Below are 112,558 nucleotides of genomic sequence, written 5' to 3' on the forward strand. Positions count from 1 at the left end.
GCCACCAACGACGTGACAGCAGCTGCCAAGAAAGCCGCTGCTGCCAAGTAAGCAAACGCCGCGAGGCGCACCCACTCCTCCCAATCGGTGCAATCGCGCAGGGCAGGTCGAAAGACCTGCCCTTTCTTTTTGTGCTGCGCTCGCATAGTCTTTGCTGCAATGCATCATCCTTGGGGAGGGTAAACGGTGTCGGAACAAGAAAAACCACTGTTGATCAAACGTTACGCCAGCCGTCGGCTGTATAACACCGAGACCAGTGACTACGTCACACTTGAAGACATCGCGTCGTTTATTCGGGACGGGCGCGAAGTACAGATCATAGACCTGAAGTCAGGTGATGATCTGACGCGGCAATATCTGCTGCAAATCATTGCTGAACACGAAAGCCGCGGCGAAAATGTTCTGCCGGTCAATGTGCTGAACGATCTTGTGCGCAGCTACATGCTGCCGGGTGGCGGTGTGATGCCGCAATTCCTGCAAAGCTCATTCGAGATGCTGCGGGAAAACCAGAGCAAGATGATGGAAAACATGAGCGCGATGAATCCGATGTCTCAGATGCCGGGATTCGATGCAATTCAGGCGCAGCAGCAAGCATTCCTGAAAGCCATGACAGGTGGTCTGTCCGGCGGATGGTCCGGCCCGGACAAAGACGATGACGCCAAATCCGAGCCCAAGGAAGATTTGGACGACATCAAAAAACAGTTGGCGGAACTGCAGCAAAAGCTGTCCAAGCTCAACTGACGCGGCCCAAAATGCGCTGGTTGATCCTGAGTATCACGCTACTTTGGATGCAACCCGCGTTGTCGCAAGGTGTCTTCTCGGACCAGTGGACCCAAGTTTGTACATTGGGAACACGGGCCGAAGCCGGATGTGACGCGATTCGTGTGCGCGAAATTCTTGCGGCCGATCAGCCCCAATGGCGCGCGATTGGACGTGTTAATTTTGCCAGTCGAGATCAGAAGTCTCACTGCACCGGTGTTCTTGTTTCGGACAACCTTGTCCTGACCGCCGCGCATTGCTTGTACAACACACCGCGTCAGCGGTGGATTCCCCCCTCAAGCATCCGTTTTGCCGCCGGTTATCAGCGCGGAGAAGCCGCTGCGGTTTCAGGCGTGAAAGGGTATCGGCTCCATCCCGAACAGGGCGTTGAAGGCCGGTTTGATGACAGAGCAGACCTGGATTGGGCGGTTCTCGAACTCAGCGCGCCGATTGGGCAACAGGTCGGCTATCTGCCCCTGGCGGATGATGGCGCGACAGAAACATTTGTTGCGGGGTATCCCGGAATCCGACCCCATGTGCTGAGCAAAACAAACACCTGCCAGCCGCACCGCCATTCAAGCGGGGTTTTGTTGGCGACATGTCCGGTCATGATGGGCGATTCTGGTGCACCTCTCTTGGTCGAGACGGAAACCGGTTTGCAGGTTGTCGGAATCCTATCCCGCGTGGCTGCAACCCCGAAGGGGATCACAGCGCTGTTTTTGCCAGTCGATCTGTTTGACTTTGGACCTTAGTCGTCGTCAGGTTCCATACACCGGAACCGGGCCGGTAACCTCGCCTACAGACGCCAGCAGGATATCCGAAATCACGTCCAGCTCTTCGCGTGTCAGGCGCACAGGCAGCCGTACGTCGCAGGCTTTCATAAGCATTGCGCGGGTTTGCGGTAGCTCGAACTTTTCCGGCAGGAATTGCCAGTTCCAGAATGCGCGTGCGTTGTCCTGACTCAGGCCAAAGACCTGAACTTTGACGCCACGCGCCTCAGTCGCCGCAGCAAAGGCGCGGATATCGTTGTCGTCCATGTCCACAAGGTTGAACTGAATGGAATCCGGTGCCCGGCGTTCGGGCTCCAGAGCGGCAGGGACGTCGATATTGGGCGATGTATTCAGCCGGTCTGCAACATAGTCGTGGTTGGACAGGCCATCACGCACACGGCGCGCAAGTTCCGGGATTTGTGGCCGGATCACAGCAGCACTGAGATTGCTCATCCGTAAATTATAGAGCGGCAATTGGTTCTGCCAGCGGGCGAACGCCTGCTCCAACTCGGGCGAGTTGTCGCCTTGCGGCCCTTTGTGTTTCTTCCAGTTATGTTCGTACGCGCCCGACATGATCACGGCTTGCGCCACCAGATCGGCATCATCGGTGATCAGAATGCCGCCTTCGCCCGCGTTGATCATCTTGTAGGACTGAAATGAGAAGCAGCCGATCTTGCCGATCGTTCCGATATTGCGCCCGTGCCAGGTTGTGCCCAGCGAGTGCGCCGCGTCCTCGATCACAGGGATGTCGCGCGCGTCACACAGCGCCATGATGGCGTTCATGTCTGAAGTGTGGCCGCGCATGTGGCTGATGATCACGGCCTGAACGCCGTCCAGCTTGGCCTCGAAATCCGACATGTCGATGCGGTAATTCTCACCCACTTCGCACAGGACCGGAATGCAGTCTGCGTGTACGACCGAAGACGGAACGGCGGCGAAGGTGAAACCGGGGATCAAAACCCGCGCATCCCGCGGCAGGCCGAGCGCCTTGAGCGACAGGAACAGGGCAGCCGAGCAGGACGAAACGGCCAGCGCGAATTTACTGCCCAGCAGCTTGGCAAACTCGGCCTCAAGCAAGGCAACCGGCGCGTCCTGCGGTGCGGTATAGCGAAACAGATCGCCTGACTGCATCAGGGCGTCGATGGCTTCTTTTGCTGCTGGGGGGATTGGTTCGGCGGCATGAACGTTTGGCGGAAGCGTCATATTTGATTTTCCCAAATTCTATCTTTGGGAAATTTAAAGCTAAACGAAGTGCAAGCCAAGCCCTCATTCGCCCCTGAGGCGAAATTTCACCGATATGCCAAAATTCCTAAAGGTCAGAAACCCAACCGGTCCCGCAGCGCGAACCATGTCATCGCCAGCACCAGCAGAGGGCTGCGCAGGGCAGGGCCTCCTGGAAAGGGCATGGCGGGGACGCGGGCCATCGTGTCGAACCCTTCGGCTTGCCCCCGGATGGCCAGTGCCATCAGTTGGCCCGCATGCGTGGCCGTGCCGACCCCGTGCCCGGAATAACCCGACGCGGAAAGGATATTGGGCGCGATCCGCGTCAGATACGGCATCCGACGCATTGTGATGGCCAGAGTGCCGCCCCAAGCGTAGTCGATCTTTACATCCCTCAAGTGCGGGAAAATCTCGGTCATCGGTTTGCGCACTGTTGCCGTGATGTCACTGGGAAAACGGTAGCCGTAGCTTTCGCCGCCGCCGAACAGCAGGCGGCCATCGGCGCTAAGGCGGAAGTAATTCACCACGAACTTGGTGTCGGCGACAGCCACGTCTTTTGTCAGAACGCGGGCGGCATCCGCGCCCAAAGGCTCGGTCGCGGCGATGAAATTGTTGATGGGCATGACCTTGGTGGCCACCTTGCGGTTCAGATCGCCGAGATATCCGTTGCAGGCCAGAATGACGTGGTCTGCCGTCACATTGCCCTGCGCGGATTTTACAACGGCTGGGGTGGTTTCTTCGACGCCAAGAACCTCGGTGCTTTCATAGATGCGTACGCCTGCTTTTGCCGCTGCCTGAGCCAGCCCCAACGCAAAATTCAGCGGATGCAGATGCGCCGCGCCCATATCCAGATAGCCGCCCCGATAAGACGGCGAAGGACACAATGCTTGACCTGCGCCTTCGTCCAGAACTTTGATCTGGTCATAACCATAGCGGTCGGACAGATGTGCCGCGTGATCATGAAGCTCTTGCTGCTCACCTTGGCTGAGTCCAAGAACTGCCACGCTAGGTTTCAGATCACAGTCGATCTGGTGTTTCGCAATCAGGGATTTGACCAGATCTTTTGCGTCCTCGGCCAGATCCCACAGCTTGGCGGCGTCGTCATCGCCGACCAGCCGCTCGAGGTCTTCCTGATCCATCCGCTGCGCACTGCCCAGCTGTCCGCCGTTGCGGCCCGAGGCCCCAAAGCCAACGCGGTGCGCCTCGAGTAACACGACATCGAACCCTGCTTCGGCCAGATGTAACGCGGCGGACAGGCCGGTATACCCGCCGCCCACGATGCAAACATCAGCCTTCACATCGCCGGACAGCGCGGGGAAGCGATCCACCGGATTGGCCGTAGCAGCGTACCAGCTGGCCGGGTACTCGGCCTTGCGGTCATTGGAATAAAGCAGGTTCATCGGGTGCCTCAGACATTCATCAGCAGATGTTCGCGCTCCCACGGAGAGATGACCTGCAGGAACTCTTCGTACTCGGCCCGTTTGACGATGCCATAGACGCGGGCGAACTCAGGGCCCAGAACTTCGTGCAAGGCAGTGGCCTCATCAAACAGGTCCAAAGCGTTGCCCATCACCTGCGGGATGTCACCTTCGCCCTCATATGCGTCACCATAGAATTGGCGGCGCGGGCGTTCTTGCCGGGTCAGGCCCAGATAACCACAGGCCAGGGACAGCGCGATGCCCAGATAAGGGTTGCAATCCATCCCTGCGATCCGGTTTTCCACGCGGCGTGCCTCGGGGCCGGACAGGGGCACGCGAATGCCGGTGGTGCGATTATCACGCGCCCATTCCAGATTGATCGGTGCGGCGTGGTCTTTCACATAACGGCGGTAGGAATTCACGTATGGGGCCATCACGGCCAGACCTGCCGGCAGGTGGTTCTGCAACCCGGCAATGAAGTTGTAGAACGCGTCCGTTTCACCGCCCTGAGGACCGGAAAAGATGTTCTGGCCTGTTTCCATGTCGATAATCGAGTGGTGGATGTGCATCGCCGAGCCTGGCTCATCCTCGATCGGTTTTGCCATGAACGTGGCAAAGCAGTTGTGGCGCAGCGCGGCCTCGCGGATCAGACGTTTGAAGTAGAACACTTCGTCGGCCAGTTTGACCGGGTCGCCATGGCGCAGGTTAATCTCTAGCTGACCCGCGCCACCTTCCTGCGTGATGCCGTCAATTTCGAACCCTTGATGCTCGGCGAAATCATAGATGTCGTCGATCACAGGCCCGAACTCGTCCACCGCGGTCATCGAATAGGCCTGCCGCGCGGCTGCCGGACGACCCGAACGGCCCATCATCGGTTTGATACCCTGTGCCGGGTCGACATTGGGGGCGACCAGAAAGAACTCCATTTCCGGTGCTACGACCGGTTTCCATCCCTTGTCGTGATACAGTTGGACGACGCGTTTCAGAACATTTCGCGGGCTGAAAGGGATCGGCTTGTCGTCCCGGTCATAGGCGTCGTGAATAACCTGCAATGTCCAGTCACCCGTCCACGGCGCGGCAGATACAGTTGAAAAATCAGGTTTCAGGATCATGTCCCGTTCGATGAAACCGTCCTCACCCGCTGCTTCGCCCCAATCGCCGGTGATGGTTTGATAAAAGATGCTATCGGGCAGGTGGAAATAAGTCTGCCGCGCGAACTTGCTGGCAGGTACGGCCTTGCCGCGCGCAATGCCCGGCAGGTCCGAGATGATGCATTCAACCTCATCCAGCCGGTGGCCGGAGATATAAGTTTTTGCTGCCTCTGGCAGCTGGTCTGTCCAGTCGGCCATCAGGCCCTCTCTTTCTTCAGAAATTCTGCCATGTGCCGTCCGATGGTCGCGTTGTCGTCGGGGCCGGGCAGGCGGTTGGCGGCCGCTTCCATCAACGGGTCGGGAACGACACCCTTGCCGCGTGTTTCCATCAGGCCCTGGATAAAGGCATCGCCGTATTCCGGGTGGGCCTGCACGGTCCAGATGTTGTCGCCATAACTTACCATCGCATTGCGGCAAAAGTCGTTGGTGCCTGTCACACGTGCGCCTTCGGGCAGCTCAACCACTTGATCCTGATGCCAGGCATTCAGGGTGACGGATTGGCCATCCAAGTCATATTCGGTGCGCCCGACGGCCCAGCCACCGGAAAACTTTTCGACTTTGCCGCCCAAGGCTTGCGCGATGATCTGGTGGCCAAAGCACACACCGATCAGCGGACGACCGCTGCGTTGAATAGCACGGATCAGATCTTCGAGCGGTGGTATCCACGCATGATCCTCATACGCGCCATGGCGCGAGCCGGTGATGATCCAGCCATCAGCCTGAAACGCGTCCTTGGGGAATTGGCCGTCTACAACGGCGAAGGTTTCGTAGGTAAAGCCATTGCCGTCCAGCAGCGCGGCAAACATCGCGTCATATTCGCTGAATTGGTCCTGTAGTTCATCAGGTGGATGGCCGGTCAGTAGGATGCCGATTTTCATGGGTCACCAAATTTGATCAAATTTATTCTAGCCCAGCGGATGCGGGCGGGCAAGAGGGCTCATACGGCTTCGACATAACTCAGCCAATGGTTTTCGGATGGACGCTCGGCGAAACGCTTGATTTCCTGTCGCTTGGTCATGGCGAAATAGCGGATCAGGTCGGCCGGAAAAATGCGCGCGACATTGGGGTCTGTTTCGAATGCTGTGATGGCTTGGGTCCAGTCGGCAGCCAATTGCGGCAGCCCGTCGACCTCATAGGCATTGCCCGAAATCGGGGCAAGCGGTTCCGACTGATCTTCGATGCCGTTCATGGCGCCCCCCAGAACAGCGGCCAACATCAGATAGGGGTTGATGTCCCCACCGGCGACGCGGTGTTCGATCCGCCGTGCGACCGGCGCGCCACCGGGAATACGCACAGCCGCAGTGCGGTTCTCATAGGCCCAACACGCACCGGTTGGGGCGTGCGCGCCCGGGACCAGACGCGTGTATGAATTCCCGTGCGGTGCAAAGACAAGCGTACATCCGGGCATCGCCGTCAGGCATCCCGCCACCGCCCACCGAAGAAAATCGGTGCCTTCGGGTCCACCGTTGTCAAACACGTTGCGGCCCTGTTGATCCACGACCGAGAAATGGAGATGCATCCCGTTGCCAGCGTCATCGGCGTAGGGTTTCGCCATGAAGGTTGCGGTGAACCCGTGTTTACGGGCAAGGCCACGCGCCAAGGCCTTGAAAAGCCATGTATCATCGGCACAGCGCATGGCGTTTTGGTGATTCAGGTTGATTTCGAACTGGCCAATACCGCTTTCCGAGATGGCGGTTTGCGCGGGAACTCCTATCGCAGCGCACCCGTCATAAAGGTCGGTGAAGAACGCATCGAAGGCATCCATTTCTGCCATCGACAGGACTGCCTCATCCTCCAGTCGTCGCTGGGTCACGGGATTGACCGGCGGCTGCGGATGCGCACCCGAGGCGTCTAGCAAGGTGAACTCCAGCTCTGTCGCCGCAATGACCGACCAGCCACGCTGTGCATAGCGATCAAGAACAGAGGCAAGTGCATGCCTGGGGTCGCCAGCAAACGGGGTGCCTTCGTCGTCATACAGGCACATGGGGACCAGGGCGGTTTCCGTTTCCAGCCAAGGCACTGGCACTGGGCCGCGCTCGGTCGGAAGCAAGACACCATCTGCGTCACCGGATTCGAATACCAGCGGGCTGCCGTCGATATCCGCGCCCCACAGGTCGACATTCAACGCTGAAAACGGCATGCGCAGCGTGCCTTTGTCCAGCTTGTCGGCGTAAGAGGGCGGCACACGCTTGCCTCGCATCTGACCATTCAGGTCACATGCGGCAACGCGAAAACTGTGCAGGGCGCTCAGATCCATCACTGACTCCATTACTCTGGCTACCCGAGGTGTAATAGAGGAGTGACCTGTTGTCACGAAATTTGATCAAATTTTCTTTGACTGAGAAAAACCCCGCGCTCGTCCAGTGGGACAGGCGCGGGGTTGACCGTCAGACGAAGCTGACGCCGTTTTCCACCATCGGCAGAGTGGTGACTTTCACGCCGGAAAGCGCCCGGATCGCATTGGCCAGCGCGGGGGCCGAAGGCGGTGTGCCGGGTTCTCCAACACCAGTGGGGGCTTCGGCGGAAGGCACGATATGAACGTCAATCTCGGCAATATCGCCGATGCGCAGCGGTTCATAATCAGGGAAGTTGTACTGGTCCACCGCGCCTTGGGTCAGCGTGATCTGATCACGCATGACGTGGCCGATACCATATCCGATACCGCCTTCCATCTGCGCGCGCACCACGTCGGGGTTCACGGCAATCCCGCAATCCACGGCGCATGTGACCTTCTCGATCTTGATGCCGTTTTCCGGATCACCGGACACCTCAACAACCTGTGCGGCATAAGACCCAAAGGACTTATGCACCGCGATACCTTGTGCGCGACCCGCAGTAGCATTACCCCAACCGGCCTTCTCAACAGCCAGCTTCAGAACTTCTGCCTTGCGTTGCTGATCCGCATTATTGGTGTCCGCCAGATGGGACAGACGGAATTCTACCGAGTCACGACCCGCAGCCTCGGCCACGGTATCCATCATTGTCTCCATGACATACCCGGTGTGCGTGTGCCCCACCGAGCGCCACCAAAGAACCGTTGTTGCCTTGGGGGTGTCGGTTAAACCCAAGGCCATTCCGGGGATGTCATACGGGCTGTCGGCAATGCCCTCGACAGAGCTGTGGTCGACGCCGTCATGTACCGCGACGGCCTCAAACGGTGTGCCCTTGATGACCGACTGACCGGCGACCTGATGCTGCCAGCCGACGATTTTGCCATCGGCATCCAGACCAACGCGCACCTTGTGGCCAAAGGCGGGGCGGTAGTAACCGCTGCGGATATCATCTTCGCGTGTCCACACCAGTTTGACCGGGCGCGAACGGTCGGTGACCACAAAGGCCAGCGCAGCCTCAACCTGATAATCCGCATCTGGCGTCGCCCGCCGTCCAAAGGATCCGCCGGCCAGCATTGTTTTGATGTGAATCTTTTCTGGCGGCAGTTGGAAGATCTGCTGATAGGCCATATGCGGGCCGGTCGGCATCTGGGCACCATCGTGCAGGACAATGTCACCTTCGGCAGTTTGCTCGATGGTGCAGTTCAACGGTTCCATCGGGGCATGTGCCAAAAGCGGGAAATAGAAGGTCTTTTCAACGACCGTGTCCGCGCCATCAATGGCCGCCGACACCGCTGCGACATCCGCCTTATTCACGTTATACGTCGCTTCGGCGTCCAGAGCGGCCATGATTTCGGCCTTGATCTGGTCCGAGTCGCGGGTCTCAGATCCGGACATGTCCCAGTCTACCTCAAGCGCGTCGCGCGCCTGAATGGCGGCCCAGGTGTTTTCGGCATAAACCGCGACGCCTGCCTGATTTGGAAGAACCGCCGCGCTGATAAATCCTTTGACCTCTTTTGACGCGCTGTCGTCAAATCCGTTGGCAATACCGCCTTTCGATTCAGGGCGCTTGATCATGGCGACCATCTGGTTCGGCAGATGGACGTCCATCGCGTACATTGCCTGACCGTTGCCCTTGATGGCCGAATCCTTGCGGCGCACCGTTTCGTTTCCGATCAGACGGAACTCTGACGGGTCTTTCAGGCGCGGCTCGGCCGGGGCCTCCAGTTGAGAGGCCGCGGCCACGAATTCAGCGATTGGGGCCGATTTGTCGCCTGCCTTGACGATACCTTCCTCAATGGTGATGCCGGATGCGTCCAGGCCCCAGCTTTGCGCGGCGGCATTGATCAGCATCTCACGCGCCGCCGCACCTGCCTGACGGTATTGCATCCACGAATTCGCCATTGCGGTTGATCCGCCAGTGCCCTGGAAGGGACCGAACAGCAGGTTGTTATAGACCTGCGGGTTGGATGGCGCGAATTCGTATTCGATCTGGTCCATGGTCAGGCCGATTTCCTCTGCGATCAGCGTCGGCAGCCCGGTTGCCGGACCTTGGCCCTTTTCAAAGTGTTTTACGATGGCTGTAACAGTGCCGTCGGCATCGATCTTCACGAATGGGTTGAATTGAGCGGCCTCTGACGAAGCAGCCGCCAGCGCCCCATCAGGGTGAGCGCCAACCAGCAGTACGGCACCGGCAGCAGCGGCACCTTTCAGAAATCCACGGCGGGAGGTGTTGATGGTCATGGATCAGGCCTCCAGAATTTCAGATGCGCGCTGGATGCCGGCGCGAATGCGTTGATAGGTGGCGCAACGGCAGGCGTTGCCATGCATGTAATCGTCAATCTCTTCGACGCTGGGTTTGGGGTTTTCGGACAATAGTCCAACCGCCGACATCACCTGACCCGACTGGCAATAGCCGCACTGGACCACGTCCAGCTCGACCCAAGCTTGTTGAATGGCCGCACCGATTTTGTCGTCTCCAACCGCCTCGATTGTAGTGATCTCAGCATCTTCGACATCTTCGATGTAAGTCTGGCACGAGCGCACAGGCTCGCCGTTCAGATGCACGGTGCACGCGCCACAGGATGCGACGCCGCAGCCGAATTTTGTTCCAGTCAGCTTAAGTTCATCCCGGATCACCCAGAGCAGGGGCGTGCCGGGTTCGGCGTCGACCGTGTGGGTCTCGCCGTTCAGTTTCAAAGTCAATGCCATGAGGGGGCTCTCCGTTTTGGGCTGGTTACCTGAGTCGGTAAACTGGCGGGTTTACACTAGGCCAGAAACCCGTGCGTGTAAACTGGTGAGTTTACGTAGTGTTTGACCTTGATCTGTCAATGGGTCTATAGCTTTAAAATATGAACGAATGCACAGCGCCGAATGCGTCCAAACATGCCCAGATCATCGAAGCGGCCGTAGCGGAATTCCAAGAAAAGGGGTTCGCCGCCGCCAGCATGGACCGTATTTCAGCGCAGGCCGAGGTGTCCAAGCGCACGCTGTACAAGTACTTTGAAAGCAAGGAAAACCTGTTTAGATCCATCGTGTTGGAACTGTCTAACCGGTTCGCGGCCGTTCGGGATATCCGCTATGAAAAAGGGCGCGACATTCGTAAGCAGCTAACCGATCTGGCCTGGGCCGAGGGGCGCATTCTGATGCTGCCCGAAGTGATGGCGATGGCACGGATGGTGATCAGCGAAACTCTGCGCAACCCTGATCTGGCTGCCGCTGCGCAAGGCAAACTGGACAAAACAGCGATCTTTATCGAGATGCTGAGGGATGCAGCCGAAGACGGGCAGTTACGGATCGAAAACCCCGAACAGGCGGGACAGGAATTCATCGGCCTGATCAAGTCCAGGGCTTTCTGGCCGATGGTTTTCTCTGGCAACGTTCTGACCGAAGTCGAAATGACCGCGACTATAGACAGCAGCGTCGAGATGATACTGAGCCGTTACGGCGTCTAGTTTCGCTGCGTGATTAGGGCAGGCGGAAATACTACTCGCCCCAAGTGGGCCCTTTATGCCGTTAAGGTCTGTCGCATGGCCTGCGGCAGGATGAACGGAACCTGAGCATGGGGCAGGGTGCTGATAGGCAGGTCGATACCATAGACCTGCAGCATCGTCTGGTCGTTCAGGATCGCAGTTGGTGTGCCTGAGCCCCAAACAGATCCTTCCGACATGACATACACATAATTGGCAAACAGCGCCGTCAGGTTCAGGTCGTGCATAACCACAACAACGCCGCCGCCTTGTGTGGCAAAGTTTCTTGCGACGCCCAGCACTGTGAACTGATGTGCGATGTCCAGGCTTGCAACGGGTTCGTCCAGCAACAGCCATCTGGGCTGATCGTGGTATGTCACGTCCCAGACTTGGGTCAGAACACGGGCAAGCTGAACTCGTTGCTGCTCACCACCCGAAAGGTTCTGGTAAGACCGGTGCTCAAACCCAGCGAGGTCGACATGCGCCAGCGCGCGGGAAGGCAGGCTGTCATCCGCTGCAGCCAGCCCGTTTGCAAGGCCCAGTCGGACAATCTCGAGCACAGTGAAGGGAAAGGCAACGGTTGACGATTGCGGTAGAACCCCGCGCATTGCAGCCAGTTGCCAAGGCTTCAGCTCGGAAATGCTGTGCCCGTTCAGAGAAATCTCTCCATAAGATTCAAGTTCGCCTGATAAGGCTTTGAGTAACGTAGATTTTCCCGAGCCATTCGGGCCGATGATGGCTGTAACTTTTCCGGGTTCTGCGTCAAAGTCCACGCCGTGGAGAATCTCCTTACGGCCGAGTTTGACGTGTATGTTTTCGCCCTTCATCACTTACATTCCCATTGTTCCGTGACGCCGCAGCAGAATCCACAGGAAGACCGGTGCGCCTAAGATTGCAGTTACGATGCCAATCGGCAGTTCGGCCGGCGCCACGATCAGGCGACTGATCATGTCTGCACACAGCAGTAAGCTAGCCCCTAACAGGGCCGAGTTCATCAACAGGCGGTGGTGGTCCGGTCCGGTCGCCAACCGCAGCAGATGCGGCACAACGATACCGATGAAGCCAATGCCTCCGGAGACTGCGACGGCGGCTCCGGTCGCGCCGGCCACGGCCAGAATGGCGATGTTTTTGCTGCGCTGAACCGGGATTCCCATGTGGTGCGCCACGGCTTCGCCCATCGCCATGCCGTTCAGCGCACGGGCAAGGAACTGGGCCGTGAACACGGAAATCAAGATGATCGGAGCGGCCGTGGCTGCTTTGGTCCATGTTGCGCCGGCCAGCGAGCCCATGCCCCAGAACGTCAGGTCGCGCAGCTGTTGGTCATCGGCCATGTAGACCAGAACCCCGGACACAGCGCCCGACAGCGCACCCAACGCGATCCCTGCCAACAGCATGGTTGCAACCGATGTCTGCCCGCCTCGTGTTGAAACGCGATAGAGCAGCAAGACGGACGTCCACCCGCCCAGAAATGCCGCCACGGCGACCAAGCTATTACCGACCCAGGCCAGAATGGAGGCGGGCAGGTACGCACCGAGGATGATCGCGGAAATCGCGCCCAGACCGGCACCTGCGCTGACGCCCACAATTCCGGGGTCAGCCAAAGGGTTGCGAAACAGGCCCTGCATCACCACGCCGGAAACCGCCAAAGCGGCGCCGACAAGAGCTCCCATCGCCAGCCGGGGCAGTCGGATTTCCCACAGGACGATCCGGTCGAGGTCCGACATGTCCCGCCCTGCAATCAGGTCCGTGAATGCTGCGCGAACGGATGCGTCCGACGCGCCGACCGAGATGCTGCAGATGCTGGTGAAGACCAACAGCGCCATAAGAGCCAGAGTGACCCGGCGCGCCGTCACTCGGCGGTCGCGCCCGGCCACGTTCAGCCCACCGTGATCCATTGCAAGGGTCATGAGCCGTTTATTCTCTGCAATTCCGCCGACAGATCAGCAATCGCCTCGGCCGTTCGGGGGCCAAAGCCCAGCAGATAGGCCCCCTGCATGCGGATCAGACGTTTATTCTGTCCAGCGGGCGTCAGCTTGATGGCCGGCATGGCAAACAGGTCTTCATTGGCGGTGATGTGGTTGCCTTGCCGATCCATCATCAAGATCACGTCCGGCGCGGCTGTGGCGATCGCTTCGGGTGTCATGGGTTTAAAACCCGACACGTTCCCAGCCGCGTTCACGCCGCCAGCCAGACGAATGATACTGTCTGCCTGTGTGCCCGCGCCGCCAACCACGATGCGATTATCCTGAGCCGACAGAACAAACAGAACCCGGGGTGTGCCTCCCACCGAAGCATCAACTGCATTCGAATGGGCCCCGTAAATTTTGACGCCGGTCTGAGTAGCAAGTTCTTCGGCGGCATCTTCGACACCCAGCGCGGCACCAACAGCCCTGATCTTTTCAACTACGCCATCGCGCGAATAGTCTTCCTTGATCGAGACGAAGGGCACACCGGCCTCTCTGAGAACCTCGACAGCTTCCGGCGGGCCGGACCCTTCCAGTGCCACGATCAGATCGGGTTTCACCGACAAGACCCCTTCGGGTGACAGCGCGCGGATGTAACCCACATCGGGCAGTTCCAGTACATCGGCTGGATAAGTCGAGGTCCGGTCCCGCCCAACAAGGCGGTCCTGCTGACCAAGGGCATAGACGATCTCGGTCACGGAACTCCCGATGGCGATGATGCGGTTGGGTTCTGGCTCATCTGCTGCGATGGCTGATGTTCCAATCAGCGCGCCGGCTAGCGCGACGACCGATGAAAACCTGCAAAGGGGGCTCATCACGCCACCTCGGTTTCTTTTTTGGATTGCAGGCCTGCCACCAGTTGGTCCCAGGCTGGGCGGTGATCTTTCTCGTCTGAGCGGCGACCAAATATCTGCAGAATAAGACCACCTTCGGCATCGAAGGCCTCAACCGAAACGGCGGGTCCGCGTTGGGTGGGTTTGGTCACGGCCCAAACCTCGGCAATATGGTCTGAGCGCAGGTGCAAATTGAAGCGCGGATCAAGCACGTTGAACCACGGACCCATCTGTTTAAGCGTCTCAACCGACCCACCGTGAATTTCGATGCACCCCCTGTTGCCGACGAAGACCATGATCTCAAGCCCATGGTCCCGGACCTGTTCGAACATCTGGGAAACCGTTGCCTGTTCAAGCGCGCGAACCAGCGGTTCACCAGCGACGAGGTAGGCGCCCAATCGGTTCATCTTCAGCTTTGAGGTCAGGCGCAGGAACTGGTGTGTATCCGTCATCTTGGCCCATTCCGATCGCAGAAGTTCGACCTTGTCGGTATTCACTTTGGCGGCCTCGGTTGGCTTTCGCGGCTCGACACTCAGGGTCTGAGACTGGTCATTCGCCTTCAATCTGCTAACAAGTTCGCCCCAGTGGTTCAGGTCAGAGCCTTCACGCAAAAAGATCTTGTGCACGGCATCTCCGGCTGCATCAAAGACCTGCAGCGATCGTTTCGTCCCATTCTCTGTCTCACGCTCGACCGCGAAAGCATGCACCCATTGGCTGGGGAACATGCGCAGGTCGATATCATCGGTCAGAACCATCGAAGCATGCGCGCCAGAGTGGTAATTGTCATATTGCCCTACCTTTTCGATGACGCAGGAGGGGTTGCGCGTCAGCGCCATGACCTCACCTAGCCCGTTGAGCATCGGGAAGATGTCATCAAGGCTTGCCGAAAGCCGCGTTACGTCGATACCCGCAAACGCCGCAACGAGTTGACCTTCGGTTATTCCAAGCGATTCCGCCAAGTCGCGGTCACGTTTTCCGGTGTTTTCAGCGTAGGCTGCACGAATTTGATCCGGGGCCAGAAGCACCTGTTCCGTCATGGGCTTTTCCATCTTCGATTGTCATGGGTGTCGGGCTGGCACGGCCACCGTTGAACGCGGTGTACTGCTGGCGGGGGTCGTACGGACGACCAGGAATTTATGTTGACTGTTTTAGTCAACTTTATTAACGAGCACAAGTCGCCAAAAAAGGCGATTCCAAAAATCATAAAAGACTGACCAAGCCAGCGCGGAGCAAGCATTTCCGGTCCTCTTAAAATTTCGAAGGGACAGAAATGCGTTCGCGTATTCAAAAGATGGGCTTGCTTGGTACGGTGTCGTGCCTGAGCATGGTAGCGGCTGGTGCTTCGGCGCAGGAGCAGGATGAAGGCTTCCTGGGCACGCTGGAACTGGGTGAAAGCAAACGGGAAATCCAAACGGATACTGCCGTGCCGGTCACCAATATTGATCAGGAAGAAATCAACGACCGTCAGGCCAACACCGTCGCAGAACTGATTGACACGGTGCCCGGTGTGACGCTGGTCAATGGCTCGACACCGCAAGGGTCGGGGATCAATATCCGTGGGTTCGGTGCCAACGGCACCTTTGGGACCGACCAGAAAGTGCTGATCCTTGTCGATGGGGCAACAACCGGCGCGGAAGAGCTGTATCGGATCGGCAATCAGTTGTTCACTGATCCGCAGCTATACAAAAGCGTCTCAGTCATTCGCGGCACTGTGGGGTCGTTCGAATACGGCTCGGGCGTTGTTGGCGGTGTCGTTCAGTTGGAAACCAAAGACGCGTCAGATTTCACCGGCGGTGAGCCCGGCTTCCGGTTCCGCCAAACGCTGGAAGGGTATTCCAACGGGAACGGCTTTGCCTCGTCGTCCATCCTGGCCTGGCAGCCAAACCGCCAGACCGAATTTCTGTTCAACTACACCTATCGTGATCAGGACGATCAGAAGGACGGCAATGGCGATACGATCGGTAACAGTGCCTTCACGCTGCCGTCGCTTCTGGCAAAGGGTAAATACAGCTTTGGTGACGACCTCGAACACTCGATCACCGCGTCCTATAATCAGTCGACGTCGGAAGAACGCGATGTTCCGTATGACTCGTTCGGCACGACATCGGATTCATTTGGCAACGTAGACCGCGATATCGAAACGAAAATCGGCATTCTGCGGTATCAGTACCGCCCGGCTGGCAATGACCTGATCGATCTGGACGTAAACCTCAGCTACTCGGAGCAGGAGATTGACAGCTCTTACGTGCCCGGGTCCTCAAGCCTGGAAGGAACGCCATTCTTCCCAAGCATTCGTGGACTGGCCGACGCGACGCACAACTATGAAACCACGAAGCTGACGATCAAAAATACGTCTTACTTCCAGACCGGCGTCGCCTCGCACGACCTGCGCGCCGGGATCGAATTCATCAATCGCGAGCGTCTGGACGCGCCCTCGGCCCCCGGTGGCACCGACCGACGTGTCGCACTGTTTGCCGTGGACGATATCCAGATCGGCGATCAGCTGACGATCACACCAGCCGTCCGGTACGAGACACAGGACATCAAAGGCGACAGCGATGCACCGGCTCCGCGCAATGAAAGCTATGACAACAACGCGTTGATGGGTGGTTTGTCCGCGCGGTACGAGTTTGCCAGCGGCTTTGCCGTGTTCGGCAGCGGTGCCTACACCGAAAACCTGCCAATCATCGACGATCTGGGCACGCCAGTATACATGACGCAGCCTGAAAAATCGCGCACATGGGAAGCGGGGTTCTCGTACAACCGTGGCGATGTTTTTGCTGCAGGCGACGTAGTTCGCGCCAAGGTCAATTTCTACAAGACTGATCTGTGGGACATCACGTCTTACGTATCTGGCCGGCCTTCGCGCCCGCTGCAGGAAGTTGAAACCAAGGGCGTTGAAATCGAGGCATCTTATGCCAGCGCGGCTGGATACTATGTCGACTTCAACGCAAACATCGTCAAAGGGACTGAAACCAGCTCGCTTGGCGTGGACTCACCATGGCGGAACGAGCCGACAGACTCGGCGCGTGTAACAGTCGGCAAACGCTTTGGCGAAACTCTGGACGTCAGCTGGGAGCTGTTCGGCGCCAAATCCGGCACCGACTCAAGCGGAGATCCGGTTGCTGGTTATGGCGTGAACACCCTGCGTGCGACCTATCTGCCGCAGGACGGCGCGTTTCAGGGTTTCGAAGTTCGCGCAGGCGTCGAGAACATCTTTGACAAGAACTATCTGCCGAACCTTTCGACCCGCAACTCACCGGGCCGGAACTTCAAGCTGACCCTGGCCAAAACCTTCTGATCCACACGAAAGGACCAGTCATGCAGACAACAATCAAAAGAAATGCTCGGGTGGTCCTGCTGACCCTGCTCCCAATGTTGGGGGCAGGGATTGCCAGCGCAGAGGAAACGCAAAAACCCAGCGGCGTATCAATCGAACTCAGCAGAGCCGAGACAAAAGGCGAAAGCTGTTTGCTGAGCTTTGTCGCTGAAAATACCTATGGCATCGATATCGATGGCGCGGTTTATGAGACCGTTCTTTTCGGCGCAGAAGGTCAGGTGGCCCTTCTGACACTACTTGATTTTGCCGAATTGCCTGCGGGCAAGCCCCGTGTGCGGCAGTTCCAGTTCAACGACATGGCTTGCGATCAGATCAGCCGAATACTGATCAACGGTGTGCAGGAATGCGTGACACAATCTGACATGGCCGATGCCTGCATGTCCGGGCTTACGCTCACAAGTCGCCTTGAAACGGAAGTGATCGGGTGAGGTTATGGACGCAGTTATAAGAAAAGTAATGGAAATTCTGGAATTGGGCGGGCCGGTTGTTGCCATCCTGATCGTGACCTCAATCGCAACACTTTCGTTGGTTCTGTACAAGCTGTGGCAGTTTCGCGTCGCAGGTGTCGGTCGTCATATTGAGCTTTCGCGCGCCATTCAGGCCTGGGATCGCAGGGACCTTGCCGAGACAACGGCGCATCTGGGCAATAGCCGCAGCTACTTGGCGCCGGTGATCGCGATGGCTTTGTCTGGAGAGGATCGCACCTTGTCAGAACGTACCGACGCCGAGGCCGAAGCGAGGTTTGCCCAACTTGAGCAAGGGTTCAACGTCTTGGATATGGTCGCCCAACTTGCGCCGCTTCTGGGGCTTTTCGGGACCGTATTGGGCATGATCGAGGCGTTCCAAACTCTACAGGGCGCGGGCAATTCTGTTGATCCATCGCTGCTGGCCGGTGGTATTTGGGTGGCCCTGTTGACGACCGCTGCCGGCCTTGCGGTCGCTATGCCGACATCAATGGTCCTGACGTGGTTCGAGGCGCGCATGAACCGAGAGCGTACCTTTGCCAACCGCGCTTTGAGAACTGTGTTTGCACCGGGCTATGCTGAGGACGCGCCGATGGCTGATCAAACCCCGCGACAGGTTTTCGCTCATGGCACTTAACGTCCGCAGAAGACGGCGCAGGCGCTTGTCGATGACGTCCTTGATTGACGTCATCTTTCTGCTGTTGCTGTTTTTCATGCTGACGTCGACGTTCTCCAAATATGGCGAAATCGAATTTGCCACTGCCGCTGCCGGAGGAGCGGAAACTGACCGGGCAATCCGCTTTGTCAAACTTGAGGCCGACCGTATTTTGGTTGATGGCACGCTTGCCGCGTTCGAAGACATGGCCATGGTGATGGCGACCGATAAGCCTCAGACCGCGTTGATCAGTCTTGGACAGAACGCGACTTCGCAACAGCTGATTGATTTGCTTTCGGTGCTGAAAGGCATCGACCATTTGCGCGCACAGGTGATCGGATGATTCAACTCAAACGCAAGGCAAAACAGGGTCGAGAGCCAACGATCGCACTGATCAATGTCGTCTTTCTGATGCTCATCTTTTTCATGATTGCAGGCACGCTTGCACCGCCGCTGAGCAAATCGGTGAAGCTGGTGGAAACCAGTGATCTGGACGGTCGCGAGCCACCTGATGCGTTGGTCATTCGTAGCGATGGTTCAATGGAATACCGGGGCGCCGAACTGACTGGAGTTGAGGCGTATGTGGAACGCGCGTCGATCAACCTGCCGCTGGATGATGTTCGCGTTGTGCCGGACCGGGCTTTGCCTGCTGTTCGGCTGAAAGAGGTCAGTGATAACTTGCGCGTGCTGGGTGCAAAAAGGGTGTACGTGGTCACAGAAAGGGGTTTGCAATGATACCCAGATCTCGTGGCGTAGCTGTTGCGGCTTTGGCGCTGGCCGCAGCCACCCATGTTCTTGCCCTGCATGACTTTTCCGCAGGTGAACCGGTGCTTGTCGAAGGTGGCGGGTCGGGCGAGGTCGCTGCGCTGGGGGATGCATTCAAGGACTATGTGACGGGGGCCACCGCCTCGGCACCCGCTACTGCACATCAACCGACCGTCGCACCGACACAGCAACAAACTGCGGTCAGCCCAACCTCACAGGCCCGGGCGTCAGTTCCCGGGGCGATCAAGCATACTGTCGCCAACACCAAAGCCGCGGTCGCGGTGACCCATCGACAAGCATCCGCCGAAGCGCAAGAAGCAGCGCCGTCAGAGACCGAAGCCGTCGCGAAAACCCCAGCCGTGAAACCGGCTGACCCGACCAAACAAAAGGTCGATCAGGTTGCGTCGCAGGCTGGCAATTCTGAAAAGAGCGCCAGAAAAGGCAACGCATCGGGAAAAACCAGCAAAGGCGCTGCGATGGCCAAAAAGACAAGTTCCGTAGCGGTCGGGCAGGGTAACGCTGAGGCCAGCAATTACAGAGGCCACGTGATCCGAAAGATCACCCGTGCCCGACGAAAGAGCGTCAATATTCGTGGTGCGGTGCTGGTGAGTTTTCGGATTGGTGACAATGGGGCGCTGGTCAGTGTCACCGTCAAACGCAGCTCGGGGTCGAAACGACTGGATCAGGTGGCACTTGCCCAGGTACGCGCGGCAGCGCCGTTTCAGCCACCACCAGCCGCAGCCCGTCGTGATTACATGATTGAGATCGTTGGAAAATAAGGACGACTTGCGCTGTTTGATCAGAGTTTTGAATCAGACAGAAGGCGGCGCTTTTCAGCCATTGCCTCACGGCGGCGTCTTTCAATGCCAAGCTTGAAGGACTCTTCTACAAAGTCGATGTGGTCATACGCAGCCTTTTCCGCACGTGCTTCGTCGCCTGCGATGACCGCCATTCCCAGTTCGCGATGCTGCTCCATCAACAGCTTGCCCGTGCCGTCGATGGTCTTCAGAAAATCACGATTGTAGAATACACCTTGCCGTGTGAGCTCGTAGATTGACGCCATCATGTGGATGAGCGTCGCGTTTTGGCTAGCGTCCACAATTGCGGCGTGCAGCGCAAAATCAGCTTCGCGTGAGGCCAATGCATCCTTCTCGTGCCAGGCGCGTTCATCCTCGGTTAGGATATCCGTGATCCGTTCCTTATCCGCTTTGGTCGCCCGTCGCGCAGCGAGTTTGGCGGCAAAGCCTTCCTGTTCGCGGCGGTACTCGAGATAATCAAAAAACGCGGGCTCATGGCGTTCATACAGCGCCAACAGGGCAGGGAGCATGGCGCTGCCCGTCAGTGCGGCTACAAATGTGCCTTCACCATGCTGTGTCGTCACCAGTCCGCGTTCTTCCAGAACGGCCAGCGCCTCACGCAGTTTGGGGCGGGAGACGCGAAGGGTTTCCGCCAGATCGCGTTCCGATGGCAGCTTGCGACCCTGCTTGAGAATGCCCGAAGCAATCAGGTCTTCAATCTGAGCCACCACTGCATCCGAAAGTGATTCGTGCCCGATCGGTTCGAAAATCGCTGTCGTGTTCATCGTGGTTTACCCTTCTGAAAAAGATTCAGAACCCCTCTGGTAAATAAAAGTAACCTTTGAGTGCATGTTTTTCAATGCCTGATTTAGTGGAGAAATCTCTCGGATTGTTTGGATTGCAACTGGTTACCAGTAAACAAAAAAGCCGGAGCACGCGCCCAGACTCCGTCGGCGGCGGCTTTCTTAAGTCTAGGCGGTCTGGGTCGTCTTCAGGCAATTAACAATCGAACCATTGGTAAATAAAGTTGTTGACTGAATTGTTTGGTCAACTTTATTTACCAGTTTAGGCGCCGGAAGATCTCGCGTCACAAAATCGTCGGACGCCATGTCCGACCGACCCTGGAGGAGATTTCATGAAAAAGACCCTGACGAGCCTTGCCGTGGCTGCCAGCCTGATGGCGGCCCCTGTGGTTGCTGCTGACAAACTGCTGCTGAAAACCCCGATTGCGTTCTCGACCGAGCTTCCAGGGCTGGGTTCCCCGATCCCTCGTGTTGCCGAGCAGCTTGACCTGATGTCTGGCGGCACACTGAAGATGAAGGTCTATGAGCCGGGCAAACTGGTCCCGCCGTTCGAAATTCTGGATGCCGTGTCGACCGGCAAGATTAACTCGGGCTACACCACTGCTGGTTACTGGGCAGGTAAAATCCCGGCTGCGCCGCTGTTCTCGGCGGTTCCGTTTGGCCCTGAGGCGGGCGAATACATGGCGTGGCTGTATTACGGCAACGGAATGTCGCTGTACCAAGAGATGTATGATCAGGCGGGATACAACGTCCACGTCATCCCCTGCGCGGTTATCGCCCCTGAAACGTCCGGCTGGTTCGCGACCGAGATCAACTCCCCTGAAGATCTGAGTGGCCTCAAGATGCGCTTCTTCGGACTGGGCGGCAAAGTCATGCAGAAACTGGGCGTGGCGACCTCGCTGCTGCCGGGTGGTGAAATCTTCCCCGCGCTGGAAAAAGGCGCCATTGATGCGACTGAATTCTCGATGCCTGCCATCGACGCGCGTCTTGGCTTTCACAAACTGGTCAAGTTCAACTATTTCCCCGGTTGGCACCAGCAGGCGACCGTGTTCGAGTTGATGATCAACAAGGACGTCTGGAACGAAACCAGCGAGCAGCACAAGGCGATCATCGAAAACGCCTGTAAGGCATCGATGGCTGACAGCTTTGCCGAAGGTGAGGCCATTCAGCACGCAGCCCTGATCGACAACGTTGAAAACAACGGCGTCACCATCAAGCAGTGGTCGCCCGAGATGCTGGATACTTTCCAAGCGACCTGGGAAGACGTTGCTGCCGAAGAGGCCGCCAACGATGCCTTCTTTGCCAAGGTTCTGGCCGATCTGAACGAATTCCGCGACGGTTACGACCTGTGGAAAACCAATGCGTTCCTCCCCCGTCAGTAATCTGACTTACTGACGCGTCCGGGGCGGCGGGCTCCTCCGCCTCGGACTCCATCAGGATTTTATACCTGCATTCCCTTGACCGCGCTCGCGCCGGTCAACTGAGCGAGGATTACCCATGGCCACGCAAAAGACCCTAAGTGATCCAGTCGAAGCCTATGAAGGCATCCTGGAACATCCCGACACCGACCGTCAGAAGATCGCCGTTGCTATTGATACAGGTGTCAAAGCCGTTGGGCACGTAGTGATGTGGGCCAATGTCCTGTTGATGGCCGCGATTTTCAGTCAGGTCTCGCTGCGCTATCTGTTCAGCCAGAACTATCCCAAACTGGACGAGATCCAGTGGCACTTTTACGGCATCGTCACGATGATCGGCATATCCTATGCCTTGATCACAGACAGCCATGTGCGCGTTGACGTTTTGCACATGCAACTGTCCCGTCGCGCGCAGCGAGTGATAGAAGTGACCGGCATCCTGACCCTGCTGACTCCGTTCATCTATCTGATGATCGATCAGGGGTACGACTATTTTTACGAAAGCTTCCGCGTTAGCGAGCGCTCGGACAGCCCCACTGGTCTGCCTGCGCGCTGGGCCTTCAAGGCGGTCATTCCGATCAGTTTTGTTCTGCTGGGCTTGGCTGCGATGGCGCGGCTGATCCATGATGGGCACGCGTTGATGTACGGACCGGCATCAGAGCGCGATGGCGCATCGCTGCGTCGCATTCTGCTGGTCCTTGCTGTATTCGCAGCTGTCTGCGTTGGCCTGACTTTTCTGGTCGAAACGACCGAGGAAAAACTGGTCATCGCAATGTTCCTGACATTCATTGCGCTGCTATTTACCGGATATCCTGTGGCCTGGGTGTTGGCCGGGGTCGGCGTTGCATATTGCGGGCTGGCCTATCTTTTTGACAACGACTTGATGCTGTGGACGGGGCTTGAGAGCACGTTCACCGGGCTGGATTACCTGACGCTTGGCGCAGTGGTAAACCGTGTCTATGCGACCATGTCCAACGCAGTTCTGGTGGCCCTGCCGATGTTCATCTTCATGGGCCTGATGCTGGACGAAAGCGGCGTAGCCGAACGTCTGATGTCTTCGATGCAGCGCCTGTTTGGCACCGTGCGTGGCGGTCTGGCGATCACGGTCACGCTAATCGGGATCATTCTGGCAGCCTCTACGGGCATCATCGGTGCTTCCGTTGTGCTGCTGGGCGTTCTGTCACTGCCGTCAATGATGCAGCAGAAGTATCAGCCCACCTTGGCCGCTGGGGTGGTTTCAGCCTCTGGCACGCTGGGCATCCTGATCCCGCCGTCAATCATGCTGGTGATCATGGCAGACCAGATGGCTTTGTCTGTGGGCGATCTGTTCATGGCTGCGGTCTTCCCGGGCGTCATCATCGGTGGCCTGTACCTGACTTACATCTTCATCCTGGCATTGGTGAACCGCGATGCGGCTCCTGTGCCCGAGGGCGCAACGGCCCCAGACTGGGCCGCCGTGAAGGACGTTCTGATCGCAGTCATACCGACGCTATTGCTGATCCTCGCGGTTCTGGGTTCAATCTTTGCCGGTTTGACGACACCGACCGAAGCCTCGGGGATCGGTGCGCTGGGCGCGACGCTGTTGGCGCTGGGGTATCGCAAATTGACGTTCGCCAAGCTTTGGAACGTATTGGTATCGACTTTCAACACCACCGCCTACATCTTTGCGATCTTCCTGGGAGCGACCGTATTCTCTTATGTCCTGCGGGAACTCGGTGGGGATGAGTTGATTGAACATGTCGTGCAGTCCACCGGCTTTGGGGCCAATGGCACGATCCTTTTCATCCTGTTCATCGTCTTCCTGCTGGGCTTTGTGCTGGACTGGATCGAGATCACGCTGATCGTGCTGCCCCTGATGCGCCCCATCGTAAATGGGCTGGGCATCGACATCCCAGGTTTCGGTGTTCTGGATGAACCAGCCTTGGTGTGGTTCGTCATTCTGGTGGCGGTGACGCTGCAAACCAGCTTTCTGACGCCGCCTGTTGGTTTCGCGTTGTTCTATCTCAAGGGCGTCTGCCCGCCCGAGATAAAACTGACCCATATCTACAAGGGCATCATTCCGTTTGTCTTACTGCAATTGACCGGGCTGGCGCTTGTCTTCCTGTGGCCCACGCTTGCCACCTGGTTGCCATCTGTCGCCTATTAAGGAGGAAGAGACATGCGCCTGAAGGACTGCCATAACTTCCAGGACTTCCGCAGGCTGGCCAAGCGCCGCCTGCCGGGGCCGATCTTTAACTACATCGACGGCGGCGCGGACGATGAGGTGACGTATCGCGAAAACACCCGGACGTTTGAACGATGTGATCTGTTGCCCTCCGTTCTGCGCGGGGTGAAAGAAGTGGACATGTCCGTCACTGTCATGGGCCAAAAGCTGGATATGCCGGTCTATTGCTCGCCGACTGCGCTGCAACGGTTGTTCCACCATCAGGGGGAGCGTGCAGTGGCCGCGGCGGCCGAGAGATTCGGGACCATGTTTGGTGTGTCGTCGCTGGGCACTGTTTCGCTAGAAGAATTGCGCCAGAAGCATAAGAACCCGCAGGTCTATCAGTTCTACTTCCACAAGGATCGCGGCCTGAACTCTGCCATGATGCAGCGCGCCAAAGAGGCGGGCGTCGAGGTCATGATGCTGACCGTCGACAGCATTACCGGCGGCAATCGTGAACGTGACTTGCGAACGGGATTCTCGATCCCATTCCGCCTGACTCTGGGTGGGATGATCCAATTCGCGGTCAAACCGATGTGGGGCATCAATTATGTCACGCATGAAAAGTTCCGCCTGCCGCAGCTGGATGAACATGTGGATATGGGTGGCGGTGCCAGCTCGATCGGCGGCTATTTCACCGATATGCTGGACCCGTCGATGGACTGGGATGATGTGGCCGAGATGGTGCGTGAGTGGGATGGCCAGTTCTGCCTTAAAGGTATCATGACAGTCGAGGACGCACGCCGCGCGGCTGAGATCGGGTGTACCGGAATCATCCTTTCAAACCATGGCGGTCGACAGTTGGACGGCTCGCGCACCCCGTTTGACCAGTTGGCCGAAATCGTCGATGCGGTCGGCGACCGTGTGGACGTGATGATGGACAGCGGAATTCAGCGCGGGACCCATGTGCTCAAGGCGTTGTCGCTGGGCGCCAAGGCGGTCGGGGTAGGGCGGCACTATCTGTATCCGTTGGCCGCCGCTGGCCAACCGGGTGTCGAACGGGCGTTGGGATTGATGCGGGCTGAGATCGAGCGCGATATGAAGCTGATGGGCGTTACGCGGATCGATCAACTGACGCGCGGTAACCTGCGCGTCCGTGAACCAGCGACGGATCTGGGCAAAGTGCAGCGGAACGCGGCATGACCAATAAAGCCCTCATCGCCAACTTCCGCGCCATCGTTGGCCCGCGCTATGTCTCAACAGACGCAGGCGCGACCGAACCGTTCCGCCAAGGATTCACAACGGTTGAGGGTTAGGCGCTGAGCGTTGTTCTACCCGGTACCCTGCTGGAGCAGTGGAATGTACTGCAGGCCTGTGTCGCCACCGAACAACGGGTGCCAAATCGTCAGCCTCCAGGATGATACGTTGTTTGTTTTGGGAAAGCTGGCTGATCCAGTGGGAAACATACCACAGTCTGTGATGATGCTCGTGGGTTGGGGATTGCAACAATTTTTGGTTGCTCGTTGGTTGATCTTATGCCGGCTTGTACCTCCGTTCAGCTGTACCTGTCCGGCGATCTCAACCTAATGCTTTTGGTACAGCCGACCTTTTTGCCAGCGGCGATTGGTTCCGGAGGCCGTTGTGGCCATTTTCTGAAGATCATCTGGTGATATCAGCTAGGGCCCTTGTTCTCTAAGCGGCTGGAGAAAGGCCGATTTGCGTGGTCCGTAGTGAAGGATGGCAAGATCAGCGTGACGCTTGCGCACTTGTCGATGTTGTTGGAGGGCATCGACTGGCGGCTGCCGCAATAGACCTGACCGAGGCTCAGCATGGAATAGATCAATAAACATGGGTCTTTTGTCCCTTTCAGGATCCACCTGGCTTCGCCGATCTAACACAAGATCAGCGATGCCGAACGACCTAGACATTGGATCCGATGACCCTGCCGAACCAAAGTGCTGCTGGCGGCCGAGGTCAACTCTCAGGCGTTGGCGATAGAGAAGCTCCAGCAACAACTGACTGGCCACAACCGGCATCGCTACGGGTCAATTTGGAGAACCTGATTCAGCGCTAACTTTCGTTCGAAGAAGATAAACAGATTTCAACGTGAGCCAAGGTACAGGCTGATCTCACGCCTAATGTTGAAGAAAGCAAGCCCACCCGGCAACACAGCCGCAAACCGTTTCCTGAGCATCTAGATCGGCAGCAGTAGATCCTTTCGCTAGGGAAGGAATGCACGCATTGTGGCCGAATACTGAAGTCTCTGGGCGAAGATGTGACCGAAGAACTGGAATATGTTTCGGGCCGGTTTGTCGTGAACTGTAGCGTCTGGCCCGGCAAGGCTTGTCCGGATTGTGAGGCTTTTATTCAATCCGCACCTCACTCGCACCCGATAGAACGCTAGCGATCAGGGCCAGGCTTGTCGGCCCATATACTGGCCTCAAAGTATGCGGACTACCTTCCACTCTACCCAGAATTAATACCACGATGGTATCGATCTGGAACGCTCGATCCTGACCGACTGGGTGGGCCAGTCCATTGCCGTGCTGGAACCACTGGCAGATGCCATACGAGCCTATGGTGTCACAGGGTGAGGCTGTTTTTGCTGATGATATGGCGCTGAAGACGCGGGCGCTTGGTCAGAAAAAGACCAGAACCGCGTTAGTCTGGACCTAGGTTCGGGATGAACGACCGTGGTCGGGTCTGTGCGCCAAAGATGCACAATCTGACAATCTGTCCAGCTTTGCTGGACGGGCTCCACTACGTCCTTGGTATCAGTTTTCTGTCGACCGGAGGGGGGAGAAATCCATTAGTCATCTATCCGGATACAAGGGTTGGATTCACGCGGACGTCTATTCGGGCTGCAATGAGATGTTCGAAGAAAATAAAGCCCGCGAGGTGGCCTGGATGGTGCACGTCCGGCAAAAGTTCATCGGATTTATGCTGCACAGGGTTCGGCAATTGCCAAGAAAGCCATCCGCCGTATTGCGAAGCACTACGTCATGAAAAAAAGAGGCGCGGGTCGGATCGCTTAAGTAACCATTCGGTGTTTGTTTGTGCATCATTGCAGCCTGTTTTGTTTTCAACGCATACGCGTTGTCCTTGCGGCATGGATACATCCTATGCTCAAACCATGATGATCATAGAGATACCTGCATCCAGATCGGCCGCGTTGTGGACAACAATCGCAGTTTCGTTCCCAACGAAATCCATTTGGGCGGATCAGGCGAACAAGAGGTGAAATCCACAATGACAATGGTCGGTCCATACCATCTCCGTAAAACATCAATGTGAGCCAGATCGCTCGACGCTATTTCGATTGAGGCTGAGGGTGCTGAAATTAAGAAAACGCAACACGCATCTTGGACCAGGAGAACTTGGCCCTGCGTACTCTGACTGAACCCGGCTTGTGTTGGGAATACCATTTTTAGGGTGAAATTAACTTTGGTGTTACCACGGATGGCTTCAGCCCGGTTCCTCATCTCAATTCATTCTTTAGGATCATAAGCAGGACGACAGGCAAACCAACCTCCTCAAATTCGTCATGAGGTGGCTAGCGCCCAACCGAAAAACCAGGTGTTGCCGTAGTCCCGTGTGCCGCGTTCCTAAAATGTAATAGAACGGTTGGGCTCACAGGGCGGACACGTTTAGCCGGCGTCGGTGACCTATGTGCAGGTTAAGGTAAGCGGTTGATTTTAAGGTATTTCGTGGAAGAATTCCGCAGTGCAGCAATAAAACTCTTGCAATGCTGCGGTGCGGCATCCATATTGTCCTCAAGCTGATGAAAACCGGGGTGGGCCCGGTTCGGCAAAAGGATTTAGAACAATGGCAAAGACGCAAGATTTCACCGCGACCCTGAAAGACGTTATGGGCGCGTTCCCCGTTGACACCACCGCTCTGGAAGGTGCTTTCAAATCGACCGCGACGCTGAACGAAAAGCTGTCGGGTGTTGCACTGGAAGCGGCTGAAAAGTCGGCTGAGATCTCGAACAAATGGACCAAGGACACCCTGGCCAAGCTGACCGAGATGTCGAAAGCCAAGGCAGAGCCTGCAGATTACGCCAAAGCGGCCACCGACTTCGCCAGCGCATCGGCTGAAGTTGCAGCTGAAAACATGGCAGCCTTCGCAGAGATCGCGAAAAAAGTTCAGTCCGAAACCGTTGAGCTGCTGATGGCAGCTGGCAAAGACGTCGCCGAAGACACAACCGCGGCCGTCAAAAAAGCCACCAACGACGTGACAGCAGCTGCCAAGAAAGCCGCTGCTGCCAAGTAAGCAAACGCCGCGAGGCGCACCCACTCTTCCCAATCGGTGCAATCGCGCAGGGCAGGTCGAAAGACCTGCCCTTTCTTTTTGTGCTGGAGTGCCTTTTAGGTACGCGTCTTGACCACAGCGCCCTTGGTTGCGAAACGCCGTCCGGTACAGTAAGCCACCTATTCAGTGTACACCGAGACCCATCCATGACCGCACCGTCAAACCCTGTTTCGCAGCGCCAACCGGCTTCCAAAGGCCTTGTCACCAAGGCCGCGAGGCTGTCGGTTGCGCCGATGATGGATTGGACAGACCGGCATTGCCGATTTGTGCACCGACTGCTCAGTCAGCAGACACTTCTTTACACGGAAATGGTAACCGCCCCGGCGTTGGTGCGGGGTGGCGCATTGCATTTGTTGGACTTCAGTTCGCAGGAACACCCCGTCGCGCTGCAATTGGGCAGTTCAGACCCAGAGGAAGTGTCGCAGGCGGCCCGGTTGGGCGCGCAAGCGGGGTATGATGAGATCAACCTGAATTGTGGTTGCCCCTCGGATCGGGTGCAATCGGGCACTTTCGGGGCCGTGTTGATGAAGGACCCCGTCCGTGTTGCCGACTGCGTTGCCGCGATGCGCGATGCGGTTGATGTTGAAGTCACTGTCAAATGCCGTATTGGGGTTGATGATCAGGATCCGGAACAGGTCCTGCCTGAGTTTCTGCAGGCCATTCATGAGGCCGGATGCCAGCGTGTGACAATCCACGCGCGCAAGGCTTGGCTGCAAGGGCTTAGCCCTAAGGAAAATAGGGATATCCCGCCCTTGGACTATGATCTTGTGCACCGGATGAAGGGGGCGTTCCCGGACCTGCATATCTCAATCAATGGCGGTATCACGTCTTTGAATCAGGCGAAAGCGCAACTGGATGCCGGATTGGACGGGGTTATGATCGGCCGCGCGGCCTATCATCAACCCACGGATATTCTGGCCGAGGCGGATGCCTTGATTTTTGGCGGCGGTCAGGTGGCTGATCCGATTGATGTCGTTCACAAAATGGTGCCCTATGTCGAAAACCACCTTGCCGGGGGCGGGCGTCTGCACCAGATCACGCGTCACATGCTGGGCCTGTTTGCCGGACGTCCCGGCGCGCGCGCGTGGCGTCGAGCCCTTTCCGAGGGCGCGGTCCACGACGGGGCAGGCCCCGAAGTGATGCTGCAAGCTCTGGACAGTATCGCGCCTTTGGCAGAGGTTTGACGAGAACGGAATACGGCCAAATGGCCGGTTTGGGGGGATGATGCCCGAGACGATGTTACTGGCCCAGATGTTGGGCCTTTTGCTTGTAATCGGGGCGCTGGCCGGTGTCTTGGCTGGCTTGCTGGGTGTCGGCGGCGGCATCGTTTTGGTGCCCGCGTTTTTCTATGCGTTCCAAACACTTGGATATGGCGGCCCACAGTTGATGCAGCTGTGTCTTGCGACCTCGCTGGCAACCATCATCGTCACATCACTACGATCCGTCCTGGCGCATAACAAGAAAGGCGCGGTGGACTGGGATATCCTGCGCGGTTGGGGGCCGGGAATTGCAGTGGGTGCCATTGTCGGTGTGCTGGTCGCTTCGGCACTGCGAACCGAGGCGTTGCAGGCGTTGTTCGGCGTGTTGGGTATGGTCATTGGCGCATATCTGGGTTTGGGCAAATCAGAATGGCGGCTTGGCGATGCGATGCCAAAAGGCGTAAAGCGGGCCGTTTTGTCGCCCTCGGTCGGGTTTTTATCCGTTCTTATGGGCATCGGCGGCGGCAGCTTTGGCGTGCCGCTGATGAGCCTGTTCAACACGCCCATTCATCGGGCGGTTGCAACGGCGGCCGGGTTTGGCGTGATCATCGCGGTGCCTTCGGTTTTGGGCTTCCTGTTCCTGGACATCGCGCCTGAACACCGCCCTCCGTACACAATCGGCGCGGTCAACCTGATCGCTTTTGCAATTGTTGTAGCCATGACGATGATCACTGCGCCCTGGGGCGTAAAGCTGGCGCATGCGATGGATCCCAAGCCGTTGAAGCGAGTGTTCGCGGTTTTCCTAACGCTGGTTGCCTTGAATATGCTGCGTAAGGCGCTGGGGCTGTGACCGATTTTTGGAACAAAGGTTGGATCATGTTTCCGCACGACCCGACGCTTGCCCAATGGGTTGAACATGCTTTGCCGCGGGCGCGAGCCTCGATTACCGATCCGGCCTTTGCGGAATGGTTGGATTGCGAAGGCACGTGGTTCATCGGCGTGGACGCACTGGACAATGATCCAGAGGGCAGGGTGGCGCGATCGGACGTTTTGTCGGGTCAGGCCATGGATTTTATCTCTGAGCACTATGGGCGGTTGCCACTACACAAAGGGCAGGTCTCGGTCGTTTATCCCGGTTACCCCCGCCCACGTCGCGGCGAGGGTGAAGCGGCCACCAGATACCGGCGGAACCGTGATGCGGCGCATGTGGATGGATTGCGCCCCATGGGGCCGGATCGTCGACGCCGGGTAGATGAGCCGCACGCATGGATTCTTGGCATCCCGCTGACCGAGGCCAGCGCGGATGCCGCGCCGATGGTTCTGTGGGAAGGCAGCCACAAGATACTGGGGGCTGCATTCGCACAAGTGATGAAAGTCCAACCCAAGGACAGCCTCCACTTGATCGACGTAACCGAAATATATCAGGCGGCCCGTCGCGAGGTGTTTGAGACCTGCCCCCGGATCGAGCTGCCAGCAAAACCGGGTGAGGCCTATCTGCTGCATCGCCACTGCCTGCACGGCGTTGCGCCTTGGGCCGAGGCGGCGACCGCTGGCCCGGATGGACGGATGATCGCCTATTTTCGCCCCGAATGCGCCGGGGGAGTAGCCGAGTGGATCGAATCCCCCTAACCTGTTGCCATTATTCAGGTTTGGAGATTTTCGATGATTACGGTTCACACGGATTCTGATGGGGCCCAGATCGAGGTCGAGCTGTCCGGCGAAGTGACAAGCAAAGACTACAGCGAGACATTGGTCCCCGCGATCGAAGCGGCGCTTGAGGCGCATGATGCGGTGCGTCTGCTGGCAATCGTGCAGCCAGAGTTCAAAGGCTATGATCTTGGGGCCGCGTGGTCCGATACCAAGCTGGGTCTCAGCCACTGGCGCGGGTTTGACCGTATCGCAGTTGCGGCTGATCAGGGCTGGGTACAGACAAGCATCCGTCTGGCCGCGCCGATCCTGCCATGCCCCGTTCATGTGTTTGAACTTTCGGAACTTGAGGCCGCGCGCCGTTGGATGCGCGAGTCTCTGGGGGCCATCCACGTGACCGATTTGGGCGGACCCTGCGTGCAGATCAGCCTGATGGGCAAACTGGACCCCGAAGAATACCAACAGGCTGAGCGTGATCTGGATACCTTGCTGAGTTCAAAGAACGGGTTCCGTCTGTTGATCGACCTGCGCGAGTTTGACGGCTGGCAGGGGCTGACCGCACTGGCCGCACATTTCCGCTTGGCCCGAGGGCATGTGGGAATGCTGGATCGCGCCGCCATAGTGGGGGACAAAGCGTGGCAACATATGGCGCAGCGTGTCGCCAGTCACGTTCTGGGTGCCCGCACGCAGTTCTTCCCTTCTGAGGATTTCGAAAACGCAAAATCCTGGCTTGCGGCGGGGTAGGGCGATGCTGATCACGGCGCCAGTTCTCGCCTTACTTTACCATTACGTAAGGTTAATTTACCGACCGTTCAATTTTTCTTGATCGGTCGGTCAAAAAACGCTTAAACCTGAATCGTTCTTCCGCCTGACCACGTCGGAAGACCATTTTGCTGAAAGGCGCTGCTGTGGGTTGCCACTCACTTACGCATGTCTTCGAACTTGATCCCCCCTCGGAGTTCAGACCAACCCGCAGCAGCGCGAACTCAGCCTAAAAGCCAGAAGTGGATATCAGGATTTGTTCATGCGCGCCGCGCGTCCGCCGCGCCGTTTGGCGAGGCGTGGCTTGCGCGCGGGCAGATCTTCCATGATCTCAGCACGTTCATCGCTGCCCATTTTCGACCAGCGTGTGATCTCATCAATGGTGCGATAGCAACCAGTACAGATGCGCTCGGTCGGGTGCACGACGCATATCTGGATGCAAGGGCTTTCGACCTCGTTCCTTTTCCAGACCATGTTTGTCATCGGTGCACCCCGTCGCCCTTAAAGAAAGCGCAGCCTATCCAGCGCTCCTTGCAGAATATAGCCCGCCGCGACGTGATCGATAACCTGTCCGCGACGTTTTCGTGTCGTATCCGCCTCAAGCAGTGCCTTTTCTGCCGCTACCGTGCTGAGCCGTTCATCCCAGAATCCGATCGAAACTTCGGTCAGACGTGACAGATTTCGGGCAAAAGCGCGGGTCGATTGGCACCGGGGGCCTTCGGTGCCGTCCATGTTTTTGGGCAGGCCGAGTACGACACCACCAATCTCTCGGTCCGCGATGATGTCCAGCAATCGGGCCGAATCCAGGGTGAATTTCTTGCGTCGCACGGTCTCAAGCGGGCTGGCCACGCCGCGCATCCGGTCGGACACGGCCACGCCGATGGTCTTTTCGCCCAGATCCAACCCCATCAGGGCAGTCATAGGGGACAATGCGGCGGCGAAGTCTTCGAACTCGTCGTAAATCATTGAGCAATACCTGCCTGAAGTGCGGCAGCGTCGATGATCTCCAGCGCGTCGGCGTTTCCGGCAAAGACCGCCATGGCTTCGTTCCTGATGTCGATGGCGCGCTGTCCTTCGCCCAGAACGCCCAGTGCCGCGATCAGACGGGCCCAATCCTCGGGCGCGCCTCCTTCGGTGGCCAACCGGTCGGAGAGCTGATTAACCATGCCTCGGATCATCTCTTGTCGTTCTTCCGGGGTCAGCGCAGCGGCAGCCTCGACGTCATCCTGGCTTGGGCCGGGTCCTGCGGGGGCCGAAACCTCGGGCGCGTTGAACACCCCTGCGCGAAAGGCCAGCTCATCCAGTTGGGCCAGAATTGCGTCGACCCATGGCGCGCCGGCCGGTGCGTTGCGCAATGCGTCGGTCCAGATGCGATACCCGATGTCGGGGCGCCCGACCTGCACCATCATCTGGCCAAGGTAATACAGCGCCGGGCCATGTCGCGGATCGCGTTTTAACGCTTCGCGCAATGCAGCTTCGGCTTCGGGGGATACATATCCCCTCGCCGACAAGATCATCATTTCGGCCAGATGCGAATAAGCGTCTGCAGGGACAGCGTCGCCAGACAATTCGATCACGCGCTGCTGGGCCTTGTAAGCGGCCGAAAAGTTGCCTGCGTTCGCCTCGTGTTGCGCCAAAAGAACATGGCCTTGCAGGTCATCGGGACGCGCTTCAACGGTTTCACGCAACTGCTCCAAAAGCGCTGCATAACTCTCTTCCAGCTGAGGCAAGGGCGCAGGTGTTGTAGTGGCCTCGAATTCAGCCTGGCTGGGGCGTTCCGCGCGCAAGGTTTCCGCTCGATCAATACGCAGCGACAGAGGTTGGTCCGGTAGCCCCGCCGCGCCCATCCGGTCGTACATCCAGGCCGCACCGCCGACCAGGATAAGACCCACGGCTGCGATAGTGGTGACCGAAGCCCAAAGTGGCGGTCCCGCTCGGGTCGACCGTGCCTGCATCTGGGCGTCTGCGGCCAGAATACGGCGCGAAATTTCGGTGCGAACACGCTCGGCATCGGCTTCGCCGATGACACCTCGGGCCAGATCCTTGTCGACGCTCGCCAGCTGTTCGCGATAAACGCGTAGGTCATAGGCCGCTGCGGGTTCGCGTGCGTCGCGCGTTCGCAGGATGGAATAGCCCAGGAACACTGCAGTCACGGCAGCTGTTAGGATGATCAGGACCCAGAACGACATGGTTTCTCCGATTTGGCTGCCCTGACTTAGACCTCTCTGCGGGCCGACAAAAGGGACAAATGGCCGCTGGCCGACTTCGTGTCGCAATAATGGGGCCTATGTCGCAATAGTGCGATATTACGGCGTTGAACGGCAGGGGCGCGCTGGCGTTACGCGGCATATCTTCGCGCAATCACCGAACCGGATGGATTCGCCTATGAAACACTATTCAGCCTTTGCTGTAGCGCGCGAAGCGCTGCGCTATCACACCGGATGGGAACGCGCCTGGCGTTCGCCCGAACCCAAGAAGAAATACGACGTGATCATCGTCGGTGCGGGCGGTCATGGTCTGGCCACGGCCTATTATCTGGGTAAGAACTACGGCATCCAGAATGTCGCCGTGATCGAAAAAGGCTGGCTGGGCGGTGGTAACACCGGTCGTAACACGACGATCATCCGCTCAAACTATCTGCAGGACCCTTCGGCAGCGATCTACGAAAAAGCGCGCAGCCTGTACGAGGATCTGAGCCAGGAACTGAACTATAACATCATGTTCAGCCCCCGTGGCGTCATGATGCTGGCCCAGACTCAGCACGAAATTCGCGGCTATCAGCGCACGGCTCATGCCAACGCGTTGCAAGGTGTTCAGACCGAGTGGATCACCCCTGAGCGCGTTAAGGAACTGGTACCGATCATCAATATCGACGGTCCGCGCTATCCGGTTCTGGGCGCATTGTGGCAGGAACGCGGAGGTACCGCGCGTCACGACGCCGTGGCGTGGGGCTATGCCCGCGCCTGTTCCGCGATGGGCATGGACATCATCCAGCAATGCGAGGTCAAAGGCGTTCGGTCCGAAAACGGCCGCGTTGTTGGCGTCGATACCACCAAAGGTTCGATCGACTGTGACAAGCTGGGCATGGTGGTTGCGGGCCATTCAGGACAGTTGGCCGAAATGGCGGGCTTCCGTCTGCCGCTGGAGGCGATCGCGCTGCAGGCATTGGTGTCCGAGCCGATTAAGCCCTGCATGGACGTGGTCGTAATGGCCAACACCGTGCATGGTTACATGTCTCAGTCCGACAAGGGTGAGATGGTGATCGGCGGCGGTACTGACGCCTTCAACAACTACACCCAGCGCGGCAGCTTCCATCATATCGAGGAAACCGTTCGCGCACTGGTCGAAACCTTCCCGATGATCTCGCGCCTGAAGATGCTGCGCCAGTGGGGCGGGATTGTGGACATGACCGGCGACCGGTCTCCGATCCTGTCAAAAACGCCCTTGGGCGGCTGCTTTATCAATTGTGGCTGGGGCACGGGTGGCTTCAAGTCGATCCCCGGATCTGGATGGGGCATGGCGCAGCTGATGGCCACAGGTCACTCACCGCTGACCGAAGCCTTTACGCTGGACCGCTTCAAAGAGGGCCGCTTCATCGACGAAAGCGTCGCGGCCGGGGTGGCACACTGATGTCAGTCGCCCCAATGTGCCCCATGAATGGTTTCGGAACTATTCGGGCCGTCAGATCTTGGTTTGATGGTTTTCTTTTCCTCGGATCGGAAAATGAAAAAGGCGATCAGGCCAAAGAAGACGAGCGTGCCGACTACGGTCAATACAATGGTCAAAATATCCATGCCTACGATCTGGGCGTGTGGTCCAAAGAATTCAAGCGAGGAGTAGCCTCATGCTGATCCTGAACTGCCCGTATTGCGGCGTCGACGCCGAAGAATCTGAACTGTCCGCCGGAGGTGAGGCGCATCTGAAACGCTTCGGTCCCGGCTCGTCGGATGGCGAATTCCACGACTACCTGTTCATGCGTGAAAACCCCAAAGGCGTTCATTTCGAACGCTGGCGCCACAGCAACGGCTGCGGCAAGTGGTTCCACGCCGCTCGCTGCACACAAACGCTCGAAGTGTTCGGAACCTATTCCGCCCAGACCACCGAGCCGCCGAAAGAACTCAAGGACGCAATCACTGCAAAGCGCCCTGGCTGGACGTGGAGAGAGTACGAATGATCCGCGCTGCCATCCCTAATTCCGCCTGCGAAAGGTCCGCAACATGAGCACCCGTCTCGCAAAACAAGGCCGGCTGATTGACCGGTCGAAACAGGTCACATTCACCTTCAACGGCACTTCGATGCAGGGGTACGAGGGGGACACGCTGGCCTCGGCCCTGCTGGCCAATGATCAGATGATGATGGGCCGGTCGTTCAAATACCACCGCCCGCGTGGCGTTGTCGCCAGCGGCGCGGAAGAGCCGAACGCGCTGGTCGGCCTGGGGCAGGGTAACCGGTTCGAGCCGAACCAGCGCGCCACCACGACCGAGCTGTTCAACGGCCTGACCTCAATTTCACAGAACCACTGGCCGAACCTGGAATTCGACATCGGTGCGGTGAACACTGCACTGGCGCGGTTCCTGCCAGCGGGCTTCTACTACAAGACGTTCATCCACCCCAAGCCATTCTGGAAACACGTCTATGAGCCGATCATCCGGCGGTCGGCCGGTCTGGGTAAAGCACCCGACAAAGACAACCGCGACGCAGACACCTACGAGCACTTCTACGCCTTCACCGACGTTCTGGTGATCGGTGGCGGTGTCGCCGGGTTGCAAGCGGCCAAGGCGGCGGCCGAGACCGGTGCGAAGGTTCTGCTGATCGAGCAAACCGCGCATTGGGGTGGGCGCGCTCCGGTTGATGGCGGGACCATCAATGATGAGCCTGTGGATAAGTTCGTGGAACAATTGGTTTCCAAACTGGAAACAATGGACAACGTTATCATGCGCAACCGCTGCATGGGCGCGGGCGTCTATGACCATGGTTATGTGCTGGGGTATGAGCGTCTGAACGACCATAAACCGGGCACACAAGGTCCCCGTCATCGCCTGTGGCGTATTCGGGCCAAGCAGGTCGTCGCTGCGACAGGCGCCATCGAACGCCCGCTGTCCTTTGCGGGCAACGATGTTCCGGGCGTCATGCTGGCTTCGGCCATGCGCGACTATGTGGTGAACTGGGGCGTGACCCCGGGCGAGCGTGTGATCGTAGCGACCAACAATGACGACGCTTATCGCACAGCGATCATCCTCAAACGGGCAGGTGTCGATGTTCTGCGTGTGATCGATGCGCGCGCTGCGGCCGGACCACTGGCTGAAGAGGCGCGACAGCTTGGTATTCGGGTCGACCCCGGCAAGGCCATTGCCAAAGTCAAAGGCGGCAAGCGCGTCAAGAAGGTCGAGATCTGCAATCAGGAAGGCATCGGTGGCGCTCGCGAAGAAGTTGAGTGCGACGCGGTTGCCATGTCGGGCGGCTGGTCTCCGGTTGTTCACATGTGGTCGCATTGCGGTGGCAAGCTGATCTGGGACGAGGCGAACGCACATTTCCGCCCCGATCCCGCGCGTCCTCCGCTGGGCGCGAATGGGGAAGGGTTCGTTGTGGCCGCTGGCGCCTCAAATGGTCCGCTGGCGCTGGGTGATGTTCTGACTGACGCGCACGCCGCCGGCAAAGCGGCCGCCAAGGCGGCTGGCTTCAAGCCGAAAAACACTAAGGCTCCGGCTGGTGAGACCACGCAAGAGGCTGCTATGGAAGCGGTCTGGTTGATGCCCGCCAACGCCGACGTGCAGCTACGCATGAAATCGTGGCTGGACTTCCAGAATGACGTCAAGGTTTCGGACGTTCAACTGGCCGCGCGCGAAGGCTATGAAAGCGTCGAACATACCAAGCGGTACACCACGCTGGGCATGGCGACGGATCAGGGTAAGTTGAGCAATATCAACGGACTGGCGATCCTTGCTGATGCGTTGGAGTCGGAAATTCCGAAGGTTGGCACCACCACCTTCCGCCCGCCGTATACCCCTATCTCGATGGGTGCGATTGGCGGCGAAGCGCGGGGTGAGGTGTTCCAGCCGATCCGTCAGACACCGATGCATGACTGGCACGACAAGAACGGCGCCGATTGGGAACCGGTCGGTCACTGGCGCCGGACCTATGCCTATGTGCGACCCGGCGAATCCGTGCATGACGCCGTGAATCGCGAGGTGAAGAACACACGTGATAATCTCGGTCTGCTGGATGCCTCGACACTTGGCAAACTGATCGTCAAAGGTCCCGATGCCGGTAAATTCCTGGACATGATGTACACCAACATGATGTCCACGCTGAAGATCGGCAAATGTCGCTATGGCCTGATGTGCTCGGAAAACGGGTTCCTGATCGATGATGGCGTTGTCGCCCGCATCGACGAGGATACCTGGTTGTGCCACACAACCACCGGCGGAGCCGAACGCATCCATGCCCATATGGAAGAATGGCTGCAGACCGAGTGGTGGGACTGGAAAGTCTACGTCGCCAATGTGACCGAGCAGTACGCTCAGGTGGCAGTGGTCGGCCCCAATGCCCGCAAGCTGCTTGAAAAGCTGGGCGGCATGGATGTCAGCGCTGAGGCGCTGCCATTCATGGAGTGGCGGGATGGGCAGATCGGTGGTTTCGATTGCCGTGTCTACCGGATTTCATTCTCAGGTGAACTGAGCTGCGAAATCTCGGTCCCGGCCAGCCAGGGGCAAGCCTTCTGGACCGCTCTGATGGAGGCAGGCAAAGAGTTCGGAGTGATGCCGTACGGCACCGAGTGTCTGCACATCCTGCGGGCTGAAAAGGGCTTTATCATGATCGGGGACGAGACCGACGGCACCGTGATCCCGCAAGATCTGGGGCTGCACTGGGCGCTCTCGAAAAAGAAAGAGGACTACCTCGGTAAACGCGCCCATTCGCGCAGCCACATGGCCGATCCAGACCGCTGGAAACTGGTTGGTCTTGAGACTGTGGATGGTTCTGTCATCCCTGACGGAGCTTACGCAGTCGGTGAGGGCGTCAACGCCAACGGTCAGCGTAACATGATCGGACGCGTTACCTCGACATATTACTCGGCCAACCTCGGAAAAGGCATCGCCATGGGTCTGATCAAGCACGGTCCAGACCGCATGGGCGAGATCGTCGAATTCCCGGGCACCGATGGCAAAACCTACAAAGCTAAGATCGTGGACCCGATCTTCTTCGACAAGGACGGGGAGAAGCAGAATGTCTGAACCCATCAGCGCACTGAACCACGCAAGCTATGATGGCATTGCCAAGGTCCAGGAATGTGGCCTGCAGGGCATGATTACCCTGCGCGGCGACCTGTCCGACAAGGTGTTGGCCAAGGCTGTCAAGGACGCAACGGGTCAAAAAATGCCCGGTCAGCGCGAAGCTCTGGTCGACGGTGAGTCCGGCGTTTGCTGGATGTCCACCGATGAATTACTGGTGCTTGTTCCCTACGCCGAGGTTGAGGCCAAACTGGCGACCATGACCAACGCGCTGAGCGGTGCACACGCGTTGGCCGTCAACGTCTCGGACGCCCGCGCGGTGTTCCGTATCTCGGGCAGCAATGCGCGTGAGGTGCTGGGCAAACTTGCCCCGGTGGAGCTGTCGGCTGAGGCATTTCAGCCAGGCCAGATCCGCCGTTCGCGTCTGGCGCAGGTGGCAGGGGCGTTCTGGATGGATGACGCCGATACCTTCCGTGTTGTCTGTTTCCGGTCGGCCGCAGACTACGTGTTCAAGCTGCTTAAAGTTGCGGCGCAGCCCGGCAGCGAAGTCGGGGTTTACTGAACCGAAGTGAAGTGAAAAGCCCCGGCCACACCGGGGCTTTCTTTACCCGGTGGTTACGCTGCATACTCCGGAACCATAAGGCTTGTTAGAAGCGCTTATGTGCGCAAAACTGGCGCGGACTTTGACCGTGTTTTTCGCTGAATTAAGATCTGCCTGATATTTCATACGCAGGCTTTGCCCTTCGCTTGACCGGAGGTCGACGTTCCAAAACATGCGGTATTCGCCACTGTTTTTCACTTTGAGTTTGGCGCTGGTCCAATCGTGATGGCCGCTGACAACTTGGGCTTCACGAGTGTTGGTGTCTACCTGAAAGTGATACTCGGGCGCGATCCAGCTATGGCCGTCCGTCTTCGTAATCTCACATTTGTTTTCGTCGGTACCAGCTAAAGCTGATTGCGCGGAAACAATCATCGCAGCAATCGCCGTAAGCGAAGCTTTCATTTTGGTTACCCATCAAACTATTCCGTGGGAGCTCTTCAACAAGCTCACACCTGGGTTGCAAGTGGGGAAACACCTACTTCGACAGGGCTCATGGCTGCCTTCTAGCCAGTAAACAAAACCGTACGGTACCGTGTCATTTCCGTTGGACTGAGGGCTTTCTGAACATCCAGCGGGCGCCCGGTTTCGTCAGTAATTTCAGAGTAAAAGGAGAGACTTTTCAGCAGGTCTGAGGTCCGCTGGTGTCTGTCCTCTTCAGCCAAAAGAGGCGAGTGGAGCGAGAGGTAGAGAGTAGGTCGCGTCCGTTTCAACCAGGGCAGGATCGTTGGCAGTACAAAAAACTCAGCCCCCTCAATATCCATCTTGACCAGCGAGACACCCGACAGGTCATTCGCGGCCTCGAACTGGTCCCATGCGATCGTCAAAGCGTCGTTGCCATGTGTTCCGTCATGCAAAAGTGAGCTGGTGGAATCGCCCGGCTCGCCGCGCACCGACGCAATGCGGGCCACTCCGAACTGATCCGACAACGCCACGCCAAAGGCCGAAACATTGCGGATGTCGTTCAGGTCGAGGTTCCAGGCCAAATGCCGAAAAGCCGTCGGATCCGGTTCGAAACACCAGACGTGCCGCGCTTGGCGGGCACCGTACAGAACCGTGGGGCCAATCCACGCACCGATGTCCAGATAATCCCGATCAGCCGACAGAAACCTGTCGAGCACCGCGAAGGTTTCAGGCTCCCACTTGCCATCTGACACCTTGCGCCAGAATTTCGAATGATATGGGTCCAGTCGAAACGGCTCGCCATTTAGCTGGCCCGCATAGTATCCGCGGGCGCGGTAAAACATCTTGCGCGCCTGTGTAAGCATCGCCTGCCTCCGGGTTTTCTTGTCTCGGCTCTTGACCTGCGGCGGCTGCCAAAGCATTTAACCTTGGGAACCGCAACTTACATTTTTAACAGGGGGCCGATATGGCTTTTGAACTTCCTGATCTTCCTTATGCACATGACGCGCTGGCAGCCAAGGGTATGTCCGCGGAAACACTGGAATATCACCACGACCTGCACCACAAGGCCTATGTCGACAACGGCAACAAGCTGATCGCTGGTACCGAGTGGGACGGCAAGTCGCTGGAAGAGATCATCGTTGGCACCTACGACGCAAACGCCGTCGCGCAAAACGGCATCTTCAACAACATCAGCCAGCTGTGGAACCACAACCAGTTCTGGGAAATGATGGGGCCCGGCGGCAACGCAATGCCCGGTGAGCTTGAAAAAGCACTGACTGAAAGCTTTGGCTCGGTTGACGAGTTCAAGTCGCAGTTCAGCGCTGCTGGTGCCGGTCAGTTCGGCTCGGGCTGGGCGTGGCTGGTCAAGAACGCAGACGGTTCGTTGGCTGTGACCAAGACTGAAAACGGCGTGAACCCGCTGTGCTTTGGTCAAACCGCGTTGCTGGGTTGCGACGTGTGGGAGCACTCCTACTACATCGATTTCCGCAACAAGCGTCCGGCTTACCTGTCGAACTTCCTCGACAATCTGGTGAACTGGGAAAACGTTGCATCGCGGATGTGATTGTTAACCCAATAAGGGTTTTTCAAGGGCCTGTTGGCGGTGACGCTGGCAGGTCCTTTCTTGTTTAGATAGCTGTTTTTGATGGTGATGCTGCGTTTTGCAATCCGCATCGATTGACTGCTTCGAGCCCGAAGCAACTGATGCTTCAGGTCGTACGATTGTCGGCAATTAGAAAACCGTTTTTTTCGTTTGTCAGCGCCTCAGTTCTGCACGAGTAGGTTTTGCCTGATCGCCTCCACCTCCTTATCACTGATGCCAAGAATATCGCGGCGATAAGTGTCAAAAGAGCCATGAGCATCCTTGACCGCCTGAAGAGAGGCTGTGATTTGTTCCGGATGCGCACCGAAGGCCGGGCGCAGCGAGTGGGGGCCCTTGCCAACCAGTTGCTCGAGCTCGTCGTAGGTGAAGGCATTGGTGGTCAGGTAATCGCGCACGACATCCTCTTCGGAATAGCCTAACGTCAACATGGTGACGGCCGCCATGTATCCTGTGCGGTCCTTTCCGCCTGCGCAGTGAAATAGCATCGGAAAGTTGTTCGCATCGGTGAGCAGATGCAGGAACCGGGACACCTGCGGATCAAACTTGGTCGCAAAGTCCCGGTAGCGGTCAATCCTGATCTGGCGCAGGTCGACATCGTGATCCGCAAGCATCTGGTCGATCTCATCGAACTTGCCGTCAAACCACATTGGGCGGATTTGAGACGCGATCTCGATGGGCATGATCTTGGCGATGTCGGCTGGATCCGAGCCAATGGGCAGATTGGCGTTGAAATCCACCGAAGGAATCTGCGCGTTTGGGTGCGTTTCCAGTTCTTCCGGGGTACGCAAATCAACGATGGTCTCGATAGCGAGGCCATTCAGCTCGGCAATGGCGGCATCGGAAAGGCCATCCAACTGATCCGAGCGAAAGAGCACACCGGGCCTGATCCCCGCATCAGGAGTTGTGAGTTCGCGAAAATTCTCAAGCCCATCGACCGGATGGGTAACTTTCACGTCTTCGCACTCCGATGGCAGATCAATGTCCAAAGCAGTATTGCAGGCTGTTGTTTGTGCGGTCGCTGCTCCGCCAGTGAATGTGCACGCAATTACCGCTGCCAAGCTCAATGGGGAGTGCGCTTTCATACCGTTTGTCCTCAATGCAAAAATCTCTTGATCAGATGCTCTTTAATCAGAGGAAGGATAGAAATAGAAAGTTAAAGTCCATATGATTTTTGGATGGAGGTACGAATGCCCGAAATCGAGCAGTTACGCGCTTTTGTCACTGCTGTTGAGTGTGGTTCGTTCTCGGCCGCTGCGCGAAAGCTGCGCAAAGCTCAATCTGCCATTAGCGCGACGATCTCCAATCTGGAAATCGATCTGGATCTGTCGCTATTCCACAGAGATGGCTATCGACCCGTGTTAACGGATGCCGGTGAGTCATTACTGAAGCACGCAAGGTCGGTATTGAGCAGCATGGACATGCTCCGAGGGCAAGCCGAAGCGTTGAGCGGATCTATTGAGCCCAGGTTTTCCTTCTTTGTCGAAGATGGGTTGTTGGTGGATCGTGTTCGAAGCCTGTTAACTGGCACAGCCGATAGGTTCCCAAGCTTAGAGCTCCGTGTGGAGCAGCTTTCGAGGGCTTCTGTTCTCAAGGCAGTTCAGTCAGGTGATGCGGACGCTGCTTTCGTATGTGAGGCGCCCAAGGAGGCGCAAAGCTACAGATGCCTGGGCGTCGGGTTTCAGAGGGTGGTGCCCGTGTGTCACGCTGACCACCCACTGGCTAAACTGGCGACCGTGGGGCGGAGAGACCTGTCCCAATACCGTCAAGCGGTGGAACCGAGTTCAGAAGCCTCAGTCGCTGGAGACCGCATATTCAGCCCGGACGTTTGGATCTCAAGCACTTCGATCACCAGAAAGGCGCTTGTGATAGCTGGCTTGGGTTGGGCAGAGTTGCCCGTCGTTTCGGTGGAGCGAGAAATCTTAGGCGGCGAGTTGAAGGTCCTGGAGTACGAATTCGCGCAGAACGCGATCCTGAGGACGTTGGATTTCCTCACAACAAACGCGACCAACCAAGGGCCTGTGATGAGGTGGCTGACGAGTGAAATCACAACTTGGGATCAGCGCGCCTGGATTGGCGATCATCAGGTTGGCAGGCGATAGCAATGCCGACATTCAAGCAAATTCAGCGAATTCACTGTTTGTCTGCAAAGCTGAATTGAATCGGCAGAAAACCTGCCATTTCAAACTTATGTACTGCCGCAAGTCCGGTCTGAGCCCAATTTGCACAATGTTGCACTAAACACCTATGACTGCTTTGTGCTGCAAATGAGCTTTGCAGGGGCTAGTGCTCTGAAAAGGCCAACTACAATGACTGCTATCGCATGTCGTCAAAGGTTCTCAGCATTCTGCAGCACATCAAGGCAAAACCTTAAGGAAGTGCTTTTCGGCAGCGAACAGTAGTCTTTTGACGGCAAGATGTCCGAAGGTGAGCTTCCGCCTCCGATCAGTATGAGGAGGAAATCTTCTAAAGGCGGCAAAAGCTCTTGCGAGTTTGCTGCTGTCTGTTCCAATGACAGTGATTGAAAGGCGCTAAAAAGCGGCATTTCGATAGTGCCGTCAGTGCCCTCGGGATATTCGTGCAGGTATTGTCGCGCTCCCCAGACAGGCTCAGTAAAAAAATCGCGATAGTAAGCCCGGTCCAACCGACTGAACTGAATCCCCAAACCTTCTTGTTCAATTTTCCCGCTGCGGACACTTTGGTAAATGTCCGTTATTCTCTCATAGACTTCGGGCCACTTCACGGCCTCAACTGTGGCGCTTAGCGAGATAATCGCCTTTTTCTTACCCATGACAACGAAGTCTGAGCGTGGATCGTAAGCCGCGCGCAATTCCTGGCGGATAATACGAAACATCTCGGATCCTTGATTGGCACCGATGTAATCCACCAAGACATTTGTCCCAACCTGGTCAATCTCATCTTCAAACTCTTCAGCTTTGACAAAAAGGATCAGCATCTCGGTAGAGTCAGGATCGGCAAAGTGAATGACACCCGTCGGAAGGCTGAAATCTTCCTCATTCGTGCCAATCAACGCTTCAGCCCATTTTGCGAAAGGCAAATTCCACTTTCCCTTCAGGCGCGGAAGCTTGCTGACCAATCGAAGAGTGCGGCGTTCTACTTCTTGGTCTCCGGATCTTAGGATTGCCTGAATGGGCTGACCAAAACGAAATTCGCCATCCCCAACCTCAGCATCTGCGTCGTCAGGTTCGTACTCCAAAAAATGCGCCACTTCCTTCAGAACATCTTCTGGCCTCCTGGTTCTGGTAGACTTGGTAGAGTTGGAATACTGCAGCTCTCTTGCATACCAGCCGTCCGAGTATTCCGCTTCAAGCAAGAGGTTTTCGAGGTGAACGATGGTCTCTGGAAAGACTTCGTTTGGCGCCGTCACCGTGAGCATCAGACTACGGCGATTTGTTTTGACGTAATGCTTGATCCCTTTCAACTGCTTGTACTCAGCAATTTTGTAGGAAGAACGGCTTGATGTTCCTCCTGAAACTACACTTGAGAGACCAGCACCCAATGCGGCCACCCGCTCTATCGTCGGTCGATCTATCGGCCAAACCAAGGTGAGCTCAGAAATGCCGTTTTCCAGAGGCTTCAGATAAGCAATATTCGCATCGCCTGTCGTTGCGATCAGCTCTGCACGGACCTGCTGCGCTGACAGCAGGCTGAGAAGCAATAAAAGAGAGGAAAAGAACCGGCTTTTGAATTTTTGCATGTTACTCTGCTTTTTCGGCCAACACGACCGAAGTGGCTGATGGCTTGATGACCTTTTCGGCAAAATCAATAACGTCCTGATCCGTCGTATCGTTCAAGATGTCGACAAATACAGTCGGTGTGAGAGGGGGGAAACCATCAGAAGCCACATTCGACAGGAATGATAGAAACTCTGTGGGCCGGCGCGCGGCATTTCTGGATCCAACGACCTGCATCCGGCACGCTTGATTGATTTCATCCCTTGTGATCGGTTCGTTCAACAAATTGGCCAGAGTTTCTGTCAGATGGCTATGCGCCGCGTCCAAGCTGAAGCCGGGCATTAGGTGCAAATCTATGGTAAGTTCCAGATCAGCATTTTTGGCAAAAAACCAGTCAGCGTCGACGCTGAAAACGCGCTCGTCTTGATAGTACAGGGCCTTGTAAAGCCTTTCGTTCAAAACATCGGTGGCGATAAAAAATGCGCCCTGCATTTCGATGCTGGTTGATCGATCTTCGAAGTCCACGAATTTCGCAAACTGGATTGTGTCATGCGCCAACTTGTCCGACCGAATGCGTTCAACAAACCGAACCTCAGGGTCTGGTTTGTCGTCTAACCAGCGTTTTTGAGGGGCCTCAGAAGGTTCTGTGTCCCCAAATATACGAGCAACGAGTTCTTCGGCTTTACTAGGTTCAATTTTTCCCGACACGATTAACGTCACATTGGACGGCGTATAGTGAGTTTTGTGAAACTGATAGGCCTTCTCAAGGTTCAATTTGGGAAGATCTTCAATGGTGTTGTCTGCACGGCCGCGCAAAGTGCCATAGAGGTTTTGAAGTGCAATTCTTCTGAGCCAACGAAGCGGAGACTGCCTTTCACGAAGAAATGTTTCACGCTGTACGATATCAATTTCGCTTTCCGCAAATCCTTCTGGCAGCGATGGCGTGTCAAGGACGGCCCGAGACAACTGCAGCAACATTTCTATGTCAGAAGGTACGCCGGAATTCGTGTACACCGTTGATACGTTATGCGTTGTCGCGTAGATATCGCGCTCTCGGGGCTTTCTGAGTATTGTGGCGTCCGCTGAAAACGCAGCCAGATGCTCAGCTAGATGAGCTGTACCGGATGGTTCCGGATCATCATACGCTCCCGATAGAACAATTAGCTGCACGTCCACACGGTCGAAGTCATCCCTCGGAACCAAATAGGCTGCGTATAATCCGCCTTTCTCAGAAAGAGGGGTGACGCCTTGAGCATGAGCAGTTCCAGCAAACACCAAGAGGACAAGCGAAAAAAACAATACGACTGTGCGCATCATAATCCTTCAAATTATGTCACTTAGTCCAAAAAAACGTCCGTCATCAGGCGTTTAACGAATGCGACAGTGATTTACTAAATGCTTGTGGGATACGAGCTGCTATTTCAAGCCGCCAATTGAAAACTTGCCGAAATGTGTTCGACACGAGACTAAATACGCGCGGAACTCGTACCTTAGCTCTCTATGGAGAGATCACCCAAAAGTAATACATCGTAGAGCAGCAGCGAGTGACAGTTATCCTCCAGAGATCAAGAGGGAAGTGTATGCTTTGCCCGGCGATCCAGCTCTCAGTAGGTTCTGTACAGCATCACGCGTGAACCTAGGAGCGGCAGAAGTGCACGCGCGAGATCTGGATCTGCCTCGATCAATGGTATGACCCGTTCGTCGAAAGACCCCTGATCAACATGCGACGGCAATTGCTGGCCGAAGACCCTGAACAAGCCGCGGACTTCGTCGGCCATCGATGCATTTCTTTGAACAGCCGGCGGCTTCTCAATAGTGTTCTTAACGTGTGTGCCATGCGGCTCTCGATGAAAGATTTACTGAACCACCTAGATCGCAATACCTGTGCAATCCCTCGCGCATGCGTTTTGTCGGTCTTGTTACGCATCGCCGAACGAGCCGCGTTCACTTGCCGTGTTTCCATCCAGACCACATCAAGACCAGCGGCCCGAAGCCCATGACACAGGTGCCGGCTCATCGAAGCAGAACCAAATTCAATCCGACACTGACTGGCAGACCCATCAATCTGGTTAGCCCAAATACCCATGCTTCGTCCCGCAAGCTGACATTAGCCAAAAAGCTATTCGACAGTGCCGGCGTGACCCTGCAACTCTGCCGCAGGAGAAAACCTGCCTATACGTCAACTTTCGAATTGAGACCTATTGTACGCCGCCCCGCAATACCTAGCTAAAGTATGCGGAGGGAGAGAGCCGCAAACCACTAAGAAAACCGTCAGGCACCGCGCTGAATGACTTTGGCGCGTCTCGGGTAAGCTGTGCCTGACGCATGAGGGATGACCAAAAATACGCCATTACAGGAGAACACAATGGTCGAACTTGCACAGGGAACATGGGTTGTAATCGCCGACGGGGAAAAGGCGCTGTTCATGGAGAATATCACCGACGCCGAAGATCCCAATCTGGTTGTCGTATCCGTAGAAGAAAGCGACGGACCAAGGACCAAGCCTTCGGACCGGGCCGGTCGTCGTTTTGACACGGCGCCACATCAGAAATCGTCCGTGGAAGAGAGCAAATGGAAAACCCATGCGAAATCCCTGTTCGTGCAGGATGTCGCCAACCTGTTAAACCGTAAGGGTTTAAAAGGGGCCTATAAACGATTGGTCCTGGTAGCCAGCCCGCATGTTCTGGGGTTGTTGCGTCGGCGGTTGCACAGCGAAGTGCTGGGTAAAGTGGTTGCCGAGGTCGATAAAACTCTGACCAATCATCCGATGCATAAGGTCGAACAGGTGCTGCGACAGCGCCTTGCTCCGGCGACTTGAATTTGACGATGGCAAACGGGCGGTTCTGGCCGCCCGTACATCTGTCAGCCTAAGTCAGAACTTTCCTGAGCGTTGACATTGCAGCCTCCGGGCCATCGACCCAAGTGATGAAATCCGACAGCGATGCGTCGGCAAAGCCTTGGCCGATGACCTGTTGCAACAGCTCGTGCAGCGTATCCCAATAGCCATCCACATTCATGACCAGAATGGGTTTGTCGTGCAGGCCCAGCTGCCGCCAGGTGAGCGCCTCGAACAACTCATCCAGCGACCCCGGGCCGCCGGGCAGGACAATAACCGCATCGGCGTTCATGATCATGACCTTCTTGCGCTCGTGCATCGTCTCGGTGACCACGAAACGGGTCAGGTCCGTCTTGCCGACTTCGCGTTGCAGAAGGTGCACGGGGATGACGCCGAACGTGTCACCACCAGCGGCTTGAGCGGCCCGTGCGACCTCGCCCATTAGCCCCACATCCCCGGCCCCGTAGACCAGCCGCCAGCCTTCTTTGGCCAAAAGGGTTCCAAAGTGTTGCGCCGCGTCGGAATAGGCCGGATTCGCGCCATTTCGTGACCCGCAATACACACAGACAGATTTCTGAGACATGGGTTGGCTTCTCCGGGCTTGTATATGGTGTTTTGACCCGTGATAGCGGGATTGATAGATTGGCTCAACCGTTAGGCAGAATGTGTTTTGCTCAAAGCACTTGCGCTGCGGAGCGAAAGGAAAAGAATGAACTCCAAGTCGGGAAGCGAAAGCTCCGGTACTTTCATCTGGGGGGTGATTGCCGGCATCGTTGCATTAGTCGGGGCGGGCGGGTTGTACCTGTCCGGCGTCTTCGGGACGGGTCCTCAGGAAGCTTCACCGCAGCAAGACACCTCTGTCCAAACCACGGAAGAGGCCAGTTCGGTTTCCACCCCGTCCAAGGATCAGAGCACGGCAATTGAGGAACCGGAAACCGCTGATCCGTCTGATTCCGAGACTGCACCGGCGACGGAAACGGCTGAGGCTGACCCGGGTGTCGCGCCGCCGACTCTGGACCAGATCTTTGTTGAGCCGGACGGCAATACCGTTCTTTCTGGCAATGCAGAGCCAGGCACGGATGTTCGTGTCCTGCTGGATGGTGAGCAAGTGCACAGCTTTACCGTCGACAACACCGGTCAGTTTGCCGAGTTCCTTTCGATTCCATTTTCAGACGATGCGCGCGGGCTTACGTTGGAAACTGCGGGCCAGGATCAACCCGTTCGTTCGGACGACTATTTGATTGCAGCCTTGCCTGAACCTGAACCTGAACCTGAACCGACGACCGAGCAGGTCGCCGCTGCCGAAACGGGTGACGCTGCGCCCTCCGGCGACGAAACAGCAGGAGCGCAAGACACACCCTCGTCAGAGCCAACAGATGAAGCGACGACCGGGGATGTCGAAACGGCGGATGCGCCCGCAGAACCGTCTGCGGATCAACCCCAGGAGACGGCACAAGAAACCGCTGAAGAAGGCAATGAAAATCAACAAGTTGCCATTCTGCGTTCCGGCGAGGACGGGGTTGAGTTGGTTCAGTCTCCAACCGCCGAAACCGACGCCTCAGACGAGGTGGCTTTGGACACGATTGGCTATTCCGACGTTGGCGACGTAGAGCTTACCGGCCGGGTCCCGGACGGGTCTGCGGTACGCCTGTATCTGGATAACCAGCTTGTCGATGATCTGTCGCCGGTTGATGATGGTAAATGGCGCAGCGAACTCGAGGGAATTGATCCCGGTATATATACATTGCGCGTCGATGAAATCGCCTCGGATGGTACAGTGGTCAGCCGCCTGGAAACCCCGTTCAAGCGCGAACCGCTAGAGGTGCTGCGCGCGGCAGAGGCCAGGGATGAGCCCGAGGGCGAACCAGATACGCCCCCCATCCGCGCGGTCACCGTGCAGGAAGGCGACACGCTTTGGGCCATTTCGCGCGACCGGTTCGGTGATGGTATCCTGTACGTGAAACTGTTCGAGGCCAACCGCGGCGCGATCCGCGATCCTGACCTGATTTATCCCGGTCAGATATTCACCATCCCGGAATGAACTATTGCCGCTGGCCCTTGGTGGGCCGGCGGTCTATCTCTGACCGCAAATCAGGTACGTGATGAGACGAGCAGCGCCAATGACATCAGCCGATACGCCCACGTCCGACGAACGCAGCTCTGGCTGGCGCACGATCCGGAAAGTTGCGCCCTATATGTGGCCCGAGGACGAGCCTTGGGTAAAACGACGCGTCGTGCTGGCCATGGGCATGCTTGTTTTGGCCAAGCTGATCGCGGTCTATACTCCGATCCTTTACAAGGGCGCAGTTGATAGTTTGGCGGGTGAGGGCGTACCGCCGCTTGCGTTGGGTGCTATTGGTCTGACGGTGGCTTATGGCGTCGCGCGGATGATGACCGTCGGCTTCCAGCAGCTTCGCGATGCGGCCTTTGCTCCGGTGGGGCAACGGGCCTTGCGCGCGCTGGCGTTGGAGACGTTCCAGCATATCCACCAACTATCCATGCGTTACCACGTGACGCGTCGCACCGGAGGGCTTAGCCGGATTATCGAGCGTGGTGTGAAAGGCGTGGAATTCCTGTTGCGCTTTTTGCTGTTTTCGATTGGTCCGCTGATCCTGGAACTGCTGTTGGTCGCGATCATCCTGATGTGGCTGTTCGACGTCTGGTATCTGGTTGTCGTTGCTGTCACCATCGCGCTGTACATCTGGTTCACCTTTGCGGTGACGGAATGGCGCGTGAAGTTGCGCCGCGAAATGAACGATCAGGATACTGAGGCCAATCAACGTGCCATCGACAGCCTGCTGAACTTTGAAACCGTCAAGTATTTCAATGCTGAACCGCGCGAGGCGGCACGGTACGACGTGTCGATGAAAGCCTATGCCGGGGCAGCGCTTAAGACGGCGTATTCGTTGGCCTTCCTGAATTTTGGTCAGTCCCTTCTGATCACCTGCGGACTGATCGGCGTGATGGTTCTGGCGGCCATGGGGGTGCAACAGGGAACGCTGACCGTCGGCGATTTCGTCATGGTCAACGCCTATATGATCCAGATCACCGTGCCGCTGAACTTTCTGGGCACTGTCTACCGGGAAATCCGTCAATCGCTGGTGGACATGGGTCAAATGTTCGACTTGCTGGAACAACCGACCGAGGTGCAGGACAAGCCCGGCGCGCCAGGTCTGGTGGTCAGTGGTGGTGAGGTGACATTGGACAATGTGCGCTTTGGTTATGATGTGGACCGCGAGATCCTCAAAGGTGTGTCGCTGACGGTACCTGCTGGCCAGACTGTTGCAATTGTCGGTGCCACAGGTTCGGGTAAGTCGACGATAGGCCGCTTGCTGTTCCGGTTCTACGATGTCACCGGGGGCGCGTTGAAGATCGACGGACAGGACGTGCGCGACGTGACCCTGAACAGCCTGCACGCAGCCATCGGCGTCGTGCCGCAGGACACTGTGCTGTTTAATGATACCATCCGCTACAACATCGCTTATGGCCGGGACGGGGCCACTCAGGAAGATGTCGAAGCTGCTGCCAAAGCTGCGCAGATCCACGACTTTATCGTGACCTTGCCAGAAGGCTATGACACCAAGGTTGGAGAGCGGGGCTTGAAGCTGTCGGGTGGCGAGAAACAACGGGTGGGCATTGCGCGCACCCTTCTGAAGAACCCGCCGATCCTGCTGTTGGATGAGGCGACCTCGGCGCTGGACACAGATACCGAACAGGACATCAAGGACGCATTGGCGCGGGCTGGTGAGGGACGGACCGTGCTGACGATCGCGCACCGCCTGAGCACCATTGCCGAAGCGGACCGCATTGTTGTTCTGGAACGCGGAGAAATCCTTGAACAAGGCACCCATGACCAGCTTTTGCAGCGCGCGGGCCGTTACGCGCAGCTCTGGAGTCGCCAGCAAGCGGACGCGGCCTGATCCGGTCACCTGTGTAATTCCAGAGACCAGGTAGAACAGCACTGCAAAAATGCGTTCATTCCCGCAGGTTTAATTTGACGTTCATTTTCCTTGGTGACAAATCACCTAAAATCACGGTGCCAGGTTCTTTGGCCGGACCTTAATCAAAGGAATATCTAATGAAAATGCGTGCAGCAGCAGCCTTGGCCGCAACTGTTCTTATGGCGACTTCGGCATTTGCCGAGGATCTTGAATTTCTGGTTGTGAATGACTCCAGCGCGGATCTGGTCGAGTTTAATGTCTCACCTGCATCTTCCGGCAGCTGGGAGGGGAACCTGCTGAGCGGTGGCTATGTCGCGCCCGACTACGAAATCGATGTTGTCATCGCGGATGGTCTGACCACATGTATCTACGATATTCGGGGGGCGTTCGACGATGGGTCGTCGGCGGAAGACTTCGGCCTGAATCTGTGTGATTTGGGTGAATATGTATTCACCGACTAAGTCTTAGAAAAGAAAAATGGCGAACCCTGGGGTTCGCCATTTATGTTACTCAGCCGCCTTGAGGGGCGATGTTGGTGGGTGATCCGGACGCTCTTCCTTGTCTGCATCCGGTGCAGGTGCGGCGGGTGTTTCATCACCCCAGACAACCTCGGTGGCCTGTACCTGACGGGCAGCGTGACCAACGGCCATATCCTGGGCGATTTGGCTGGAACGGCCTGCAGTGGCCCGAGCTATCGCCTTGGCCAGCCATACCGCATAGGTGGTGACCCACACCCGCAGGGCCAGGAACGATGGCGTCACGATCAGGGTCAGAACCGTTGCAATACCAAGCCCGAACACAACCGCCGTAGCCAGCTGTTTCCACCACAGCGCAGTTGGGCTGTCGATAGAATAGCCGCCATTAATGAAGTCCAGAGACAATCCGAACATCATCGGCGTCAGACCGGCCATCGTGGTCAAGGTGGTCAGTAGAACCGGCCGGATACGCGCCTCAGCCGTACGGATGATGGCTTCGATCCGGGGCATATAGCGGCTGTATTCCTGATAGGTGTCGATCAGAACAATGTTGTTGTTCACCACGATTCCCGCCAAGGCCACAATCCCTGTCCCGGTCATGATGATCGAGAACGGCTGCTGCATGACCATCATCCCGATCAGAACGCCGGTGGTCGAAAGCACAACAGCCAGCAGAACCAGCACCGAGTTGTAGAACGAGTTGAACTGGGCCAGCAGGATCACAAACATCAGGCCTAAAGCAGCCAAGAAAGCGCTGGACAGGAAAGCCTGGCTTTCTGCCTGATCTTCCTGATCGCCGGTCCATTCCCAACTGACGGTGCTGCCGAAGGGATTGGTTTCAAGCCACTCGGTCAGCACGGCAATGCGTTCGTTGGGGTTGATCAGGCTAATCCGGGCGTTTCCAGATTCCAGATCGGCGCGCACTGCATCGACATCTTCTGCACCCGTCAACATGACAAGCTCGAAATTGTTGCCGGTCGGTCCAGTGATGATCGCGCCTGTGGGTTCTGTACCTTCCACGACGCCGCGCACAACTGCCAGCCGCTGTTCCGTGCCATCCGCGTTATCTATCACAACTTTGCTCAGACCCGGCTCAACATCCGCTTTCACATCGTAATAGCGCTGCTGGTTGATCCGGTTGATCTCGGCCAGTTTGGCCACTGGCTTGCGGGTGACAAAGTTTGACAAAGGCACCAGCCCATCCGGCGTACGCACTTTGAGCGTATCCAGTGTCGACAAAACCCGGTCTTCATCGGGCAGGCGAACGCGGATTTCGATTTCCTCGTCCACGCTGTCGGGGCGCATTTCGCCCAGCAGCAGCCCGCGCGTGACCAGTTGCACCATCGCGCCAACGGTTGCGACGTCCGCGCCGAAACGACCCGCTTTGGCAACATCCACGTCGATTTGCCAGTCGATACCGGGCAAGGGCAGGGTGTCTTCGATCTTGATCAGGCCGGGTGTTTCATCGAACATCTTACGGGCCGCAGCAGTGGCTGAGTTCAGTTCTTCCCAGCCGTCCGCCTTGATGCGCAGATGAACGGGCTTGGCCGAGGCCGGGCCTTGTTCCAGGGGCAGGATTTCCACGATGAAGCCCGGAATCTTCGCAAGTTCGGCGTTCAACTGATCGAGCACGAAGTCACCGTCATATTCAGGGGCAACCGTTTCACGGTCGATCAACCCGCCGAAGATCGGTTCGGACACGTTGGGCCGGTCTTCCCACGGGATGATTTCGAACTGGACGCGACCGACAGTGTCTGCTGGTGCTTGCGCACCTCCATTGTTCTGGTTCAGCCCGCCTTCTCCGGCAAAGGAAAACACGTTCACGACTGCGGGGTGCGCGCTGATAATTTCTTCGGCCGCCAGTACCATCTGGTCCTTTTCGACCAGCGATATGTTGCCACGTGCACGAACATAGGCCGTGGCTTGCTCGGGTTCGCTTTCGACGAAGAACTCTACGCCCCGGTTATTGTTCCCAAATGCGGTCATGACTGACATCACAGCGAAGCCAATGACGACAATCGAAACAATCGGCATGATCGGGTTGCCGACCAGGAACTTGATGACATAGCCAAAGGGTGTGTGTTCGCGCGCCGTATGCACATGCTGATCGGGCGCGCGTTCGATTTTCGCGGCACTCAACGTAACAGAACCGGCAAATGCTCCGAAAATGAACAGAAAGGCACCAAGCAGAACTGCTCCGAATGCGCCTTCGGGCAACAGATAGGTCGGATTCAGCAGTTGCATCGCACCAAGGAAGATCAGGTACAGCGATGGCGGCACCATAACCGCACGAACCCACCAAGCAGTGCGCGCGCGCAGCCAGTCAGAGGTGCGGTCAAAAACCCGGCTCAGACGTCCCGAAACACCGCCCATGACAGGCAGATAGATCAGCGCAACGATCAACGAGGCGGACAGAACGAAGATCAGCGTGACGGGCAGCATCCCCATAAACTCACCCGGGACACCCGGCCAAAACAGCATCGGCAGGAAGGCACATAGGGTTGTGGCTGTGGATGACACGATAGGCCAGAACATACGCTGCGCAGCTTCGACATAGGCGTGCATCGGGCCGACGCCCTCTTTAATGCGCCGGTCGGCGTATTCCACGACAACAATGGCCCCGTCGACGAGCATACCCACTGCAAGGATCAGGCCGAACATCACGATGTTCGAGATGCTGATGCCCATGACTGCCAGGAACGCAAAACACAGCAGGAATGAGGTCGGGATCGCAAAACCTACCAGCAATGCCGCGCGTGTGCCCAAAGAGGCCAGAACAACGATCATTACCAGCGCGATGGCCGTCAGAACCGAGCCTTCCAACTGGCTGACCATCGAACCGACGATGCGGCTTTGGTCGTTCGAGGTGCCCAGCTGGATTGCGGCCTGCATCTCGGGTGGCCATTTGGCCTGCGCAGCGGCAATGGTTTGTTTCACACCCTCGACTGTGTCGATCAGGTTGTAGCCCTTGCGCTTGACCACCTGCAACGCGACGGTTTGTTCGCCGTTGAAACGGGCGGTGCCTTCGCGGTCCTCAAAGGTATAGTTAATCTGCGCCAATTCCCCCAGGGTGACGACCCGGTCGCCGTTCACTTTGACCGGCAGGCCATAAACATCCTGCGCAGTTTTGAAGGAAGAGGGGATCTTGACCGAGAATGTGCCCTGTGCGGTTTCGACCTCACCGGCAGCGATCAGCTGATTGTTGTTGCGCACAACATCTATAAGCTCGGCGGCGGTGACGTTGTACGCCTCAAGCCGAAGGGGATCGATGATGACCTCAAGCAATTCGTCGCGGTTGCCCGCGATACCGGCTTCGAGCACCGAATCCATCGCCTCAAGGTCGTCCTGTAAAGCCTTGGCGACCCGCGCCATAGTGCGCTCGGGGACTGCACCCGTCAGGTTGACGATAACGATTGGGAATTCTGAAAAATTGATCTCGGTCAGCGAGTATTGCTCGGCCCCGTCGGGGAAATCGGCTTGCGCGCTGTTCATCGCGTCACGCACATCAGCCATGATCGCGGTCTTGTCCCAGCCGAAATCGAACTCCAGCGCCACGCCCGCATACCCTTCGGCGGCGGTCGAGGTCATCTCTTTCAGCCCATCAAGGTCAGCAAGTTCGGTCTCCATTGGTTTGACCAACAGATTTTCCGAATCCTCGGCTGAGATTCCCGGAAACTGAACCGAGACAAACAGGGCAGGAATTTCAATGTCGGGCTCGCCTTCTTTCGGCAGGCTGACATAGGCAAAGCCACCAATCACCAATGAGATGGCGATGAAGGCCAGAACCATTCTGGCCCGGCCGGCGGCCCAACTGACGATTCCGGTCATTTCGAAGCTTCCCGATATGTGGGTTCAACTGTGACGCCGCGGGTCACGAACTCTTGCCCGATGACGATGATGTCCACAGTCTCCGGCAGGCCACCGACCCAAACGCCTTCGGCGGTATCACGCAGAAGAACGACCGGCTGGAAATCGACCACGTTGCTATGGCCAATCGTGCGGACACCGAGTTGACCGTTATTGCTCAGGGTCAGAGCCGATTGCGGCAGGAAATGCGCCTTGGCCCCGGCGGCCGAAATGCGGATGTCGGCGGTTTGGCCGTCCCGAATGGCCAGTTCCGGGTTCGGAACAGTGATTTCGACTTCGAAGGTGCGGGTTGTTTCATCGGCCGAGCGGCTCAGGAATGTCACACGACCAGAAACCTTCAGGCCAGTGACCAACTGCGCGGTGGCTTCGGAACCGACAATGATGCGGTTAACCTCGGTTTCCGGCACAAATCCGACCAGCTTGATCGGATCCAGTTGGATAACGGTCGCGCATAGCGCACCGGGCTGCATCAGGCTGCCCAATTCGGCGGTATCGCTTTCCAACAACCCTTTGAAGGGCGCTTTGATGGTCTGGCGGTCGATTTCGCGTTCCGCGGCTTTGACCTCGGCGGTTGCGGCTTCGATCCCGGCGCGGGTGGCCTCAAGACCGGCTTCGGCGGTCTTGATTCCGGCCTCGGCGGTTCTCATCGCCGCCTCGCTTGAGATTCTGCGTGTCTCTGATCCAAACCCGGAGTCAGACAGTTTATTCGCAGCCGTTAGGTTGATCTCGGCCTCGGCGACACGCGCATGTGCCTCTTCCAGGCGGGCTTCGGCTTCTGGAATGCGGCTTTCCGCCTCTAACTTGGCAGCCTTCGCTTCGGCCAAACTGGCGGGGCGGGTGCCTGGGTCAAGCTCGCACAGAAGATCGCCGGCTTCGACAAACGTGCCTTTGCGCTTGGGTTCTGAGATGACCGTCGATGTGGTTTCGGCCAGAACTTCGACCTGGCGATTGGCCTTGGTCTGGCCCCGCAACAACACGGCGCTGTCAATTTCACGTGCAGTTGACCTAACGGCAACGACGCCAATCGTCGCCTGATCCACGTCCACGACTTCGCCAGATTCGCTGGCAACCTCAGGGCTGGCCTCGGCTTCCGCGCGCCCGGCGAAAGAGAACAGGCTGTCCCGTTCGAAAACCAAAAAAAACAAAACAACAATAACCAAAGCGGCGTTTGCTAATGAAATCAATCGCATGCAGGACTACTCCCAGAATTCTGCGCCACATTTTTTTTGCGGTCATGCTAGAAAGTGGGGACGATTATGTATCGTTTCCACACTAAACTGAATAGTTCGGTTTATTTTTTTCTACAAGAGGGCAGGCCACGGGTTGGATTGTAAAAAATCGGGCTCTTGGCTTGGCGATTGCGCCGGGGTATGACATGGCGCCATACACCAAGGATGCAGCCCCGGAGGGCAGGGATGAGCGACGTCGACAGTTTTATTGATGAGGTGACCGAAGAGGTACGCCGGGACCGCCTGTTCTTGCTATTGCGCAGATGGGGTTGGGTCGGTGTGCTTGTGGTTGTCCTGATCGTGGGCGGTGCTGCGTTCAATGAAGTCCGCAAGTCGCGCGCAACCAGTCAGGCGCAGGATTTGGGTGATTCAATCCTGGCGGCGCTGGCACAGAATCAGTCGGATGACCGTGCAGCCAGTCTTGCCGCCGTCGAAACACAATCGCCGGGTGGGGATGCGGTTCTTAACATGCTGTTGTCGGCTTCTCAGATTGAGGCCGGATCAGAGCAGGATGCGGTTGCCAGCCTGAATGCCATTACGTCCCAAGGGGATCTGCCGGAAATCTACCGCGCGATCGCGGCTTTTAAGGCGCTGCTGCTGCAGAGCGACACTCTGCCCGCAGCCGATCGTCGTCTTCAGTTCGAAGCGCTGGCCGCGCCGGGCGCTCCGCTGCGGTTGCTTGCCGAAGAACAATTGGCCCTGATTGATGTGTCCGAGGGCAATGTTGACGCGGCCATCACGCGGCTTCAAGCTTTGCGTCAGGACGCAGAGGTTGGCGTGGATTTGCAACAGCGTGCGGCTCAGTTGATTGTAGCACTGGGTGGCGAACCAGAGCCGCTGATCGCCCAACAGGGCTGATCTGGTGGCGGCAGGAAAACTTACAGGCGAGTTCGGAATATCATGGTAGCAAGTCTATTCTCCCGTATTGGATTGCCGATGGCAGCCCTTTCATTGACCTTGGTCGCCGCCTGTCGGGAACCCGAGGTTATCTTGCCGGGACCGCGGGAAGATATCCGACCTGCTGCCGATACCGAAACGGTGGAAACCCGCGGCTCAAAACCGATCAGCCTTCCGGCGCAAAGAGCCAACGCAAGCTGGCCGCAAAGCCCGGGTACGGCCGCGTTTCGGACGACCAATGCACAGTTGCGCGCAACGCCGCAGCGCATCTGGTCCGCATCAATCGGTCAGGGTGACTCGCGCAAGCAGCGGATCACGGCTGATCCCGTTGTTGCGGGCGGGTTGATCTATACGCTTGATGCCGGCGCAACGGTGTCTGCAGTGTCGCCGCAAGGGCAGGTTGTTTGGAACACCGATCTTATTCCACCAAGTGATGGCGACTCGGATGCCACGGGTGGTGGCATGGCCTATGACAACGGTGTGCTTTATGTGTCTTCCGGTTATGGTCGCCTGACAGCGCTGGATGCCAAAACCGGTGCAGTTCGTTGGCAGAAAAGGTTGAACGCGACCGGCAGCGGCGCGCCTTTGGTCAGCAACGGTCTGCTGTATCTGGTGGCGGGTGACGAAACTGGCTGGGCGGTCAACACCAAGGACGGCCGCATTGCCTGGCAAATTCAGGGCACCCCAAGCGTTGGAAACGTTCTGGGTGCGCCGGCGCCAGTGATAGCATCAGATTTTTCCGTGTTCGCCTTTGGCTCGGGAGATGTCGCAGCGACGTTCCGTCGGGGGGGTATTCGCCGCTGGAACGCGTCAGTAGCCGGGGGACGTCGCGGACGTGCGGCGGCGCAGATCGTCGATGTAACCGGTGGGCCAATGGTGGTGGGCGATAAGATCTATATCGGCAACCATTCCGGGCGCACGGTCGCGTTTGACGCCAATTCCGGCGAACGGATGTGGACCGCAGACGAAGGGGCCGTCGATACGGTCTGGGCCGCTGGCAACAGTATTTTCCTGATCAGTGATCGCAGCCAACTGGTCCGACTAGACGCCGCGACCGGAGCGATTGTTTGGGCGCAGGACCTGCCGGGTTTTGTCAAGGATAAGCCGGGACGCCGGGGGGCGGTCTACGCGCATTATGGTCCGATCATGGCGGGTGGGCGCATCGTCATCGCCTCGAACGATGGCTATGTTCGGTTCTTCAGCCCTGTTGACGGAGCACTGGTGAACCGTGTCGAAGTGCCAGGTGGCGCGACCACGGCACCGGTTGTGGCGGGTCAAACACTGTACGTCGTGTCGACCAAAGGTGATTTGCACGCTTTCCGTTGACCACAAGATGCGCTAAAGGGCGCGTCTGAGTCTTGAAAGTTGAGTATCATGTCGCTGACCCTCGCCATCGTGGGGCGCCCGAATGTGGGCAAATCCACCCTGTTCAATCGCCTTGTGGGCAAACGTCTGGCTTTGGTCGACGACCAGCCCGGCGTGACGCGCGACCTGCGCGAAGGCCAAGGGCGTCTGGGGGATCTGCGCTTTACCGTGATCGACACCGCGGGGCTTGAGGACGCGACCGACGACAGCCTTGAGGGCCGCATGCGCCGCCTGACCGAGCGTGCGGTGGACATGGCAGATGTCTGTCTGTTCATGATTGACGCGCGCGTTGGGGTCACGCCGACCGACGAATTGTTTGCCGAGATTCTGCGCAAACGTTCCAAACACGTGATCCTTGCGGCCAACAAGGCCGAAGGAAACGCAGCGGATGCGGGTGTGCTTGAAGCCTATAACCTTGGCCTGGGTGAGCCGGTGCGCCTGTCGGGCGAACATGGCGAGGGGATGACGGATCTTTATTCCCAGCTTATGCCATTGGCCGATGCCGCCGAGGAAAAGGCGGTCGAGGATGCACCGGAAACCGATATTGAACTGGATGAGGACGGCGAGGGCGACACGCCCCTGATCAGCGCTGAAAAACCGTTGCAGGTGGCAGTTGTTGGCCGCCCGAATGCCGGTAAATCCACATTGATCAACAAGATCATTGGCGAAGACCGCCTGCTGACCGGGCCAGAGGCTGGTATTACGCGCGATGCCATCAGTCTGCGGATCGATTGGGCCGACCCGGACGGAGACAGCACACCGATGCGTATCTTTGATACCGCCGGTATGCGCAAAAAAGCCAAGGTGCAGGAAAAGCTTGAAAAGCTTTCAGTCTCGGACGGCTTGCGCGCCGTAAAATTCGCCGAAGTGGTGGTGGTTCTGCTGGACGCTGCCATTCCCTTCGAACAGCAGGACCTGCGTATTGCCGATCTGGCCGAGCGCGAGGGTCGTGCCGTTGTTGTCGCCATCAACAAATGGGACATCGAAGAAGACAAACAGGAAAAGCTGCGGGATCTGAAAGAGTCGTTCGAGCGTTTGCTGCCGCAATTGCGTGGCGCACCGCTGGTGACGGTCTCGGCAAAGACGGGCCGGGGGCTAGAGCGCCTGCGCGCCGCGATTCTGCGGGCCCATGACATTTGGAACCGCCGTGTGCCGACGGCCGCGCTGAACCGCTGGCTGACGGCCATGTTGGAACAGCACCCGCCGCCAGCCCCGCAAGGTCGCCGGATCAAGCTGCGTTACATGACCCAAGCCAAAACCCGCCCGCCGGGCTTTGTTGTCATGTGTTCGCACCCAGACAAGATGCCAGCCAGTTACACCCGGTATCTGGTCAACGGTCTGCGCGAATCTTTTGACATGCCCGGTACTCCGATCCGCCTGACTTTGCGCGGACAGGGGGACAAGAATCCGTACAAGGGACGCCGCAAGAAAAACGCGGGCGCCTTGGCCAAACATCTCAAGGGCCGCGCGTAACTGCGCCAATTTTCAGCATTTTCGGCTGAGGGGCGTGACAGCCCCAATTCCCCGCGCTAGCATTCACTGGCGTGCATCTGTTTTGTGCGCGCGTAATTTCACGCGGAGCTTCCGCACCAGTTTTTGACAACCATTGGACCTGACCAACGTGAGGAGCGGCTGGATGGATCTGAGGGAATACACTCGGCAATACGCGGTTCAGGACAACAGATTGGCCGCGCTGAGCTATTTTGGAACTTTTGCGGTGTATTTCACATCGCTGGCATTGGCGATCATCTATGTAGATCGCTGGTTTGTCATGATTCCGGCCGGAATCGTTTTTGCCTTTTCGGCGGTGCGCCTGTACGTGCTTCAGCACGATTGCGGGCATCATTCGCTGTTTGAGACGCGCGCGCAGAACGAATGGGCCGGGCACGGGCTCTCGCCATTCACTTTCGCTCCGTTCGAAGTGATGAAGCAGAACCATAACCTGCACCACGCCGGTATTGGCAACCTCGAACACCGCGAGACAGGTGAAATCCACACAATGACCGTGCGGGAATGGAACAAGGCGGATTGGAAAGGGCGCTTGTTTTACAGGCTCTACCGAAATCCCTTCATCCTGGTTCCGGCTGGGGCGCTGTTCACGTATTTCATCCGCTACCGGTGGCCCAAGAACACGGTTCGGTTTGGCGTGAAGGGCGTATTGCTACACAACTTGTCGATCATCGTATTTCTTGGCCTTCTGTATTTGATCGCCGGCACCATGGGTATTCTGGTGTGGTTGGTATTCTCTTTGTTGGGCGGGATGCTGGGTGTTTTTCTGGTCTATCTACAGCACAATTTCGAGGACACGTATTGGGATCGCCGTCCGGATCTGGACCCGCAATTGGCCGCGCTGCAGGGATCATCGGCGCTGGATTTCGGGTGGTGGTTCGACAATGCGGTTGCCTGCATCACGCTGCACGACATCCACCATTTCAATGCGCGTATTCCGTCATATCGGCTGCGTGCATGCCACTATAACCTACCGCCCGAATTCACGCCGCGCCGGATCAAATTCCCCGAGGCAGTCGCGGCTTTGAACCTGAAACTGTGGGACGAAGACGCCAAGCGGCTTGTTCCGTTTCCCGGAAAGGATCAATCCGGTAACCTTGCACACAGTAGCTGACACAAATGACCTGCAACTCTGAGCACTGGCTTGTGAGAGCGTGTTTCTGGTATACATAAGATAATGCAGGGAAAATCGGAAAGGACAAAGAATGACCGCAGTGACCGCAATAAAAGGCGTTGGAGAGGGGCTAGGAAAGTCACTTACCGCCAACGGTTTCAAAACCGCTGAAGCCGTTGCCAAGGCAACCCCCGCTGCACTGGTCAAAGTTCCTCGTATCGGCAAAGCCCGCGCAGCCGTTTTGATCGCCGCCGCGAAAGAGGCGATTGCGGCGAAACCGGCAGCCGCCAAGCCCGCCGCGGCCAAGCCTGCCGCCAAGCAACCTGCTGCTAAAACAGGAACGCGCCGCGCACCTGCCAGAAAACCCGCAGTGCGCCGACCAGCGACCCGCAAGACCATTGCCGCCGCCGCTGCCGAGAAACGGGCGGAAGAGGCTGCGCGCAAAGCCGCTGAGGAAAAGGCCGCAGCCGAACTGGCAGAAGCCAAGGCAAAGAAGAAGGCCAAGGCCAAAGCCAAGGCTGAAAAGGCCGCTAAAAAGCTTCAGGAGATGGAAGCCGTCTTCTCGAAAGCCAAGGACAAGGTGAAGGCCAAGGCGAAGAAAGATAAAAAGAAAGACAAAAAGAAAAAGGCCGACAAGACGGACAAGAAGAAAGATAAGAAAAAAGACAAGAAGGAGGATAAGAAAAAGGCGAAGAAGTAACCCTTCTCCGCCCTTAACCCTCTTGAACCGGCGCCCTGTTGGCCGCCGGTTTTTTTATGCCAGCGTGCCGTCCAGTTGCAGCGTCAGCTTGCCGCCCAGATAGGGGGCCAGAACCTTGGGCAGGGTGACGGTACCGTCTGCGTTCTGGCCGTTTTCCAGCACTGCGATCAGGCATCGGCCAACGGCAAGGCCCGATCCGTTCAGCGTGTGAACATATTCCGGTTTGCCGCCACCTTCGGGCCGGAAGCGCGCATTCATCCGACGTGCCTGAAAGTCGCCACAGGTCGAGACCGAGCTGATCTCACGGTACGTATCCTGACCCGGGAGCCAGGCCTCGATGTCAAAGGTTCGGCGCGCACCAAAGCCCATATCGCCTGTGCACAAGATCACTGTGCGATAGGGGATGGCCAGCTGTTCCAGAATACCCTCGGCACAGCGCAGCATGCGTTTTTGCTCATCATCCGACTTGTCGGGATGGGTGACCGAGACCATTTCGACCTTTTCGAACTGGTGCTGGCGCAACATGCCGCGTGTGTCCCTGCCGGCCGATCCGGCCTCAGACCGGAAGCACAAGGAATGCGCGGTGTAGCGGCGGGGCAAATAGTTTTCTTCGATCATCGTGTCGTTGACGATATTGGTCAGCGACACCTCGGACGTCGGGATCAACCACCAGCCTTCACGGGTCTGATAGCTGTCTTCGCCAAACTTCGGCAATTGGCCTGTGCCCTGCATCATCTCGGACAGAACCAGAACCGGGCCGTTCACCTCGGTCAGTTCGTTTTCATTGATGTGCGTGTCCAGCATGAACTGCGCCAGCGCACGGTGAATGCGGGCAACACCGCCGGACAACAGGACAAAGCGCGAACCGGACAGCTTTGCCGCCGTTTCAAAATCCATGCCGTTCTGAACAGCTTCGATTTCGAAGTGCTCTTTGGGCGCAAAATCCAACTCACGCGGAGTGCCCCAGCGGTTGACCTCGACATTGTCGTTCTCGTCCGCACCTTCTGGCGCGTCCTCGGCGGGCAGGTTCGGGATGCGGATCAACTGATCCGTCAGCAGCGCGTCCAGATCCTTGGCCTCGGTCTGCATCTGGGCGATTTCGGCCTTTTTTTCCGCGACCAGCGCGCGCAGGCGTTGAAATTCAGCCTCGTCGCCGCGCCCCTTAGCGGCACCGACTTCTTTGCTGGCCTTGTTCTGTTCGGCTTGTGCCGTTTCTGCGGCCTGAATCTTGGCCCGGCGACTTTCGTCCAGCCTCAGCAAATCTGACGACACCGGCGCGTCCCCACGGCGCGCAAGTGCGGCGTCGAAGGCGGCGGGGTTTTCGCGAATGGCGCGGATGTCGTGCATGGTTCAGATCCTTAAATGCGTGAATCACTGAAACCGCTTATGCACCATCTGAAAGGCAGGGTGTAGCGCCGGTTACGACTTATCGGCATCCTCGTGTGTTTCATGCGCCAGATGGCCATCCCAATGCTCGGTTGGGATCTTAGGATCAGGTGGATCAGCCATGTAAGAGGGCGTCATGATCTGCACACCATTTTCATTGAACACGGCCACGATGTTGCGATGCAGGTCCGACCGGATTTTCGGTATGATGCTGCCACGGGTTGTATAGCCGTTGATCTGATAGTTGATCGCGTAATCCGCCAATGCGGTCCACAAAACAAAGGGTTCAGGCTTGGCCTTGATGCCTTTGGTTCTGTTGGCCGCCTCAATCAGCATCGCCTCGACCTTCTCGGGCGGCTCTTCATAGCCGATGCCAACCGTGGTGTGCAGCAGCAGACCGCTGCCGTCCGTTTTCTTCGAGAAGTTCACCACATCCGAATTCATCAGTTGCGCGTTTGGGATCGAGATCAGTTCGTTCTTGATAGATTTCAGATGCGTCTCCATCAGTTTGATCTGAACCACATCGCCGATGTGGTCGCCGATCTGAATCCGGTCCCCGATCGAGGTCGAGCGACGATAGATCACGAACAGGCCGGCTAGCATGTTTGAGACGACAGAGTTTGCACCCAGCGACAGCATGGCGCCCACCAGGATCGTCAATCCCTGGAACGCCGCCGAGTCGGACCCGGGGATGTAGGGAACGGCAAAGACCAATGCGATCATGATCACCACAACACGGGCAATGTTGAAGGTTGGGCTGACCCAGTGCTTTTCGAAATCGCCCATGTCGAAGGAACCCGCTTCGACCGCGTCGAAGAACACCCGCATCCCCTTGATGATGTACAGCGCCACCCAAGAAATCAGGCCCAGCATGATCAAATTGGGGATGTAACTGATAATGCCTTTGAAGATCAGCAGTACCGGCTCGGTCAGATAGGTCAGCAATAGCTGCGCAAAATAGCGGGTTTCGGCGAAAGCCAGCAGAACAAACGAGAGGTAGTAATAAAAGCCGAGAAAGAAGATGATAAGCAGAACAAAGTTCAGCCCATATCGTACCAGCGCGGCAATCGCCTCGGCCTGAACGCTTTTGGCTGTGGCCGTTTCAACGTCCCTGAGGTGACGCGAGACAAATTTCAATGTCTTCCGTCGAATCCGACGATGCACCCACAGGATTGCCACCACAAATGCAACAAACCCTACAGTCCATGCCACCGCCTCAATTGCACCGGACACGCGCGCCCGATCGGTGCGGTTGGCGCGATAGTCTTCGATGGATTGTTTGATCGCGTTCCCGTGCAAAACGCTTAGAACGCTCAGCTCCATCTGATCCAACTCGGCATCAGCTTCGGTGACGATTGAGACCCTCTCGCCATCGACCAGAGTCCAGATACCGAACTCGGTCTCTTCGTATGTCACCTCAACCGTTGGTGCGTCTGAGGCTTCGGCGATTTCGATGATCTTGTCCTGAACATCTTCCGCCCGCTCTGGCGCGGGTAGGGCACTCGAGCCCCGGACCTGGAACAAGACGTCCCCGTCCACGATGACCGGAGCCACGAAACTGTCCGAATCCGCCCCGTCAGAAGCTGGGGACTCTGCCGGTGTTTCCTGTGCCAGTACGACATCGGAAAACCACAGGCTGGACGCCAGGGCTGTCAGAAAATAAACCAGCAAAAGGAAGGGCTTGAAATGCCTTGCCATATGTCCCCCTTAACCCGAACTATACCCGGTTTCAACAAGGTGCCTAGGACATATCTGCAACGACTGGCTTGTTCTTTTTGCACTGTGGCCGGGTCAGGGCGGTGTACAGCGTTGCCATCGCTTGCAAAGGCGCAATTCAGAGCATAGGTTCTCGCCAAATTTGCGGAGCTTCTCCGCAGCATCAAAACAAAGGAATATCCCATGGAAGGTGGCGCAATCGCCCAGTTTCTCCCGCTGATCCTGATCTTCGCTATCATGTATTTTCTGCTCATCCGTCCGCAGCAGAAAAAGATGAAGCAGCATCAGGCCATGGTCGAAGCCGTGCGTCGCGGCGATCAGGTTGTCACCCAGGGTGGAATGATCGGCAAGGTGTCCAAGGTCAAGGAAGGCGACAACGAGATCGAAGTTGAAATCGCCGAGGGTGTGAAGGTTCGTGTGGTCAAGTCGACCATTGCGCAGGTTCTGAACAAGACTGAGCCCGCGAAGTAACTTCGCGCCACAATTCCTTGAAAAGGCAGGGTAATGCTGCAAATTGATACCTGGAAGCGGGTTCTGATCTGGCTGGTCTGCGTGATCGGTCTGATCCTTGCCCTGCCGAATGCGTTTTATACGCGCGTCGAGCAATCCAACGATGCCAAGGCCGCAATTGAGCTTGGTATCGACACTCCCGAAATGCAGGCCGAGGCGGCGCAATGGCCGAACTGGCTGCCGTCGTCGCTGGTCAATCTGGGCCTCGATCTGCGCGGTGGTGCGCATCTGTTGGCCGAAGTTCAGGTCGGCGATGTGTACGAATCCCGGATGGAGGCCATGTGGCCCGAAATTCGCGATGCACTGCGGGATGAGCGCGCCACGGTTGGCACCATCCGCAAACAAGAGTCGGCCCCGGACGAGATTCGGGTGCGCATCAGCCAGCCCGAGGGCATGTCCCGCGCGCTTGAAGTTGTGCGCGGCCTGGCCCGTCAGGTGCAAACCCTGACCGGTGTAGGTGCAACCGATATCGAGGCACGGGCTGAGGGCGACACAATCGTCGTTCAACTGTCCGAGGCTGAAAAACTTGCCACAGACGACCGCACTGTGCGCCAGTCGCTTGAGATTGTGCGCCGCCGTATTGACGAGGTCGGAACGCGTGAGCCGACGATCCAACGCCAGGGTGCGGATCGTATTCTGATACAGGTTCCGGGTATCGGCAGTGCTGGTGAACTGAAAGAGATCATCGGCACCACCGCTCAGCTGACATTCAATCCCGTTGTGGGGCGGGGCACCAACCCTGACGCGGTCCCGGGGATTGGCGAACAGGTCCTCCCCTCCATCGACGAAACCGGTTTGTTTTACACAGTCGAGTCGGCCCCAGTCGTCACCGGCGAAGAGCTGGTGGACGCGCAGCCAGCCTTCGACCAGAACGGTCGCCCTGCGGTCAGCTTCCGGTTCAACACTTCGGGGGCACGCAAGTTCGGCGATTATACGCTGGAAAATATCGGCCAGCCGTTCGCAATCATTCTTGATGATGAGGTCATCTCGGCCCCTGTCATTCAAAGCCACATTCCCGGCGGGTCGGGCATCATCACCGGCAACTTCACCGTCGAAGAAAGCACCAATCTGGCTGTTCTGTTGCGCGCAGGCGCGTTGCCAGCCGGGCTGGAATTCCTCGAAGAGCGTACCATCGGCCCCGAACTGGGGCAGGACAGCATCGACGCCGGTAAGGTCGCAACTATTGTGGCCTTCGTCGCAGTGCTGGTTTTCATGGCGCTCAGCTATGGCCTGTTTGGTCTCTTTGCCAACATTGCCCTGATCATCAACGTCGGCCTGCTGTTTGGTCTGTTGTCCCTGATCGGAGCCACCCTGACACTGCCCGGTATCGCCGGTATCGTGTTGACGGTTGGTATGGCGGTGGATGCCAACGTGCTGATCTTTGAACGTATCCGCGAAGAACTGAAATCCGCCAGAGGCCCGGCGCGCGCGATCGAACTGGGTTATGAAAAGGCGTTGTCGGCCATTCTGGACGCAAACGTGACCACATTCATCACCGCTGTAATCCTGTTTGCCATGGGCAGCGGTCCGGTGCGCGGTTTTGCCATCACGTTGGGTCTGGGCATTCTGACCTCGGTCTTCACCGCGATCTTCGTGACGCGTCTGATGATCGTCATCTGGTATGAACGCCGCCGCCCGAAAATGATCGAGGTTTGACATGAGACTGAAACTCGTACCCCAGAATACCTCGTTCGATTTCTTCAGCCGCTGGAAAATCTGGCTGGGTATCTCGGCTTTGATGATGATCGTGGCGTTCACGTCCTTCATGCTTCAGGGGCTGAACTTCGGCATCGACTTCCGCGGTGGCACAACGATCCGGACGCAAAGCACCCAAGAGATTGATGTTGGAGTTTATCGTGACGCCCTTGCCCCGTTGGAATTGGGGGATGTGACAATCACAGAGATCTTCGATCCAAACTTTGGACCGGATGAGAATGTCGCGATGATCCGTATCCAGGCGCAAGAAGACGCCGAGGCAGTTACATCGGACGTGATCACTCAGGTCGGCGAGGTGCTTGCCGCTGCTGATCCAGGCCTCAAATTACCATTTGAAAGCGTTGAATCCGTCGGCCCCAAAGTCTCCGGTGAGCTGATCCAAACTGCCGTTATCGCGGTGGTGTTGGCGATCGGGGCGGTGCTTGTCTACATCTGGCTGCGCTTCGAATGGCAGTTCGCTTTGGGCGCTGTGGCCGCGCTGGTGCATGACGTGATCCTGACAATTGGGATTTTCTCGGAACTGCAAATCCGGTTCGACCTGGCTATCATCGCCGCGCTGTTGACCATCGTTGGCTATTCGCTGAACGACACTGTGGTCGTGTTCGACCGCGTCCGCGAGAACCTGCGGAAGTACAAGAAGAAGGACCTCAAAGAGGTTCTGAATATCTCGATCAACGAAACACTCAGTCGAACAGTAATGACCTCGGTTACCACCCTGTTGGCTCTGATCTCGCTCTATGTGCTGGGCGGTGACGTGATCCGCGGCTTTGTCTTCGCGATGATCTGGGGTGTGATCGTGGGGACGTATTCCTCGGTCTTTGTGGCCTCGACCATTCTGCTGTGGCTGGGCGTTAAGCGCGACTGGTCTAAGCCATCCAACAACGCGGGCAACCAGTTCGCAAATGTGGATGCCTGATCTTCTCGGCCAATCCCCCACGGGGCTGGCCGTTATCCTTTTTGCAGCGACATTGGGTGGCATCGTTCGCGGGTTTTCCGGCTTTGGCACCGCGCTGATTTTTTTACCTCTGGCCACACCGTTCCTCGGCCCGTTTGGGGCGCTGATCGGACTGACGATCATGGATATCTTCGGGCCACTCCCCAACCTGCGACGGGCGTGGCGCGTCGTGGACCGCGGCGACCTGGCACGGTTACTGCTGGGCTGCGCCCTGGTCCTGCCCGTTGGCCTGTGGGTCCTTACGCAGGTCGAACCTGAGGTTTTTCGATACGCGGTCAGTTTTCTGGCCTTATTCATGCTTGCAATCCTGATCCTCGGATTACGCTATCAAGGCCGCGTGCGGCGCGCGATGGTGACCGCAATCGGTGGCGCTGCGGGCTTTCTCGGTGGCGTCGCTGGGTTGCCTGGACCGGCGGTGATCTTGTTCTACATGTCTCGCCCACTTCCTGTAGAGGTTATCCGGGCCACAATCCTGCTGTTCCTTTTTGGATTCGATTTTCTCATCTTTGGCTTCCTGTCCGGCATGGGGCGTGTGACCCTCGACAGTGTCGTTTTGGGTTTGGCTCTGTCCGCCCCGAACCTTCTGGGCAATTGGCTGGGCGGATGGCTATTCAATCCGGAAAGGGCAAAGCTCTACCGTGCCGCGGCTTATGTGGTCATCGCCCTTGCTGCCTTGTCGGGCCTGCCGCTTTGGGGCATAGAAGATATCCATGCGGTTGAATGAGATCACATATAACAACGCAACACCGGTTGATGGCTACGGGCCCGGCTTTTTCCGTATTGGTGGCCAGGTTCACCAAGGGGCGGTTCTAACCGGTCCATCGGGCACCACTGGTTGGGGCGGATACGACGATCAATCCTCTTTGCTTGCATTGGCTGGGCATGTGGATGTCCTGTTGATCGGAACGGGCGCTGATCTGGCCCACATCCCCTCTGACCTTCGAGCGGCGCTCGAGCAGGCCGGCATGGGCGTTGAGATCATGAACTCACCCGCAGCCTGCCGGACTTATAATGTACTGCTCTCCGAAGGCCGTCGCATCGCGCTGGCTTTGCTTCCCACCTGACAGGAACCGCTTCATTTGGCCAAAAATACCCAGGAGAGAGCGAGGGGCTGGCCCCTCGCTACCGCGGTCATTTGAAAGCGGATCAGGTGTCACCCTGCGGCAAATCCCGCCTTTTGCCCCTATGCGCAATAAGATAAGCCGGACCGTATGACACTGACCGTATCCGATCTTGCCATCACCCGCGGGGGCATCCCCGTGCTCGAGGGGCTGAACTTCTCGCTTCGACCCGGTCAGGCATTGATCCTGCGTGGACCGAACGGGATCGGAAAAACGACCTTGCTGCGCACGCTGGCGGGGTTGCAGCCGGCGTTGAGCGGAACCATTGACGGGGCCGAAGATCAGATCGCCTACGCCTCTCACTCCGATGGGTTGAAGCCAACGTTGACGGTTGTGGAAAACCTGATCTTCTGGGCCTCGGTCTTTGGAACAAATGACATCCAACCGGCATTGGATGCCTTTGCTTTGAACGAGCTGTCGGACCGCCATGCGGGAAACTTGTCCGCCGGGCAGAAACGTCGCCTTGGACTGGCCCGGATGCTGGTCACCGGGCGGCCGATCTGGATGCTGGACGAACCGACGGTGTCACTGGACAAAAGCGCCGTCCAGATGTTCGCCGATACCGTTCGTGCCCATCTGGGGCAGGGCGGTTCGGCCCTGATCGCAACCCATATTGACCTGGGCCTGGACGGGGCGGTTTTGGATGTGGGTTCTAACAAAGCCAAGCCAAAACCTATCGACGACTTTGACGGAGGCTTCCTGTGATCGCACTGCTGCTGCGCGACCTGAAACTGGCCTTCCGCGCGGGTGGGGGCTTTGGTCTTGGCCTTGCATTCTTTTTGATTGTAACCGTTCTGGTGCCGTTCTCTGTCGGCCCGCAATCTTCGCTGCTGTCGACAATTGCGCCGGGTGTGCTTTGGCTGGGCGCGCTGTTGGCTTGCCTGTTGTCGCTTGATCGTCTGCTTGCGCTGGATTGGGAAGACGGATCGCTTGACCTGCTAGCAACGGCGCCCTTGCCGCTTGAGGCGGTTGTGACGATCAAGGCGCTGGCCCACTGGTTAACGACGGGTTTGCCCCTGGTTCTGGCCGCGCCGTTTCTGGGTGTGCTGTTGAACCTGCCGGTGCCGGGATTTTTCTGGCTGGTGATCTCACTTTTGGTCGGCACCCCGGCCATGAGTGTGATCGGGACCTTCGGCGCAGCTCTGACAGTCGGCCTAAAGCGTGGTGGTCTATTGCTGTCATTGCTTGTTCTGCCGCTTTATGTTCCCACACTGATCTTCGGGGCCGAGGTCGCGCGCCGTGGTGCCACGGGGATGGAAACGCAGACGCCGCTTTTGATGCTGGCGGGGATCACCGCCGCCACGATTGCGCTGTTGCCTTTTGCCAGCGCAGCAGTATTGCGGATCAACCTTCGGTGACGCTGTCGCAGTTTGACTGATGTCAATTGAGAACAAACACGAGTCGGACTAAATAGAGCCCATGTCTATCGCAGCCAAAGCCAATACCCTCTGGGAATACGCTAACCCGCGCAAATTCCTCGTGACCAGCGAGCGGATCCTGCCGTTCTTCTGGATGACTTCTTTTGTGTGTCTGTTCGTTGGGCTGGTTTGGGGCTTTTTCTTCACACCGGATGACTACAAACAGGGCTCGACGGTCAAGATCATCTATCTGCATGTGCCTGCGGCGCTGATGGCGATTAATTGTTGGCTGATGATGCTGGCGACCTCGCTGATCTGGCTTGTACGGCGTCACCATGTCAGCGCGCTGGCAGCCCGGGCCGCTGCGCCGGTCGGTATCGTGATGACCATGGTCGCCCTGGCAACCGGCGCGATTTGGGGGCAACCGATGTGGGGCACGTGGTGGGCCTGGGATCCGCGCTTGACCGCGTTCTTGATCCTGTTCCTGTTCTATTTGGGCTACGTGGCGCTATGGGAAGCGATCGAAGATGCCGACACAGCCGCCGATCTGACCTCGGTCCTGTGTCTGGTAGGTTCGGTTTTTGCGTTGCTCAGCCGCTATGCCGTGAACTTCTGGAACCAAGGTCTGCACCAAGGAGCCTCTGTGATGCGCGCTGCTGCCGTCACGGGTTCGGATACTGAAGAAAAGGTCAGCAACATCTATTTCTACCCGCTGCTGCTGTGCATCATCGGATTTGTGCTGCTGTTCATTGCGTTGGTTCTGTATCGCACAGGAACAGAAATCCGGGCGCGACGGATCAAGGCGCTGCTGGCGCGAGAAAGGCTAAACGGATGATCCCAGATCTTGGAAAATATGCCGACGCGGTCCTGTGGTCCTATGCTGCCTCGCTGGGGTTGCTGATTGCACTGGTCGTTCTCAGCGTAATGCGCGGGCGCAAAGTCCGGGCGGAAATGGAAAAGGTCGAACACAGGATGTCGCGCAATGGCTAAAATCTCACCCCTGATGATTGCGCCGCCGTTGATCTTCGGCGCTTTTGCCGTTTTGGCCGGCATTGGCATGTTCCGGGATGACCCCGATGCCTTGCCATCTGCACGCGAAGGGCAGCCCGCGCCACCTGTCGTTCTGACAGAGTTTCCGGGCAAAACGTTGTTCGACGATGACACCCTGCGTGATGGTGAGGTCAAGCTGGTCAACTATTGGGCCAGCTGGTGTGCGCCCTGCCGGGCTGAGCACCCCAACCTTGAGGCGCTGTCCGAAGAGGGCATCCCGGTCTATGGCGTCAACTACAAGGATCAGTTGGCCAATGCCGAAGGTTTTCTGACCGAACTGGGCGACCCTTACGAAGCCATCGGACGGGATGAGCAAGGACGCATGGCGCTGGACTGGGGTCTCTACGGTGTACCGGAAACTTATGTAATCGACGGAGAGGGCACGATCATTCTGCGCTTTGCCGGTCCGATCACGCAGCGCGTCATCGAAAGCAGGATCCGCCCGGCATTGGAAAAAGCCAGCCAGTGATCTGATCCGTTGCCATCCGGAGCGTGCCTGCTGCACGCGATCTGTTTCTTATTTCTGCTAGTTGCGCTGGCACCCAAGAAAAAGCCCCGGCGCATTGGCCGGGGCTTTGTTGCTTTAATCTTCCTTGGCAAGGTTCCGCAGCACATATTGCAGCACGCCGCCGTTTTCGATGTATTCGATCTCGGGCGCGGTATCGATCCGGCATTTCAGCGTGATCGTTTTCTCGGTTCCGTCGCCGAAGATGATGGTGCAGGGCACCTCTTGCAGCGGCTCGACCGAATCCAAGCCGTGGATTGATACGGTTTCATCGCCAGTCAGGCCCAGTGTCTTGCGGGTGTCGCCGCCGGTGAACTCGAACGGGATCACGCCCATGCCAACCAGGTTGGACCGGTGGATACGCTCAAAGCTTTCGGCGATCACGGCTTTGACGCCCAGCAGGGCCGTGCCTTTGGCAGCCCAGTCCCGGGATGAACCGGCACCGTATTGCTCACCACCAAAGACGACCAGCGGAAGGCCTAGTTCCTGGTAGGCCATCGAAGCGTCGTAGATCGAAGCCTGCTCGCCGTCAGGACCTTTGGTATAGCCACCTTCGACGCCGTCCAGCATTTCATTCTTAATGCGGATGTTGGCGAAGGTACCACGCATCATGACCTCATGGTTGCCGCGGCGGGAACCGTAGGAGTTGAACTCACGCGGTTGTACCTGACGTTCGATCAGGTACTGACCGGCAGGCGAGGTGCTTGCAAAAGACCCTGCGGGTGAGATGTGGTCGGTCGTGACCATGTCCCCAAGAACCGCCAATACCTTGGCCCCTTCGATATTTGTGATCGTGCCCGGCTCGGCACCCATTCCCTGAAAATAGGGAGGGTTCTGGATATAGGTCGAAGTCGGCGGCCAGTCATAGGTTTCCTGTTGCGGAACCTCAACGCTTTGCCATTTCTCATCGCCTTTGAAGACATCCGCATATTTCGACTGGAACGCTTCGCGGGTGACAGTTTCTTGCACCAGCTCGGCAATTTCGCTTTGAGTTGGCCAGATGTCCTTCATGAAGACGTCATTGCCGTCCTTGTCCTGGCCGATCGGCTCGGATGTCAGGTCGATATCCATGGTGCCAGCCAGTGCGTAGACTACGACCAGCGGCGGCGAGGCCAGATAGTTGGCCCTCACGTCCGGCGAAATCCGGCCTTCAAAGTTGCGGTTGCCTGAAAGAACCGAGGTCGCGACCAGATCACCTTCGGCAATCGCTTCACTGATCTCCCTCTGGATCGGGCCAGAGTTGCCGATGCATGTGGTGCAGCCATAACCAACCAGGTTGAACCCGATGGCATCCAGATGTTGCTGGAGGCCTGCTGCCTCAAGGTATTCAGACACAACCTGCGAACCGGGGGCCAGCGATGTTTTGACCCACGGCTGACGGTTCAAGCCTAGCTCATGCGCCTTTTTTGCGACTAGGCCGGCACCGATCATCACATAAGGGTTCGAAGTGTTGGTACACGAGGTGATCGAGGCGATCACAACCTTGCCCGATTCCATGCCGTAGTTTTCGCCCTTGACCACGACCTGCTTGCCCATCGGGCGCTTGAAGGTTTCGGCCATTTCCTTGGTAAAGGCAGCTTTGGCGTCGGTCAGCGCAACATAGTCCTGTGGACGTTTTGGCCCCGAGATTGCGGGAACAATTGTGCCCATGTCCAACGTCAGAGTGTCGGTGTAGATGGGCGCATAGTTTTCATCGCGCCACAGGCCGTTTTCCTTGGCATAGGCTTCGACTAGTGCCAGACGATCCTCATCACGGCCGGTGTTTCGCATGTAGCGCAGTGTTTCACCGTCGATTGGGAAGAAGCCACAGGTCGCGCCATATTCGGGCGCCATGTTGGCAATGGTCGCGCGGTCGGCCAGCGGCAAGCGGTCCAGACCGCTCCCATAGAACTCGACGAATTTGCCCACCACGCCCTTTTCGCGCAGCATCTCAACGACCTTCAGAACAAGGTCGGTGCCAGTTGTGCCTTCGACCATCGCGCCGGTCAGCTCAAAACCGACAACCTCGGGGATGAGCATCGAGATCGGCTGGCCCAGCATCGCGGCTTCGGCCTCGATCCCGCCGACGCCCCAGCCCAGAACGGCCATACCGTTGACCATTGTGGTGTGGCTGTCGGTACCAACCAGCGTATCGGGGTAGGCGACTTCGTCGCCGTTCTGGTCGGTGTCGGTCCAGACGGTCTGGGCCAGATATTCCAGGTTCACCTGATGGCAGATACCGGTTCCGGGGGGGACAACGCGGAAGTTGTTGAATGCCGACTGACCCCATTTCAGGAACTGGTAACGCTCCATGTTGCGTTCATATTCGCGATCCACGTTCATCTGGAACGCGCGGGGGTTGCCGAATTCATCAATCATGACCGAGTGATCGATGACCAGATCAACCGGGTTAAGCGGGTTGATCTTTTGTGCATCACCGCCCAGTCCTTTGATGCCATCGCGCATCGCGGCCAGATCAACAACAGCCGGAACGCCGGTAAAGTCCTGCATCAACACGCGGGCAGGGCGATACGCAATCTCGCGCGGGTTCTTGCCGCCATTGGTTGCCCATTCGCCAAAGGCTTTGATATCGTCGACCGCGACAGAAAAGCCATCGTCCTCGAACCGCAGCATGTTTTCCAGAACCACTTTCAGCGCGGCGGGAAGCTTGGAAAAATCACCCAGACCAGCCTCTTGCGCGGCAGGGATCGAGTAATATGAAATGGATTTGCCATTCACGCTAAGGTTGCGGCGTGTTTTGGCAGTATCTTGTCCGACTTTGATGGGCATCTGTGGCCTCCCTCTGAAATGACTTAGATCCCGGGATTCGCTAATAGTTATCTGCATCACCAAAGCCTTTGGTTCAAGGACCAAGGTGGTGAGCTTGTTGAGTTATGTATACCATTGCACACAAAATATAAGGGTAACGATGGTCGCATGTCTCAAGAAACGTTGATTGGAGGTTGAACGGGCTTGCGTTTAAACCGGGCAGTACACCCAGCCAAAGGCCCGAGACCCGTAATGTTCAGATCCATTCGCGCGACAGCGCTAGTTTCCTTGTTTCTCTCTACAGCAGCCCTGGCCGAGGGCGATCCGGTTGTGGTTGAGTTGTTCACATCTCAGGGCTGTTCGTCCTGTCCGCCTGCCGACCGGATCATGCATGACTTGGCCAAACGCGACGATGTGATCGGCCTGGCACTGCATGTGGATTACTGGGACTACATCGGCTGGAAGGACGAATATGCCGACCCGGATCACACTCTGCGCCAGCGCACTTATGCGCGAGAAGGTGGGCGGTCGATGATCTATACGCCTCAGATGGTGGTGAATGGGCAGCAGGATGTGGTCGGGGCGCAATCGCGGGAGCTGGATCGCCTGATCAATGCACATCTCAAGGCCACCCCGCAAGCATCCGTGACGGCCGTGCGCTCGGGTGATGATGTATCGGTGGATGTGACGCCGGTCGAACTGCCGGCCGGAGAAACCTATGACATCCGGGTCATTCAGTATTCACCGATGCGCCATGCCTCGATCCGACGTGGAGAGCTGGCTGGCCACGATCTGGACTATGCCAATGTTGTCGAGGCCTGGCATATGGCAGGTCAATGGGACGGCGTCGCGCCTCAGGCGTTTTCGGTAACCGTCGACACGGATTTTCCGGCAGTTGTGCTGGTGCAAAGGGCAGGGCACGGCCCGATTGTGGCAGCCGCGCGGGTCAAGTAATCAGGGCATATCCTCGGGCTGAACGCCCAAACCGTTCCAGGCTTTCCAGCGCCGGTGGATCCAGAACCACTGACCCATATGCTGTCTTACCATGGCCTCAAGGTCGTCATTGGTGAACTGGGTCATGGTTCTGGGGTCTGTATGCGGCACCGGATCGTGCAGCACGATTTCGAAATCCACGCCGTTTGGTTGCCGCACCGCATAACACGGGATCAGGACAGCGTTGTATTTCATTGCCAGTTCTGCATTCAGGACTGAGGTCACGGCGGGCTTACCAAAGAATGTCAGCTCTTCACCGCCATGGGCGTGCAGATCGGATACGATTGCGATGATCCCATTTTTCTTGAGCGACCGAACCATCTCGACCATTCCGCGACGGCCCTGTTCGAACATCGGCGAGCCGGTCTTATGGAACGCCTCGACATACATGTCGTTGAAATAAGGATTCGCCATGCGGCGATAGAGGCACCCAATCGGTTGACCGCTGCGTTCCTGCAGGGCGATGCGTGCTGCAAGATAGTGACCAAAATGCGCGGTGATCATCATGATCGGTCGCCCTTCGGCGACGGCAGTGTCAAATGCGGCAACACCCGAACCGCTTACCTTTGCCGTGCGCTGACGTTCGGTGAACCCTTCGGGCGAAAAGTGCTCCATAATCGCGCGACCGGCATTGTCCGGAACGGCACTGCAAATTCTGTTGACCTCGGCCTCTGACAGGTCAGGGCGGGTCAATTTCAAGTTGCTGCGCACGCGTTTGGTAAAGCCGATCAACGGTGAAAGTCCACGTGCGATTGCGCCCATGGTGGCCAGGCGAGCTTCATAGGGCAGCAACCGCAAGGTCCCGATGACGCCCTTCATGAACAATCCAGTGATGTAGTATTTTCTAAGCTCTGTGCGGCTTAGTTCCGACTTTTCGACGGGCATGAATAGGTCTCACCGGCTGTTGCGATTTGCCGGGCAAGACATACAAGGCGGAAACCGCAACCACAAGCGTTGCAAACCAAAGCCATGCTTTGACTTGCCGGATCGGACTTGCCGGTCACTCTTCGCTATCCTCTTCGATCAACGCTAGTGCGCCTTCATCCACCAGTGTTCGAATTGCAACAACGACTAGGGTCATCGCGTCTTCGGCTTCGGACAGTTTCACCTTGCCGCGTTCGGTGATTTCTTCGCGCAGGTTATCCGCCATACGCGTGGACATGTTGGACAGCAGAAACTCGACCGCTGATTTATCATCTTCGCCCTGGGCTCCGGCCAGGGCGGTAACAAGGTCTGCCTGTTCCACGCCACGCAGAATCGCAGGCACGTCCCGGGGCAGGATGCGGGCCGGGATATGGGCAAAGGTGAATATCGATTGGCGCACCAGAGCTGCAAAGTCGGTGTCTTCTTCGTCCAGGGCCGTCAAAAGCCCGTCGCGCGTCGCTGCGGCTGATTGGTTCAGAATCGCACCGACCCGCGCGCCGGGGCCATCCGAAAAGGCCGTGGCCGGGCGTCGATCAAGTTGCGCCGCCAACGACCAGCCAATCCGTTCAACCGCCTCGGGCGTGATGTTGGCTGTTTTGGACACGGCATAGGTGATGCGCCGCGCGACCGGGCCGGGCAGGTGACCCAGAAGTTGCGCGGCATTCGCAGTTTCAAGCTTGGACAACATGACCGCCGCAATTTCAGTGCTTTCGGCCAGAGCGATGGCGGCCAAATCTTCTGTCGGGATTTCGCGCAGCCGTTGCCACGGATCCCCGACCTGGCGCACCCCGGCTTCTTTCCGCAACCTGGCCGCTGTTGCAGGCGTTATCCGGTCGCTGACTGCGTCCAGAGCACCGGCCAACCCATGTGGAAAAGACAGGCCGACACTGTCCAGCGCTTCGGCAAATTCATGTGCGACGGATGCCAGCGTGATGCGATCCACAAGGCCCATCTGACCCAGCTGGTGCGTCAGCTTTTCCTGCAAATCGTCGGGAAGTTCTTCCAGGGGGATATCTGCGCCCTCATTCAACAAAAGACGCACCACGACGGCGGCTTTTTGTCGGTTGCTCAGCGCCTTGGGGACGACGCGGGGCGCGTCGTTCTGGGCGTCGGCTGCGGGTTTTGATGTCCCCGGTGCCAGTTGAACCAAAGAGTTTGTGTCCTGCATCTGCCTGTGGTGCCAAGTTTCTGTTCCACAGGCAGATTACGGAGAGTCGGGTAAAGAAAGGCTGAAGTTTAATAGTTGTAAGTCAGCCCGGTGCGGATCGCCTCGCGCAGGGATGCCTCGGCCCAGGTGCCTTCACCGCCGCGCGCCTTGATCTCGCGCCACTGTGCGATGGCAAGATCGGTTTTGCCCTCGGTGACAAAGCCCTGACCCATATAGCTGCGCGCCAGTATGTTGTCGGGATTTGCCTCAATGGCGTTCGAATAGAAGGCATTCGCCAGATCAAGCTCACCCATTTTGCGGTAGGTGAAACCCCAGTAGGTCAACACGCGATCATCATCCTGATCCATGATGCGCAGGATGTCCTGTGCATTTTCGAACTGTCCGTCATAGGCCAGTTCGCGCACAGCGTCGTAAAGTTCGTCTTCAGTAAAGTTGGTCTTGTCCGGCTTCACGCACCGTCCGGCGTCTTTGTCATAGACGCGACCGAAGAAACACTTCTTGGTCGTGTTGGTCGGCTTTGGCGGGCTGCTGTCACCGCCACCAGCGGCAATCGCGACCGGCGCGAATGCGAAGGCCTGAAGGGCGATGGCTGAAGCGAGTACTAGGCGCATATTCCTACTCCGTTGTATGGGCTACTTACAGAAAGCATAGTGCGTTCTTCTCAAAAGCTAACAACCGAAGGCTCGCGTTTATTCACGAATAGGAAGATTTTTTCTCAGCTATTCACAATTTTGGCGCAGGTATGGGCTTCTGCATCCCAATACGTGCCCGGCGCGCAGGACTGGGTTTGCTTGGAATGGCCACTGCAGGCCAAAGCAACGGAAGCTGAACAACTAAGAGCCAAAGCGCAAATCAAAGTGCGGATCATCGTGTTTCTCCTGTCCGGACATACGCGGGCATCATAGCCTGTTTTGGCCTGTCTGGCAAAAGAGCAGGGCCCGGATCACGTCACGCGAACCGGGCCCTGCGAAGCATTTGATCAATCGCGGTTTATTCGCCGAACACACGGGCGAAGATCGTATCAACGTGTTTGGTATGATAGCCGAGATCGAATTTCTCTTCGATTTCTTCAGGGCTCAGCGCGGCGGTGACGTCCGCGTCTGCCAGCAGTTCTTCTTTGAAATCGGTGCGGTGTTCCCAGACTTTCAGCGCGTTGCGCTGAACCATGGCATAGGCATCTTCGCGGCTGACACCTGCTTGGGTCAGCGCAAGCAGAACCCGCTGGCTCATAACCAAGCCGGGGAACTTGTTCATGTTCTCAAGCATGTTCTCGGGGAAGATCAGCATCTTGTCGATCACACCTGTCAGTCGCGACAGTGCAAAATCCAGTGTGATGGTGGCATCCGGCCCGATCATGCGTTCGACTGAGGAATGCGAGATATCGCGCTCGTGCCAGAGCGCCACGTTTTCCATCGCCGGGATCACTGCCGCGCGCACCATGCGGGCCAACCCGGTCAGGTTCTCGGTCAGCACCGGATTTTTCTTGTGTGGCATGGCTGAGGAGCCTTTCTGACCCATCGAGAAGAACTCTGCCCCCTCCAGCACCTCGGTGCGCTGCATGTGGCGGATTTCGATGGCAACGTTCTCGATGCTGCTGGCGATAACCCCCAGCGTGGCAAAGAACGCAGCATGACGGTCGCGCGGGATGACCTGAGTGCTAATCGGCTCGGGCACCAGACCCAACTGGTCGCAGACATGCTCTTCCACACGCGGGTCAACATTGGCGAAGGTGCCGACCGCGCCGCTGATCGCGCCAGTGGCGATTTCAGCGCGGGCGTCGCGCATGCGGGACAGGTTGCGGTCCATCTCGGCGTAGAAACGCGCGAAAGTCAGGCCCATGGTGGTTGGCTCTGCGTGGATACCGTGGCTGCGGCCGATGCGGACCGTGTCCTTGTGTTCGATTGCGCGGCGTTTCAGTGCAGCCAGCAGACCTTCGAGATCTGCGATCAGCAGGTCGGCGGCGCGGGTCAGTTGCACGTTGAAACAAGTGTCCAGAACGTCCGAGCTGGTCATGCCCTGATGGACAAAACGGGCCTCTTCACTGCCGACATGTTCGGACAAATGGGTCAGGAAGGCGATGACGTCGTGCTTGGTAACCGCTTCGATTTCGTCGATGCGAGCCACGTCGAATTCCACGTCTTTGGCCTTCCAGACAGCCTCGGCATTCTCGCGTGGGATCACACCCAGATCCGCCATGGCGTCGCAGGCATGGGCCTCGATCTCGTACCAGATGCGGAACTTGGATTCGGGCGACCAGATGGCGACCATATCGGGGCGGGAATAGCGTGGAATCATTGGCAGCGGCACCTTATTGTGATTTGGCAGGAGGCGTTGCGGCGGGGTTTAAACCCGCGCAGACAAAGGAACAAGGCGCGAGTGCGAATATGAGACGGTTTGCCCTGATTTTGGCCCTATGGCCCGGTTTTCTGGCGGCTGAGGAGTTCAGAACGCTGACGGGGGATGAAATTCTGTCTGCATTGACTGGACAGAAGCTCGATTACGGGGAAGGTATCTGGCAGACCTTCGACGATACGATGCTGACACAGTATTTTTCGGGCGGACCCAGCGCAGGGCGGTGGGCAGTGCGCGAGGACCGTTATTGCTCGGTCTGGCCGCCTTCGGATTTTTGGGCCTGCTATGATGTCCAGCAAAGTGGCAAAGTGATCCGGTTCGTTGATGATAACAGTGCCACGACCGACGGGACACTCGCCGAATGAGCCTGCCGCGCAGACTGTTGGATTTCGAAGGCCATTGGAGCCTGACCCGGACCATTCTGGACGCGCAGGCGGGGCAGGTGGTGCAGGCCGATGGTCACACGGTCCTGAGCCCAACCGAGGACGGCTTGATATACGACGAAGAAGTCACGCTGCGTTTGCCGGGGCAAGCCGAGATGAAAGGCACGCGCAGGTACCTGTGGCACGCGGCGCGTGAGGCGATTGCCATACATTTTGACGACGGCCGCTATTTTCACCGGCTGGCCTTGGGCCAGGCACATGCGTCCGACCACCACGATTGCCCGCCCGACAGCTACGATGCTGTCTACGATTTTTCAGCCTGGCCAGTCTGGTCAGTGCGCTGGATCGTCTCGGGACCCAGAAAATCTTATGAAATGAGCACCGAATATCGGTTAAGATAGCGTAATCATGTTGCAGTCAAAGCTCTAAGCGGGCATTTCTGCAGTTGAAAATAGGTGGAGACATAAGAATGAATGCGAATGTACTGGCCAATGCGATTGGCCCGCGCGAAGGCACCGCGCTGCGCGTCAAGCAAGTTGTGCTGGTGGCACTAGGTATTCTTGCGCTGGCAATAGCTGCCAAGATCAAGGTTCCAATGTGGCCTGTCCCGATCACTATGGGCACCTTTGCCGTGCTGACAATCGGCACCGCCTATGGCACGCGTCTGGGTCTGGTCACCATGCTGGGTTACCTGCTGATCGGCGCGCTGGGCTTCGACGTGTTCGCGGGCTCTTCGGCCGAAAAATTCGGTCTGACCTACATGATGGGCGGCACCGGCGGCTATCTGGTTGGCTACCTTCTGGCAACCGTTCTGCTGGGCGCACTGGCCGCGCGCGGCTGGGACCGTTCGTTCGGCAAGATGGCGTTGGCTCTGGTTCTGGCAAATGTCGTGATCTATGTGCCCGGCCTGCTGTGGCTGGGTCAGCTTTTTGGGTGGGATCAGCCGATCCTGCAGTGGGGTCTGACACCCTTCTTGGTGGGCGACGCGATCAAGCTGGTGCTGGCTGCACTGCTGATCCCTGGCCTGTGGAAACTGGTGGGCGACGCTCGTTCGTAATTTCCAACCAATCCAAATCTGACGAAGCCGCGCTCGGAGATATCCCGGCGCGGTTTTTTTGTACCCGCAGATCGGAATGCTGGACAAAAGGGGCCACTGCAGGTCAATCTGCATTCAATGAAATCATCAGGTTATTGAGATATGCGTATTCAATTTTCTTCGGCGCTCGCCGTTTGCGCTTCGCTATGGTTGTGCGGTGCGCCTGCGTCAGCCGACACTCCGGTCACTTATACGGACAACGGGCGGGCGCTGTTCGGCTTTTCTGTACCCGACTTCTGGGCGCTGCGCACCGGTGGCCCGCGCGAAATTGAAGATACCGAGCTGGGCGATGCACGTGCCGTGGCACGGGTCATGGGGATGCGGCCAGTCACGGACGACAATGTCTGGATGGGCTTTGTGTCGCCTGCGGGTGTGGCCTCGATCGAGGGCGGTCTTCGGTATCTTGAGGATATCGACAGGTTTCTAGTCAAGGATCCAACAGTGTCCGAGACCACCACGACGCGCATTGGCGGGTTGCCCGCGCGTGTCATTCGCGGGACCGGCAGTCGCGAAGGGCGCGGTGTGAACTTCACAGTTTCCGTGATCGACTTGCCGAGGGGGCGTGTAGCCATTGCCGTGGCGATCCTACGGGACGGCGCCGATCCAGCTTATGTGGACGATCTGAACGCCGTGTTCGCGTCGTTCCGGTCCCTGCAGTGAGGAGGCGCACATGACCCGCAAATTGATCAAACGCGCAGCCCTTGCCCTTGGATTGGGGGCAGCAAGTCTGACGCTTTCGGCCTGTGACGGCGTAACCGTTGGCGTAGGATACGGGTATGACCCATTCTACGACTCGATGCTGTGGAATGACTATTATCATGACGTAGACGTGGATATTGACATCGACCGGCCGGATCGCCCCCGGCCGCCTGATGGTCGCCCACCTGCGCGCCCCGTTCCACCTATCGCCAAGCCACCGAATAGACCACCGGTGTCGCGACCGCCGAACAGGCCACGGCCTCCGGTTGCACGACCCCCGGCGGCACGGCCGCCTATTCACCGCCCCGCAGGCCGGCGCTGAACCGACAGGTCAGTCCAGTAATTCAGTTGTGATCTGGGCTGACCCTTCCAAGGTTCTGTGGACCGGGCATTTGTCCGCGATTTCCAGCAATCGCGCGCGTTGCTCGGCCGTCAGCGGACCTTCAAGGCGGATCTTGCGGCGGAACTGATCGACTTTTCCTTCGTTAGCCAGCCCCGCGTCCTGCGCATGCACCTTGTTGTGGCACACATCGACTGAAACGGTTTTCAGCGGCCACCGCTTGCGCCGCGCGTACATGCGGATAGTCATTGATGTGCAAGCCCCCAGACCAGATGACACAAACCCGTAGGGCGACATGCCACGGTCGGTGCCACCGTATGAGGCGGGCTCGTCCGCGACGGCATGGTGCCGGGGACCGGATTGAATGTCTTGAAGGAACCCTTCCGGATCAGCTTCGGTCACGCGAACAACACCTTCGGGTGCCCCCGGTGGCGGGGCAGGCGGGCAGAGCTTGACGTATCGCGTCACCCACGCGGTGATCACGTCCGCCGCGTATTCTGCATCGGATGCGCGGGTAATCAGGTGATCGGCATCGTCGAGGGTCACAAAGCTCTTGGGGTGTTTGGCGGCCAGAAAGATTGTGCTGGCATTGTCGATGCTTACGGTCTCGTCCCGAGGGGCGTGCAAGATCAGCAAAGCGGCCTTCAGATCTGCGATAGCGGGCATCAGGGCTGCTTCGGAAATATCATCCACAAAAGCTTTGCCAATGCGGAAGGGACGCCCGCCCAACATCACGTCCGCCGATCCAGCCTGCTTGATCTCCGGCAGCGCATCTTCGAAGTGATGCGCTACATGGCCCGGATCTGCGGGTGCACCCAAAGTGACCACGGCCTTGACGCTGGGAATTCCGGCGCGGGCGCGCAACACAGCCGCACCACCCAGCGAATGGCCGATGAGCAATGCCGGAGCCATGTTGCGGCCCGCCAGATAATGTGAGGCGGCGATCAGGTCTTCGACATTGGAGGTAAAGGTTGTGTTGGCAAATTCCCCACCGGAATGACCCAGCCCGGTGAAATCAAATCGCAGCACGGCGATGCCCATTGCCGCCAGTCGGGCCGCGATCCTGCGCGCGGCAGGGATGTCTTTGGAACAGGTGAAACAATGCGCAAATAGCGCCGTGGCCAGAACCGGTCCGTCCGGCAAATCCAGGCGCGCGGCCAATTGGTTGCCGTCGTGACCGGCAAAGGTAATGCGTTCGGTGGGCATGGCAGTTCCTTGTTCGTCGGGATGACTAATAGTGTGTGCTTCCGTCTGGCCGCTCAACCCCATTGTAAGAAGCGTCACGGGAAGGTGAGTGAAGCGAACGGATTGCGCGCATTCCTTTGTCTTTGCTGTGAACCTAAAGCATCAAATTTCGTGAAGTATAATGCAAAAAGTATTTGTTTTACTAATTCATATCACACCCCCATCTTACGACCATCGCACACGTGCAGCCCAGGAGGTTCAAATGGCACATACTGCAATGGATCAAAGGGGCGTGGTTCTACGCCCGGATATACTGGCCGTGATTGCCCTGACCGGCGTGATCGGATTTGCGCTTGGTCAAACTCTGCCGCCGGTGACATCCACTGAGGCCCAGGTTTTTGATCCCGTGTCCGAAGACTGGCACGGAAATGTCAGACGGTCACATTGGTCGAACTGAAACGTCAGCTCAGCCCCATGAGCTGCCGATCAAAGGGATAGGTGGTCAGGTTCTCATAGCCGTCTTCGGTGATCAGAACCTGATCCTCCAGCTTGATCGAGAAATCTCCGCCAACCTCTCCAACGGCAGCCTCGACACAAAGGACCATGCCGGGTTCGAGCGCGTAGTCGTAAGAGCCTGCCACTGCCTTGTCCGGATAAGCAACCAGAGGCCACTCATCGCACAAGCCGACGCCGTGCATCAGGCAGCCGTATTTCTGCGCCAGAAACTTGTCGTCCAACTTGTGAGCATTGGCCGTCAGCTCCGGGATCATCACGCCGGGCTTCAGCATCTCCATATTGGTCATGATGTGTTCGTGCGCGTGCTGCATGGCATAGACCATGTCGGGCCGGGGTTTTTCGTCGCCGATCCACCATGTGCGCGAGATGTCGATGCAGATGCCGTAGGATCCGATCAGGTCGGTATCAAAGGCGATGATCTCATTCTGTTGGGTGATCCGGGGACCGCATTCCTGAAACCAAGGATTGGTGCGCTGACCCGAAGCCAGCAGGCGGGTTTCGATCCATTCGCCGCCGCGCCGGATGTTTTCGGCATGCAGCACCGCCCAAATGTCGTCTTCAGAGGTTTTGCCGTCTCCCACATTGGCGCGCGCGAATTTCTCCATTTCCGCCACAGCGGTTTCGCAGGCGTGGTTGGCACAGCGCATGGCCAGGATTTCGTCCGGGCCTTTGATGGCGCGGGTCTTTTCCGTAGCCTCTTCGCCTTCCATGATCTCGAAGCCCTGCGCCTCTAGTGCGCGCAGGCCGTGCAGCATGATCTTGTCCACGCCGAGGCGCTTGTTTCCGCCACCATGTTCGTCGATCAGAACGCGCACCTCGTTGGAAAACACGTCCGCGGCCACGTCGACTTTGTCGCCCCGGTCAAAGTAAAACAGATCAGCTCCGGATCGTTGCTCGCGCACCAGCGGGTTGAACGTGGAAAGGAACGGAGAGTTCTTATAGTCCCAAATCACCATGTAGCCGTCGGCGCACAGCAAGACGGCGCGGAATGGGTTATGCGTGTTCCACAACTGCATGTTGGTGCTGTCGGTGGCATAACGGATGTTCAGCGGGTCGAACATCAACAGCCCGCCATAGCCGCGATCGACAATGGCCTGCGTCAACCGTTTCCACCGGTGTTCGCGCATCCGGGCCAGATCGGGCAGGGCAAGGCCAGCCTTTTCCCATTCTGAAAACGCAAGCTGCGTCGGGCCGATCTCGATCCGGTCGTTTTCATTCGGGGTGCCATCACCAAGGGTCGCACCTTTGGTCGGGTCGATCTTGCGGCTGTCGCGGTAGTGTCGGTTCATGGTGGGTCTCCCTGCCTGTTCTTTGAGCGTGAAGAATCAATCTCTCGGCGTCTTGAAGGTTTGCGACCGTGCGTTCGTCGCTTTTTGACCGACAAGCGGAAATTCTGATGATACGTCAAATTCATGACGACCATTCTTCAGACTTCAATTCCGTATGACCCGTTGGACAAGCGCCCATTGCCAGGCATTCAGCCAGCAAGCATGGACAACTGGTTGCACCACGATGATGCGTTCGCCGCCCAGATGCAAAGACGCGAGGACCTTTTGGTTAGTCATCGTTCGGATGTTCTGGCGATGGATGCAGGTGCTAAACCCGCTGCGCAGGAGTTGTTGGATCTTGTCCTGAACCAAGTCTATCCCGAGTGCACAGATCACGTCACTCGCCCGGACGGGACAGGTGTTTCGATCGATCAGGTTCAGCCATTGGATACTCTGTGCCGATTGGTGCAGGAAGATTTCTGCATCCTGCAAAAGCAGGGGGATGGACATGTTCTGACCGGAGCCATCCTGTGTTTTCCTGCCAGTTGGCGTTTATCCGAGAAATTCATGCGGCCCCTGATCGACATCCATCTGCCTGTTGACAGCTACAACTCCGACATTGCCCGGCGAGTTCAGCGGTTGTTTGACGGGATACAGCCAGGGCGCCCTCTGTGGCGGTTCAACGCGCTGTGGTATGAGGACGCCGAGCTGCATCAACCTCGCAGTGCATACGACCGACGGGCCCCGCAGGAGCAAGGACACGCCAGGTTCCTGCGAAGTGAGCGGCAGACGCTGTTGCGACTGCCAGAGACGCAGGCCGTGGTTTTCTCGATCCATACATATGTTCTGGCGGCAGAGCAGGTGCCAAAAATGGAAAACCCCGCCTGATGGCGGGGCCTCCAAGGAGGGTCATTTCATACCAGGCTACATGCCCAGCGCGCTGGCAGCGCCCGCAAGTGCCCCGCTTGTGCTGAGAGCGGAGATCGCGACCGAATACACCAGCACCTGAGTGTTCAGGCGGAAGTCTTCGCCCCTTATCAGGTTCACAGCGGCCAAAGAGGCCGCAATCGGGACGGACACGCTTGCCACGGCACCCGTCAATCCCCAACTGGTCAGTCGGAGGATATCGCTGGGTTGCTCGTGGACGAGGGGGGGCGTGTCGTCCCGATCGGTAGGCTGCTCGATAGGTTCTGTCCGAAAAGCGATGCTGAGCAACTGCTCATCTGACAGCTGGATTGGCCGGGCTACTGGGGTCAGCGCCTTTTTTTCTGGCTCATCCAGGTCTTCTGCGTCAGTAACATTCAGTCCGGCAAACGGGCCTGTCACTGCCTCGAAAATCTGCTTTCTGTCACGCGGCCTGCTTGGGGCCAGCGTGTCAAATGCGCTCATGAATTGTTCGATAGTCAAAACGGTGTTGGGCGACAGCCATTCGACCCGCTGGGTCGCGCAGACGTCAACCATTCTGTAAAGGATTACGACCAGCATCAGCTCGGTAACTTCGCTGTCATCCAATAGGGGGGAAACTGGAGTCACTGTGATCGTCAGCCGGTTATTCGGCAGGGTGACAATAGGTCTCTGGATTGTCTTCAGACCTGCAGCGCGGTTGAGGCGATCGAACCGGTCTTCGGTTTCGGCGACCTTGGTATCCAGCGTCAGGCGCACCAAATACTGGCTGGACACAATGCTTGCTTCGGTGTCGTTCTGCAGAGACTTACGCTCGACCAGGTGACCATAGTCCGCAAGGGTCTTGGCAACGATGTCGCTGAACCGCTCGACCGCGTTTTCGGCCTTACCGTTGAATTGCAGACCACCGTGATAGCTGTGCTTCGGAGTCACTGCGCTGTCCTTTGTCGCATCCTGTGTTTGGAAACAATCTAGCAAGCGATCTGGGGCAGATTTGGGCAAAAATGGAAAAAAATGAGAAATCGCGGGGATTGATTACGCTATGGAAACCTAGGCATTTTAAGGGCTTTTTGACGTCTGTGGCGACAATGTGGCCGAAATCGGGTGTAACTGCCGGAATCCCGAGCCTGCTTCAACCGTCGATTCGGGCAGCCATTATTGCAATGGATTGTTGGTAAACCGAGGCGGCATTCCACTGTTGAATGACAGCAAAGTTTGGCTGACCCTGTTGATAGCCCCGACCAGGTTTCCAGCCCTTCTTACGCAGAAAATTGGCGGTTGAGGCCAATGCATCCGTCATATTGTAAAAGTCGACCTGACCGTCGCCGGTGGCATCAACCCCGTATTGCATGGCATTGCCCGGCAGGAACTGGGTGTGCCCAAGTTCGCCATGTTTTGCCCCTTTTGTCGCTGTCGTAATGCTGCCTTGATCGACCAGCTTCAGCGCTCCGATTGCGTGAGGAATGAAAAATTCGGACCTGCGGCAGTCATAGGCCAGTGTTGTGATTGCGGAAACAACCTGACTGTCCCCCATGAAGTTTCCGAACCCGGTTTCCATGCCGTGAATGGCGATCAGTACCCCGGCCGGTACGCCGTATTGGCGTTCGAGTGCTGCATAGAATTGCGGGTTGCGTGCTTTACGTTTGCGCCCCTGCGCCACGATGGTGTCTGCCCCGCGTACGCGCATGAACTTGTCCAAGGAATATTTAAAGCTTTTCTGATTGCGGTCCGCAGCGATCGTGCGCGTGGCGTACTGCGTTTGTGCCAGCGCCTGCAGCCCCTTCTTTTTGACGCCAGCACGCTTGGCCTGTTTCGCAAAGTCCTTTTTCCATGCTTCGAAGCCGTTACTGGTGTTTCCGCAAGGAGCGGCGGCTGCAACTGTGGGAAGGGACAGGGCAAGTATAAGGGCAAATCGCAGCATCAGTGAAATCCAGGCAAGTGAAATGTTATGGATAGGGTACGTGGCATTCCCCAATCCGAAAAGACGTTAGTACAGGTCCAACTCTCCAGTACCTTTCAGGCTTTCAAACCACTCTTCAGGCGTTTTGTCTATCTTGGCGTGTTTGACCATCATCGCGTTCATGTTCGGTAACTCAGACGAGTCCGGCCATTCCTCCGGCCGCCACAGGTTCGCGCGTATCACACATTTGGGGCAGTGTGCGAACACTGTTTCGACATGGATGACCAAGGCCAGTTTCGGCGAGCGGTTGTTTATTGCCATGCTATCCAGCAAGTCGCGATCTTTGCATAGACGGGCAGTGCCACGAAGGCGCAGAGTTTCCATCTTGCCCGGCACGAAGAATATCAGGCTGACGCGTGGGTCCAGCAAAATATTGTGGAACGTATCCACGCGCTTGTTGCCAGGTCGGTCAGGGATTGCGATCAGGGTGTCGGATAACACATTTACGAACCCTTCTGGATCACCTCGGGGCGAGATGTCCAGATGACCACCTGGATTGGCCGACGCAATCAGGCAGAATGTGGACTTGGCAATAAAGTCGCGGCACATCTGGTCCAGCCCGGACAGCTCTTTGGCGATGATCTGGGGCAGGGGCGCGCCGGTTATTCGCTCCAGTTCATCGCTCGAAGTCACGAAATCTGTGAATTGAGAAAAGGGGGCGTCTGATGACATGCGATCTCTCCTAACCGGGTGGGCCGAGTGTGAGAGATCGTACCAAACGAAACAAGGGCGCCCAAATGGACGCCCTTGAGTATTCTAACCCTGAACGGGATCAGCAGCTGTAGTACATGCCGTATTCAACCGGGTGCGGGGTGTGCTCGTAGGTTTCGACTTCTTCCATCTTCAGTGCGATGTAGCCGTCGATCTGGTCCTTGGTGAACACGTCACCCTGCAGCAGGAAGTCGTGATCCGACGCCAGCGCTTCCAGCGCCTCGCGCAGCGAACCGCAGACGGTTGGGATATCGGCCAGTTCCTCGGCGGGCAGGTCGTAGAGGTTCTTGTCCATGGCTTCGCCTGGATCGATCTTGTTCTTGATGCCGTCCAGACCAGCCATCAGCAGAGCGGCAAATGCCAGGTAAGGGTTCGCAGCTGGATCGGGGAAACGAGCCTCAACGCGCTTGGCTTTCGGGCTTTCAGTCCATGGAATACGGACACAACCCGAACGGTTACGTGCAGAGTATGCGCGCAGAACTGGGGCCTCAAAGCCCGGGATCAGACGCTTGTAGCTGTTGGTCGCCGGGTTGGTGAAGGCGTTCAGCGTTTTGGCGTGCTTCAGGATGCCGCCGATGAAGTAGAGTGCCTCATCCGACAGATCGGCGTATTTGTCGCCTGCGAACAGTGGCTTGCCGTCTTTCCAGATCGACATGTTCACGTGCATACCAGTGCCGTTGTCACCTGCGATCGGTTTCGGCATGAACGTGGCCGATTTGCCGTATGCGTGTGCAACGTTGTGGATGATGTATTTGTACTTCTGCAGCTCGTCGGCCTGTTTGGTCAGGCTGTCGAAGATTAGGCCCAGCTCGTGCTGGCACGAAGCAACCTCGTGGTGGTGCTTATCGACCTTCATACCCAGACGCTTCATAGTCGACAGCATTTCCGAGCGCAGGTCCTGCGCTTCGTCGATGGGGTTGACCGGGAAGTAGCCGCCCTTGACGCCCGGACGATGGCCCATGTTGCCCATCTCGTACTCGGTGTCGGTGTTCCACGACGCGTCAGTTGCATCAACTTCGTATGATACTTTGTTGATACTGTTCGAGAAACGGACGTCATCGAACAGGAAGAATTCGGCCTCGGGCCCCATGTAAGCAACGTCGCCGATACCGGACGCTTTCAGGTACGCTTCGGCTTTCTGGGCTGTGCCGCGCGGGTCACGTTCATAAGCTTCACCGGTGTCGGGTTCGACAACCGAGCAGTGCACGCAGATGGTTTTTTCCGCGTAGAACGGATCAACATAGGCGCTGTCGGTATCGACCATCAGCTTCATGTCGGATGCTTCAATCGACTTCCAACCTGCGATGGAAGAACCGTCGAACATGAAGCCTTCTTCCAGGAAGTCCTCGTCAACCTGGTCGGCCATCAGCGTCACGTGCTGAAGCTTGCCGCGGGGATCAGTGAAGCGAACGTCGACGTACTCGGCGTCCTCGTCTTTGATCAGCTGAAGAACTGCGTCCTTGCTCATAACTTAATATTCCTCTGCTTTGAGTTTGTTACAGTGCTTCCGGGCCGGTTTCCCCGGTCCGAATGCGAATGGCTTGTTCAACAGGCGAGACAAAGATTTTGCCGTCGCCGATCTTGTCGGTCTTTGCGGCCGCGACGATGGCGTCGATGGCTGCGTCGACCTGATCGTCGTCCAGCACAACCTCGACCTTCACCTTGGGCAGGAAATCGACGACGTACTCCGCGCCGCGATACAGTTCGGTGTGGCCCTTTTGACGGCCAAAGCCCTTAACCTCGATCACGCTGAGACCCTGGACGCCGACGTCCTGCAGCGCCTCTTTAACCTCATCGAGTTTGAACGGCTTGATGATCGCTTCGATCTTCTTCATCCCGGGCTCCTATTAACTCTTGTCAGTCAGGCACTGACCACGTCTAAAATCGGGCGGCAATGTGATTGCGATATCGGCCCATACAAGGTGTTGAGAAACTAGGCGATGGGTCAAATTTTGATCGACTTGCACAAAAAATAAGCGAATTTGAATCGCCAAGGGATTTGAGATGACGGAATTGCTGACAGCGGCGCAGATGCGAGCAATTGAAACAGCGGCGATTGAGTCAGGTCAGGTGACCGGGCTGGAAATGATGGAGCGAGCCGGTCGCGGGGTCGTCGAGGCGATTTTCGAGGAGTGGCCTGAACTGTCAAGAACGTCTGGCACTGCCGTGGTTTTGTGCGGTCCCGGCAACAATGGCGGTGATGGGTTCGTCGTTGCACGGCTGTTGAAAGAGTGGGGTTGGGAGATCGAGGTTTTTCTGTTTGGCGATCCGGAAAAGTTGCCGCCGGATGCGAAGGCGAACTGTGAACGGTGGAGCAAAATTGGAGATATCGAAGGCAGTAATCCAGTAGCGGGCGAATTGCTGAAAGCCGACTTTGACCTTGTTATTGACGCCGTGTTCGGAACAGGGTTGTCGCGACCGCTTTCTGGAGACGCCAAGGCGTTTTGCCGTGAGATGTTCAAGGTTGGCATTGATGTGGCTATCGATGTTCCCTCTGGATATTGTTCCGATAGCGGGAAGTTTCTGGACGAGGAAACACAGTTCTACGATGGACCCGAGGTCGTCGGTCTCATTGTAACGTTCGAACGCAAGCGGCTTGGCCATAAAATTGGCCTTTTGGCGGATCAGGCGGAAACGTTGAAGGTCAAGGAAATTGGAATTGCCGATTTTGTTCCGTCTTTTCGACGGAACTCTTCCATTCAATACGAGACCGGGAATTCCCGCTGGCAAGTGTCAGAAAAGTACCCTTCCAATCTCCGAACGAACAAAGCGATGCACAAGTACTCTCATGGTCACGCCCTGATTATTTCTGGTGACCCCGGAAAGACTGGCGCGGCGCGATTGGCGGCGCGCGGTGCTTTGCGGATTGGGGCCGGGTTGGTAACGTTGGGTGTCCCGCCGGCCGCGCAGATGGAAGTTGCGGCGCAGGTCACGGCCATCATGTTGCAACGGGTTGAGGGTGGTGAGGGGTTGTCCGATGTTCTCAACGACGAGCGGTTGAATACGCTTTGTCTTGGCCCCGGTCTGGGATTGGAGCGTGCGCAGGCGTTGGTTCCGGTTGCTCTGGCTGCAAATCGGGCGACAGTTTTGGATGCGGACGCTTTGACCGCGTTTGCGGACGACCCTGCGGTTCTGTTTGACCAATTGCACGATAATTGCGTTCTCACACCGCATGGTGGAGAGTTCGCCCGGCTTTTCCCGGATATTGCTGAGAAGTTGACTGCGGTTCCCACCAGAGGCCCGGCCTACTCCAAGGTCGACGCAACGCGTGAGGCGGCCACGCGGGCAGGGTGTGTGGTTCTGTTCAAGGGGCCGGACACGGTGATTGCCGCACCGGATGGGCGCTGTGCGATCAATTCGGCCCATTATGAGCGTTCGGCACCGTGGTTGGCGACGGCTGGCTCTGGCGATGTGCTCGCCGGGTTTATCACCGGGTTGCTGGCGCGAGGGTTCGCCCCAATGCAGGCAGCGGAAACGGCAGCCTGGCTGCATGTTGAATGCGCGCGCCAATTTGGCCCCGGGCTGATTGCCGAGGACTTACCCGAGCAACTTCCTGCAGTCTTTCAGAAATTTGTTAAATGACGTATCGGCGGAAATTGGCCGTTTTTTTTAGCGTTCGGCAAGAAATAGCCGCACGTATACGCATCAGTGCATGTCATTCCTTTTGAAAGACTTCGGACAGAGTGGCAGACTTGTACCCAGATTTTCCTACCAACGAAATCTTGGTGGCCAAATCTTTGATATGATTAAAATTTACTTTCTGCCGATTTGAGCCGTAAGGCAGAAACTCTAAACGCGACTAACTCGGTTCCTTGCGGAGTGGCCCGTCATATCGGTTTTTCTTTTGGCGGTTCCCACAAACGAAACGTTCAAGGTGAATAAAATGACAGTGAATTTGAAACTCCCCTCGGTTGCCGCTGTTCTGGCGATGACCACGGCGATCCCTGCTGCTGCTGAACTAAAGTACGAAAACAACAGCGGCGGTTATGTGGTGCTGTACGGTCAGCTTGATCCGGTGATCGTATCGGTCGATGACGGCCAGGAGACCGAGACCCGGTTGCTGGATAATGACCTGTCCAACAGCCGCGTGGGTTTGCGAGTCATGCAGCCCTATGGCAGCAATGAGTTTATGTTCCGGTTCGAAACGGGCCTGGGTCTGCCAAGTACGGGGTCAGCAAACCAGAATGGCACCAACACAAGCGGTTGGACCCGCGAAGACATCCGCCATGTCGATTTCTCGCTTAAAGGTGGATACGGCAAGTTTTCTGCCGGTCAGGGCAGCATGGCCTCGGACGGGGCCGCCGAAACGGATTTGTCCTACGTCGGGACAGCTTTGTATTCTTTCACAAACGATGAAAACGGCGCGTTTTTCTACCGAGGAGCAGACGGTGTCCTGAGTGGGATCACCGTTGGCGACTCGGCCAGCAACTTTGATGGCGCGCGTCGGGGCAGGGTCCGGTATGACACGCCCGATTTCAACGGCTTCTCCGCGGCGATTGCTTATGGTCAGAACATTCTGTCCAGCAGCGACGATGACGATTATTACGATCTCGCGGTCAAGTACCGGAACACCTTCACCAACGGTGTCGAGTTCGCAGCGAGCATTGCCTACGCCGTAAGGGACTTCGATGGCCAACCCGGCGAGCGCAAGGATACCATCGGGTCCGCGTCGGTCCTGTTGCCCAGCGGGTTCAGCTTTACTGCAGCCCTCGGCACGCGGGACGATACCTCTACCGGCGCCAGCGACCCGGACTATTGGTACACTAAACTTGCTTATGAAGGGGATTGGGTGTCCTGGGGTAAAACCGGCGTTGGCATCGACTATTTCGACGGTTCTGATTTTGAAAATCAGGGGTCCAGCACCAAGTCCTGGGGTATTGCCGTTGTCCAGCGGATCGACGCGATCAACACAGACGCCTACCTGAAATACCGTAACCACGATTTCGACGACACGGTCGACTTTGACAAGAACGAAGCCTGGGTGCTGGGTGCGCTCTGGAAGTTCTGACGACGTTTCCCCGTAAACTAACGGCGCCCCGGTCTGACTGGGGCGTTTTTTTGTTCAAATCGGCGGCAAAACAAGGCTGATCTGGCCATTGCCTCTTGCACGTAAGCGGCTGGGCAAATAGAAGGCGTCAAATTTGCCCGGCGCGCCGTTTTGCGCGCCCCGAATCCTATGGGGACTACCATAATGCAGGTTACTGAGACGCTGAACGAAGGTCTGAAACGCGGCTACAATATCATCGTATCCGCAGCCGAGCTGGACGACAAAGTTAACGAGAAACTGGTCGAAGCGCAGCCGGAAGTCGAAATGAAGGGTTTCCGCAAAGGCAAAGTGCCGATGGCATTGCTGAAAAAGCAGTTCGGTCAGCGCCTGTTGGGCGAAGCGATGCAGGAAAGCATCGATGGTGCGATGAACCAGCATTTTGAAGACAGCGGCGAGCGCCCTGCGCTTCAGCCCGAGGTCAAAATGACCAACGAAGACTGGAAAGAAGGCGACGACGTCGAGGTCGCAATGTCTTATGAGGCACTGCCTGCGATCCCCGAAGTTGACCTGAAATCGGTCGAGCTGGAAAAGCTGGTTGTCAAAGCAGACGACGCAGCCATCGAAGAAGCGCTGAACAGCCTGGCCGAAACCGCGCAGGACTTCAAAGCGCGCCGCAAGGGTTCGAAAGCCAAGGACGGCGATCAGGTTGTGATCGACTTTGTTGGCAAAGTTGACGGCGAAGAGTTCGAAGGTGGTTCGGCTGAAGACTATCCGCTGGTACTGGGTTCCAACAGCTTCATCCCCGGCTTTGAAGAGCAGCTGGTTGGTGTCAAGGCCGAAGAAGTCAAAGACGTCAACGTTTCCTTCCCCGAGGAATACGGCGCAGAGCATCTGGCCGGCAAAGACGCCGTATTCACCTGCACCATCAAAGAGGTGAAGGAACCTGTTGCTGCAGAGGTAAACGACGAGTTGGCGACCAAGTTCGGCGCAGAAGATCTGGCCGCGCTGAAAGGTCAAATCGCCGAGCGTTTGGAAGCGGAATATTCCGGTGCATCGCGCGCTGTTATGAAGCGTGGCCTGCTGGACGCGCTGGACGAGAAGGTCTCGTTCGACCTGCCTCCGTCGCTGGTTGAAGCCGAAGCCAAGCAGATCGCACATCAGCTATGGCACGAGGAAAACCCGGAAGTGGAAGGTCACGACCACGCCGAGATCGAGCCCACAGACGAGCACAACAAGCTAGCCGAACGCCGCGTGCGTCTGGGCCTGCTGTTGGCTGAACTGGGTCAGAAGGCCGAGGTTGAGGTCACCGACTCTGAGATGACCCAGGCGATCATGAACCAGGCACGTCAGTACCCTGGTCAGGAACGTCAGTTCTTTGAGTTTGTGCAGCAGAACGCTCAGATGCAGCAACAGCTGCGCGCGCCGATCTTCGAAGACAAAGTCATCGATTATGTCTTTGAACTGGCTCAGGTCGCGGACAAAGAAGTCAGCAAAGACGATCTGCAGAAAGCCGTTGAGGCACTGGACGAGGAGTAATCCTCGTTCGCCCATCCCCGTGGGCGCAAAAAAATACGGAGCCGTCTGAAATTAGACGGCTCCGCTTGGGTGGCTTTAACTTATGAGGTGAGGGGGTCAGGCCTCATGAGCAAAAGCACGGGGGGTTCTTAGCAGAGCGGTCTTCTGCTCTGGCGTGAAGCGGTCCGAAAGCGCTTCGATCAGTTTCAGCACTGATTCAACTTCGGCTTTCGATGTTGCCGAACTCATCTGTTCGACAAAGTATTTTTCCAACTGCGTCAGAGGCTGGTGGTCATAATTCGCGGCACTTGGCTTGGCCTTTGCCCGTTCAACCAGTTCCAAGGCCTGTTCGTCGGTCAGGAAGACATCGTGTTCAATGTCGGCGTAATCCCGAATTCCAGCGATCCGTTCATCCGAACAGTCCATAAGGGCGGCCATGGCCACAACCTTGCCCATCGGCTTGGCAGTTCCAAGATAATCGTAAGGCGCATTGCCGGACCGTTGCAGGACGCGGTTCATCACCGGGTCTATCACGGCGATAGAGTCCAGAACACCGGCCATCTTGGCATATTCGAACGAGCCGATCATTACCTCGCTGGTGACGTAAGAAACGGAGTTTTCTCCGCGTCCTCGCCCAAGCTTTTTGGTATCGACGCAAAACCGGGTTGCTTCCCAGACCTGAGCGCTGCGGATCGGCGGTTCGCCGTCCAGAATTGAATGAAAAACGTCGGACAGCATGTGTGGCCCGGTCGTTTGCAGTAGTCGCATGCACCCAACGACGTCCCCCTCGTCATTGATGCTGACTACATGTGCTGGATGAAGGTCGTCAAAATAGTCGCGTTCGCGCCCATCGACAATGTTTACATCCCAACCAAGGCGGTCGCCGAAAACGCGCGCGCGCAGTTTGTACATCTCGTCCAAGACATGCTTAAACTTATTTTGGTTGATACCATCAATTACGATGATCATTTCCATCCCCCTACAGTCTGGTTACCGTAAGGATGACGTTAACTTAGATTTGAGCTAAGACTATTGGGGGTTTCCCGTATTTTTTAATCTTTTTTGATTATCCTGGGGCAATTAGGCCCAATCCAATAGCTCTTCCAATGGCTTGCGGTGTTGTCAACGCGCCCATTTTTTCGCGGCCAGACCGCATGTGAACTTCGACGGTTCGGTGTGAAATTGACAGGATATCACCGATGTCCTGCTGTGATTTTCCATCCGCAACCCACTGCAGGATCTCTTTCTCTCGCGTCGAAAGAGCTGGTAAATAGAGCGCTTTGGCCAACAGGCCAGACTGCATCACGGTATCATGCGCTGTAACTGCGGCCATCTGCAGGTCCCCCATCACATGTTTCTTCAGCTTTGCCCACTCGGAATCCGAGCAATTTCGGGTCACATTCAGCAGGCCACATTCCCCGTACGGGCCACGTACCGGAACGGTTAAGCCACGGGAAGTAATGCCAAAATCATGCGCATCCCGAAAAACCGAATGGAACTTTTCGTCGTGATTAAATCTGCCCCAGTCCACCGGAGCGATGCTGAGCGCAGATTGATACAAGGTCGGATCGAAATGGTGGAAACCTTGGCTGCCATAGTGAATCTTCCATTCGTCCGGGTAGTTGGCATATCCCTGAACATCACCCTTTACAGGGTTAAAAGTGGCGTAAGATGCGTAATCGAATCCCAATTCATCGCAGACAGCATTAATTATGTCGGCTGCCGACTTTTCCTCGTGGTCGATCGCGGCCAAGTCTATAAGTTTCACCTGTCCAACCTTTGCGGCGGCAAATCTTTCCCCAAAGAAATGCCAAGTCTGTCCATTTCACCGAATACGTTGCGTCAACTGTGGTGCCTGACGCAAGCTAATTATACATATCGCTTAAGCATAATGCGTGGTTATGGCAACAGAATACCTTAGCGATTGCATAAGCCATTATTGCAACCTTTACGCTAATGACAAGTTATATCCTTACCCAACGTCACTCTGACCTTAGGCCAGTTTCAACCAGCATCCCGGCGGCCTTCGCCTCGGGGTAGTAACCTTTGGCATAAAGGAAGATAGCCCGCTTCTGGTCGCCATCTGACAAGAGCCACGCCCCACGCAGGTATTTTCCGGCGAACTCCAGATTGGTGTCTGCATCCAACAAACCCTGTGCGTTGCCTTTGTACCCCATGGATCGCGCTGTCGCGGGTAGGATCTGCAGCAACCCGTAATAGGGGCTGTTGACCGCCCATGGCCGGTGCGTGCTTTCCCTTATGGCGAGCTTGTGCAACAGCTCGCGTGGCAATTCATAATGGTCAGCCCACTTGTTGATTGAGGCGCGCAATTCAGGGGTTTCGTTGGGGTATAGCTGCGGATCAAAAGGGGCATTGCGAGAGCTCTGCTTGCCATCCAGGCCACCACAGGCAGCTAGGGCAGGTGCGCCGAGTAATGCAACAAGTAGAGCGCGTCGCGTGTAGTGGGGCATGTGTAGTCTCCGGATGGGGTTTGGGGCATGATAGTCCTGCCGAACGCAACCGCAAGCAGACAGCCAGCCCGCGTGCTGATTTATGCCGGGTCTCGCTGCGTCACAATCCGGTGCCAGAGTGTTCCTTATTGGTCAGCTCGGAAAGGCGGGTTGTCACATATCGACCTGGAACCACAAAATGATATCCGCAAACCAGGTCTTGTTCTCTGTCGCGCGAAACTGAACGGTGTTATTGATCCCCGGGTTCAGAACAGTTCCGGGGAAGGTCTCCCATAATCCACGAATGTCGCCGCCCGACATGGATGGGCCGTAGATAAAGGTATCGTTTATCTCGATCTGAAAGGCCCCTCCGGACGGCGTTGCCCAGGCTTTGAAGGCGAGGATCGGTTTCGCGCGGTTGGTTCCGATGATCAGGTTGGAAGGGATTGGGTCGCTGAAGGTTTGGCTTTCTCCGGGGTTTAAAGAGAATGAGCCGTCGTTCACAACGATGTAGTCGCACAAGGATGCCATGGTGATTTCTCCTGCCGGATCGCGGTCCGCCCAGATGCGCGATCACGCAATTTGCTAATAAAATGAACTTCAAAAAAATACGGCTGGGGCGGCAGGGGCCGCGTGACCATAGGATAGCACAATTTCCATCCAGATTCATGGTCGGGCCGGACGTCGCTCGTTGTCACGGCCTGAGGGTCGAACACAAAAAAAGGCCGCGCCTTTCAGCGCGGCCAATCAATCTTTCAAAAGTAGCCAGATCAGGCTTTGGCTTCGTCTTCCTCAGCCGGGGCCTCTTCGGCAACCAGATCGTCATCGTCAGAAGCTGCGGATCCGATATCGTCAAACAGTTCGGCGATTTCGAATTCTGCGGCGGCCTCTTCTTCGGCAGCCAGTTCCTGGATCGACTTGCCCGAAGCCTGCAGTTCGGCTTCTTCTTGCGAGCGGGCAACGTTCATCTGGATCTTGACTTCGACTTCGGGGTGCAGCTTGACCGCCAGCGAGTGCAGGCCCAGCTCTTTGATCGGTGCGATCAGAGCGATCTGCTTTTTGTCGACGGTGAAACCAGCTTCGGTTGCGGCATCTGCGGCGTCACGCGGGGTGACCGAACCGTACAGAGCACCAGCATCCGATGCCGAGCGGATCACGATGAACTGCTGACCGTCCAGCTTTTTAGCCAGAGATTCAGCTTCTTTCTTGGTTTCCAGGTTGCGCGCCTCAAGCTGCGCTTTTTGGGATTCGAACGACGCAATGTTGGCGTTCGAAGCGCTCAGCGCTTTGCCTTGGGGCAGCAGAAAGTTGCGGGCGTAGCCAGGCTTGACGTCAACGACGTCGCCCATCTGACCCAGTTTCGCAACGCGTTCCAGCAGGATAACTTGCATATCAGTCTCTCCTTACTTCACAGCGTATGGCAGCAGGGCGAGGAAGCGGGCGCGCTTGATAGCACGGGCCAGTTCACGCTGCTTTTTCGCCGAAACGGCGGTGATGCGCGAGGGAACGATCTTGCCACGCTCAGAGATGTAGCGCTGCAGCAGGCGTGTGTCTTTGTAATCGATCTTCGGCGCGTTGTCGCCCGAGAACGGGCAGACCTTGCGGCGGCGGAAAAATGGTTTTGCGGCCATGGTATATGTCCTTTCGTCAGGCGTTGATCAGCGGCGCTCGCGGCGGCCTTCGCGCTCGTCGCGCTTCTGCATCTGGACCGAAGGGCCCTCGTTGTGCTCGTCGACCTTGATGGTCAGAACGCGCATAACGTCGTCATGCAGGCGCATCAGGCGCTCCATTTCCTGAACGGCGCCAGCTGGGGCGTCGGTCTTCAGGAAGGAATAGTGACCCTTGCGGTTCTTGTTGATCTTGTAGGCCATCGTCTTGACGCCCCAGTACTCGCTTTCGACGACGTTGCCGCCGTTGTCAGCCAGAACGGTGCCGAAATGTTCGACGAGGCTTTCTGCCTGCGCGTTGGACAGGTCCTGACGCGCGATCATTACATGCTCATACAGTGGCATGTGCACTCCTGTTTATATCAAGGCGCATTTCAAAGGCGGGGCCGGTTCGTCCTTCGCGACCCTGCCACGAGAGGCTGCGCGATTCTTAACTCTTGCGAAGGATGGCCCCATATACACCATTCGCGTCGGGGGGCAAGGGCCGTCACACATGCCTTGGTGAAGTCGCGCTATTTCCATTGCGCTGCCCAATTCCTGACTCTTTTCGGCTCAAAGTTGTTTTACATACCGGGAACTAACCGGACAGACCGAACCAAAGACGGCAACGTGAACTAGGGTACAGAGAAATGACCGCGATGAACACGAATACCATCGAGAAGTCTGCGAACAGCACGACTTATGATCAATCGGTTCCAATTCTTATCGCATTTGCGCCGAATTGGAGGGCACGCACTATTCTGGCACGCGTCGCCGGCGCGTTTTTGATCATTGTGGCGTTTTCCATGTGGCTGATGTCGGGTGCGGTGATGGCAACCGAGGTTTGGCCGATCAAGCTGGCTGCGTCGCTGACGTTCCTACTGATCGGTGTCAGCCTGCTGACCATTCAGGTGCTCGATGCGCGCCCCGATGCCTATTTTGATCCGATCCGCCGCGAAGTACGCGTGCTGCAAAAGAATGAAAACGGCCGTCCTCAGACAGTACTGCGCCGCAGCTATGACACCCTGGGTGGTGCCCGGTTCGATGATGATCAGGTCGAACTCTATGACGTGGACGGTAGCCTGCTGATGAAATTGCCGCTGCAATCGGCGGATGTTGGCCGAGCGCTGAAGGGCCAATTGAGCGGAAGTGTAACGATCTTCGCCTGATTTTCACTTCTGTTCATTTAGGAACAGAAATTGTTAGAGAATAAGTCTTGTGTGCCGCCCTTGGGCGGCACATTTTCTTTATCGAGCATTCCGATTGGTTTGCATTCACAACATTTTTGGAGATTTTCATGAAATCCACCCTTCTTGCTGCTGCACTGGCCGTATCGGCGACCTCGGCATTTGCCAGCGCCGAGAAATACGTTCTGGACCCCAGCCACAGCCAGGTAGTTTTCAACTACAACCACCTTGGTTTTTCCACCACGACTGGCATGTTCTCGGGTTTTGAGGGCGAAATCATGTTCGATCAGGAAAACCCGGCAGATTCCAGCGTGAGCGTGTCGATGCCAGTGGTCGAAATGATCACCGGCTGGAAGCCGCGCGAAGATCACTTCATGACCGAAGACTTCTTTGGCGTTGCCGAGGGTGACCTGATTTCGTTCACCTCGACCGGTATCGAAGTCACCGGTGAAAACACCGCGAACATCACCGGCGACCTGACCATGAACGGCGTGACCAAGTCGGTCGTTCTGGACGCCAAGCTGAACCAAGTTGGCGAGCATCCGATGGCGGGCAAGCCCTGGGCCGGATTTGATGCCACCACGACACTGGTCCGAAGCGAGTTCGACCTGGGCCAGTTCGCACCGTTTGTAAGCGATGAGGTTGAGGTTCGTATTTCGGTAGAGGCGCAAAAGGCCGAGTAAGCCTGCCGTATATGCAAAAAGAAACCGCCGGGACCCGTCAGGTCTCGGCGGTTTTTTCTTTACTCGGCTTGGGTGGCTGTCAGTTCAACGGCTACTTTGACGGCAAAGGCCAGCGAATCTTCGGTTGGCTGCGACGTGCCAACGTCATAGTCCAAACGGTTCAATTCCAATTCACCCTGCATTTTTGCCGTACCGTCCTGCAGGTCCAGCTCGAACGGCAAGACGACGTCCATGGTTTTGTCCCGGATGGTTAAGGTGCCGCGTGCCTCATAGGCCAGATCGGTCTTGAACAGTTCGGCGTTGAAATTTGCGGTCGGGAACTGAGCGCTGTCAAAGAAGTCCGATCCCATAGCCTGCTGTGTCACGGTGCCAATGGTCAATGAGCCGATGGCGATTGTCACATCAACAGCCCCGGCCGGTCCGGATTCCGCAGGGTCGTCGAATGTGATTGCCGCAGTCCAATCAGAGAACGCTCCGCTGACGGGGCTGCCCAACTGGGTGATCGTGATCGACAAAGTGCCTTCCTGCACCTGCCAGTCGGATTGCACCGCCTCCAGTTCGGCAGATGCATTATCACCGGTCGGATGTGCCGAGTAGGCTCCGTCGAACCACCCGATGCTAAGAGCAACAGCCCAGATCACGACTGCTGCGACGACGGGGGCAGGTGAGTGCCATTGCGTTGGCGGTTCCGGCAAATCCACCCGTCCTGGCATCATACGGCGCAATGTGCTGTCTTTGTCGATCACGTGATGCTTGAGCGCGCCAACGATATGCAAAACCAGAGCACCGACCAGCACCAGCATCAGGACGAAGTGTAACCCGGCGCTTGTTTCGGCCAACGCGGGGGATTTGGGCACAAAGGGCAAGTTCTGACCGAACGGCCAGAGGATCGGCGCAAACCCCTCGGTGGCCGCATGGTGAATCCAGCCTGTCAGGGGAACCAGAACCAGCGAGCCATACAACAGCCAGTGGACGGTTTCAGCCGCAAATGCCTCGGGCTTGTTTTCAGCATTGAGCAATCCCGGCTTGGGTTGGCTGATCGCCCACAAGATACGGGCAAGCGCCACGAAAAAGACCGTTACACCGACAGTTTTGTGCAGCGAAAACAGCTGCGCCGCCTGTTGCAGGTCTTCCGGTGTCGTTGGAATGGTCGGGTCTTCGATTGCGTGTGCCAGTTGGTTTGCAAACCACCCAATCGGCAGCGCCGTCAGAATGAGCAAGGCTGTCAGCCAGTGGAAGGTTTTCGAAACGCCTCCATAGCTTTGTGTGGTGTTGGCAAGGGGCATTGGTTTGCGACTCCGATCTGTTTGCTGTGGCCACCCTAAATGCAGCCGGGGCCGACACAATAGCCTCTGACGCACAGAATGCGTGTCAGGATGCAGAGCTTGTGCCGCTCGTTCACTCGGTTTACACCCCATCGCAACCTAACGTCATCCAAGAGGTTGCAATGACACGCGCGTTCGTTTTTCCGGGGCAGGGCGCCCAGACCATCGGTATGGGCAAGGCACTGGCTGAGGCCTACCCGGCTGCACAGGCTGTTTTCGACGAGGTCGATGAAGCGCTGGGTGAAAAGCTGAGTGACCTGATCTGGAATGGTGACATTGCAGACCTGACCCTGACGCAGAACGCACAGCCCGCATTGATGGCAACCTCGATGGCCGCGATGTGTGCGTTGGAAGCCGAAGGTGTAGCCGTCACAGATGCTGCGTTCGTGGCGGGGCACTCGTTGGGGGAATACTCGGCGTTGGCCGCTGTTGACGCGCTATCGGTTGCTGATACGGCGCGTCTGCTGCGCACCCGTGGTCAAGCGATGCAAAGCGCTGTGCCAGTTGGCGAAGGCGCGATGGCCGCCATTCTGGGGCTGGACCTTGAGGCCGTGCGCGCAGTCGCAGAAGAGGCAGCGCAAGGTGAGGTCTGTCAGGCCGCGAACGACAACGATCCTACTCAGGTCGTTGTTTCAGGCGCAAAAGCAGCCGTGGAACGCGCCGCCGAGATTGCCAAGGAAAAAGGCGCAAAGCGCGCTGTAATGCTCCCTGTTAGTGCTCCGTTCCATTGTGCGCTGATGCAGCCTGCTGCCGATGTGATGGCAGAGGCACTGGCCGCGGTGGAAATCAAGGCTCCGGCGGTTCCGCTGATCGCCAATGTGCGGGCTGAGGCTGTCAGCGACCCGGACCTGATCCGTCAGTTGCTGGTCGAGCAGGTCACCGGGTCAGTGCGCTGGCGCGAGAGCGTGCAGTACATGGCGACGCAGGGCGTCACCGAGACTTGGGAGATCGGCGCAGGCAAGGCGCTTTCGGGGATGATCCGCAAGATCGACCGCGCGATTGCTGGCAAGGCTGTCGGCACGCCGGATGACGTGCAGAATGTGGTTAAGAGCGAATCATAAGAGCAATGTGCGACGCAAGTTGCGCTGCAAAAGGAAGATCGAATGTTTGATTTGACAAGTAAGAATGCGTTGATCACCGGTGCATCCGGCGGGATTGGCGGCGAGATTGCGCGCGTGCTGCACGGTGCGGGGGCCACGGTTGCGTTGTCGGGCACTCGTGTCGAACCGCTCGAGGCACTGGCCGCCGAGCTGGGTGAGCGGGCGCATGTCCTGCCGTGCAACCTGAGCGACGGTGAGGCCGTTGCGGCGCTGCCAAAGCAGGCGGCCGAGGCGATGGGCTCAGTTGATATTCTGGTCAACAACGCCGGGATCACGCGTGACAACCTGTTCATGCGCATGTCGGATGACGAATGGCAGAGCGTGATCGACGTGAACATGACCTCGACCGCCAAGCTGTGCAAAGGCGTCCTGCGGGGCATGATGAAAGCCCGTTGGGGTCGGATCATCAACATCTCGTCCGTGGTTGGCGCCACCGGCAACCCCGGTCAAGCAAACTATGCCGCATCCAAGGCGGGTATGGTCGGTATGACGAAGTCGTTGGCCTATGAAGTTGCCAGTCGTGGGATCACGGCTAACGCGGTTGCGCCCGGCTTCATCACCACAGCCATGACCGACAAGCTGACCGACGATCAGAAATCGGGCATTTTGGGGCAGGTTCCCGCCGGTCGCATGGGCGATGCGTCGGAAATTGCGGCGGCTGTTCTGTATCTTGCCAGCCCCGAAGCCGGATATGTTACCGGAACCACCTTGCATGTTAACGGCGGTATGGCCATGTTGTGAGCGCGGACAGGGGCAGGTGCGAAAGCGTTTGCCTCGCGCGTTGTCTATGCTATAGGCGGCGCATAAATGCTGGGGTCGACCAAATGGTCGGCCTTCTACTTTCCCGGTCATCCGGGACCCAACCGCCCGCACCGGGCAAATCAAAGCCAGCCTGAGCGGGCAAGGGCAGAACCGGGCACTAGGCCCTGAAAACGGAATGAGGAATAGACATGAGCGACGTCGCAGATCGCGTTAAAAAGATCGTTGTTGAGCACCTGGGTGTTGAAGAAGACAAAGTGACCGAAAACGCGTCCTTCATCGACGATCTGGGCGCAGACAGCCTGGACACTGTTGAGCTGGTTATGGCCTTCGAAGAAGAGTTCGGCATCGAAATCCCCGATGACGCAGCCGAGACCATCCAGACATTTGGCGACGCCGTCAAATTCATCTCGGAAGCTTCCTAAAGCTTCAAAATAATTAAAAAGCGGCGCTTCCGGGCAACGGAGGCGCCGTTTTTTTGTGCCTTGCCCAATTCCGCCTTGCAAGGTGCCGTATTCGTTCGCAACCTTTTACCCGAGGCACATAATTCAGAGCGGGAAGGGCATGATAAGATCCACCCCGATGATCAATACGGCCCGTTTGACGCTGAGCGGCATGCGGCCAGAGGATTTCAACCGGTTCGCCGAGATTTGGCGCAACCCATGCATCGTGCGACATATCGGCGGCAAGCCGCGGTCGCGCGGAGAGGCGTGGGATTCATTCCTTCGAAATGCCGGGCACTGGCAAATGGCCGGTTTCGGGCAATGGGCCGTGGTTCAGCAGTCGAATCGGCAGATGATCGGGCAGGCGGGGTTCTTCTACGGTAACCGCTCGATCGGCGAAGATTTTGACAGTTTCCCCGAGGCAGGCTGGATTTTGGTCCCCGAGTCACAAGGGCAGGGCTTGGGGTTAGAGGCCGCGCAGGCCGCGCATGATTGGTTTGACCGGATCATGCCTGGGCCATTGGTTGCAATGGTGAATTCGGAGAATTCTGCCTCGCAAAAGCTGGCGAACAAGCTGGGGTATGCCCCGATGCGTGAATGCGCGTACAATGGCAGCGACGTTACGCTACTGCGCCGCAATGGTCCGCCGCCGCGCCACTGACAATTTGAGACTTCCTGAATGCCGCAAACCGAACTTGGTTTGCCGATCCTGGTAAAAACGGGCTGATGTTCCGCGTGTATGGTACTCTGGATTTGCAGAGCGATTGAGCGGAGGAGCAAGCTCATGAGGATTTACCCCACGATGGAATTGCAGAACGGCCGGTGTGTCACACTGGACAAGGGCCGTCTGGACGACGCGATGATCTGGCATGTGAATCCGGCGGACACGGCACGCAGCTGGTCTGCGGCTGGTGCCACTTGGATGCACCTAACGGATTTCGATGCAATCGAAGGCCGCGACACCAACGCCGAATTGGTAGAGGAAATCATCCGCACGTCTGAGATGTCAGTGCAACTGGCCGGCGGTATGCGGACGCGAGAACAGGTCGAGTATTGGATCGACAAAGGCGCGGGACGGATCGTGATTGGCACACTGGCGGCCTGGGACCCGAATCTGGTCAAGGAGCTGGCCAAGCTTTACCCGGACCAAATCGTTCTGGCTGTGGATGTCTGGCAAGGACAGGTCATGACCGAAGGCTGGCGCAGCCAGAGTGCGTTTACGCCGGAAGCATTTATTGAGGCGTTCGAAGGTACGCCCTTTGCGGCAATTCTGGTGACCGATATCGACAGCGACATCGAAGACGTCGACGCGCAGCTGGGTCTGATCTCGGGTCTGGCGCAACTTTCGCGCACACCGGTAATCGCCAGCGGTGTCGTTCGGACATCAGATGACATCTCGCGCCTGGCCTATGTGCACAACATCTCGGGCGCGTTGGTTGGACGGGCATTGTTCCGCAAGACGGTTGACTTAGCGAATGCGCTTGATGTGGCCGAACAGGCTCACGAGCCGGTCGCTGAGTTCCAGTAAGTTTACCCCACAAGATATTGCCCCGGCTCTTTCAAATCTGCGAAAGGGTCGGGGCAAATTGTTTCGGCACAACCCGCACGGACGGACGGCCCGGCGAAATGGCGCCGGGATGGAATGTGCCGTTGCTCTTGCCCCCGGACCCCGGGCCGGGGTATGAGCGGTTCTCAAATAGGAAGCAGGCAAGAGGCATTTCATGCGCAGAGTCGTTGTAACCGGTCTGGGATTGGTCACTCCTTTGGCCAGCGGGGTCGAGGAATCTTGGTCACGGCTGTTGGATGGGGAATCCGGCGCAGGCCCGATCACCCAGTTTGATGCCGTAGAGAGCGGTGTCACCACGACCTATGCCTGCGAAGTTCCGCGCGGCGATGGAACCGACGGGACGTTTAACCCCGACGATTGGTTGCCGCCAAAAGAGCAACGCAAGATCGAAGACTTCATTCTGTATTCGATCGCGGCCGCCGACATGGCCTGCCAAGATGCCAATTGGCTGCCAGAGGATGAAGAAGACCGCCTGCGTACAGGCGTTCTGATCGGTTCCGGTATCGGCGGTTTGGGCTCTATTGCTGAAACGGCAAACCTGATCCGCGACAAAGGTCCGCGCCGTGTGTCGCCGTTCTTTATTCCCGGTGCGCTGATCAACCTGGCATCCGGTCAGGTGTCTATCCGCCACGGGTTCAAGGGGCCCAACCATTCGGTCGTGACAGCTTGTTCGACCGGTGCGCATGCCATTGGCGATGCCAGCCGCATCATTCGTTCAGGCGACGCGGAAGTCATGGTTGCTGGTGGCGGCGAAGGCTGCATCTGCGAGATTGGTATCGCTGGCTTTAACGCGTGCAAGGCGCTGTCGACGAAGTATGCCGACGATCCGAAGAAAGCCAGCCGCCCATATGACGTGGACCGTGATGGGTTTGTCATGGGCGAGGGCGCAGGCATCGTAGTTCTGGAAGAATACGAACACGCCAAGGCGCGCGGTGCAAAGATCTATGCCGAAGTGCTGGGCTATGGCATGTCCGGCGACGCTTATCACATCACCGCACCGTCCGAGGATGGTGATGGCGCTGAGCGTTCCATGAAAGCCGCATTGCGCAGCGCGGGCCTTGAGCCTTCGGACCTGGACTACATCAACGCGCATGGCACATCGACCATGGCGGATACGATCGAACTGGGCGCGGTAGAGCGCCTGTTGGGGGATCACGCCAGCAAGGCCACCATGACCTCAACCAAATCGGCCACTGGTCACCTTTTGGGTGCGGCTGGCGCGATTGAGGCGATCTTTTCGATCCTGGCGATCCGGGATCAAGTGGCTCCGCCGACGATCAATCTGGATAACCCCGCCGTTGAAACTCCGATCGATCTGGCGCCCAACGCCAAGCGTGAGCGTGAGATCAATGTGGCGTTGTCGAATTCGTTCGGCTTTGGCGGCACCAATGCCAGCGTGATCTTCGGAAAGGTCAGCTAAATGTTCCGGGCTCTTGCTTCGAATGCGCTGACCTTGCTGATCGTTGCCTTGTTCCTGATGGGCGGGCTGGTTGTGTGGGGGCAGTCGCAATACAAGGCCGAGGGTCCGCTAGAAACTGCCATGTGCCTGCAGGTCAGAAGCGGGTCGAATATGACCCGTGTCAGCCAAGAGCTTGAAGATGACGGAGCCATCAGCAGCGCCATGATCTTTCGCATGGCGGCGGACTACACGGATAAATCGCAGCAGCTGAAAGCCGGTAGCTTTCTGGTGCGCGAAGGCGCGTCAATGGAGCAGATCATCGACGAGATCACAAGCAGCGGTGCCAGCACCTGCGGGTCTGAGATTGAATACCGTATCGGTGTCACGCGCATCCAGACCCGGGTTCGCGAGTTGGACCCGGCAACGCTGGAGTTTGTCGAAATCGCTTCGTTTGATGTGACCGACGAAGAAATCCCTGCCGAATACGGTCAAAAGCGTGAAGAGGCCGATACCCGTTACCGGGTGTCTGTAGCCGAAGGCGTGACCTCATGGCAGGTGGCGCAAGGTTTGCAGGCGATTGAACCGCTGACAGGTGAGATTGCCGAGATCCCGGCCGAAGGGATGTTGGCGCCTGACAGCTATGATTTGGCACCGGGTGATGACCGGACGGCCGTTCTGCAGGCGATGCAAGACAAGCAACAATTGCGCATTAACGCAGTGTGGGAGAACCGCCAAGGCGACCTTCCCATCAGCAGCCCAGAGGAAATGCTGATCCTTGCGTCGATCATCGAAAAGGAAACCGGTGTTCCCAATGAACGCGGGCAGGTTGCAAGCGTCTTTGTGAACCGGCTTGAGCAGGGCATGAAACTGCAGACAGACCCGACGGTCATCTATGGCGTCACCAAGGGTCAAGGCACGTTGGGGCGCGGGCTGCGTCGCAGTGAGCTGCGCCGTGCAACGCCTTGGAATACTTATGTGATAGACGGTTTGCCGCCGACACCCATTGCCAATCCAGGTCTGGCTAGCCTTGAGGCAGCCGTTGCCCCGGAAGAGACCAACTTTGTCTTCTTTGTTGCGGATGGCACCGGGGGGCACGCATTCGCGGAAACCTTGCAGGAACACAATCGGAACGTCGCCAAGTGGCGAGAGATTGAGGCAGAGAGAAACAGCTCAAGCAACTAAGAAAAAAGGCCGCGTCGAAAACGCGGCCTTTTTCTTTTTGTTATGCGGCGGGACGTCCGCGTGGACGACGACGCTTCGAGGACGTGGGCTTCGATGTCGAATTTGCCCCCTGCGGTTTACGCCCCCGGAACCCTCCGCGATTACGGGTTTTCTTGGGCTCAGAAAATTCTGGCATGGTGCCGCTGGCGACCGGAATTTCGATCTTCATCAGCTTCTGAATCTGGCGCAGCTGATCCACTTCGTCCGGTGAGCAGAAGGCGATAGCTTCACCTTCGCGACCAGCACGGGCTGTGCGCCCGATGCGGTGGACATAGTTGTCGGGCACCTCGGGCAGGTCATAGTTGATCACATAGGCAACACCGGGAATGTCGATGCCACGCGCGGCCACGTCGGTCGCGACCAATACGTTGATCTCTCCGGCCCGGAACGCCTTGATCGCGCGGTCGCGCTGTCCCTGGCTTTTGTTGCCGTGGATCGAGGCCGCGTTGAAACCATCGGCTACAAGGCCTTTCATCAGTTTCTCGGCTCCGTGTTTGGTACGGGAAAATACCAAGGTCAGAGCTTCCATGTCAGCGGACAGAATATCGCGGAGTTTCCGCGGTTTGCCGGCCCGGTCGACGAAATGCACAGACTGCGTGATCTTGTCCGCCGCTTTACCTGGAGGCGAGACCTGCACTCGCTGCGGGTTGGTCAGATAGGATTGGCTGAGTTCCTCCATCTGTTTTGGCATAGTGGCCGAGAACAGCATGGTTTGGCGCGGCGTGCCCAGCTTGGGTGCGATTTTGCGCAGCGCGTGGATGAAGCCCATGTCCAGCATCTGGTCGGCCTCGTCCAATACAAGATGTCGCACCGAGCCGAGGTCAACAGCACCGCGTTCCATCAGGTCGATCAAGCGCCCGGGCGTGGCGACCAGAATGTCGGTGCCGCGCGACAGGAACGAAATCTGTCTGCCGATTGACTGGCCTCCGACCACGGTGGCCACGCGCAGCTTGGTCTTGTCGGTCAGGTTGCGCAGGCTATCCGCGATCTGGTTGACCAGCTCGCGGGTTGGAGCAAGGATCAGCGCTTTGGCGG

Annotated in this window: 113 protein-coding genes and 1 pseudogene (1 of these 114 cut by a window edge); 65 read left to right on the plus strand and 49 right to left on the minus strand. The window is 57.3% G+C overall.

What is annotated here, in order from left to right:
• The first annotated feature begins 186 nt into the window (after window positions 1-186).
• Window positions 187-741 (plus strand): polyhydroxyalkanoate synthesis repressor PhaR, encoded by a 555-nt coding sequence (phaR, locus tag AC2FGC_RS13160; protein ID WP_496723607.1) that lies wholly within the window; start codon window positions 187-189, stop codon window positions 739-741.
• A gap of 11 nt (window positions 742-752) precedes the next feature.
• The gene (locus AC2FGC_RS13165; protein WP_496723605.1) at window positions 753-1,511 is read left to right on the plus strand and encodes a trypsin-like serine peptidase; all 759 of its coding nucleotides are present in this window, start codon (window positions 753-755) and stop codon (window positions 1,509-1,511) included.
• A gap of 6 nt (window positions 1,512-1,517) precedes the next feature.
• Here AC2FGC_RS13165 and AC2FGC_RS13170 read toward each other — a convergent pair whose 3' ends face one another.
• The 7 genes from AC2FGC_RS13170 to AC2FGC_RS13200 all read right to left on the minus strand — a co-directional run bounded on the left by AC2FGC_RS13170 (window position 1,518) and on the right by AC2FGC_RS13200 (window position 10,361).
• Window positions 1,518-2,732 carry a DegT/DnrJ/EryC1/StrS family aminotransferase gene (locus AC2FGC_RS13170; protein WP_496723603.1) on the minus strand — a complete coding sequence of 405 codons (1,215 nt, stop codon included), beginning with the start codon at window positions 2,730-2,732 and terminating at the stop codon, window positions 1,518-1,520.
• 113 nt (window positions 2,733-2,845) lie between these two features.
• Window positions 2,846-4,150: an NAD(P)/FAD-dependent oxidoreductase gene (locus AC2FGC_RS13175; RefSeq protein ID WP_496782573.1), complete on the minus strand. Its 1,305-nt coding sequence runs from the start codon at window positions 4,148-4,150 to the stop codon at window positions 2,846-2,848.
• Window positions 4,151-4,158: 8 nt separating this feature from the next.
• Complete coding sequence (locus tag AC2FGC_RS13180) at window positions 4,159-5,517, minus strand: glutamine synthetase family protein (protein WP_113791976.1); 1,359 nt, start codon at window positions 5,515-5,517, stop codon at window positions 4,159-4,161.
• Window positions 5,517-6,197: a type 1 glutamine amidotransferase gene (locus tag AC2FGC_RS13185; RefSeq protein WP_496723599.1), complete on the minus strand. Its 681-nt coding sequence runs from the start codon at window positions 6,195-6,197 to the stop codon at window positions 5,517-5,519. Before AC2FGC_RS13185 ends, AC2FGC_RS13180 begins: the two co-directional genes overlap by 1 nt.
• A 59-nt stretch (window positions 6,198-6,256) precedes the next feature.
• Complete coding sequence (locus AC2FGC_RS13190; protein WP_496782575.1) at window positions 6,257-7,576, minus strand: glutamine synthetase family protein; 1,320 nt, start codon at window positions 7,574-7,576, stop codon at window positions 6,257-6,259.
• 130 nt (window positions 7,577-7,706) lie between these two features.
• On the minus strand, window positions 7,707-9,893 hold the full coding sequence (locus AC2FGC_RS13195) for a xanthine dehydrogenase family protein molybdopterin-binding subunit (protein WP_496782577.1): 2,187 nt from the start codon (window positions 9,891-9,893) through the stop codon (window positions 7,707-7,709).
• Between the two features lie 3 nt (window positions 9,894-9,896).
• A complete protein-coding gene (locus AC2FGC_RS13200; RefSeq protein WP_496782579.1) occupies window positions 9,897-10,361 on the minus strand; it encodes a (2Fe-2S)-binding protein in 465 nt (154 codons plus the stop codon).
• Between the two features lie 140 nt (window positions 10,362-10,501).
• Between AC2FGC_RS13200 and AC2FGC_RS13205 the strand changes: the two genes are divergently transcribed.
• Window positions 10,502-11,104: a TetR/AcrR family transcriptional regulator gene (locus AC2FGC_RS13205; RefSeq protein WP_058274090.1), complete on the plus strand. Its 603-nt coding sequence runs from the start codon at window positions 10,502-10,504 to the stop codon at window positions 11,102-11,104.
• A 53-nt stretch (window positions 11,105-11,157) separates the two neighbouring features.
• Here the strand turns inward: AC2FGC_RS13205 and AC2FGC_RS13210 are convergent, their stop codons facing one another.
• The 4 genes from AC2FGC_RS13210 to AC2FGC_RS13225 are packed head-to-tail and all read right to left on the minus strand — an operon-like array spanning window position 11,158 to window position 14,953.
• Window positions 11,158-11,946: a heme ABC transporter ATP-binding protein gene (locus tag AC2FGC_RS13210; protein WP_496723589.1), complete on the minus strand. Its 789-nt coding sequence runs from the start codon at window positions 11,944-11,946 to the stop codon at window positions 11,158-11,160.
• A 3-nt stretch (window positions 11,947-11,949) separates the two neighbouring features.
• On the minus strand, window positions 11,950-13,026 hold the full coding sequence (locus tag AC2FGC_RS13215; protein WP_496723587.1) for a FecCD family ABC transporter permease: 1,077 nt from the start codon (window positions 13,024-13,026) through the stop codon (window positions 11,950-11,952).
• Complete coding sequence (locus AC2FGC_RS13220) at window positions 13,023-13,898, minus strand: heme/hemin ABC transporter substrate-binding protein (protein WP_496723585.1); 876 nt, start codon at window positions 13,896-13,898, stop codon at window positions 13,023-13,025. Before AC2FGC_RS13220 ends, AC2FGC_RS13215 begins: the two co-directional genes overlap by 4 nt.
• Complete coding sequence (locus AC2FGC_RS13225) at window positions 13,898-14,953, minus strand: hemin-degrading factor (protein ID WP_496723583.1); 1,056 nt, start codon at window positions 14,951-14,953, stop codon at window positions 13,898-13,900. Before AC2FGC_RS13225 ends, AC2FGC_RS13220 begins: the two co-directional genes overlap by 1 nt.
• Window positions 14,954-15,186: 233 nt before the next feature.
• Between AC2FGC_RS13225 and AC2FGC_RS13230 the strand changes: the two genes are divergently transcribed.
• The 6 genes from AC2FGC_RS13230 to AC2FGC_RS13255 are packed head-to-tail and all read left to right on the plus strand — an operon-like array spanning window position 15,187 to window position 19,919.
• Window positions 15,187-17,217 carry a TonB-dependent receptor domain-containing protein gene (locus AC2FGC_RS13230; protein WP_496782581.1) on the plus strand — a complete coding sequence of 677 codons (2,031 nt, stop codon included), beginning with the start codon at window positions 15,187-15,189 and terminating at the stop codon, window positions 17,215-17,217.
• A 20-nt stretch (window positions 17,218-17,237) separates the two neighbouring features.
• Window positions 17,238-17,684, plus strand: coding sequence for a hypothetical protein (locus AC2FGC_RS13235; protein WP_496723579.1), 447 nt, complete (start codon window positions 17,238-17,240; stop codon window positions 17,682-17,684).
• A gap of 28 nt (window positions 17,685-17,712) precedes the next feature.
• Window positions 17,713-18,357: a MotA/TolQ/ExbB proton channel family protein gene (locus AC2FGC_RS13240; protein WP_496782583.1), complete on the plus strand. Its 645-nt coding sequence runs from the start codon at window positions 17,713-17,715 to the stop codon at window positions 18,355-18,357.
• A 31-nt stretch (window positions 18,358-18,388) separates the two neighbouring features.
• Window positions 18,389-18,718 carry a biopolymer transporter ExbD gene (locus AC2FGC_RS13245; RefSeq protein WP_496723575.1) on the plus strand — a complete coding sequence of 110 codons (330 nt, stop codon included), beginning with the start codon at window positions 18,389-18,391 and terminating at the stop codon, window positions 18,716-18,718.
• Window positions 18,715-19,110 carry an ExbD/TolR family protein gene (locus tag AC2FGC_RS13250; RefSeq protein WP_496782585.1) on the plus strand — a complete coding sequence of 132 codons (396 nt, stop codon included), beginning with the start codon at window positions 18,715-18,717 and terminating at the stop codon, window positions 19,108-19,110. Before AC2FGC_RS13245 ends, AC2FGC_RS13250 begins: the two co-directional genes overlap by 4 nt.
• Complete coding sequence (locus AC2FGC_RS13255; protein WP_496782587.1) at window positions 19,107-19,919, plus strand: energy transducer TonB; 813 nt, start codon at window positions 19,107-19,109, stop codon at window positions 19,917-19,919. Before AC2FGC_RS13250 ends, AC2FGC_RS13255 begins: the two co-directional genes overlap by 4 nt.
• Before the next feature lie 20 nt (window positions 19,920-19,939).
• On the opposite strand, the gene AC2FGC_RS13260 is transcribed toward AC2FGC_RS13255, so the two are convergent.
• Window positions 19,940-20,722, minus strand: a complete 783-nt coding sequence (locus AC2FGC_RS13260) for a FadR/GntR family transcriptional regulator (protein ID WP_496723569.1) — start codon at window positions 20,720-20,722, stop codon at window positions 19,940-19,942.
• 350 nt (window positions 20,723-21,072) lie between these two features.
• Here AC2FGC_RS13260 and AC2FGC_RS13265 point away from each other — a divergent pair, with 350 nt between their 5' ends.
• From AC2FGC_RS13265 to AC2FGC_RS13315, 11 genes are all read left to right on the plus strand, one after another.
• Window positions 21,073-22,122, plus strand: a complete 1,050-nt coding sequence (locus AC2FGC_RS13265; RefSeq protein ID WP_496723567.1) for a TRAP transporter substrate-binding protein — start codon at window positions 21,073-21,075, stop codon at window positions 22,120-22,122.
• A 115-nt stretch (window positions 22,123-22,237) separates the two neighbouring features.
• Entirely contained in the window at window positions 22,238-24,301 is a 2,064-nt protein-coding gene (locus tag AC2FGC_RS13270; RefSeq protein ID WP_496723565.1) for a TRAP transporter large permease subunit, read from the plus strand.
• Between the two features lie 12 nt (window positions 24,302-24,313).
• Complete coding sequence (locus tag AC2FGC_RS13275) at window positions 24,314-25,501, plus strand: alpha-hydroxy acid oxidase (RefSeq protein WP_496782588.1); 1,188 nt, start codon at window positions 24,314-24,316, stop codon at window positions 25,499-25,501.
• A gap of 482 nt (window positions 25,502-25,983) precedes the next feature.
• Window positions 25,984-26,109, plus strand: a complete 126-nt coding sequence (gene tnpB / locus AC2FGC_RS13280) for an IS66 family insertion sequence element accessory protein TnpB (RefSeq protein WP_496782591.1) — start codon at window positions 25,984-25,986, stop codon at window positions 26,107-26,109.
• Window positions 26,110-26,510: 401 nt separating this feature from the next.
• Entirely contained in the window at window positions 26,511-26,702 is a 192-nt protein-coding gene (locus AC2FGC_RS13285; protein ID WP_496723865.1) for an IS66 family transposase zinc-finger binding domain-containing protein, read from the plus strand.
• A 329-nt stretch (window positions 26,703-27,031) separates the two neighbouring features.
• On the plus strand, window positions 27,032-27,304 hold the full coding sequence (locus AC2FGC_RS13290) for an IS66 family transposase (RefSeq protein ID WP_496782665.1): 273 nt from the start codon (window positions 27,032-27,034) through the stop codon (window positions 27,302-27,304).
• An 819-nt stretch (window positions 27,305-28,123) separates the two neighbouring features.
• A complete protein-coding gene (locus AC2FGC_RS13295; protein ID WP_496723562.1) occupies window positions 28,124-28,570 on the plus strand; it encodes a phasin family protein in 447 nt (148 codons plus the stop codon).
• A 185-nt stretch (window positions 28,571-28,755) separates the two neighbouring features.
• Complete coding sequence (dusA, locus tag AC2FGC_RS13300; protein WP_496723560.1) at window positions 28,756-29,793, plus strand: tRNA dihydrouridine(20/20a) synthase DusA; 1,038 nt, start codon at window positions 28,756-28,758, stop codon at window positions 29,791-29,793.
• A 40-nt stretch (window positions 29,794-29,833) separates the two neighbouring features.
• Window positions 29,834-30,658 (plus strand): sulfite exporter TauE/SafE family protein, encoded by an 825-nt coding sequence (locus tag AC2FGC_RS13305; protein WP_496766921.1) that lies wholly within the window; start codon window positions 29,834-29,836, stop codon window positions 30,656-30,658.
• A gap of 26 nt (window positions 30,659-30,684) precedes the next feature.
• Window positions 30,685-31,437 (plus strand): hypothetical protein, encoded by a 753-nt coding sequence (locus tag AC2FGC_RS13310; RefSeq protein WP_496782667.1) that lies wholly within the window; start codon window positions 30,685-30,687, stop codon window positions 31,435-31,437.
• A gap of 33 nt (window positions 31,438-31,470) precedes the next feature.
• Window positions 31,471-32,199 carry a SpoIIAA family protein gene (locus AC2FGC_RS13315; RefSeq protein ID WP_496782593.1) on the plus strand — a complete coding sequence of 243 codons (729 nt, stop codon included), beginning with the start codon at window positions 31,471-31,473 and terminating at the stop codon, window positions 32,197-32,199.
• Window positions 32,200-32,466: 267 nt separating this feature from the next.
• Here AC2FGC_RS13315 and AC2FGC_RS13320 read toward each other — a convergent pair whose 3' ends face one another.
• Genes AC2FGC_RS13320 through ccmI form a run of 3 tightly spaced genes read right to left on the minus strand, consistent with a single transcriptional unit; the run spans window position 32,467 to window position 34,406 of the window.
• Window positions 32,467-32,700 carry a DUF1289 domain-containing protein gene (locus tag AC2FGC_RS13320; protein ID WP_496740481.1) on the minus strand — a complete coding sequence of 78 codons (234 nt, stop codon included), beginning with the start codon at window positions 32,698-32,700 and terminating at the stop codon, window positions 32,467-32,469.
• Window positions 32,701-32,718: 18 nt separating this feature from the next.
• The gene (gene ruvX, locus AC2FGC_RS13325) at window positions 32,719-33,183 is read right to left on the minus strand and encodes a Holliday junction resolvase RuvX (RefSeq protein WP_496782595.1); all 465 of its coding nucleotides are present in this window, start codon (window positions 33,181-33,183) and stop codon (window positions 32,719-32,721) included.
• Window positions 33,180-34,406 carry a c-type cytochrome biogenesis protein CcmI gene (gene ccmI, locus AC2FGC_RS13330; RefSeq protein WP_496723555.1) on the minus strand — a complete coding sequence of 409 codons (1,227 nt, stop codon included), beginning with the start codon at window positions 34,404-34,406 and terminating at the stop codon, window positions 33,180-33,182. The genes ruvX and ccmI overlap by 4 nt, the downstream gene beginning before the upstream one ends.
• A 196-nt stretch (window positions 34,407-34,602) precedes the next feature.
• Between ccmI and AC2FGC_RS13335 the strand changes: the two genes are divergently transcribed.
• Window positions 34,603-35,847 (plus strand): sarcosine oxidase subunit beta family protein, encoded by a 1,245-nt coding sequence (locus AC2FGC_RS13335; protein ID WP_108860433.1) that lies wholly within the window; start codon window positions 34,603-34,605, stop codon window positions 35,845-35,847.
• Between the two features lie 2 nt (window positions 35,848-35,849).
• Here AC2FGC_RS13335 and AC2FGC_RS13340 read toward each other — a convergent pair whose 3' ends face one another.
• Complete coding sequence (locus tag AC2FGC_RS13340; RefSeq protein ID WP_496782597.1) at window positions 35,850-36,011, minus strand: hypothetical protein; 162 nt, start codon at window positions 36,009-36,011, stop codon at window positions 35,850-35,852.
• A 50-nt stretch (window positions 36,012-36,061) separates the two neighbouring features.
• Between AC2FGC_RS13340 and AC2FGC_RS13345 the strand changes: the two genes are divergently transcribed.
• Genes AC2FGC_RS13345 through AC2FGC_RS13355 form a run of 3 tightly spaced genes read left to right on the plus strand, consistent with a single transcriptional unit; the run spans window position 36,062 to window position 40,008 of the window.
• Entirely contained in the window at window positions 36,062-36,391 is a 330-nt protein-coding gene (locus tag AC2FGC_RS13345; protein WP_109311456.1) for a sarcosine oxidase subunit delta, read from the plus strand.
• Between the two features lie 43 nt (window positions 36,392-36,434).
• Window positions 36,435-39,449, plus strand: a complete 3,015-nt coding sequence (locus AC2FGC_RS13350; RefSeq protein ID WP_496782598.1) for a sarcosine oxidase subunit alpha family protein — start codon at window positions 36,435-36,437, stop codon at window positions 39,447-39,449.
• Window positions 39,442-40,008: a sarcosine oxidase subunit gamma gene (locus AC2FGC_RS13355; protein WP_496723548.1), complete on the plus strand. Its 567-nt coding sequence runs from the start codon at window positions 39,442-39,444 to the stop codon at window positions 40,006-40,008. The genes AC2FGC_RS13350 and AC2FGC_RS13355 overlap by 8 nt, the downstream gene beginning before the upstream one ends.
• 42 nt (window positions 40,009-40,050) lie before the next feature.
• Here AC2FGC_RS13355 and AC2FGC_RS13360 read toward each other — a convergent pair whose 3' ends face one another.
• Together AC2FGC_RS13360 and AC2FGC_RS13365 are read right to left on the minus strand one after the other, a co-directional pair.
• The gene (locus AC2FGC_RS13360) at window positions 40,051-40,449 is read right to left on the minus strand and encodes a hypothetical protein (RefSeq protein ID WP_496723547.1); all 399 of its coding nucleotides are present in this window, start codon (window positions 40,447-40,449) and stop codon (window positions 40,051-40,053) included.
• Between the two features lie 101 nt (window positions 40,450-40,550).
• Entirely contained in the window at window positions 40,551-41,312 is a 762-nt protein-coding gene (locus AC2FGC_RS13365) for an FkbM family methyltransferase (RefSeq protein WP_496723545.1), read from the minus strand.
• A 101-nt stretch (window positions 41,313-41,413) separates the two neighbouring features.
• On the opposite strand from AC2FGC_RS13365, the gene AC2FGC_RS13370 reads away from it, so the two are divergent.
• A complete protein-coding gene (locus AC2FGC_RS13370; protein ID WP_113789565.1) occupies window positions 41,414-42,013 on the plus strand; it encodes a superoxide dismutase in 600 nt (199 codons plus the stop codon).
• Between the two features lie 200 nt (window positions 42,014-42,213).
• Here the strand turns inward: AC2FGC_RS13370 and AC2FGC_RS13375 are convergent, their stop codons facing one another.
• Entirely contained in the window at window positions 42,214-43,038 is an 825-nt protein-coding gene (locus AC2FGC_RS13375) for a tyrosine-protein phosphatase (protein ID WP_496723543.1), read from the minus strand.
• Between the two features lie 201 nt (window positions 43,039-43,239).
• Here AC2FGC_RS13375 and AC2FGC_RS13380 point away from each other — a divergent pair, with 201 nt between their 5' ends.
• Window positions 43,240-44,151 (plus strand): LysR family transcriptional regulator, encoded by a 912-nt coding sequence (locus tag AC2FGC_RS13380; RefSeq protein WP_496782601.1) that lies wholly within the window; start codon window positions 43,240-43,242, stop codon window positions 44,149-44,151.
• 227 nt (window positions 44,152-44,378) lie between these two features.
• Here AC2FGC_RS13380 and AC2FGC_RS13385 read toward each other — a convergent pair whose 3' ends face one another.
• The 4 genes and pseudogenes from AC2FGC_RS13385 to AC2FGC_RS13400 all read right to left on the minus strand — a co-directional run.
• Complete coding sequence (locus AC2FGC_RS13385) at window positions 44,379-45,767, minus strand: hypothetical protein (RefSeq protein ID WP_496723539.1); 1,389 nt, start codon at window positions 45,765-45,767, stop codon at window positions 44,379-44,381.
• Between the two features lies 1 nt (window position 45,768).
• Window positions 45,769-47,058, minus strand: coding sequence for a M16 family metallopeptidase (locus tag AC2FGC_RS13390; RefSeq protein WP_496782603.1), 1,290 nt, complete (start codon window positions 47,056-47,058; stop codon window positions 45,769-45,771).
• Window positions 47,059-47,348: 290 nt separating this feature from the next.
• Window positions 47,349-47,522 (minus strand): hypothetical protein, encoded by a 174-nt coding sequence (locus AC2FGC_RS13395; RefSeq protein WP_496723885.1) that lies wholly within the window; start codon window positions 47,520-47,522, stop codon window positions 47,349-47,351.
• An 80-nt stretch (window positions 47,523-47,602) separates the two neighbouring features.
• Window positions 47,603-47,830, minus strand: a pseudogene (locus AC2FGC_RS13400) (IS110 family transposase); the annotation flags it as partial.
• 279 nt (window positions 47,831-48,109) lie between these two features.
• Between AC2FGC_RS13400 and AC2FGC_RS13405 the strand changes: the two are divergent.
• Window positions 48,110-48,562: a baeRF12 domain-containing protein gene (locus AC2FGC_RS13405; RefSeq protein ID WP_496723535.1), complete on the plus strand. Its 453-nt coding sequence runs from the start codon at window positions 48,110-48,112 to the stop codon at window positions 48,560-48,562.
• Window positions 48,563-48,611: 49 nt separating this feature from the next.
• On the opposite strand, the gene AC2FGC_RS13410 is transcribed toward AC2FGC_RS13405, so the two are convergent.
• The gene (locus AC2FGC_RS13410) at window positions 48,612-49,163 is read right to left on the minus strand and encodes an LOG family protein (protein ID WP_496723533.1); all 552 of its coding nucleotides are present in this window, start codon (window positions 49,161-49,163) and stop codon (window positions 48,612-48,614) included.
• Window positions 49,164-49,289: 126 nt separating this feature from the next.
• On the opposite strand from AC2FGC_RS13410, the gene AC2FGC_RS13415 reads away from it, so the two are divergent.
• From AC2FGC_RS13415 to AC2FGC_RS13425, 3 genes are all read left to right on the plus strand, one after another.
• Window positions 49,290-50,621, plus strand: coding sequence for a LysM peptidoglycan-binding domain-containing protein (locus AC2FGC_RS13415; RefSeq protein WP_496782605.1), 1,332 nt, complete (start codon window positions 49,290-49,292; stop codon window positions 50,619-50,621).
• Between the two features lie 79 nt (window positions 50,622-50,700).
• On the plus strand, window positions 50,701-52,500 hold the full coding sequence (locus tag AC2FGC_RS13420) for an ABCB family ABC transporter ATP-binding protein/permease (protein ID WP_496723529.1): 1,800 nt from the start codon (window positions 50,701-50,703) through the stop codon (window positions 52,498-52,500).
• Between the two features lie 158 nt (window positions 52,501-52,658).
• Window positions 52,659-52,982 (plus strand): hypothetical protein, encoded by a 324-nt coding sequence (locus tag AC2FGC_RS13425; RefSeq protein ID WP_496722453.1) that lies wholly within the window; start codon window positions 52,659-52,661, stop codon window positions 52,980-52,982.
• Window positions 52,983-53,027: 45 nt separating this feature from the next.
• Here AC2FGC_RS13425 and AC2FGC_RS13430 read toward each other — a convergent pair whose 3' ends face one another.
• Window positions 53,028-56,825 carry an efflux RND transporter permease subunit gene (locus tag AC2FGC_RS13430; RefSeq protein ID WP_496723527.1) on the minus strand — a complete coding sequence of 1,266 codons (3,798 nt, stop codon included), beginning with the start codon at window positions 56,823-56,825 and terminating at the stop codon, window positions 53,028-53,030.
• Window positions 56,822-58,054 carry an efflux RND transporter periplasmic adaptor subunit gene (locus AC2FGC_RS13435; RefSeq protein ID WP_496782607.1) on the minus strand — a complete coding sequence of 411 codons (1,233 nt, stop codon included), beginning with the start codon at window positions 58,052-58,054 and terminating at the stop codon, window positions 56,822-56,824. The genes AC2FGC_RS13430 and AC2FGC_RS13435 overlap by 4 nt, the downstream gene beginning before the upstream one ends.
• 225 nt (window positions 58,055-58,279) lie before the next feature.
• Here AC2FGC_RS13435 and AC2FGC_RS13440 point away from each other — a divergent pair, with 225 nt between their 5' ends.
• The 5 genes from AC2FGC_RS13440 to AC2FGC_RS13460 all read left to right on the plus strand — a co-directional run bounded on the left by AC2FGC_RS13440 (window position 58,280) and on the right by AC2FGC_RS13460 (window position 63,678).
• Window positions 58,280-58,951 (plus strand): hypothetical protein, encoded by a 672-nt coding sequence (locus tag AC2FGC_RS13440; RefSeq protein WP_496782609.1) that lies wholly within the window; start codon window positions 58,280-58,282, stop codon window positions 58,949-58,951.
• A 42-nt stretch (window positions 58,952-58,993) separates the two neighbouring features.
• Window positions 58,994-60,316: a PQQ-like beta-propeller repeat protein gene (locus tag AC2FGC_RS13445; RefSeq protein ID WP_496782611.1), complete on the plus strand. Its 1,323-nt coding sequence runs from the start codon at window positions 58,994-58,996 to the stop codon at window positions 60,314-60,316.
• Between the two features lie 48 nt (window positions 60,317-60,364).
• Entirely contained in the window at window positions 60,365-61,828 is a 1,464-nt protein-coding gene (gene der / locus AC2FGC_RS13450; RefSeq protein WP_496723519.1) for a ribosome biogenesis GTPase Der, read from the plus strand.
• Between the two features lie 163 nt (window positions 61,829-61,991).
• Complete coding sequence (locus tag AC2FGC_RS13455) at window positions 61,992-62,978, plus strand: fatty acid desaturase (protein WP_496777681.1); 987 nt, start codon at window positions 61,992-61,994, stop codon at window positions 62,976-62,978.
• 91 nt (window positions 62,979-63,069) lie between these two features.
• Window positions 63,070-63,678, plus strand: a complete 609-nt coding sequence (locus AC2FGC_RS13460) for a helix-hairpin-helix domain-containing protein (RefSeq protein ID WP_496723515.1) — start codon at window positions 63,070-63,072, stop codon at window positions 63,676-63,678.
• A 54-nt stretch (window positions 63,679-63,732) separates the two neighbouring features.
• Here AC2FGC_RS13460 and serS read toward each other — a convergent pair whose 3' ends face one another.
• Both serS and AC2FGC_RS13470 read right to left on the minus strand, forming a co-directional pair.
• Window positions 63,733-65,025: a serine--tRNA ligase gene (serS, locus tag AC2FGC_RS13465; protein WP_496782613.1), complete on the minus strand. Its 1,293-nt coding sequence runs from the start codon at window positions 65,023-65,025 to the stop codon at window positions 63,733-63,735.
• Between the two features lie 72 nt (window positions 65,026-65,097).
• The gene (locus AC2FGC_RS13470; protein ID WP_496782615.1) at window positions 65,098-66,762 is read right to left on the minus strand and encodes a mechanosensitive ion channel family protein; all 1,665 of its coding nucleotides are present in this window, start codon (window positions 66,760-66,762) and stop codon (window positions 65,098-65,100) included.
• Window positions 66,763-66,963: 201 nt separating this feature from the next.
• On the opposite strand from AC2FGC_RS13470, the gene yajC reads away from it, so the two are divergent.
• The 10 genes from yajC (at window position 66,964) to AC2FGC_RS13520 (ending at window position 73,959) form a co-directional block, all read left to right on the plus strand.
• Window positions 66,964-67,251, plus strand: a complete 288-nt coding sequence (gene yajC / locus AC2FGC_RS13475) for a preprotein translocase subunit YajC (RefSeq protein WP_058274044.1) — start codon at window positions 66,964-66,966, stop codon at window positions 67,249-67,251.
• Window positions 67,252-67,284: 33 nt separating this feature from the next.
• Window positions 67,285-68,946, plus strand: coding sequence for a protein translocase subunit SecD (gene secD, locus AC2FGC_RS13480; protein WP_496782617.1), 1,662 nt, complete (start codon window positions 67,285-67,287; stop codon window positions 68,944-68,946).
• A 1-nt stretch (window position 68,947) separates the two neighbouring features.
• Window positions 68,948-69,922, plus strand: a complete 975-nt coding sequence (secF, locus tag AC2FGC_RS13485; RefSeq protein WP_058277475.1) for a protein translocase subunit SecF — start codon at window positions 68,948-68,950, stop codon at window positions 69,920-69,922.
• Window positions 69,915-70,685, plus strand: a complete 771-nt coding sequence (locus tag AC2FGC_RS13490) for a sulfite exporter TauE/SafE family protein (protein WP_496723505.1) — start codon at window positions 69,915-69,917, stop codon at window positions 70,683-70,685. Before secF ends, AC2FGC_RS13490 begins: the two co-directional genes overlap by 8 nt.
• Window positions 70,672-71,025 carry an Mth938-like domain-containing protein gene (locus tag AC2FGC_RS13495; protein WP_496723503.1) on the plus strand — a complete coding sequence of 118 codons (354 nt, stop codon included), beginning with the start codon at window positions 70,672-70,674 and terminating at the stop codon, window positions 71,023-71,025. The genes AC2FGC_RS13490 and AC2FGC_RS13495 overlap by 14 nt, the downstream gene beginning before the upstream one ends.
• Before the next feature lie 147 nt (window positions 71,026-71,172).
• A complete protein-coding gene (gene ccmA / locus AC2FGC_RS13500; protein WP_496782619.1) occupies window positions 71,173-71,787 on the plus strand; it encodes a heme ABC exporter ATP-binding protein CcmA in 615 nt (204 codons plus the stop codon).
• Window positions 71,784-72,440, plus strand: coding sequence for a heme exporter protein CcmB (ccmB, locus tag AC2FGC_RS13505; RefSeq protein ID WP_496723499.1), 657 nt, complete (start codon window positions 71,784-71,786; stop codon window positions 72,438-72,440). The genes ccmA and ccmB overlap by 4 nt, the downstream gene beginning before the upstream one ends.
• 61 nt (window positions 72,441-72,501) lie before the next feature.
• Window positions 72,502-73,275: a heme ABC transporter permease gene (locus tag AC2FGC_RS13510; RefSeq protein ID WP_496723497.1), complete on the plus strand. Its 774-nt coding sequence runs from the start codon at window positions 72,502-72,504 to the stop codon at window positions 73,273-73,275.
• Complete coding sequence (gene ccmD, locus AC2FGC_RS13515) at window positions 73,272-73,430, plus strand: heme exporter protein CcmD (protein WP_496723495.1); 159 nt, start codon at window positions 73,272-73,274, stop codon at window positions 73,428-73,430. The genes AC2FGC_RS13510 and ccmD overlap by 4 nt, the downstream gene beginning before the upstream one ends.
• The gene (locus AC2FGC_RS13520) at window positions 73,423-73,959 is read left to right on the plus strand and encodes a DsbE family thiol:disulfide interchange protein (RefSeq protein ID WP_496723493.1); all 537 of its coding nucleotides are present in this window, start codon (window positions 73,423-73,425) and stop codon (window positions 73,957-73,959) included. The genes ccmD and AC2FGC_RS13520 overlap by 8 nt, the downstream gene beginning before the upstream one ends.
• Window positions 73,960-74,073: 114 nt before the next feature.
• Here the strand turns inward: AC2FGC_RS13520 and acnA are convergent, their stop codons facing one another.
• A complete protein-coding gene (gene acnA / locus AC2FGC_RS13525; RefSeq protein WP_496723491.1) occupies window positions 74,074-76,764 on the minus strand; it encodes an aconitate hydratase AcnA in 2,691 nt (896 codons plus the stop codon).
• Between the two features lie 231 nt (window positions 76,765-76,995).
• Here acnA and AC2FGC_RS13530 point away from each other — a divergent pair, with 231 nt between their 5' ends.
• Window positions 76,996-77,697, plus strand: a complete 702-nt coding sequence (locus AC2FGC_RS13530; protein ID WP_496723490.1) for a DUF1223 domain-containing protein — start codon at window positions 76,996-76,998, stop codon at window positions 77,695-77,697.
• Here the strand turns inward: AC2FGC_RS13530 and AC2FGC_RS13535 are convergent, their stop codons facing one another.
• The 4 genes from AC2FGC_RS13535 to purB all read right to left on the minus strand — a co-directional run bounded on the left by AC2FGC_RS13535 (window position 77,698) and on the right by purB (window position 82,123).
• Entirely contained in the window at window positions 77,698-78,621 is a 924-nt protein-coding gene (locus AC2FGC_RS13535; RefSeq protein WP_496723488.1) for a lysophospholipid acyltransferase family protein, read from the minus strand.
• A 115-nt stretch (window positions 78,622-78,736) separates the two neighbouring features.
• Window positions 78,737-79,828: a flagellar motor switch protein FliG gene (locus AC2FGC_RS13540; protein WP_496723486.1), complete on the minus strand. Its 1,092-nt coding sequence runs from the start codon at window positions 79,826-79,828 to the stop codon at window positions 78,737-78,739.
• Window positions 79,829-79,896: 68 nt separating this feature from the next.
• The gene (locus AC2FGC_RS13545) at window positions 79,897-80,439 is read right to left on the minus strand and encodes a tetratricopeptide repeat protein (protein WP_496723484.1); all 543 of its coding nucleotides are present in this window, start codon (window positions 80,437-80,439) and stop codon (window positions 79,897-79,899) included.
• Between the two features lie 379 nt (window positions 80,440-80,818).
• Window positions 80,819-82,123, minus strand: coding sequence for an adenylosuccinate lyase (gene purB, locus AC2FGC_RS13550; protein ID WP_496723482.1), 1,305 nt, complete (start codon window positions 82,121-82,123; stop codon window positions 80,819-80,821).
• 89 nt (window positions 82,124-82,212) lie between these two features.
• On the opposite strand from purB, the gene AC2FGC_RS13555 reads away from it, so the two are divergent.
• The 5 genes from AC2FGC_RS13555 (at window position 82,213) to AC2FGC_RS13575 (ending at window position 84,680) form a co-directional block, all read left to right on the plus strand.
• Window positions 82,213-82,545, plus strand: a complete 333-nt coding sequence (locus AC2FGC_RS13555; protein WP_496782621.1) for a hypothetical protein — start codon at window positions 82,213-82,215, stop codon at window positions 82,543-82,545.
• Window positions 82,542-82,964, plus strand: a complete 423-nt coding sequence (locus AC2FGC_RS13560) for a DUF6314 family protein (protein ID WP_282120433.1) — start codon at window positions 82,542-82,544, stop codon at window positions 82,962-82,964. Before AC2FGC_RS13555 ends, AC2FGC_RS13560 begins: the two co-directional genes overlap by 4 nt.
• A gap of 68 nt (window positions 82,965-83,032) precedes the next feature.
• Window positions 83,033-83,620, plus strand: a complete 588-nt coding sequence (locus AC2FGC_RS13565; protein WP_282120434.1) for a biotin transporter BioY — start codon at window positions 83,033-83,035, stop codon at window positions 83,618-83,620.
• Between the two features lie 141 nt (window positions 83,621-83,761).
• Window positions 83,762-84,319, plus strand: a complete 558-nt coding sequence (locus AC2FGC_RS13570; RefSeq protein ID WP_282120435.1) for a hypothetical protein — start codon at window positions 83,762-83,764, stop codon at window positions 84,317-84,319.
• 10 nt (window positions 84,320-84,329) lie between these two features.
• Window positions 84,330-84,680 carry a hypothetical protein gene (locus AC2FGC_RS13575; protein ID WP_108860327.1) on the plus strand — a complete coding sequence of 117 codons (351 nt, stop codon included), beginning with the start codon at window positions 84,330-84,332 and terminating at the stop codon, window positions 84,678-84,680.
• A gap of 9 nt (window positions 84,681-84,689) precedes the next feature.
• Here the strand turns inward: AC2FGC_RS13575 and AC2FGC_RS13580 are convergent, their stop codons facing one another.
• Entirely contained in the window at window positions 84,690-85,904 is a 1,215-nt protein-coding gene (locus tag AC2FGC_RS13580) for a bifunctional alpha/beta hydrolase/OsmC family protein (RefSeq protein WP_496723472.1), read from the minus strand.
• Between the two features lie 241 nt (window positions 85,905-86,145).
• Here AC2FGC_RS13580 and AC2FGC_RS13585 point away from each other — a divergent pair, with 241 nt between their 5' ends.
• The gene (locus AC2FGC_RS13585; protein WP_496723470.1) at window positions 86,146-86,340 is read left to right on the plus strand and encodes a hypothetical protein; all 195 of its coding nucleotides are present in this window, start codon (window positions 86,146-86,148) and stop codon (window positions 86,338-86,340) included.
• 4 nt (window positions 86,341-86,344) lie between these two features.
• On the opposite strand, the gene dddP is transcribed toward AC2FGC_RS13585, so the two are convergent.
• Entirely contained in the window at window positions 86,345-87,688 is a 1,344-nt protein-coding gene (dddP, locus tag AC2FGC_RS13590) for a dimethylsulfonioproprionate lyase DddP (protein ID WP_496723468.1), read from the minus strand.
• Between the two features lie 123 nt (window positions 87,689-87,811).
• On the opposite strand from dddP, the gene AC2FGC_RS13595 reads away from it, so the two are divergent.
• Window positions 87,812-88,555: a heme-dependent oxidative N-demethylase family protein gene (locus tag AC2FGC_RS13595; RefSeq protein ID WP_496723466.1), complete on the plus strand. Its 744-nt coding sequence runs from the start codon at window positions 87,812-87,814 to the stop codon at window positions 88,553-88,555.
• A 36-nt stretch (window positions 88,556-88,591) separates the two neighbouring features.
• On the opposite strand, the gene AC2FGC_RS13600 is transcribed toward AC2FGC_RS13595, so the two are convergent.
• The 5 genes from AC2FGC_RS13600 to AC2FGC_RS13620 all read right to left on the minus strand — a co-directional run bounded on the left by AC2FGC_RS13600 (window position 88,592) and on the right by AC2FGC_RS13620 (window position 93,076).
• Complete coding sequence (locus AC2FGC_RS13600; protein ID WP_496723464.1) at window positions 88,592-89,503, minus strand: hypothetical protein; 912 nt, start codon at window positions 89,501-89,503, stop codon at window positions 88,592-88,594.
• Window positions 89,504-89,702: 199 nt separating this feature from the next.
• Complete coding sequence (locus AC2FGC_RS13605) at window positions 89,703-90,491, minus strand: lytic murein transglycosylase (RefSeq protein WP_496723462.1); 789 nt, start codon at window positions 90,489-90,491, stop codon at window positions 89,703-89,705.
• Between the two features lie 66 nt (window positions 90,492-90,557).
• The gene (locus AC2FGC_RS13610) at window positions 90,558-91,202 is read right to left on the minus strand and encodes an MSMEG_1061 family FMN-dependent PPOX-type flavoprotein (RefSeq protein ID WP_496723461.1); all 645 of its coding nucleotides are present in this window, start codon (window positions 91,200-91,202) and stop codon (window positions 90,558-90,560) included.
• A gap of 100 nt (window positions 91,203-91,302) precedes the next feature.
• A complete protein-coding gene (gene glnA / locus AC2FGC_RS13615) occupies window positions 91,303-92,709 on the minus strand; it encodes a type I glutamate--ammonia ligase (RefSeq protein WP_496723459.1) in 1,407 nt (468 codons plus the stop codon).
• A 28-nt stretch (window positions 92,710-92,737) separates the two neighbouring features.
• Window positions 92,738-93,076, minus strand: a complete 339-nt coding sequence (locus AC2FGC_RS13620; RefSeq protein ID WP_058274017.1) for a P-II family nitrogen regulator — start codon at window positions 93,074-93,076, stop codon at window positions 92,738-92,740.
• 169 nt (window positions 93,077-93,245) lie between these two features.
• Here AC2FGC_RS13620 and AC2FGC_RS13625 point away from each other — a divergent pair, with 169 nt between their 5' ends.
• From AC2FGC_RS13625 to tig, 3 genes are all read left to right on the plus strand, one after another.
• A complete protein-coding gene (locus AC2FGC_RS13625; protein WP_496723457.1) occupies window positions 93,246-94,823 on the plus strand; it encodes an NAD(P)H-hydrate dehydratase in 1,578 nt (525 codons plus the stop codon).
• A 301-nt stretch (window positions 94,824-95,124) separates the two neighbouring features.
• Window positions 95,125-96,249, plus strand: a complete 1,125-nt coding sequence (locus AC2FGC_RS13630) for a porin (protein ID WP_496723455.1) — start codon at window positions 95,125-95,127, stop codon at window positions 96,247-96,249.
• Window positions 96,250-96,432: 183 nt separating this feature from the next.
• Window positions 96,433-97,764, plus strand: a complete 1,332-nt coding sequence (gene tig, locus AC2FGC_RS13635) for a trigger factor (protein ID WP_282151585.1) — start codon at window positions 96,433-96,435, stop codon at window positions 97,762-97,764.
• Between the two features lie 96 nt (window positions 97,765-97,860).
• Here tig and AC2FGC_RS13640 read toward each other — a convergent pair whose 3' ends face one another.
• The 7 genes from AC2FGC_RS13640 to rpsF form a co-directional block, all read right to left on the minus strand.
• The gene (locus AC2FGC_RS13640; RefSeq protein ID WP_496782623.1) at window positions 97,861-98,712 is read right to left on the minus strand and encodes an acyl-homoserine-lactone synthase; all 852 of its coding nucleotides are present in this window, start codon (window positions 98,710-98,712) and stop codon (window positions 97,861-97,863) included.
• Between the two features lie 97 nt (window positions 98,713-98,809).
• Window positions 98,810-99,511, minus strand: coding sequence for a LuxR family transcriptional regulator (locus AC2FGC_RS13645; protein WP_058274014.1), 702 nt, complete (start codon window positions 99,509-99,511; stop codon window positions 98,810-98,812).
• Between the two features lie 214 nt (window positions 99,512-99,725).
• Window positions 99,726-100,214 (minus strand): transglycosylase SLT domain-containing protein, encoded by a 489-nt coding sequence (locus tag AC2FGC_RS13650; protein ID WP_496782625.1) that lies wholly within the window; start codon window positions 100,212-100,214, stop codon window positions 99,726-99,728.
• Window positions 100,215-100,367: 153 nt separating this feature from the next.
• A complete protein-coding gene (locus AC2FGC_RS13655; protein ID WP_496723449.1) occupies window positions 100,368-100,724 on the minus strand; it encodes a hypothetical protein in 357 nt (118 codons plus the stop codon).
• A 239-nt stretch (window positions 100,725-100,963) separates the two neighbouring features.
• The gene (rplI, locus tag AC2FGC_RS13660) at window positions 100,964-101,584 is read right to left on the minus strand and encodes a 50S ribosomal protein L9 (protein ID WP_496782627.1); all 621 of its coding nucleotides are present in this window, start codon (window positions 101,582-101,584) and stop codon (window positions 100,964-100,966) included.
• Window positions 101,585-101,596: 12 nt separating this feature from the next.
• Window positions 101,597-101,824 carry a 30S ribosomal protein S18 gene (rpsR, locus tag AC2FGC_RS13665; protein WP_005982441.1) on the minus strand — a complete coding sequence of 76 codons (228 nt, stop codon included), beginning with the start codon at window positions 101,822-101,824 and terminating at the stop codon, window positions 101,597-101,599.
• A 27-nt stretch (window positions 101,825-101,851) separates the two neighbouring features.
• Window positions 101,852-102,205: a 30S ribosomal protein S6 gene (rpsF, locus tag AC2FGC_RS13670; protein ID WP_082637099.1), complete on the minus strand. Its 354-nt coding sequence runs from the start codon at window positions 102,203-102,205 to the stop codon at window positions 101,852-101,854.
• A 284-nt stretch (window positions 102,206-102,489) separates the two neighbouring features.
• Between rpsF and AC2FGC_RS13675 the strand changes: the two genes are divergently transcribed.
• The gene (locus AC2FGC_RS13675; RefSeq protein WP_496723447.1) at window positions 102,490-103,008 is read left to right on the plus strand and encodes a hypothetical protein; all 519 of its coding nucleotides are present in this window, start codon (window positions 102,490-102,492) and stop codon (window positions 103,006-103,008) included.
• A 128-nt stretch (window positions 103,009-103,136) separates the two neighbouring features.
• Window positions 103,137-103,709 (plus strand): YceI family protein, encoded by a 573-nt coding sequence (locus AC2FGC_RS13680; RefSeq protein WP_109311412.1) that lies wholly within the window; start codon window positions 103,137-103,139, stop codon window positions 103,707-103,709.
• Window positions 103,710-103,768: 59 nt separating this feature from the next.
• Here the strand turns inward: AC2FGC_RS13680 and AC2FGC_RS13685 are convergent, their stop codons facing one another.
• The gene (locus AC2FGC_RS13685) at window positions 103,769-104,995 is read right to left on the minus strand and encodes a cytochrome b/b6 domain-containing protein (RefSeq protein WP_496723444.1); all 1,227 of its coding nucleotides are present in this window, start codon (window positions 104,993-104,995) and stop codon (window positions 103,769-103,771) included.
• Window positions 104,996-105,156: 161 nt separating this feature from the next.
• Here AC2FGC_RS13685 and fabD point away from each other — a divergent pair, with 161 nt between their 5' ends.
• From fabD to mltG, 7 genes are all read left to right on the plus strand, one after another.
• A complete protein-coding gene (fabD, locus tag AC2FGC_RS13690; protein ID WP_496723442.1) occupies window positions 105,157-106,095 on the plus strand; it encodes an ACP S-malonyltransferase in 939 nt (312 codons plus the stop codon).
• A 42-nt stretch (window positions 106,096-106,137) separates the two neighbouring features.
• A complete protein-coding gene (fabG, locus tag AC2FGC_RS13695; protein WP_496723440.1) occupies window positions 106,138-106,875 on the plus strand; it encodes a 3-oxoacyl-[acyl-carrier-protein] reductase in 738 nt (245 codons plus the stop codon).
• A 209-nt stretch (window positions 106,876-107,084) separates the two neighbouring features.
• Window positions 107,085-107,318: an acyl carrier protein gene (locus tag AC2FGC_RS13700; protein ID WP_005982462.1), complete on the plus strand. Its 234-nt coding sequence runs from the start codon at window positions 107,085-107,087 to the stop codon at window positions 107,316-107,318.
• A gap of 139 nt (window positions 107,319-107,457) precedes the next feature.
• Window positions 107,458-107,997: a GNAT family N-acetyltransferase gene (locus AC2FGC_RS13705; RefSeq protein ID WP_496723438.1), complete on the plus strand. Its 540-nt coding sequence runs from the start codon at window positions 107,458-107,460 to the stop codon at window positions 107,995-107,997.
• Between the two features lie 123 nt (window positions 107,998-108,120).
• On the plus strand, window positions 108,121-108,864 hold the full coding sequence (locus AC2FGC_RS13710) for a 1-(5-phosphoribosyl)-5-[(5-phosphoribosylamino)methylideneamino]imidazole-4-carboxamide isomerase (protein ID WP_496723436.1): 744 nt from the start codon (window positions 108,121-108,123) through the stop codon (window positions 108,862-108,864).
• A 193-nt stretch (window positions 108,865-109,057) separates the two neighbouring features.
• Complete coding sequence (gene fabF / locus AC2FGC_RS13715) at window positions 109,058-110,323, plus strand: beta-ketoacyl-ACP synthase II (protein ID WP_496723434.1); 1,266 nt, start codon at window positions 109,058-109,060, stop codon at window positions 110,321-110,323.
• A complete protein-coding gene (mltG, locus tag AC2FGC_RS13720) occupies window positions 110,324-111,484 on the plus strand; it encodes an endolytic transglycosylase MltG (protein WP_496723432.1) in 1,161 nt (386 codons plus the stop codon).
• A 40-nt stretch (window positions 111,485-111,524) separates the two neighbouring features.
• On the opposite strand, the gene AC2FGC_RS13725 is transcribed toward mltG, so the two are convergent.
• Window positions 111,525-112,558 carry the 3' portion of a DEAD/DEAH box helicase gene (locus AC2FGC_RS13725; protein ID WP_496782629.1) on the minus strand. Its footprint extends 223 nt past the window's final position, so 1,034 of the gene's 1,257 nt are visible here — the last part of the coding sequence; the start codon falls outside the window, past its right edge — the gene reads right to left on this strand; the stop codon is at window positions 111,525-111,527.

Source organism: Ruegeria sp. CDSC054 (assembly GCF_059610645.1).

Coding starts and splice junctions, on each gene's coding strand:
- AC2FGC_RS13405 (WP_496723535.1), top strand. CDS start 48,110: ATGGTCGAACTTGCACAGGGAACATGGGTTGTAATCGCCGACGGGGAA.
- AC2FGC_RS13585 (WP_496723470.1), top strand. CDS start 86,146: ATGGCACATACTGCAATGGATCAAAGGGGCGTGGTTCTACGCCCGGAT.
- AC2FGC_RS13335 (WP_108860433.1), top strand. CDS start 34,603: ATGAAACACTATTCAGCCTTTGCTGTAGCGCGCGAAGCGCTGCGCTAT.
- AC2FGC_RS13295 (WP_496723562.1), top strand. CDS start 28,124: ATGGCAAAGACGCAAGATTTCACCGCGACCCTGAAAGACGTTATGGGC.
- AC2FGC_RS13435 (WP_496782607.1), bottom strand. CDS start 58,054: ATGCGATTGATTTCATTAGCAAACGCCGCTTTGGTTATTGTTGTTTTG.
- AC2FGC_RS13490 (WP_496723505.1), top strand. CDS start 69,915: ATGCCTGATCTTCTCGGCCAATCCCCCACGGGGCTGGCCGTTATCCTT.
- AC2FGC_RS13250 (WP_496782585.1), top strand. CDS start 18,715: ATGATTCAACTCAAACGCAAGGCAAAACAGGGTCGAGAGCCAACGATC.
- AC2FGC_RS13235 (WP_496723579.1), top strand. CDS start 17,238: ATGCAGACAACAATCAAAAGAAATGCTCGGGTGGTCCTGCTGACCCTG.
- AC2FGC_RS13365 (WP_496723545.1), bottom strand. CDS start 41,312: ATGCTTACACAGGCGCGCAAGATGTTTTACCGCGCCCGCGGATACTAT.
- ruvX (WP_496782595.1), bottom strand. CDS start 33,183: ATGATTTACGACGAGTTCGAAGACTTCGCCGCCGCATTGTCCCCTATG.
- AC2FGC_RS13540 (WP_496723486.1), bottom strand. CDS start 79,828: ATGCAGGACACAAACTCTTTGGTTCAACTGGCACCGGGGACATCAAAA.
- AC2FGC_RS13345 (WP_109311456.1), top strand. CDS start 36,062: ATGCTGATCCTGAACTGCCCGTATTGCGGCGTCGACGCCGAAGAATCT.
- AC2FGC_RS13275 (WP_496782588.1), top strand. CDS start 24,314: ATGCGCCTGAAGGACTGCCATAACTTCCAGGACTTCCGCAGGCTGGCC.
- AC2FGC_RS13230 (WP_496782581.1), top strand. CDS start 15,187: ATGCGTTCGCGTATTCAAAAGATGGGCTTGCTTGGTACGGTGTCGTGC.
- mltG (WP_496723432.1), top strand. CDS start 110,324: ATGTTCCGGGCTCTTGCTTCGAATGCGCTGACCTTGCTGATCGTTGCC.
- AC2FGC_RS13610 (WP_496723461.1), bottom strand. CDS start 91,202: ATGTCATCAGACGCCCCCTTTTCTCAATTCACAGATTTCGTGACTTCG.
- AC2FGC_RS13190 (WP_496782575.1), bottom strand. CDS start 7,576: ATGGATCTGAGCGCCCTGCACAGTTTTCGCGTTGCCGCATGTGACCTG.
- rpsF (WP_082637099.1), bottom strand. CDS start 102,205: ATGCCACTGTATGAGCATGTAATGATCGCGCGTCAGGACCTGTCCAAC.
- AC2FGC_RS13605 (WP_496723462.1), bottom strand. CDS start 90,491: ATGCTGCGATTTGCCCTTATACTTGCCCTGTCCCTTCCCACAGTTGCA.
- AC2FGC_RS13555 (WP_496782621.1), top strand. CDS start 82,213: ATGAGACGGTTTGCCCTGATTTTGGCCCTATGGCCCGGTTTTCTGGCG.
- AC2FGC_RS13200 (WP_496782579.1), bottom strand. CDS start 10,361: ATGGCATTGACTTTGAAACTGAACGGCGAGACCCACACGGTCGACGCC.
- AC2FGC_RS13495 (WP_496723503.1), top strand. CDS start 70,672: ATGCGGTTGAATGAGATCACATATAACAACGCAACACCGGTTGATGGC.
- AC2FGC_RS13220 (WP_496723585.1), bottom strand. CDS start 13,898: ATGAGCCCCCTTTGCAGGTTTTCATCGGTCGTCGCGCTAGCCGGCGCG.
- AC2FGC_RS13565 (WP_282120434.1), top strand. CDS start 83,033: ATGAATGCGAATGTACTGGCCAATGCGATTGGCCCGCGCGAAGGCACC.
- AC2FGC_RS13680 (WP_109311412.1), top strand. CDS start 103,137: ATGAAATCCACCCTTCTTGCTGCTGCACTGGCCGTATCGGCGACCTCG.
- fabG (WP_496723440.1), top strand. CDS start 106,138: ATGTTTGATTTGACAAGTAAGAATGCGTTGATCACCGGTGCATCCGGC.
- AC2FGC_RS13360 (WP_496723547.1), bottom strand. CDS start 40,449: ATGAAAGCTTCGCTTACGGCGATTGCTGCGATGATTGTTTCCGCGCAA.
- AC2FGC_RS13700 (WP_005982462.1), top strand. CDS start 107,085: ATGAGCGACGTCGCAGATCGCGTTAAAAAGATCGTTGTTGAGCACCTG.
- dusA (WP_496723560.1), top strand. CDS start 28,756: ATGACCGCACCGTCAAACCCTGTTTCGCAGCGCCAACCGGCTTCCAAA.
- ccmI (WP_496723555.1), bottom strand. CDS start 34,406: ATGTCGTTCTGGGTCCTGATCATCCTAACAGCTGCCGTGACTGCAGTG.
- AC2FGC_RS13195 (WP_496782577.1), bottom strand. CDS start 9,893: ATGACCATCAACACCTCCCGCCGTGGATTTCTGAAAGGTGCCGCTGCT.
- AC2FGC_RS13650 (WP_496782625.1), bottom strand. CDS start 100,214: ATGCCCCACTACACGCGACGCGCTCTACTTGTTGCATTACTCGGCGCA.
- ccmD (WP_496723495.1), top strand. CDS start 73,272: ATGATCCCAGATCTTGGAAAATATGCCGACGCGGTCCTGTGGTCCTAT.
- AC2FGC_RS13320 (WP_496740481.1), bottom strand. CDS start 32,700: ATGACAAACATGGTCTGGAAAAGGAACGAGGTCGAAAGCCCTTGCATC.
- AC2FGC_RS13240 (WP_496782583.1), top strand. CDS start 17,713: ATGGAAATTCTGGAATTGGGCGGGCCGGTTGTTGCCATCCTGATCGTG.
- AC2FGC_RS13545 (WP_496723484.1), bottom strand. CDS start 80,439: ATGCGCCTAGTACTCGCTTCAGCCATCGCCCTTCAGGCCTTCGCATTC.
- fabD (WP_496723442.1), top strand. CDS start 105,157: ATGACACGCGCGTTCGTTTTTCCGGGGCAGGGCGCCCAGACCATCGGT.
- glnA (WP_496723459.1), bottom strand. CDS start 92,709: ATGAGCAAGGACGCAGTTCTTCAGCTGATCAAAGACGAGGACGCCGAG.
- AC2FGC_RS13620 (WP_058274017.1), bottom strand. CDS start 93,076: ATGAAGAAGATCGAAGCGATCATCAAGCCGTTCAAACTCGATGAGGTT.
- AC2FGC_RS13245 (WP_496723575.1), top strand. CDS start 18,389: ATGACGTCCTTGATTGACGTCATCTTTCTGCTGTTGCTGTTTTTCATG.
- AC2FGC_RS13455 (WP_496777681.1), top strand. CDS start 61,992: ATGGATCTGAGGGAATACACTCGGCAATACGCGGTTCAGGACAACAGA.
- AC2FGC_RS13520 (WP_496723493.1), top strand. CDS start 73,423: ATGGCTAAAATCTCACCCCTGATGATTGCGCCGCCGTTGATCTTCGGC.
- AC2FGC_RS13185 (WP_496723599.1), bottom strand. CDS start 6,197: ATGAAAATCGGCATCCTACTGACCGGCCATCCACCTGATGAACTACAG.
- AC2FGC_RS13225 (WP_496723583.1), bottom strand. CDS start 14,953: ATGACGGAACAGGTGCTTCTGGCCCCGGATCAAATTCGTGCAGCCTAC.
- purB (WP_496723482.1), bottom strand. CDS start 82,123: ATGATTCCACGCTATTCCCGCCCCGATATGGTCGCCATCTGGTCGCCC.
- AC2FGC_RS13370 (WP_113789565.1), top strand. CDS start 41,414: ATGGCTTTTGAACTTCCTGATCTTCCTTATGCACATGACGCGCTGGCA.
- AC2FGC_RS13175 (WP_496782573.1), bottom strand. CDS start 4,150: ATGAACCTGCTTTATTCCAATGACCGCAAGGCCGAGTACCCGGCCAGC.
- AC2FGC_RS13415 (WP_496782605.1), top strand. CDS start 49,290: ATGAACTCCAAGTCGGGAAGCGAAAGCTCCGGTACTTTCATCTGGGGG.
- AC2FGC_RS13340 (WP_496782597.1), bottom strand. CDS start 36,011: ATGGATATTTTGACCATTGTATTGACCGTAGTCGGCACGCTCGTCTTC.
- AC2FGC_RS13710 (WP_496723436.1), top strand. CDS start 108,121: ATGAGGATTTACCCCACGATGGAATTGCAGAACGGCCGGTGTGTCACA.
- AC2FGC_RS13530 (WP_496723490.1), top strand. CDS start 76,996: ATGTTCAGATCCATTCGCGCGACAGCGCTAGTTTCCTTGTTTCTCTCT.
- secD (WP_496782617.1), top strand. CDS start 67,285: ATGCTGCAAATTGATACCTGGAAGCGGGTTCTGATCTGGCTGGTCTGC.
- AC2FGC_RS13445 (WP_496782611.1), top strand. CDS start 58,994: ATGGTAGCAAGTCTATTCTCCCGTATTGGATTGCCGATGGCAGCCCTT.
- AC2FGC_RS13560 (WP_282120433.1), top strand. CDS start 82,542: ATGAGCCTGCCGCGCAGACTGTTGGATTTCGAAGGCCATTGGAGCCTG.
- AC2FGC_RS13315 (WP_496782593.1), top strand. CDS start 31,471: ATGATTACGGTTCACACGGATTCTGATGGGGCCCAGATCGAGGTCGAG.
- AC2FGC_RS13255 (WP_496782587.1), top strand. CDS start 19,107: ATGATACCCAGATCTCGTGGCGTAGCTGTTGCGGCTTTGGCGCTGGCC.
- AC2FGC_RS13355 (WP_496723548.1), top strand. CDS start 39,442: ATGTCTGAACCCATCAGCGCACTGAACCACGCAAGCTATGATGGCATT.
- yajC (WP_058274044.1), top strand. CDS start 66,964: ATGGAAGGTGGCGCAATCGCCCAGTTTCTCCCGCTGATCCTGATCTTC.
- AC2FGC_RS13510 (WP_496723497.1), top strand. CDS start 72,502: ATGTCTATCGCAGCCAAAGCCAATACCCTCTGGGAATACGCTAACCCG.
- AC2FGC_RS13430 (WP_496723527.1), bottom strand. CDS start 56,825: ATGACCGGAATCGTCAGTTGGGCCGCCGGCCGGGCCAGAATGGTTCTG.
- AC2FGC_RS13265 (WP_496723567.1), top strand. CDS start 21,073: ATGAAAAAGACCCTGACGAGCCTTGCCGTGGCTGCCAGCCTGATGGCG.
- AC2FGC_RS13165 (WP_496723605.1), top strand. CDS start 753: ATGCGCTGGTTGATCCTGAGTATCACGCTACTTTGGATGCAACCCGCG.
- AC2FGC_RS13595 (WP_496723466.1), top strand. CDS start 87,812: ATGACGACCATTCTTCAGACTTCAATTCCGTATGACCCGTTGGACAAG.
- rplI (WP_496782627.1), bottom strand. CDS start 101,584: ATGCAAGTTATCCTGCTGGAACGCGTTGCGAAACTGGGTCAGATGGGC.
- AC2FGC_RS13425 (WP_496722453.1), top strand. CDS start 52,659: ATGAAAATGCGTGCAGCAGCAGCCTTGGCCGCAACTGTTCTTATGGCG.
- AC2FGC_RS13470 (WP_496782615.1), bottom strand. CDS start 66,762: ATGGCAAGGCATTTCAAGCCCTTCCTTTTGCTGGTTTATTTTCTGACA.
- AC2FGC_RS13260 (WP_496723569.1), bottom strand. CDS start 20,722: ATGAACACGACAGCGATTTTCGAACCGATCGGGCACGAATCACTTTCG.
- AC2FGC_RS13205 (WP_058274090.1), top strand. CDS start 10,502: ATGAACGAATGCACAGCGCCGAATGCGTCCAAACATGCCCAGATCATC.
- AC2FGC_RS13460 (WP_496723515.1), top strand. CDS start 63,070: ATGACCGCAGTGACCGCAATAAAAGGCGTTGGAGAGGGGCTAGGAAAG.
- AC2FGC_RS13215 (WP_496723587.1), bottom strand. CDS start 13,026: ATGACCCTTGCAATGGATCACGGTGGGCTGAACGTGGCCGGGCGCGAC.
- AC2FGC_RS13535 (WP_496723488.1), bottom strand. CDS start 78,621: ATGCCCGTCGAAAAGTCGGAACTAAGCCGCACAGAGCTTAGAAAATAC.
- AC2FGC_RS13380 (WP_496782601.1), top strand. CDS start 43,240: ATGCCCGAAATCGAGCAGTTACGCGCTTTTGTCACTGCTGTTGAGTGT.
- AC2FGC_RS13170 (WP_496723603.1), bottom strand. CDS start 2,732: ATGACGCTTCCGCCAAACGTTCATGCCGCCGAACCAATCCCCCCAGCA.
- AC2FGC_RS13395 (WP_496723885.1), bottom strand. CDS start 47,522: ATGGCCGACGAAGTCCGCGGCTTGTTCAGGGTCTTCGGCCAGCAATTG.
- AC2FGC_RS13385 (WP_496723539.1), bottom strand. CDS start 45,767: ATGCAAAAATTCAAAAGCCGGTTCTTTTCCTCTCTTTTATTGCTTCTC.
- AC2FGC_RS13420 (WP_496723529.1), top strand. CDS start 50,701: ATGACATCAGCCGATACGCCCACGTCCGACGAACGCAGCTCTGGCTGG.
- dddP (WP_496723468.1), bottom strand. CDS start 87,688: ATGAACCGACACTACCGCGACAGCCGCAAGATCGACCCGACCAAAGGT.
- ccmA (WP_496782619.1), top strand. CDS start 71,173: ATGACACTGACCGTATCCGATCTTGCCATCACCCGCGGGGGCATCCCC.
- tig (WP_282151585.1), top strand. CDS start 96,433: ATGCAGGTTACTGAGACGCTGAACGAAGGTCTGAAACGCGGCTACAAT.
- AC2FGC_RS13440 (WP_496782609.1), top strand. CDS start 58,280: ATGAGCGACGTCGACAGTTTTATTGATGAGGTGACCGAAGAGGTACGC.
- AC2FGC_RS13685 (WP_496723444.1), bottom strand. CDS start 104,995: ATGCCCCTTGCCAACACCACACAAAGCTATGGAGGCGTTTCGAAAACC.
- AC2FGC_RS13640 (WP_496782623.1), bottom strand. CDS start 98,712: ATGATCATCGTAATTGATGGTATCAACCAAAATAAGTTTAAGCATGTC.
- der (WP_496723519.1), top strand. CDS start 60,365: ATGTCGCTGACCCTCGCCATCGTGGGGCGCCCGAATGTGGGCAAATCC.
- AC2FGC_RS13310 (WP_496782667.1), top strand. CDS start 30,685: ATGTTTCCGCACGACCCGACGCTTGCCCAATGGGTTGAACATGCTTTG.
- AC2FGC_RS13390 (WP_496782603.1), bottom strand. CDS start 47,058: ATGCGCACAGTCGTATTGTTTTTTTCGCTTGTCCTCTTGGTGTTTGCT.
- rpsR (WP_005982441.1), bottom strand. CDS start 101,824: ATGGCCGCAAAACCATTTTTCCGCCGCCGCAAGGTCTGCCCGTTCTCG.
- AC2FGC_RS13210 (WP_496723589.1), bottom strand. CDS start 11,946: ATGAAGGGCGAAAACATACACGTCAAACTCGGCCGTAAGGAGATTCTC.
- fabF (WP_496723434.1), top strand. CDS start 109,058: ATGCGCAGAGTCGTTGTAACCGGTCTGGGATTGGTCACTCCTTTGGCC.
- AC2FGC_RS13410 (WP_496723533.1), bottom strand. CDS start 49,163: ATGTCTCAGAAATCTGTCTGTGTGTATTGCGGGTCACGAAATGGCGCG.
- AC2FGC_RS13305 (WP_496766921.1), top strand. CDS start 29,834: ATGCCCGAGACGATGTTACTGGCCCAGATGTTGGGCCTTTTGCTTGTA.
- AC2FGC_RS13655 (WP_496723449.1), bottom strand. CDS start 100,724: ATGGCATCCTTGTGCGACTACATCGTTGTGAACGACGGCTCATTCTCT.
- AC2FGC_RS13705 (WP_496723438.1), top strand. CDS start 107,458: ATGATAAGATCCACCCCGATGATCAATACGGCCCGTTTGACGCTGAGC.
- AC2FGC_RS13625 (WP_496723457.1), top strand. CDS start 93,246: ATGACGGAATTGCTGACAGCGGCGCAGATGCGAGCAATTGAAACAGCG.
- acnA (WP_496723491.1), bottom strand. CDS start 76,764: ATGCCCATCAAAGTCGGACAAGATACTGCCAAAACACGCCGCAACCTT.
- AC2FGC_RS13580 (WP_496723472.1), bottom strand. CDS start 85,904: ATGCCCACCGAACGCATTACCTTTGCCGGTCACGACGGCAACCAATTG.
- AC2FGC_RS13675 (WP_496723447.1), top strand. CDS start 102,490: ATGACCGCGATGAACACGAATACCATCGAGAAGTCTGCGAACAGCACG.
- AC2FGC_RS13180 (WP_113791976.1), bottom strand. CDS start 5,517: ATGGCCGACTGGACAGACCAGCTGCCAGAGGCAGCAAAAACTTATATC.
- AC2FGC_RS13570 (WP_282120435.1), top strand. CDS start 83,762: ATGCGTATTCAATTTTCTTCGGCGCTCGCCGTTTGCGCTTCGCTATGG.
- AC2FGC_RS13270 (WP_496723565.1), top strand. CDS start 22,238: ATGGCCACGCAAAAGACCCTAAGTGATCCAGTCGAAGCCTATGAAGGC.
- secF (WP_058277475.1), top strand. CDS start 68,948: ATGAGACTGAAACTCGTACCCCAGAATACCTCGTTCGATTTCTTCAGC.
- AC2FGC_RS13630 (WP_496723455.1), top strand. CDS start 95,125: ATGACAGTGAATTTGAAACTCCCCTCGGTTGCCGCTGTTCTGGCGATG.
- AC2FGC_RS13575 (WP_108860327.1), top strand. CDS start 84,330: ATGACCCGCAAATTGATCAAACGCGCAGCCCTTGCCCTTGGATTGGGG.
- serS (WP_496782613.1), bottom strand. CDS start 65,025: ATGCACGACATCCGCGCCATTCGCGAAAACCCCGCCGCCTTCGACGCC.
- AC2FGC_RS13350 (WP_496782598.1), top strand. CDS start 36,435: ATGAGCACCCGTCTCGCAAAACAAGGCCGGCTGATTGACCGGTCGAAA.